This window comes from Pseudomonas sp. Marseille-Q1929 (genome assembly GCF_017316265.1).
GTDB lineage: Bacteria > Pseudomonadota > Gammaproteobacteria > Pseudomonadales > Pseudomonadaceae > Aquipseudomonas.
This window is the reverse complement of record NZ_JAFLWU010000010.1, coordinates 1-115,343: the sequence shown is the minus strand read 5'-3', so window position 1 is coordinate 115,343 and position 115,343 is coordinate 1. Positions and strand designations below refer to the sequence as shown.

Here is a 115,343-nt window from a genome sequence, read left to right as displayed (position 1 = left end):
TCCAGGAACATGGCGTGGAGCTCAATAGCGCGTGCTTCTACACCCTGGCGCGCGGCCAGCGATACGGGCCCGAGGGCGTCCTCCAAGGCGTGGTGTTGATCACGGCGCTGAGCGGTGAATGGTCACGGGTTTGGCCGCCGATGGCCACGGTGCGCGTGGGGCTGCTGGAGTGGCTGTTCGAGCATCTGCACCTGCTGTTGCGCAGCCACGCGGTGACGTCGCCAAGCGTTGCCGTGCTGGTGCAGCTGGACGCAGAACTGGCGCGCTTGCAGGCGCGCTTGTCTCCTCAGCTCAGTGCGCCGTTATTGAAATTGGCAGCGCTGCGTCAGTACATCAGCCAGATGAGCCAACGCTTGGAACAACCGCCCGCCCCAGGCGAAATACCCTTGGCGCCGGTGGTGATACTGCCGCCTCCGGCCTCAGTCACGCGCACGTCGCGTCGGGGTTTGTGGCTGTGCGCCGGCGCGCTCGCTATCGCGATGGGGGCGGGATGGCAGCTATGGCGCACGCAGGCAGCGACTGAAACCCCGACGCCCGAACCGATCCGGCTGGACAGCCTGGCGCTGTTCGAAGGCGGCAGCTCAACCCTCACGCCTGGCTCGACCAAGGTCCTGATCAACGCCCTCGTCGGCATCAAGGCCCGGCCGGGCTGGTTGATCGTCATTGCCGGGCATACCGATGGGAGCGGTGCGCTTGAGCACAACCTGGCCCTGTCCCACGCCCGCGCCGTGGCGGTGCGGGACTGGATGCAACGCATGGGCGACCTCGCCGACAGCTGCTTTGCGGTGCAGGGGCTGGCCGCGAGCCAACCGATTGCGAGCAACCAAACCGAGGCCGGGCGCGCGGCCAATCGGCGTGTGGATATCCAGCTGGTGCCGCAGGTGGGGGCGTGCGAATAACCTCGGCGTTGCACCGATTTCCCCTTGTCCCCGCTTCCCATGTCACCTCCCTCCCGCCAAATCCCTTAGTTTTTCACCCCTACCGGAAGCCCTTTCAGGCGCCCGGCTGCGTCCGCATTTTTTATCGATACCCCGAACCAAGCGGCAGCTGAAAACGGACTTTCTCCTCAACCGTGACTTACCAGGCAGGTTACCCCCATGCAGTTCAGCGAATTATTGGCAGTGATTTCCACCCATGCGATCCGGCTGCAACGGGAAGACGGCGACCTGATCGTCCTGGGTGACGACGAGGCTTTGGAGGAGGGCGTTTGGGACCAACTGATCGCCCACAAGTCCCGGCTGCTGGCGCTGGTGGCCGAGCATGGCGGCGACTGGCTGAGCCCGGCGTATCGCATTACCCCGGACATGCTCGCGCTGGTCCGTCTCGACCAGGCCGCGCTCGACCGCATCGTCTCCGCCATCCCCGGTGGCGCGGCAAACGTGCAGGACATCTACCCGCTGGCGCCGCTGCAGGAGGGCATGCTCTATCACCACCTGTCGGCGGCGCAGGGCGACCCCTACGTGCTGCACGCGCAGTTTGTGTTCGACAGCCGCGCCCGCCTGCACGCCTTTGCCGAGGCGCTGCAATGGGTGATCGATCGCCATGACATCCTGCGCACCTCGATGGCCTGGGAGCGCCTCGACGAGCCGCTGCAAGTGGTATGGCGCAAGGCGCCGCTGGTATGCGAAGCCGCGCACGTTGACCCACGCAACGTGCGCCTGGACCTGGGCCAGGCGCCGCTGTTGCGCCTGGTGTACCGCGACAACCCCGGCAGCGCTCGCGTGGACGCGATGCTGTTGTTCCACCACACCATCCTCGATCACACCGCCCTGGATGTGGTGCGCGAAGAAATCCAGCTGTACCTCGCGGGCCAGCACGCGCAAGCGGCCGAGCCCGTGCCGTTTCGCAACTACATCGCCCAGGTGCGCCACGGCGTCAGCGCGCAGGCCCATGAAGGGTTTTTCCGCGAGATGCTGGCCGATATCGACGCGCCGACGCTGCCCTTCGGGTTGCAGGATGTGCAGGGCGACGGCCAGGGCATCGACGAAGCGCGCATCCCGGTCGACAGCGCCCTGAGCCGACGCCTGCGCGCCCTGGCTCGGCCGCTGGGCGTCAGCGTGGCGAGCATGATGCACCTGGCCTTCGCCCGTGTCCTGGGGGTGGTGTGCGGGCGCGACGCCGTGGTCTTCGGCACCGTGATGCTTGGCCGCATGGGCGCCGGCGCGGGCGGTGAACGGGCCTTGGGCATGTTTATCAACACCTTGCCGCTGCGCGTGGATGTAGGCGGGCAGGGCGTGCGCGCCGGGGTCCAGGCGACCCATGCGCGCCTCACCACCTTGCTCCAGCACGAACACGCGTCCCTGGCGCTGGCCCAGCGTTGCAGTGGCGTGGCAGCACCCGCGCCGTTGTTCAGCGCCATGCTCAATTATCGCCACAGCGCGGCCACGGACATGGCGGCCATCATCCAGATCGCCGAAGGCATCCAGGTGCTGGGCGCCGAAGAACGCACCAACTACCCGCTGACGGTCAATGTCGACGACCTCGGGGAAGATTTTGCACTGACGGTGATGGTGCACGCTTCCCTCGACGCCCGGCAGGTTGCCGGCTACCTGCACACGACCCTCGACAGTCTCGCCGAGGCGCTTGAGCACCGACCGGATACGCCCTTGGACAGCCTGGCGATCCTCACTCAAGGCCAACGCCAGCACCTGCTGCACAGCTTCAATCACAGCGCTGACACCTACGCCGACAGCCCGCTGATCCACCAACAGATCGAAGCCCACGCCGCCGCCCATCCCGACGCCATCGCCCTGCGTTTCGAACAACAACGCCTCACGTACCGCCAACTCAATGAGCGCGCCAACCAGGTCGCCCATCGCTTGCTGGCCCAAGGTGTGCGTGCCGATGACCGCGTGGCGATCTGCGTGGAGCGCGGCCCGGAGATGATCATCGGCCTGCTGGGCATCCTCAAGGCCGGCGCCGGTTATGTGCCGGTGGACCCGGCCTACCCGCGCGAACGCATCGCCTACACCCTGCAAGACAGCGCGCCGCTGGCGGTGCTGGTGCAAGCCAACACCCGCCACCTGGTGGGCGCGCTGGCGCAGATCGACCTCAACGGCCTGCGTGACGAATCCATCGTCAACCCGCGCCTGGACTTGAGCCCGGCCAACCTCGCCTATGTGATCTACACCTCCGGCTCCACCGGCCAGCCCAAGGGCGTGATGATCGAACACCGCCAGGTCGCGCGGCTGTTCAGCGCCACGAGGCATTGGTTCGGGTTCAACCGCAACGATGTGTGGGCGCTGTTCCATTCCTTCGCGTTCGACTTCTCCGTGTGGGAGATCTGGGGCGCACTGACCCACGGCGGCCAGTTGCTGATCGTGCCGCAACTGGTCAGCCGCGCGCCGGATGAGTGCTATGCGCTGCTGTGCGACGCCGGCGTGAGCATCCTCAACCAGACGCCCAGCGCGTTCCGCCAACTGATCGCGGCGCAACAGCACAACCTGCAGGCCCATTCGCTGCGCCAGGTGATCTTCGGCGGTGAAGCCCTGGAACCGGGGATGCTCAAGCCCTGGTATGCCCGCGCGCTCAACGCCGGCACGCAATTAGTCAACATGTACGGCATCACCGAGACCACCGTGCACGTGACCTATCGCGCCCTGGAAGCGGCGGATGCGCAGCGGGTCGGCGTCAGCCCGATTGGCGTGGCCATCCCCGATTTGCAGCTGTACGTGCTGGACGCGCGCCGCGAGCCGGTGCCGTTTGGCGTGGTCGGCGAGTTGTACGTCGGCGGTGCCGGTGTGGCGCGGGGTTACCTCAACCGTGAGGCGCTGACCGCCGAACGCTTCCTCACCGACCCCGCCAGCGGCCAGCGCCTGTACAAGACCGGCGACCTTGGCCGCCGCTGTGCGGACGGCAGTGTCGACTACCTGGGGCGCAACGACGATCAGGTGAAGATCCGCGGTTTCCGTATCGAACTGGGTGAAATCGAAGCCCATCTGGCCACCGCCGAGGGCGTGCGTGAGGCCATCGTCATTGCCCGTGAAGACGAACCGGGCGACCAGCGCCTGGTGGCCTACGTGATTACCGAGGGCACATTCAGCGCGGCCGCCTTGCGTGACCACTTGCTGCGCAGCCTCGCCGACTACATGCTGCCCAGTTCCTTTGTGCAACTCGATGCCTTCCCGCTGACCACCCACGGCAAGCTCGACCGCAAGGCCTTGCCCGCACCGGACGCCCAGGCGCTGGCCCGCCGTGAATACCAGGCCCCCGAGGGCGCGGCGCAAATCGCCATTGCCGCCATCTGGCAAGACCTGCTGAAAATCGACCGCGTGGGTCGTGACGACAATTTCTTCGAGCTGGGCGGGCATTCGCTGCTGGCGGTCAAGCTGATCGAGCGCATGCGCCAGCTGGACCTGCGCGCCGACGTGCGTGTGCTGTTCGGCCAGCCCACGCTGGCGGCGCTGGCCGCTGCGGTGGGCGACGAGGTGCACGTCCCGGCCAACCTCATTACCCCGGCCAGCGCGAGCATCACCCCCGAGATGCTGCCCCTGGTTGACCTGGACCAGGCCGCCATCGACCACATCCTCAACCGCGTGCCCGGCGGGTTGGCCAATGTGCAAGACATCTACGGCCTCGCCCCGTTGCAGGCGGGGATCTTGTACCACCACCTGGCAACCACCGAGGGTGATCCCTATGGGTTGCAGGTGCAGTTCAGCTTTGCCGACCAAGCGGCGGTGGATGCGTTCATCTACGCCCTGCACAGCGTGATCGAACGCCACGACATCCTGCGCACGGCAATCCTCTGGGACGGCCTCGATGAGCCGGTACAAGTGGTCCTGCGCCAGGCGTCGCTGACCGTCGAACGTATCGACGAACCCTTTGCCCTGCTGCAACAACGCTTCGACCCTCGGCACTTTCGCCTCGACCTGTCCCGCGCCCCGCTGATGCACTTCGCCTACAACGAACGGCAGGGCATCTTGCTGCTGCACCACATCCTGCTCGACCACATCGCGTTGCAGGTGCTGGTGCAAGAGATAAGCGCCAGCCTGGACGGGCGCAGCGCGCACTTGCCCGTGGCGGTGCCATATCGCAACTACGTGGCGCAGGCGCGGCTCGGCGTCAGCCAGGCGCAGCACGAAGCGTTCTTCAGCGCGATGCTCGGCGATATTGACGAACCGACCCTGGCCTTTGGTCTGCACGACGTTAACCTCGACGGCAGCGGCATCGTCGAAGCGCATCTGGCGCTGGAAGCCGAACTGAGCCTGGGCCTGCGCGAACAGGCGCGCCAACTGGGGGTGAGCCCGGCGAGCCTGGTGCACCTGGCCTGGGCGCAAGTGTTGGCGCAGGTTTCCGGCCAGCAAGAGGTGGTGTTCGGCACCGTGTTGCTGGGGCGCATGCAGGGCGGCGAGGGCGCGGATCGGGCGCTGGGCATGTTCATCAACACCTTGCCTTTGCGCGTCAGCCTCGGCGCGGTGGGTGTGCAAGCGGGCGTGCGCGCCACCCATGCGCGGCTCGCGCAATTGCTCGGGCATGAGCACGCGTCGTTGTCCCTGGCCCAGCGTTGCAGTGGTGTGCCGGGTTCGCTGCCGCTGTTCAGCACTTTGCTCAACTATCGCCACAGCGCGGTGGACGAAGCGCCGGGTGCCAATCCGTTTGCGGCGCGGGGCATCGAGATCCTCAGCTCCGAAGAGCGCAGCAACTACCCGCTGGTGATCAACGTCGATGACCTCGGCGCAGGTTTCGCGCTCACCGTGCAAGGTGTGGCCACGCTGGATGTGCAACGTGTCGGCGACTACCTGCTCACCGCGCTGCGCCACCTGGTGACGGCGCTGCAACAGGCGCCGACCACGCCGTTGCAGGCGGTGTCGATCCTGCCGCCCGTCGAGCGCCACCAACTGCTGGTGGACTTCAACGCCAGCGCCCGCGACTACCCGGCTCACTGCACCGTGCATCACCTGTTCGAAGCCCTGACGCAGGCACACCCCGAGGCCGTGGCGGCGGTGCATGGCCCGTTGTCCCTGAGTTACCGTGACCTCAACCGCCGCGCCAACCGCCTCGCGCACTACCTGATCAAGCAAGGCGTGCAGCCGGGGGAAAGCGTGGCGATTGCCCTGCCGCGCGGCCTGGACCTGCTGGTCTGCGAGCTGGCGATCCTCAAGTGTGCGGCGGTCTACGTGCCGTTGGATATCAACGCGCCGGCCGAGCGCCAGGCCTTTATCGTGCAGGACAGCGGCGCCCGCCGGGTACTCGACGACCTCGGCGTGCTGGCGCTGGAGACACAGTCGCCACGCAATCCCGAGCTGGCCCAGTCCTCGGAAAGCGTCGCCTACATCCTCTACACCTCCGGCTCCACCGGCACGCCGAAGGGCGTGCAAGTGCCGCACCGCGCGATCTCGCGCTTGGTGCTCAACAACGGCTATGCCGATTTCAACGCGCGCGACCGCGTGGCCTTCGCCTCCAACCCGGCGTTCGACGCGAGCACCCTCGACGTGTGGGCACCGTTGCTCAACGGCGGTTGCGTGGTGGTGGTCGAGCAGGCGGTGCTGCTGTCCCAGGCCGCCTTCGCCGCGTTGCTCCAGGAGCACGCCGTCAGCGTGTTGTGGATGACTGCCGGGCTGTTCCATCAGTACGCCGACGCGCTGCTGCCGGTGTTCCGCCAACTGCGTTACCTGATCGTCGGCGGCGATGTGCTCGACCCGCTGGTGATCAACCGCGTACTCGCCCACGGCAAGCCGCAGCACCTGCTCAACGGCTACGGGCCGACTGAGGCGACCACGTTCTCCACCACCTTTGAAATCACCACGGCGGGCACGGCGGCGATTCCAATCGGGCGGCCGCTGGCAAACGCCCAGGCCTTTGTGCTGGACGCGCGCCAGCAACCGTTGCCGCTGGGCGTGACCGGCGAGCTGTACATTGGCGGCGCGGGTGTGGCGTTGGGGTATCTGAACCAGCCGCAACTGACCGCCGAAAAATTCATCGCCAATCCCTTTGGCGACGGCGTGCTGTACCGCACCGGCGACCTCGCGTGCTGGCAGGCCGACGGTAACCTGCTGTACCAGGGGCGCAGTGACCTGCAACTGAAGATTCGCGGTTTCCGCATCGAACCCGGGGAAATCGAAACCTGCCTCGCCGCCTTCCCCGGCGTGAAAGACGTGGTGGTGCTGGCCCGCGAAGACGTGCCCGGCGACAAACGCCTGGTGGCCTACTACACCGCCCCAGAAGCGCTGGACATCCAAGCCCTGCGCGCCCACCTGCAAGGCCGCTTGCCGGACTATATGGTGCCGTCGGCCTATGTGTGGCTGGCCCTGTTGCCGCTCACCGCCAACGGCAAGCTCGACCGCAAGGGCCTGCCGGTGCCCGACGCGAGCGCGTTGCTCAGCCGTGGCTTCGAAGCGCCGGAAGGCGCAGTGGAAACCTCTCTCGCCCAGATCTGGCAGGACGTGCTCAAGCTGGAACGCGTCGGCCGGCACGATCATTTCTTCGAGCTGGGCGGCCACTCGTTGCTGGCGGTCAGCCTGATTGAACGCATGCGCCAGGTCGGCCTCAGCTGCGACGTGCGCGTGCTGTTCAGCCAGCCAAGCCTGGCGGCATTGGCAGCGGCGGTGGGCAGCGGGCGCGAAGTGGTGGTGCCAGCCAATGGCATTGCCGCCGGCAGCACGCAGATCACGCCGTCGATGCTGACCCTGCTGCCACTGGATCAGCCGGCCATTGACCGTATCGTCGCCAGCGTCCCCGGTGGCGCGGCGAATGTGCAGGATATCTACCCGTTGGCGCCGTTGCAGGAAGGCATCCTCTACCACCATCTCAGCGCCGAGCAGGGCGATCCGTACCTGCTGCAATCGCGCATGGCCTTTGACAGCCTGGAGCGCCTGCACGGTTTTATGGGCGCGCTGCAACAGGTGGTGGCGCGCCACGACATCCTGCGCACCGGCGTGGTCTGGGAAGGGCTGGACAGCCCGGTGCAAGTGGTGTGGCGCGACGCCCAGCTGAGCGTGCAGGCCGTGGCCCTGGACCCGGCCGACGGCGACGTCATCGCCCAACTGCACGCGCGCTTCGATGCCCGTCACTATCGCCTGGACCTCACCCAGGCACCGCTGCTGCGCATGGTCTACGCCGAAGACCCGGCCAATGGCCGCGTGGTGGCGATCCTGCTGTTCCATCACTTGGCGCTGGACCATACCGCCATGGAGGTGGTCGGCGAAGAGATGCAAGCGGTTCTGTGCAACCAAGCACATGCGTTGCCGGCTGCCGCACCGTTTCGCAACTACGTGGCCCAGGCGCGCCTGGGTGTTAGCGAGGCGGAACACGAGCAGTTCTTTCGCGAGATGCTTGCCGACATCGATGAACCGAGCCTGCCGTTTGGCGTGCAGGATGTGCAGGGCGACGGGCGTGATATCGAAGAGGCCGGGCAAGCCCTGGACGCGACGCTGGCCCAGCGGGTTCGCGAGCAGGCGCGGCGCTGCGGTGTGAGCGCGGCGAGCCTGATGCACCTGGCGTGGGCGCAGGTATTGGGGCTGGTGTGCGGGCGTGATGAGGTGGTGTTCGGCACCGTATTGATGGGCCGCCTGCAAGCGGGCGAGGGCGCGGACCGGGCGCTGGGCATGTTCATCAACACCTTGCCGCTGCGGGTGGACCTGGCGGCGAGCGCGGCGTTGGCCGTCAAGGCGACCCACACACGGCTGAGCGCCTTGCTCGGCCATGAGCATGCCTCGCTGGCCCTGGCCCAGCGTTGCAGCGGCGTGGCGGCGGGGGCGCCATTGTTCAGCAGCCTGCTCAATTATCGCCACAGCAGCCCCGAGGCCATGGCCCGCGACGGTCACGGCATCTGGGCGGGCGTGCAGTTGCTGGGCGGCGAAGAGCGCAGCAACTACCCGCTGACTTTGAGCGTGGACGACTTCGGCACAGGCTTCGGCCTGACGGTGCTGGCGCTGCCGCAGATCGGCGCCCAGCGCCTGTGTGGCTACATGCACCACGCCGTGGAGCAGTTGGTCGCCAGCCTGGAAAACGCAACGCAGACGGCACTCACCCAGCTGCCAAGCCTGCCAGCGGCGGAGCGCGAAACGCTGCTACGGGAATTCAACGCGACCGCTGCAGATTTCCCCACCGGACTTACCGTCCACGGTGCCTTCGAAATCCAGGCCGAGCGCCAGCCGGACGCGGTGGCGGTGATGCAAGACGGCGCCTCCCTGACCTATCAGCAGCTCAACCGGCGCGCCAACCAACTGGCCCATCACCTGCTGGCGCTGGGCGTGCAGCCCGACGACCGTGTCGCAATCTGCTGCCGTCGTGGCCCGCAGATGTTGGTGGGCTTGCTCGGCATCCTCAAGGCGGGCGCCGCCTACGTGCCTGTCGACCCGGCGTATCCCGCCGAGCGCATTGCCTATCTGCTGCAAGACAGCGCCCCGGTGGCCGTGCTGGCCGAGGCCAGCACGCGCGCGCTGTTGGGCGGATTTGTACCTGTCGACCTGCATGCACACGGCCTGGACCAGCCCACCAGCAACCCGCAACTCCGCGCGCTGACCCCGGCGCACCTGGCCTACGTGATCTACACCTCCGGCTCCACCGGCCAGCCCAAGGGCGTGATGGTCGAACACCACAGCGTGGAAAACCTGGTGCACTGGCACTGCGACGCCTTTGGCGTGGACGCTCGCAGCCACACCAGCAGCGTCGCCGGCTTTGGTTTTGATGCGATGGCCTGGGAAGTCTGGCCGGCGCTGTGTGCCGGTGCGACCCTGCACCTGCCGCCCGCCGAGGTGGGCAATGAACACATCGACGCGCTGCTCGCCTGGTGGCTGGCACAGCCGCTGGACGTGAGCTTCCTGCCCACGCCGGTGGCCGAGTACGCCTTCAGCCAGCAACTGCTGCACCCGACGTTGCGCATCCTGCTGATCGGCGGCGACCGCCTGCGCCAGTTCAATCAGGAACGGCGCTTTGCCGTGATCAACAACTACGGCCCCACCGAAGCCACGGTGGTCGCCACCTCCGGCCGCGTGCGTGCCGGGCAGGCGTTGCATATCGGCCGACCCATGGCGAATGCCAGCGTCTACCTGCTGGACGCGCACTTGCGCCCGGTGCCGTTGGGCGTGGCCGGCGAATTGTATGTGGGCGGCAGCGGCGTGGCGCGGGGTTACTTGAACCGCGCGGACCTGACCGCCGAACGCTTCCTGGAAGACCCGTTCAACGGCGGGCGCATGTACCGCAGCGGCGACCTGGCGCGCTGGTTGCCCGATGGCAACATCGAGTACCTGGGCCGTAACGATGACCAGGTGAAGTTGCGTGGCATACGCGTGGAGTTGGGCGAAATCGAAAGCCATCTCGCTGCACTCGACGGCGTTGGCGAAGCCGTGGTGCTGGTGCGCGAAGAGCGTTTGATCGCCTGGTTCACCGCCGGGCAACCGCTGGATATCGAGCACTTGCGCACGCAACTGCAAGCGCAACTCCCCGCCGCCTTGGTGCCGGTGGCCTATGTGCAGCTGCGCGCACTGCCCCTGACCGCCAACGGCAAGCTCGACCGCAAGGCGCTGCCTGAACCGGATCAGGGCGCAATGCTCAGTCGTGAGTACGCCGCTCCGCAAGGTGGCGTCGAAACTACTTTGGCGACGATCTGGGCCGAGGTGTTGCAGGTGGAACAGGTCGGCCGGCATGACCACTTTTTTGAGCTGGGCGGTCATTCCCTGTTGGCCGTCAGCCTGATCGAGCGCATGCGCCAGGCCGGTCTCAGTGCCGATGTGCGCGTGCTGTTCAGCCAACCCACCCTGGCGGCCCTGGCCGCTGCCGTCGGCAGTGGTCTCGACGTAGAGGTGCCGGCCAATCGCATTTCTGCCGATTGCCAGCGCATCACTCCGGACCTGCTGTCGCTGGTTGCCCTGGACCAACAGACGATTGATCAAGTAGTCGCCCAGGTCCCCGGTGGCGCCGCCAATGTGCAGGATATCTACCCGCTGGCGCCGTTGCAGGAAGGCATCCTTTACCACCACATCACGGCCGGGCAGGGCGACCCGTACCTGCTGCAATCGCACCTGGCGTTCGCCAGCCTGGAACGCCTGCACGCCTTTGCCCAGGCGCTGCAACAGGTGATCGACCGCCACGACATCCTGCGCACCGCCGTGGTCTGGGAAGGCCTGGCGCAACCGCTGCAAGTGGTGTGGCGCAAGGCCCAGTTGCAGGTGCAGGCCGGTGACCTGCAGGGCTTTGACCCGCGTCATTACCGCGTGCCGCTGGATCAGGCGCCGTTGATCCGTTTGGTATATGCCCACAACCCGGCCGGGCAGCAGGTGGATGCACTCCTGTTGTTCCACCACATTGCCCTCGACCACACCGCCCTCGACCGCGTGCGCCACGAGATGCAAGCCAGCCTGCTCGGGCAGCCGCAGCCGGTCGGGGACGCCACGCCGTACCGCAACTACGTGGCCCAGGCGCGCCTGGGGGTGAGTGAGCAGGAACACGAACAGTTCTTCCGCGAGATGCTCGCTGATATCGATGAACCGACTCTGCCGTTCGGCCTGCAGAATGTGCGCGGCGACGGCACGGCCATCGAAGAGGCCCAGCAGCACCTGCCGCCCGACCTCAACAGACGCCTGCGGGCCCAGGCGCGTGTGCTTGGGGTCAGCGCGGCCAGCCTGTTCCACCTGGCCTGGGCGCGGGTGCTCGCCAGCACGTCGGGCCAGGAACAGGTGGTGTTCGGCACCGTGCTGTTGGGCCGTATGCAAGGCGGCAAAGGCAGTGATCGGGCGCTGGGCATGTTCATCAACACCTTGCCGCTGCGGGTGGATATCGACGCCACCGGCGTGCGTGCTGCGGTCAAGCACACCCATGGGCGGCTGAGCGCGCTGCTCGGGCATGAACACGCCTCGCTGGCGTTGGCCCAGCGTTGCAGCGGTGTCGCCGCGCCGCAGCCGTTGTTCAGCGCGATGCTCAATTACCGTCACAGTGACAGCCGGCAGGCGCCGGTGTCGGCGGCGTGGCAAGGCATCGAGACATTGGCCAGTGAAGAGCGCACCAACTACCCGTTGACGCTGAACGTGGATGATCAGGGCGACGGTTTCCGCCTGACCGCCCTGGCGGCGACGCCAATCGGCGCGCAACGCATCTGCGGCTATGTGCAAGTGACCTTGCAAGGCCTGGTGGAAGCGCTGGAGCAGGCACCGCAGTTGCCGGTCAATCACCTGCCGGTGCTGGAGGCCCAGGAGCGCCAGCAAGTGCTCGGCGCGTTCAACGCCACCGAAGTGGCGTACGACCTCGATCAGACCCTGCATGGCATGTTCGAACGGCAGGTGGCACGCACGCCGGATGCGATTGCGCTCAAGGCGGGCGACGTCGTATTGACCTATGCCGAGCTGAACACGCGCGCCAACCAACTGGCGCACCACCTGTTGGCGTTGGGCGTACAACCGGATTCCCGCGTGGCGATCTGCGTGGAGCGCGGCCTGGACATGGTCGTTGGCCTGTACGCGATCCTCAAGGCCGGCGCCGCCTATGTGCCGCTGGACCCGGCCTATCCGCCAGAACGCCTGGCCTACATGCTCGAAGACAGCGCGCCCGTGGTGGTGTTGGCCCAAGGCTCGACGCGTGGGTTGCTGGGCGCAGTGCCGGTGATCGATCTGGAACAGCCGAACTGGTCGCACCAATCCACCGACAACCCGCAGGTCAACGCCATGGGCGCCTACGTGATCTACACCTCCGGCTCCACCGGCCAGCCCAAGGGCGTGATCAACGACCACGCCGGGGTGGTCAACCGCTTGCTGTGGATGCAGGACGCCTACGGTCTCAAGCCCCACGACCGGGTATTGCAGAAAACCCCGTTCAGCTTCGACGTGTCGGTGTGGGAGTTCTTCTGGCCGCTGTTCACCGGCGCGCGGCTGGTGATGGCGCGTCCTGGTGGGCACAAAGACCCGCTGTACCTGTGCGAAGTGATCGAGGCCGAGCAGATCACCACGCTGCACTTTGTGCCGTCGATGCTCGACGTGTTCCTTGCCCACGGCGATATGCGCCAGGCGGCCGGGCTGGTGCGCGTGATGTGCAGCGGCGAAGCCTTGCCCGGCAGCCTGGTGCGGCGCTTCAAGCAGCAGTTGCCGGGGATCGGCCTGTACAACCTGTACGGCCCCACTGAAGCGGCGGTGGACGTGACCGCGTGGAATTGCGCGCGCCCCGAGGTGGCGGACAACACGCCAATCGGCAAACCCATCGCCAACACACGCATGTACGTGCTGGACGCGCAGTTGCAGCCGGTGCCGCTGGGCGTGGTCGGCGAGTTGTTTATCGGCGGCGTGCAAGTGGCGCGGGGTTACCTGAACCGACCTGAGCTGACCGCCGAGCGCTTCCTCAAGGACCCGTTCAGCAGCGGCCGCATGTACCGCACCGGCGACCTCGGGCGCTTCCTGCCCGACGGCAATCTGGAATACCTGGGCCGCAACGATGATCAGGTGAAGATCCGTGGCCTGCGCATCGAACTGGGGGAAATCCAGGCGCGCCTGCTGGAGCATCCCCAGGTCAACGAAGCGGCCGTGATCGCCCGTGACGAGCGCCTCGTCGCCTATTACACCGGCACGCGGGTCGGCGACCTGCGTGAGCACCTGTTGCGGCACTTGCCGGAATTCATGGTGCCCGCGTTGTTTGTGCACCTCGACGCCTTGCCCTTGAGCCCCAACGGCAAGCTCGACCGCAAGGCGCTGCCGGCGCCGAGCGTCGAGGCACTGAATGCGCGGGAGTACGAAGCGCCCGAGGGCGACACCGAGATCCTGCTGGCGCAGCTCTGGGCCGAACTGCTCAAGGTGGAGCGGGTCGGGCGCCAGGACAATTTCTTTGAACTGGGCGGGCACTCGCTGCTCGCCGTGGGCCTGATCGGGCGCTTGCGCCAGGCGGGCATGGAAGCCGATGTGCGCGCGTTGTTCGAACAGCCGACCCTGGCGGGCTACGCCGCAATAACCGAACGAATGGAGATCGTCCTGTGAGCATCCTCGAACTGCTGGCGACACTGAAAACCAAGGATGTACAACTGGCGCTCAAGGGCGAGCAATTGGCGGTGCAAGGCAACAAGCAGGCGTTGAGCGATCCCTTGATCCTCGCCGCCTTGCGTGAACACAAACCGGCGTTGATCGAGCTGCTGAAAGCCGGTGAATACGCGGCTGCCAATGAGGTGCCGGCCAATGGCATCCCGGCCGATGCCGAGCACATCACGCCGGCCATGCTGACCTTGTCCAGCCTGAGCGAGGATGAAATCCAGCGCATCGTCGCCAGCGTTGACGGCGGCTTGGCGAATATCCAGGACATCTACCCCCTGGCGCCGTTGCAGGAAGGCATCCTGTTCCACCATGTGCGCACCGCCCAGGGCGACCCCTATGTGATGCAGTCGCAGTTCGCCTTTGACAGCGTCGAGCGCTTCGACGCGTTTGCCCAAGCCCTGCAAGGTGTGATCGAACGTCATGACATCCTGCGCACCGGCGTGGTGTGGGAGGGCGTGCAGCAGCCGTCGCAAGTGGTGTGGCGCAAGGCGAGCCTGCCGGTGCAGGCGGTGGAACTGGACCCGGCCGACGGCGATGTCGCCGCACAACTGCACGCCCGTTTCGACGCGCGCCATTACCGCCTGGACGTGACCCAGGCGCCGCTGTTGCGCCTGGCCTGGGCGGCGGACCCGGCGCAGCAGCGCATCGTTGCGATGCTGCTGTTCCACCATATGGCCCTCGACCACAGCGCCCTGGAAGTGGTGCGCCATGAAATGCAGGCGTTCTTGCAAGGGCAGGGCGCGCAGTTGGGTGCGGCGGTGCCGTTTCGCGACTACGTGGCCCAGGCGCGGCTGGGGGTGAGCGAGCAGGAGCACGAGGCGTTCTTCCGGCAGATGCTCGGGGATGTGGTCGAGCCGACCTTGCCCTTTGGCTTGCAGGACGTGCAGGGCGATGGCCGCGGGATCAACGAACTCGACTGGCCACTGGCGGACGCGCTCAACCAGCGCCTGCGCGCCCAGGCGCGGCTGCTTGGGGTGAGCATCGCCAGCCTGTTCCACCTGGGCTGGGCCCGGGTGTTGAGCGCGCTGGCGGGCAAGTCCCAGGTGGTGTTCGGCACGGTGTTGATGGGCCGCATGCAGGGCGGGCATGCCACGGAGCGCGCCTTGGGGATTTTCATCAATACCCTGCCGTTTCGCCTGGATGTGGGCAGTGACGACGTGCGCAGCGCCGTCAAGGCCACCCACGTACGCCTCACCGCGCTATTGCGCCATGAGCATGCGCCGCTGGCCCTGGCCCAGCGTTGCAGTGGCGTGCTGGCGCCGACGCCGTTGTTCAGCACCTTGCTCAACTATCGCCACAGCGCCACTGGCAGTAGTGAAGCGCAGGCGGCGTGGCAGGGCATCGCGACGCTGCGTTCGGATGAACGCACCAATTACCCGCTGACCCTGAGTGTGGATGACCTGGGTGACGGCTTTATCCTGCGGCTGCTGGCGACCACCGAGGTCGATCCGCGGCGCGTCTGCGCCTACCTGCAAACCGCCCTCGAGAATCTGGTGACGGCATTGGAGCAGGCGCCGTTGACGACGCTGGACCAGCTCGCGGTGGTGCCCGCCGCCGAGCAGCAGTTGCTGCTGGAACAGTTCAACGCCACCGGGGCCGATTTCCCTCAGGGCAGCACATTGCACGGGCGCATCGAAGCCCAGGCCGCCCTCACGCCCGACGCCATCGCCGTCGTGCAGCAAGGCCGACAACTGACCTACAGCGAGTTGAATCAACAAGCCAACCTGCTGGCCCATCACCTGCTGGCCCTCGGGGTGAAGCCTGACGAGCGCGTGGCCATTGTCGCGCGTCGTGGCCTCGACACCCTGGCCGGCTTGCTCGCGGTGCTCAAGGCCGGCGCCTGCTATGTGCCGGTGGACCCTTCCCACCCAGCCGAACGCCTGCACTACCTGCTCAGCGACAGCGCGCCGGTGGCGGTGCTGACCCAGCAGGCGTTGCTGGAGCGCTTGCCGGCCCTCGATGTGCCGGTGATTCATCTTGACCGCTACACCTGGCAGCACCATTCGGCGTGCAATCCCGAGGTGGCGGTGACGCCGGCGCACCTCGCCTATGTGATCTACACCTCCGGCTCCACCGGCCAGCCCAAAGGCGTGATGGTGGAACACCACACGGTGGCCAACCTGGTGGACTGGCATTGCCACGCCTTCGACCTGCGCGCCGGGCGCCACACCGCCAGCGTCGCCGGTTTCGGCTTTGACGCGATGGCCTGGGAAGTGTGGCCGGCCCTGTGTGTGGGCGCGACCCTGCACCTGCCACCGGCCCAGGACGGCAATGAGGACATCGACGCACTGCTGGCCTGGTGGTGCGCGCAGCCGTTGGATGTGAGCTTTCTGCCGACGCCGGTGGCCGAGTACGCCTTCAGCCAGCGCATCGAACACCCGACGTTGCGCACCTTGCTGATCGGCGGCGATCGCCTGCGCCAGTTTGGCCGTGGCCAGCGCTTCGAGGTGATCAACAACTACGGCCCCACCGAGGCCACGGTGGTGGCCACGTCCGGCAAGGTCGAGGCGGGGCAGCCGTTGCATATCGGCAAACCCATCGCCAATGCCACGGTGTACCTGTTGGATGAACAACTGCGTCCGGTGCCGTTGGGCGTGGCGGGGGAGTTGTATGTGGGCGGCAAGGGCGTGGCGCGTGGTTATCTGCACCGCCCGCAGTTGACCGCCGAACGCTTCCTGCAAGACCCGTTCAACAACGGGCGCATGTACCGCACCGGCGACCTGGCGCGCTGGTTGCCCGATGGCAACCTTGAGTACCTGGGGCGCAACGACGATCAGGTGAAGATTCGCGGGGTGCGCATCGAGCTGGGGGAAATCGAAAGCCAGCTCAACCAACTGCCGAGCGTCCAGGAGGCGGTGGTGCTGGTGCGCGAAGAACGCCTGGTGGCGTACTTCACCGAGAACCCGCAACTGGACCCGCTGACTGTGGCTGAACTGCGCGCCCACCTGGTGGCGCACCTGCCGGACGCCATGGTGCCGGTGGCCTACGTGAAACTGCCTGCACTGCCCCTGACCGCCAACGGCAAGCTCGACCGCAAGGCCCTGCCGGCGCCGGACATGGCCGCCGTATTCAGCCGCGAGTACGCCGCGCCCGAGGGTGAGATCGAAACAGTGCTGGCGCAGATTTGGGCCGATGTGCTGCAAGTGGAGCGGGTCGGGCGACGCGATCACTTTTTTGAACTGGGCGGGCATTCGTTGCTGGCGATGCGCATGGTCTCGCAGGTGCGCCAGCGCCTCGGTGTGGAGCTGTTGCTCGGCGACCTGTTCGCCAACGCCGAACTGGCCGCCGTCGCCGACGTGCTGGCCAGCGCCGGGCGCAGCACCTTGCCGGACATCCTCCCGGCCAATCGCGACGACGCCGTGCCGCTGTCGTTCGCCCAGCAACGCCTATGGTTCCTCGCGCTGTTGGAAGGGGCCAACACCGCCTACAACATTCCCATCGGCCTGCGTTTGCGTGGGCAATTGCATGTGGAGGCGCTGCAACGGGCGCTGGCGCGGATCGTCGCGCGGCATGAAACCCTGCGCAGTCGCTTCGCCCAGCACGGCGACGAAGCGCGGGTGCTGATCCTGCCGCCAGAAGACGTGCTGCCCCTGCAAGTGCAGGACCTGCGCCGTCACCCGCAACCGCAACAGGCGTTGGAAGCGTTGATCCACGGCGAGGCGTCGGCGCCGTTTGACCTGGAGCGCGGCCCGCTGCTGCGCGGGCGCTTGATCGTGATGGCCGACGATCACCATGTGCTGTTGCTGACCTTGCACCATATCGTCTCCGATGGCGGCTCCATGGGTGTGCTCACCCGCGAGCTGATGGCGTTGTACAAGGCCTTCAGCCTGGGCCAGGCCGACCCGTTGCCGCCGCTGGCGATCCAGTACGGCGACTTTGCGGTGTGGCAGCGCCTGTGGCTCAGCGGCGAAGTGCTGCATCGGCAAAGCACTTACTGGCAGCAAGCGCTGGCCGGTGCGCCGGTGTTGCTCACTTTGCCCACCGACCGCCCGCGTCCGGCGCGGCAGGACTACGCCGGCAGCAGCGTCGAGGTGCGCCTGGATGAGCGCCTGACGGCCGGGCTCAAGGCCCTCGGCCAACGTCATGGCAGCACGCTCTATATGATCCTGCTGACGGCGTGGGCATCGCTGCTGACGCGGCTGTCCGGGCAGCAGGAGGTGGTGATCGGCTCCCCCGTGGCCAATCGCAATCGCGTCGAGGTGGAAGGGCTGATCGGCCTGTTCGTCAACACCCTGGCGGTGCGCATCGACACCTCGGGCGACGTGAGCTGCGAAGCGCTGTTGGCGCGGGTCAAGGCCCAGGCGCTGGCCGCCCAGGCCCATCAGGACCTGCCGTTTGAACAAGTGGTGGAAATCACCCGGCCCGCCCGCAGCCTGGCCCACAGCCCGGTGTTCCAGACCTTGCTCACCTGGCAGGACAGCAGCGCGCCGGCCCTGGCCCTGGGCGACCTGGCGCTGGAAGGCATCGTCGAACATAGCCACTTTGCCAAGTTCGACCTGTCCCTGGACCTGGGCGAAGTGCAGGGCTCCATCATCGGCGCGCTGGAATATGCGCAGGCCTTGTTCGATGAAGCGACCGTGCGCCGTTATGCCGGCTACCTCACCCGTGTGCTGCAGGCCATGGTCGATAACGATCAGGCGGTGCTGGCCCATGCGCCGTTGGTGGATGAGCATGAGCGTCAGCAGCTTTTGGTTGAGTTCAACGCCACGCAGGTGGATTACAACCTCGACCAGACCTTGCACGGGATGTTTGAAGCGCAAGTGGCCCGTACGCCGGATGCCATTGCGCTGAAGTCGGGCGACGTGGTGTTGACCTATGCCGAGCTGAACGCGCGGGCCAACCAGTTGGCGCATCACCTGCTGGCGCAGGGCGTGCAGCCGGATTCCCGCGTGGCGATCTGCGTGGAGCGTGGCCTGGAGATGGTGGTCGGCCTGTACGCGATCCTCAAGGCCGGCGCCGCCTATGTGCCGCTGGACCCGGCGTATCCGCCTGAACGCCTGGCCTACATGCTCGAAGACAGCGCGCCGTTGGTGGTGCTGGCCCAAGGCTCGACGCGTGCGTTGCTGGGCACAGTGCCGGTGATCGACCTGGAGCAGCCGACCTGGTTGCAGCAACCCCTCGACAACCCGCAGGTCAACGCCGTGGGCGCCTATGTGATCTACACCTCCGGCTCCACCGGCCAGCCCAAGGGCGTGATCAACGACCACGCCGGGGTGGTCAACCGCTTGCTGTGGATGCAGGACGCCTACGGCCTGACCTCCGACGATACGGTCTTGCAGAAAACCCCGTTCAGTTTCGACGTGTCGGTGTGGGAGTTCTTCTGGCCGCTGTTCACCGGCGCGCGGCTGGTGATGGCGCGCCCGGGTGGGCACAAAGAGCCGCTGTACCTGTGTGAAGTGATCGAGGCCGAGCAGATCACCACGCTGCACTTTGTGCCGTCGATGCTCGACGTGTTCCTCGCCCACGGCGATGTGCGCCAGGCGGCCGGGCTGGTGCGCGTGATGTGCAGCGGCGAAGCGTTGCCCGGCAGCCTGGTACGGCGCTTCAAGCAGCAGTTGCCGGGCAGCGAGCTGCACAACCTGTATGGGCCGACCGAAGCGGCGGTGGATGTGACCGCCTGGCACTGTGCGGGTGCCGTGACGCCGGACAACACGCCCATCGGCAAACCCATCGCCAACACGCGCATGTACGTGTTGGATGGGCAGTTGCAACCGGTGCCGCTGGGGGTGGTTGGCGAGCTGTTTATCGGCGGTGTGCAAGTGGCGCGGGGTTACCTGAACCGCCCGGAATTGACCGCCGAGCGCTTTATCAAAGACCCGTTCACTGGCGCGCGCATGTACCGCACGGGTGACCTTGGCCGCTATTTGCCCGACGGCACTATTGAATACCTCGGGCGCAACGACGATCAGGTCAAGATCCGTGGCCTGCGCATCGAACTGGGGGAAATCCACGCGCGTCTGATCGACTATCTGGGCGTCGATGAAGCCGCAGTGATCGCCCGCGACGAGCGCCTGGTGGCGTACTACACCGGCGTGCGCAGCGAGATCGACGCCCTGCGCGCCCATCTGTTGCAGCACCTGCCGGAGTTCATGGTGCCAGCGCTGTTTGTGCACCTCGACGCGCTGCCCCTGAGCCCCAACGGCAAGCTCGACCGCAAGGCCTTGCCCGCACCGGGCGCGGACTCAGTGATTACACGCGACTACGAAGCGCCCCAGGGCGACACGGAAATCGCCCTGGCCAGCCTGTGGGCCGAGTTGCTCAATGTGGAGCGGGTGGGGCGTCACGATGACTTCTTTGAACTGGGCGGGCACTCGCTGCTGGCGGTGAGCCTGGTGGGGCGCATGCGCCGCCTCGGGCTGTCGGCGGATGTGAAAGTGTTGTTTGGCCAGCCGACGTTGGCGGCGTTGGCTGCTGCGTTGGGCGGCGGCCGCGAAGTCGCGGTGCCGGCCAATCGCATTGCGCCCGATTGCACGCGGATCACCCCGGACATGCTGGCGCTGATCACCCTGGAGCAAGCGGCCATCGACCGTGTTGTCGGTTACATCCCCGGCGGTGCGGCGAATGTGCAGGACATCTACCCGCTGGCACCGTTGCAGGCCGGCATGCTCTACCACCATCGCGCTACGCCCAGTAGCGACGACTATGTGCTGCGCGCGCAGTTCGCCTTCGACAGCCGCCAGCGTCTGGACGCGTTTGCCCAGGCCTTGCAGGCGGTGATCCAGCGCCATGATGCGTTGCGTTCGTCGTTCCATTGGGATGGCCTGGAAGAACCGCTGCAAGTGGTGTGGCGTGAGGCCGCGCTGCGCGTCGAAACCGGGCCGTTGCCGCCACGCCTGGACCTGGCCCAGGCGCCGCTGATGCGCCTGGTGTATGCCGAGGAACCGCAGCGCGTGGTCGCCACCTTGCTGTTCCACCACCTGGTGATGGACCACATCGCCCTGGACATTCTGCAACACGAAATGCAGGCGTTCCTGCTGGGCACCGCGCACACCCTCGGCGCGCCCGTGCCGTACCGCAACTATGTGGCCCAGACCCGCCTGGGTGTGGATGATCACGCGGCGTTCTTTAGCGAGATGCTCGGCGCCATCGATGAGCCGACCAGCGTCGAACCGCTGGGCGCCGCTGAGCATGTCCAGCGCACGCTGGATGCGCCGTTGAGCCAGCGCCTGCGGGTGCAGGCGCGGCAAGCGGGCGTCAGTGCCGCGAGCCTGATGCACCTGGCCTGGGCCCATGTGCTGGGCAAGGTCGCGGGCCGCGAGCAGGTGGTGTTCGGCACGGTGATGCTCGGCCGTTTGCACGGTGGTGACGGCGCCGAGCGCGCCATCGGGGTGTTTATCAATACCTTGCCGCTGCGGGTCGATCTGGGTGAGCACAGCGTACTGGACGCGTTGCGCGCCACTCACGGGCGCCTGACCCAGTTGCTCAGCCATGAACACGCGCCGCTGGCGCTGGCCCAGCGTTGCAGCGGCGTGCCGGTGGGCACGCCGTTGTTTGCCACGCTGTTCAACTATCGCCACAGCGCCGCGTCGGTGGGCAGCGAGGGCTGGCAGGGCATTCAGTCGCTCAAGGCCGAGGAACACAGCAACTACGGCTTGTCCCTGAGTGTTGATGACCTGGCCGATGGCTTCACCCTGACGGCCGTGGGGCAGGGCGCGCGGCGTGTCTGCGACTACCTGCACACTGCCGTGGAGCAACTGGTGCAGGCGTTGGAGCACGACAGCGAAGTCGCCATCGGCCACTTGCCGATCCTGTCGATTGCCGAGCGCCGCCAGTTGGCCGGATTCAACGCCACCACGCGCCTGTTTCCACGGGAACACACGGTGCAGCGCCTGTTCGAGGCCCAGGCCCAGGCGCGGCCTGACGCGCTGGCGGTGGTGGAGGGCGCGCAACGATTGAGTTATGGCGAGCTGAATCGCCGCGCCAACCGCTTGGCCCATCACCTGTTGGGGCTGGGGGTGCGGGCCGGCGATAACGTTGCGCTGCTGTTGCCGCGCTCCGTGGACCTGCTGGTCAGCCAACTGGCCGTGCTCAAGTGCGCCGCTGCCTATGTGCCGCTGGACATCCACGCGCCCGCCGAGCGCCAGGGCTTCATGCTGCAAGACAGTGCGGCCGCCTGCGTGTTGACACGCAGCGATGCCGTTGTCGATGGCGCGGTCCAACGCCTGGACCTCGACACCTTGGCCCTCGACCCGCAACCGAGCCACAACCCCGGCCTGTCGCAGTCGTCGGAGAGCGTGGCGTACATCATGTACACCTCCGGTTCCACCGGCACGCCCAAAGGTGTGTTGGTGCCCCATCGCGGCATCACGCGGCTGGTGCTCAACAATGGCTATGCCGACTTCAATGCCAGCGACCGCGTGGCGTTCGCCTCCAACCCGGCGTTCGACGCCAGCACCATGGACGTGTGGGGGCCGTTGCTCAACGGTGGGCAGATCCAGGTGATCGACCACGCCACCGTGCTCGAGCCGGTGGCGTTTGGCGCGGCCCTGGCCGAGGTGACGGTGCTGTTCGTGACCACGGCGTTGTTCAACCACTATGTGCAACTGATCCCCGAGGCGCTGGCGGGCCTGCGCATCCTCCTGTGCGGCGGCGAGCGGGCCGACCCGGCGGCGTTTCGCCGTTTGTTGGCGCGGGCACCGGCACTGCGCCTGGTGCATTGCTACGGGCCGACGGAAAGCACCACCTACGCCACCACCCATGAGGTGCGCGCGCTAGTCGATGGCGCCGACAGCGTGCCTATCGGCCGGCCGATTTCCAACACCCAGGTGCATGTCTTGGATGCGCACCTGCAGCCCGTGCCGTTGGGCGTGGCGGGTGAGATCTGCATCGGTGGCGATGGCGTCGCCCTGGGCTATTTGAATCGCCCGGCGCTGACCGCCGAGAAGTTCGTCGCCGACCCGTTCAATGGCGGCGCGCTGCTGTACCGCACCGGCGACCTTGGCCGCTGGACGGCGGACGGCCTGCTGGAGTGCATCGGGCGCAATGACGACCAGGTGAAGATTCGCGGTTTCCGTATCGAACTGGGCGAGATTGAAGCGCGCCTGGGCACCTTGGCGGGTATCCAGGACGTGGTGGTGCTGGCCCGTGAGGACGTGCCGGGGGACAAGCGTCTGGTGGCGTACTTCACCTGGGCGGCGCAGCCCCTGGAGATCGACCAACTGCGCGCCCATTTGCTTGAGCAATTGCCGGACTACATGCTGCCGTCGGCCTATGTGGCGCTGGCGCGGTTGCCGTTGACCGGCAACGGCAAGGTGGACCGCAAAGCCTTGCCCGTGCCGCCGTTGCAGGCGCTGATCAGCCGTGAATTCGAAGCGCCGGTTGATGCCCTGGAGCAAACCCTGGCACAGCACTGGGCCGAGGTGTTGAAGCTGGAGCAGGTGGGGCGGCATGACAGTTTTTTCGAGCTGGGCGGGCATTCGTTACTGGCGATCCGGCTGGTGAACGTGTTGGAGGAGGCGGGGTTGTCGGTGTCTCTCGCCGAGCTGTTCCAGCATGCCAATGTGGCGGCGGTCGCCGCGCTGTTACGCCAACGCAGCGACGCACCGCTGTGTGACGGTCCGGTGGTCACGGTGCGCAGCGCTGGCAGCCAGGCGCCGCTGTTCCTGGTCCACGAGTTCAGCGGCATGGACGTGTATTTCCCGGCGCTGGGCCAGCATCTGCCCGGCGACTATCCGATCTATGGCCTGCCGGGCGTGGCCTTAGGCGAGCCGCACCTGGACAGCATGGAAGGCCTTGCCGCGCGGCTGGTCGGTTTGATCCGTGGCATCCAGCCCCACGGGCCGTATCGACTGGCCGGCTGGTCGTTTGGCGGCGTACTGGCCTATGAAGTGGCGATGCAGTTGCTGGGGGCGGATGAACCGGTGGCGTTCCTCGGTTTGCTCGACAGCTATGTGCCGCGCCTGACCGATCAAGGCAAGGCGCGCTGGAGCGGGGCGGAGGCGCTCAAGCGCCAGTTGTTGTTGCAGTGCACGGCGTACTGGAAAACCCAGGGCCGGGCAGATTTGCTGGCGAGCCTGGGGCAGTTGGACGCACAGGTTGCACAGCTGGACTTTGCCGAGTTGCTGCAACGCTGCCGTGCGGCCGGTTTGCTGCACGCGCAAATGGCGGCGGCGACGGATGCCGACCTGGCGCATTACCTGGCACGGGAAGTCGGGCATGGGCATGCGCTGGCGCATTACAGCCTGTTCCCGTTGCCGATACCGGTGCATCTGTTCAGCGCGCAAGAGCGCCCCACCGAATTGGCGCGGCGCAGTGCTTCGCTGGGCTGGGCAGACGCGTTGGCGCCGGGGCAGTTGCGCCAGGTGCAAGTGCCGGGTGATCACCAGAGCATGATGCAGGCGCCGCATATCCAGGCGCTGGGCCAGGCAATCACAGAGGCATTGGCGACCTGCATGCCGGTGGCGCAAGCGGCACATTCGCCCTTGCTGCGCATTCAGAGCGGGCGTGCCGGGCACGCGCCGCTGTTCTGCGTGCCGGGGGCGGGGGACAGCGTCACCGGTTTTGTCGGCTTGAGCGAAGCTCTGGGGCGCGACTGGCCGCTGTTTGGCTTGCAGCCCCGTGGCCTGGATGGCGAGGCGGTGCCCCACAGCCAGGTGGAAGCGGCGGCGCGGGCGAATCTGGCGGCGTTGGCGCAGGAATGCCCGCACGGCCCGGTGCATCTGGTCGGGCATTCGTTTGGCGGCTGGGTCGCGCTGGAGATGGCGTTGCAGTTGCAGGCGCAAGGGCGCGAGGTGGCGTCGCTCACGGTGATCGACAGCGAAGCACCGGGTGGCGCGGGCCGCGCGTACACGACCACGGCGGCGCTGCTGCGCTTGATCGAGTCGATGCAGTTGGCGGCGGGCAAGTCCCTGGGGATCGACCCGCTGGACTTCGCCGGGCGCGATGAAGTGGCGCAGCGCCAAAGCTTGCATGCCGGCATGGTCGCGGTTGGCTTGTTGCCGGCGCGGGCCAGTGTGGCGGCGATGGACGGGCCGGCGCGCACCTATGGGGCGGCGTTGCGCACGGCGTATCGGCCGAGTCGGCGCTTTGACGGCGTGGTGCGCTTGGTGTTGGCGCAAGACCCGGCATTGGACGCGGCCGGCAATCAGCGCGAGCAGGGCTTGATGATCGAAGGCTGGCGCCGCCAGGGCAGGGAGCTGGAGGTGTGGTATGGCGGCGGCAATCACTTCACGTTGCTCAAGGCGCCGAATGTGCAGGGGCTTGCCCAGTGGTGGCGGGAAGGACTTGTGGGAGCGGGCTTGCCCGCGATGGCGGTGGCTCAGTCGCCCATGTATTGACTGAACGCCCGCAATCGCAGGCAAGCCAGCTCCCACATTCACCCCTTGTTTATGGTCATTTATGCACACTTCAAAATTTCGCAAAGTGGGTCTGTTCAGCGTGTTGGCCATTGCCGTTGGCCTGATTGTCTACACCGTGCAAGCGCCCGCCGAGGGGCCGCAGTACCTCACCGCCACGGCTGAGCGCGGCGATATCGAAAACGCCGTGTTGGCCACCGGTTTACTGGAGGGCATCAAGCAGGTCGATGTCGGCGCCCAGGTGTCCGGGCAGTTGAAGTCGCTCAAGGTCAAGGTCGGCGACAAGGTGAAGCAGGGCCAGTGGCTGGCGGAAATCGATCCGCTGATCCTGCAGAACACTCTGCGCAAGGCCCAGGTCGATGAAGAAAACCTCCAGGCCCAGCGCCGTGCGACGGCGGCGCAGCTCAGGCAGGCGCGGTCGGTGTATGAGCGCTACAAGGGCTTGCAGGATGACGAGTCGGTGTCGCGCCAGGATTTCGAGAGCGCTGAATCGACGTTCCAGGTGCAGCAGGCCAACTTGTTGTCCCTGGATGCGCAGATCAAGAGCGCGCATATCCAGATCGATACCGCCAAGATCAACCTGGCCTACACCCGGATCGTCGCGCCCATCGATGGCGACGTGGTCGGTATCGTCACCCAGGAAGGCCAGACCGTGATCGCCAGCCAACTGGCGCCGGTGCTGCTGAAACTGGCGGACCTGGACACCATGACCGTCAAGGCCCAGGTCTCGGAGGCGGATGTGATTCATATCAGCCCTGGCCAGAAGGTGTATTTCACTATCCTTGGCGAGGCCGACAAGCGCTACTACGCCACGCTGCGCGGCACGGAGCCAGCGCCGCAGAACTTCCTCGAAACCCAGGCTGCCGGCACGCCCAAGCAGAACACTGCGGTGTTCTACAACGCGCTGTTCGACGTGCCCAACCCCGATCATCGCCTGCGCATCGCCATGACTGCCCAGGTGCGCATCGTGCTCGCCACCGCCCAGGCTGCGTTGATCGTGCCGGTGGCGGCGCTCGGCCCGCGCAACAACGACGGCCGTTATACCGTGCGCGTGCTGGACGCCAAGGGGCGGGCGCAGGCGCGTGAGGTGCAGACCGGCATCAACAACAACGTCAAGGTGCAGATCCTTGACGGCCTGGTCGAAGGCGACACCGTGGTGATCGGCGACGCCACGCCCGCCGTGGCGGGGAACTGACGGATGAGCCTGCCACTGTTGGAACTCAAGGGCATCACCCGCAGTTTCATGGCCGGCGAGCGTGAGTTCGTTGCGCTCAAGGGCATCGACCTGACGATCGAGGCCGGGGAAATGCTGGCGATCATCGGCGCGTCGGGCTCGGGCAAATCCACCCTGATGAATATCCTCGGCGGCCTGGATTACGCCACGGCCGGCAGCTACAAGATCAACGGCATCGAGACCCGTTCGTTGGGTGACGAGCAGTTGGCCGAACTGCGCCGCGACTACTTCGGCTTTATCTTCCAGCGTTACCACCTGCTGACGCACTTGAGCGCGTTGCACAACGTGGAAATGCCGGCGATCTACGCGGGCACGCCGCAAACCCAACGCCACAGCCGCGCGCGGGAGTTGCTTGCGCGCCTGGGCCTGGCCGGGCACGTCAGCCATCGCCCCAGCCAGCTCTCGGGCGGGCAGCAACAGCGGGTGAGTATCGCCCGCGCGCTGATGAACGGCGGTGAAGTGATCCTCGCCGACGAACCCACCGGCGCCCTCGACACGGCGAGTGGCAAGGAGGTCATGCAGATCCTCGCCGAGCTGCACGCCGCCGGGCACACGGTGATTATCGTCACCCATGACCCCAAGGTGGCGGCCAATGCCCAGCGCATCGTCGAGGTCAGTGATGGGGAGATCGTCAGTGACACGCGCAATACCGGCCCGGAGCTGCCCAGCGATGCACCGATTGAGCCCAAGCGCAGCGGTGCGCGGCGCCTGGTGGCGAGCCTGGGGTTGTTCAAGGAAGCGTTCAACATGGCCTGGGTCGCGCTGGTGTCCCACCGCATGCGTACCTTGCTGACCATGATCGGCATTGTTATCGGCATCACCTCGGTGGTGTCGATCTCGGCCATCGGCGAAGGCGCCAAGCGTTATGTGCTCAAGGACATCCAGGCGATTGGCAGCAACACCATCGACATCTTTCCCGGCAGCAGTTTTGGCGACAGCCGCGCGTCGGCCATCGAGACGTTGTTGCCCTCGGATGTGGAGGCGTTGAACCAGCTGTATTACGTGGACAGCGCCACGCCGGTGGTGGGCCGCCACCTGTTGCTGCGCTTTGGCAATATCGACCTGGATGCGCAGGTCAATGGCGTCAGCGACCGGTACTTCAAGGTCAAGGGCCTCAAGCTCGAAGCCGGCATCGCCTTCAGCGAAAGCGATGCGCGGCGCCAGGCGCAGGTGGTGGTGATCGACCACAATACCCGCCAGCGCCTGTTTGGTCCCAACGTTGACCCATTGGGCCAGGTGATCCTGGTGGGCAACCTGCCGTGCACGGTGATCGGCGTGACCGCCGACAACAAGAACATGTTTGCCGCGAGCAAGGCGTTGAACGTTTGGGTGCCTTACGAAACGGCGGCGGGGCGGTTGCTCGGGCAGCGCCATCTGGACAGCATCACCGTGCGCATCAAGGATGGCCAGCCGAGCAAGGTGGTGGAAGACAACGTCAACCAGCTGATGCTGCAACGCCACGGCACCAAGGATTTCTTCACCAACAACCTCGACAGCATCATGCAGACGGTGCAGAAAACCAGCCGCTCGCTGGCGTTGCTGCTGTCGTTGATCGCGGTGATTTCCTTGCTGGTGGGCGGCATCGGCGTGATGAACATCATGTTGGTGTCGGTCACGGAGCGCACCCGCGAGATCGGTATTCGCATGGCGGTGGGGGCGCGGCAGTCGGATATCCGCCAGCAGTTCCTGGTGGAGGCGGTGATGGTGTGCTTGATCGGCGGGATCATCGGGATCGCGTTGTCGTATGCGTTGGGTGGTTTGTTTTCGCTGTTTGTGAAGGAGTGGGAAATGGTGTTTTCCCTGGGCTCGGTGGTGACGGCGTTTGCCTGTTCGACGTTGATCGGGATTGTGTTTGGGTTTGTGCCGGCGCGGAATGCGGCGCGGTTGGACCCGATTGAGGCGTTGGCCAGGGATTGAGCCCTTTCAAACAATGAGGACTCAAAATGTGGGAGCTGGCTTGCCTGCGATTGCGGTGTATCAGCGAGCTTATGGGGTGCTGACCCACCGCCATCGCAGGCAAGCCAGCTCCCACACAAGCCAGCTCTTACAGTTAGAGCTGTGTTGGCTTATAGGCTGGCGGTGTCTTCTGTGGCATACATCCACCGCAACAACGAATGCCGCCCGCTGATCCCCAGCTTGATCGACGCGCGCTTGAGGTAGCTTTCAATGGTGTTGACCTTCAACGCCAACTGCTCCGCCAGTTCCGGCGCGGTGCGCCCCGCCAGCAGGCCGACACACACTTCCAGCTCGCGCCTGGACAGGGTCAGCCCCGATTGCACCAGGCGTTCTTCGATGCGTCGGCGCAGGGTTTCGATGCCCTGGTTCTGCGCCATCACCGAATCGGTGTCGAGCCGGCACGGCTGGATCGCGGCGATGTGTTTTTCCACCATGGGCAGCAGCAGCGTGGAGAAGTCCTGCAGCATGCTGCGTTCCTGGGGCGAGAAACTGTCCGAGGGGTGTGAGCGGTACACCGAGAGCACGTAGCGCACATCATCCTTGTGGCGCGTGAGGTGCAATTGGGCGGCGGGTTGTTCGTCACCGATGGCCGCCACTGAGTCGGTGTAGACCGGGCTGATCGCGCGGCGGGTGTGTCCCTCGGAACTGACCCGTAGCTGCGTGATATGGGTGGCGTCCACGGCCAGTTGAGTGAGGATCAGGTCATGCAGCATGCGTGGGAAATGGCGACTGCCGGTGCTGGCGATGACCTTGCCTATATGTGGGAACAGGTGTGAGTTCATCTGCTTCGTCCATGAGTTTCGAGTGCAGGTATTCAGCCATGACGCGACGGGAATCAACTAGTGCGAATACCTCACGATGAGAGCGCTTCCCGCCGAGACGTATGCTAGTACAGCGGGGCGGCGGGAAGGGGATCCAATCCGGATTAATCTAGATTAAAACTGCATAACGGTAGTCGGAGCAATCCGACCACCGTTATGCGAAAGGATAACGTCGAACCTGCGGTTTACTTCAACGCGTGCTCGACCCTCGCGGCGTGGCGCGGCGCCGTGCGCGTGCTTTTGGCCAGCGCCTGGTGCACATCCGCCAACAGATCGGCGACATCCTCCAGGCCGACCGACAACCGCACCAGGCCTTCGCTGATGCCGTGGTGCGCGCGCTGCTCCGGGGTGTAGGTGGAATGGGTCATGCTGGCCGGGTGCTGGGCCAGCGACTCGGCATCCCCGAGGCTGACGGCGCGGGTGAACAGTTGCAGCGCGTTCATGAAGCGGCGCCCGCTGTCGATGCCGCCCTTGAGTTCGAAGGCGATCATGCCGCCGGGCATTTTCATCTGGCGCTGTGCCAATTCGTATTGTCGGAAAGATCGCAGCCCGGGGTAGGTCACCCACTGCACGGCCGGGTGGGCCTGCAAGGCTTCGGCCACGGCCTGGGCGTTGGCGCAATGGCGGTCCATGCGCAGGGCCAGGGTCTTGAGGCCGCGCATCAGCAAGGAGGCATCCTGTGGCGACATCACCGCGCCGGTCAGGTCCTTGAGCCCTTGCAGGCGGATGCGTTGCGCCAGGGCGTGGCTGCTCACGGCAATGCCCGCGGTGATGTCGCCATGCCCGCTGAGGTACTTGGTGGCCGAATGCACCACCACATCGGCGCCCAGTTCCAGCGGGCGTTGCAGGTACGGCGTGCAGTAAGTGTTGTCGACCACCACGGTGATATTCGGTTGTGCATGGGCCAGCGCGGCCATGGCGGCGATATCCACCAGTTGCAGGTTGGGGTTGGCCGGGGTTTCGCAGTAGATCATGCGGGTGGCGGGACTGAGCGCCGCGCGCAACGCGTCCAGGTCGGTCAGGTCAACGTGGCGCACCTTGATACCGAATTCGCCGATGCCATGGTGCAGCAGGGCGAAGGTGCAGCCGTACAAAGTCTGGCTGACGATCACTTCATCGCCGGGGCGCAGCAAGGTCCAGAACGTTGCGGCAATCGCGCCCATGCCGGAACTGAACGCCACGGCGGCTTCGCCGTTTTCCAGGGTGGCCATGCGCGCTTCCAGCAGGGCCAGGGTCGGGTTGGAAATGCGTGTGTAGAAGTGGCCGTTTTCCTCACCGGCAAAGCACGCGGCGCCGTATTCGGCGGTAGGAAAGGCGAATGTGGCGGAGAGGTAAATCGGCGGCACGAGGGCGCCATGGTGGTCCTGGGGGTCGTAGCCGTGGTGGATGGCGCGGGTGGAAAAGCCGAATGCATTGTGTTTATTGTTCATGTCGGACGCTCCTTATTTCCTACAATGCTATGCTCATAACCACAGATGAACGTTGCAAAGTTTGCTGACATTTCCCGCGCCACGGGACGAAAAACCCATAAAAATAATGATTAGAGGCACGTTATGCCCGTAAGCCTGGACCGTACCGACAAAGCCCTTTTAAACGCGCTGCAAGGCAACGCCCGCCTGACGGTGGCCGAGTTGGCCGACCGCGTTTCCCTGACCACCTCGCCGTGCTGGCGCAGGGTGCGTAACCTGGAGGAGAGCGGGGTGATCAGCGGCTACCAGGCGATCCTCTCGCCCAAGGCGTTGGGGTATGGAGTGACCGCGTTTGTGAACATCATGATGGAGAGCCACACCCAGGAAATCGCCCGCGCGTTTGAGCAGCGTTTGTTGGAGATCCCGGAGATTGTGGCGTGCCATAACGTGTCGGGGCGCTATGACTTCTTGTTGGAGGTGGTGGCCAAGGATTTGGAGTCCTTTGGCGAATTTGCGCGGGAGGTGTTGCAGACGCTGCCGTGCGTCAAAGAGATTTATTCGAGTTTTTCCTACAAGTCGGTAAGACCGTTGCGGGTGATCCCGCTGCCGGGCTGAAGACTGCAAACCGGAGTGCTCTTGTGTGGGAGCTGGCTTGCCTGCGATGGCATCAACCGGGTGTGCCTGATGTACCGAGGTGCCTGCATCGCAGGCAAGCCAGCTCCCACACTTTGACCGAGTTCGGCCGCAGGGCGGCCTAAGCTAATGCTAAAAAGGTATTTATTACGATTTTTTAAGATCATTTAGATTGGTCACTCCAACCCCAGACGTTCATGGAGTGAGCCGCCGATGTCGCAGCTTCAGTCAATCACCACCTTGCCGCTGCTGGATTTGTCCCAGCTCGATGGCAGCTCGGAACAACGCGGCCAGTTTCTCGACGAGCTGCGTTCTGCCGCCCGGCATATCGGGTTTTTCTACCTCACCGGCCACGGCATCGACCCGGCATTGCTCGCCCAGGTGCAGCAGCAGGCGCGGGCCTTTTTTGCCTTGCCCGACGCCGACAAACTTGCCGTCGGCATGATCCATTCGCCACATTTTCGCGGCTATAATCGCGCCGCCTCGGAGATCACCCGTGGCCAGCCAGACCTGCGTGAGCAGTTCGATGTGGGCGCCGAGCGCGAGCCGCTGAATGTGCAACAACACCCCGCCGCCTGGGCCCGCCTGCAAGGCCCCAACCTGTGGCCGCAGGCGCTGCCCGATCTCAAGCCGCTGGTGCTCGCCTGGCAGCAGGCGATGACGCAAATGGCCCTGCGCCTGTTGCGCGCGTTTGCCCAGGCCTTGTCCCTGCCGGAAAACGCCTTCGATGCGCTGTACGGCAGCCAACCCAACGAACATATCAAGTTGATCCGCTACCCCGGCCGCCATGCGCAGCAAAGTCGCCAAGGCGTCGGCGCGCACAAGGACTCCGGTTTCTTGAGCTTCCTGCTGCAAGACCAGCAAGCCGGCTTGCAGGTGGAAGTGGAGGACGGCCGCTGGATCGATGCGTCGCCGCGTCCCGACACCCTAGTGGTGAATATCGGCGAATTGCTGGAGCTGGCCAGCAACGGTTACCTGCGCGCCACCGTGCACCGCGTGGTTTCGCCACCAGTGGGCAGCGAGCGCCTGTCCCTGGCGTTTTTCCTCGGCGCACAGCTGGACGCAGTGGTGCCGGTGTATCAACTCGCCCCCGAGCTGCTGCGCGATGCCCACGGCCCCGAAAGCGACCCGCGCAACCCACTGCTGCGCGATGTCGGCTGGAACTACCTCAAAGGCCGCCTGCGCTCGCACCCCGATGTCGCCCAACGTTTCTACGCCGACGCCACACTTCCCCAAGCACTGTCTGCCTGATCTGGAGTTCACCCATGTTGAAGAAATCCGCCCTAACCCTGGCAGTGTTGCTGGCCTCGTTCAACGTGTCGGCAGCCGATGCCTTGCGCGTTGCCGCCGACCCGATTCCCCACGCGCAGATCCTCGAATACGTACAGAAACTCGACCCGAGCCTGAAGCTGAAAATCATCGAAATCCCCAGCGGCGTGAACTCCAACGAGTTGCTGGCCCATGGCGATGTGGACGCCAATTACTTCCAGCACCTGCCGTACCTGGCCTCCCAGGAGCAAGCCCTCGGGCAGAAGTTCACCGTGGCGGCCACGGTGCACATCGAGCCGCTGGGTATTTATTCGCGCCGCCACAAAAGCTTCGACCAGGTGCCGGACAAAGGCACCGTCGCCGTGCCGAACAACGTTACCAACCTGAGCCGCGCCCTGTACCTGTTGCAGGCCAACGGTTTGATCAAGCTCAAGCCGGGTTTCAACGATGCGGCCAAGGACCAGGCCACGCCCAAGGACATCGCCGAAAACCCCAAGCACTTGAAGATCCTTGAAATCGAATCGCCGCAGATCCCGCGTGCGCTGGATGATGTGGACCTGGCGGTGATCAACGGCAACTTCGCCCTGGAAGCGGGCCTGGAGCCGGCCAAGGATGCGTTGGGCCTGGAAGCGGCGAAGGGCAACCCCTACGCGAATATCCTGGTGACCACGCCAAAACTGGCGCAAGACCCGCGCATCGAGCAATTGGCCAAGGACCTGCGCTCGCCGCAGGTGGCCAAGTTCATCACCGAGAAGTATGCCGGCTCGGTGATCCCGGTGGCGGTCGAATGATCGTCGTCGAGGGCGTCAGCAAAACCTACGCCGATGGCCAGCCGCCGGCGTTGGATAACGTCTCGCTGCATATCGCCGAAGGCTCGATCTTTGGCATCGTCGGGCGCAGTGGCGCGGGCAAAAGCACCTTGCTGCGCTGCCTCAACCTGCTGGAACGGCCGACCAGCGGGCGCATCCTGCTGGACGGCCGGGACCTGACGCAACTCACCGGCAAGGCCCTGCGCGAGCAACGCCAGCGCATTGGCATGATCTTCCAGGGCTTCAACCTGCTGCATTCGCGCAATGTGGCGGATAACGTCGCGGTGCCGCTGGAGATCGGCAATGTGCCCAAGGCCGAGCGCGCGGCGCGGGTCGCCGAGTTGTTGGCGTTGGTGGGTTTGAGTGACAAGGCGCAGGCGTTTCCTTCGCAGCTGTCGGGCGGGCAGAAACAACGTGTAGGCATCGCCCGTGCGTTGGCGGCGCGGCCGGCGTATTTGCTGTCGGACGAAGCCACCAGTGCGCTGGACCCGGAAACCGCCGCATCGATCCTTGAGCTGTTGCGCGACATCAATCGCAAGCTGGGGGTGACCATTGTGTTGATCACCCACGAGCTGGAGGTGGTCAAGGCGATTTGCGACAGCGCGGTGTCCCTGGCCGATGGCCGCGTGGTGGAAAGCGGCACGCTGGTGCAGTTGCAAGCCGATCCGGCCTCGCGCCTCGGTCGTTCGCTGGCCCCCAGCCTGCAAGTGGTGAGGGCGGTATGAAGACCGACTGGAGTGACATTCTGCAACTGCTGCTCAACGCCACCGGCGAAACCCTGTACATGGTGCTGTTGGCCGGCTTGTTTACCCTGTTGATCGGTTTGCCGCTGGGCGTGTTGCTGTTTATCAGCCGACGCGGCGGGTTGTTGCCATTGCCACGCCTGAACCGTGGGCTGGGTGCGGTGATCAACCTGGGGCGCTCGTTGCCGTTTGTGGTGATGCTGATCGCGCTGATCCCGCTGACACGCCTGATTGTCGGCACCACGTTGGGCAGCACCGCCGCTGTGGTGCCGATCACCATTGGCGCGTTTCCGTTTTTTGCGCGCATCGTCGAAACCGCGCTGGATGAAGTGGACAAGGGTCGCATTGAAGCCATCGTGGCCATGGGCGGCGATATTCGCCATGTGATCCTCAAGGTGTTGCTGCCCGAAGCCCTGCCGGCGCTGGTGGCCGGGGTGACGTTGACCCTGGTGATGCTGATCGGCTTTTCGTCGATGGCCGGGGTGATTGGCGGCGGTGGGCTGGGCGACCTGGCGATCCGCTACGGCTACCAGCGCTTCAATAACGAGATCATGGTGGTGACGGTGGTTGTGCTGGTGCTGCTGGTGCAGGGCGTGCAGAGCCTGGGGGATCGCTGCGTGCGCTCGCTGGCCCATCGCCGCTAGCGCGGTGCTTGCGCAGCAGCGCTTCGAACACTTGGTGCACCTGTGGCGCATCACTGTGGGCCACATTGAAGCGCATCGCCTCCGGCAGCGCCGGGTCGTAGCCAAACAGCGTGCCCGGCGCCAGCACCATGCCTTGTTTCAAGGCGTCCTGGGCCAATAGTTCGCCGTTCACCCCCGGCGGCAGGTGGGCCCAGATAAACATCCCGCCTTCATAGCCCATCGGCAATACGCAACCGCAGCGCTTGAGCCATTGCTCGACGCGCCCACCGGCTTCCATCAAACGTTGTTGCATGCGCTTGCGATGCTTGGCGTAACTGCCTTCGCTGAGCATGCGGTACACAACCTGTTCAAATAGCTCCGAGGTGATGCCGCCGCTCATCAACTTCATGTTGGTCAGGTTGGCGGCCAGTTGCGGCGCGGCCACCACGTAGCTGACGCGGGTGTTGGCGCTGAGGGTCTTGGAGAAGCCCGCCAGGTAAGTCACCTGGTCGAGGCCGGCGAGGGCGGCCAGGCGCGGCGGCGGGTTGGGGTGCAGGTCGCCGTAGAGGTCATCCTCAATGATGTGGCACTGGTACTGGCGGGTCAGTTGCAGCAGTCGGAACGCCTGGCCGGGGCTGAACGAATGCCCGGTGGGGTTATGCAGCAAGCCTGTGGTTAGGTACAGGCTGGGGCGATATTCGGCCAGCAGCTGTTCGAGGGCAACAAAGTCGAAGCCGTCGGGGCGCCGCTCGAGGGTCAGCACCTTGACGCCGTGCAGGGCGACGTTGGCGTGGAAGTTGAAGTAGCACGGCGCATCGAGCAGCACCGTGTCGCCGGGGCGCGCGAGCAGGCGCATCAGCATGTCCAGGCCCTGCACGGTGTTGGGGGTGGTGATGATTTGCTCCACGGGCACCGACAAGCCTTCGCCGTGCAACTTTTGCTGCAAGGCCTGGCGCAGCGGCAACAGCCCGGCCGGCGTGCCCAGCCCGGCGATGCGCAATGACGGCGCGCGCACCACGCTGCGCAGGGTTTGGCGGATGGCGTCGCTGTCCAGCCAGTCTTCCGGCAAGTGCCCGCCACCGGGGCGCAGATCGCCATAGACGGTGGCCAGCGGGCGGCGCAGTACGCTGAGCAGATCCTGGGGCAACAATTCGACCCAGGCCGACGACGCCGGGCGAGCACTGTCCACGGCGACGAAATAGCCACGGCCCTGGCTGGACGTCAGCAGGTTACGCCCGCGCAAGCGGTCGAGGGCTTCATTGAGGGTGAACTTGCTTACACCGAGGGTCTGGCCCAGTTCGCGCACGGACGGCAACTTGCTGCCCGGCGCCCACTCGCCCGTCTCGATGGCCTGGCTGAACGCCTCGACGATCTGTTGCACCTTGGGTGTGCCTGGCACAAAGGCGATGGCGGAGACGAACATGGGGATCCCTTATCTTTGCCGGTGATTTTACCGGTGAAGTTCGGATGGATTAGGCCGCACTTTACCTGCCTTGTGCAAGGCCGCTTGCCTAGACTGCGAGCCTTCTCCTTCAAGGTCCACGGCCATGACCAGCGCATTGACGCTCTCTTCGTTTCTCTACTTCCTACTGTTTTGCGCGACTCTGACCTTCAGCCCCGGCCCCATGACCATGCTGCTGTTGAGCCTGGGCCTGAAAGACGGCCTGCGCCGCTCGATCCCCGCGCAGATCGGCGCCAGTGTGTCGTACCTGATTTCCATCCTGATCTTTGCCGTGGGCTTTTCGGAGTTGATCAAGGGCAATATCGCGATTACCCAAGGCATTCAGTTGGTGGGCGTGGCCTACATCCTTTACCTGGCGTACAAGCAGTGGACCAGCAGCGGTGTGCCGCTCGACAAGGCCGGCGCCGTGGAAGGCGCGCGCAGCCTGTTCGGCAAGGGTTTGCTCACTGGGTTTTCCAACCCCAAGGCGATCATCATGTTCAGCGCCGTGTTCCCGCAGTTTGCCGGGGGAGGGGAGCATAACTCGGCGTCGGACATCGCCATCCTTGGCCTGACTTTCCTGGTGTTGCAGTTTGCCAGCGGCTGCCTGTACTGCTATTTCGGCCAGCGGATCAAGCATGTCCTGGAAAACCCCGCGCGGCGCGTACTGCTGCAAAGGGTCACGGCGGTGTTGCTGCTGGGGGTTGCCTTGATGCTGGCGCGGGGCTTTTCCCACTGAGGGCCTTCAGCTTATGAGCGGTAGTGGCGATTTGCCGTTGCCCTGATAGACTCCGAGCATCACCTCAGGATCGCACCCCACCATGGCAGCCGTCGGAGGAAAGGGACTTCCGCTTGCTTCGCGCTTGTACAAATCCCGCACCCTGGGGCTGACACTCGGCTTTGTGTGCGTGGCGTTTGCGATGTACCCGCTGAATCCGCACCCTTGGGTGTGGGCGCTGATGCTGACCAACGCCTTCATTTGGCCGCACGTGGCCTTCCTGATCTCGCGACGCTCCGAACACGCACTGCGCAGCGAGCGGCGCAATTTGCTGATCGACTCCTTTTGCGGCGGCTTCTGGGTCGGCGCCATGCACTTCAACCCGCTGCCCGGTGTGACCACCCTGTCGATGATGACCATGAACAACGTGGCCATCGGCGGGCTGCGTTTCATGCTCGCCGGCTGGCTCGCCCAAGGCCTCGGTATCGGCACCGCGCTATTGGTGTTTACCCCAGCGTTTATCGGCGTGACCACTCAGGCGCAGCTTTACGCCTGCTTGCCAATCCTGATGTTGTACCCCCTGGCCCTCGGCTGGATCTGCTACCGCCAGGCCGTCACCCTGGCCTCGCATAAACGCGAACTGCTGGCCCTGAGCCGCACCGACAGCCTGTCCGGCCTGCTCAACCACGGCGCGTGGAAAGACCAACTGGAACTCGAATTCCAACGCTGCCGCCGCAGCCAGACCGGCGCCGCCATTGCCCTGATCGACATCGACCACTTCAAGACTATCAACGACACCTACGGCCACGTCACCGGCGACATCGTCCTACGCCGGCTGAGCAAAGTCCTGCGCCAGAACCTGCGCGCCACCGACCTGGCCGGGCGCTATGGCGGCGATGAATTCTGCGTGATCCTGCCAGACATGCCGCTCAACCGTGCCACCGAAGTGATGGACGCGTTGCGGGATCGCTTTAATGCGCTGGCCTATGCGCAGGACCCGACGTTGCGTGCGAGCTTGAGCATTGGGTTGGCGCCGTACCAACTGGGGCATGTGGATTCCACCAGTTGGTTGAATGATGCGGATTTGGCGTTGTATGAGGCGAAGAGTGGGGGGCGGAATCGGGTGAGTTCGGTGCAGGGTAGTTGGTTGAGGTCGATGTAGGACCTGTAGTTTTAGCTCCTATCGATTGTTCTGTGTAGGCAGGTCGATCTGTGTGAGTTGGCCTGTTTTCGACTTGTGAAATTAGACTTTATTCCTAGCTAATCACGTTTGTGCCTCAAGGACTCATCGAACATTTCGATTACGTGCTCGAGCCATGATTTTCCTGATTTCCACTGATTTGGATAGTGGTAGTAGCAGTATTGTTCATGCAGTAAGTTTTCTTGAAGGTCTGATTCATTTGTATGTGAATTCATCAACTCTAAGATTTCTTTTTTGACGGTAATGATGACGTTCTTAGGCGAGTCTTGTAGGAACGTGTCAATCACATCATCGGCGGAGGGGTGATCCTCTGCCCAGTCTTGGTTGAAGTACGCGCCCATAAACTGCTGGAGTTCTGTCAGTGGTTTATTCATTTTCTACTGAGTACTCGGTCAGCAATAGGTGCTTGTCATTAGGGGCGTGAATTTTTCATGTCAGGTGCTGGGTTTCGTTTCCCCGATGAGGAGATTACAGAGATTTTGATTGGTTCTTGTCTTTTGTTAGTTTTGAAGCGACGTGGCGAAGCCATGTTTTTCCGTCTTTCCATTCATTGGGGTAGTAGTACCCGCATCCGATTTTAGTAAACAAATAGTTTTGGAGTTCTTGCTCTGTTAGGTCGGTAAGTATGAGTTTTGTGAGTTCCTGTTGCACTTTTTTGAGTGACTCTTTCGATGCTTCTGAAATAAAAAAACGAATCACGTCGTCAGCGCTGTCGTGTTCATCAACCCAGTCTTGGCTGAAGTAGCCTGCCAGGAACTGCTGTAATTCTGGGTAATCATGATTCATGGGTTCGGGTATCCAGTGTGAATTCTGTAACCGGTAGGCATCTTTTTATCTTTTCGGATAATAAGGTAAATCTCTGCGCCAGGAATCGCTGACTTAGCTCCACGCTTCCAGCTAGTTCCTACAGGCTCTGAGGCTTTTTCAATAACTACAATTTGGTTGTCTTTGCCCTTAAGAAAATCACTTATTTTGGATTGGTTGTCGTCGATCACTTTTGATACTGCTGACTCTGCTGTGGCTCGATCTGGAAACGTCGAGGCTGTAGGTACATTTGGCTCGTTCTTCAAACGATCTTTTAGTTGTTGGTCTGTTCTACCAACGTGCTTTTTCATAAGGTGTCCTCCTGCCGCCTCGTGTGCTGCTAGACCTCCCCCAGGAACTATTGTGCTAAACGGCCCCTCAGGACAATTTGTGTCTTTACAGCTCAGTCCTAGCGGATCAACCCACCCCGTAGGATTGGGCGCATACCTATACCCATTGATCCCCCCTGCCAGCTTCACCGGGTCCGGCGTCAGGTAGCGACCAATATCCGGATTGTAATAGCGATGTCGGTTGTAGTGCAGCCCGCTTTCCGTGTCGAAGTATTGGCCTTGGAAACGCAGCGGGTTGTCGATTGTTCCGACGTCAAAGCGGGTGATTTCGCCGTAGGCGCGGTAGTGGGCGGACCAGGCGATTTCGCCGCTGGGGGTTGTCAGTTCCTGGGGTGTACCGAGGTGGTCCAGTTGGTAGTGGTAGGGCTGGGTGACTTTGGGGCCGAAGCCTTCCAGCAGGGCCAGCGGGCGGAAACTGTTGGGTTCGTAGAGGTAGCTGCGATGGCGATCCGCATGGTGTTCGGCGATCAGTTTGTCGCCTTGCCAGAAGAATTCGGTCGTCAGGCCGTCAACGGTTTTGCTGATGCGTCGGCCAAACGGGTCGTAGCGGTAGCTGGCGGTTTGTCCGGTGGGGGTGGTGACGCCGACCAGCCGGTGCTGGCAGTCGTAGCGGTATTGGGTGACGAGTTGGTGACCTTTGCCGCGTCGCTCACGGATCAGGTTGCCGAACGCGTCATAGTCGTAATGCCGATCCCCCTGGATCATCAACCGATTGCCCGCGACGATGTCCGGGCCGGGGCGGTTTTGCATCAGTAGATTGCCGGCTGGGTCGTGGGCGAAACGTTCCTGGTGATCCTGGGAATGGTCGGCGCGGGTCAGGCGGTTTAGCGGGTCGTAGCTGTAGTGGTGTTCGCCCTTACGGGTGTCGAGGATGCGGGTCAGGGTGCCGGTTTTGTCGTAGTCGTATTGGCGGCGGTACAGGTGGTTTTGCTGTTGGGTGACGGTGTGGGCGTGCAGGCGCTGCTGGTCGTCGTAGTGGTAGTGGCTGAGCAGTTGGCCTTGCTGGCGCTGGTGTTCCTGGCCGGCTTTGAACAGGTGCGAGGTGAGGGTTTCGCCGTTGAGTTCGACGGTGGCGAGGTGGCCGCCCTTGCCATGGTTGAAGGTGACGCGGTTGTTGTCGGGCAAGCGCAGGTGTTGCAGGTGGCCGCAGGCGTCGTAGCCGTAGCGCAAGGTGCCCCAGCCTTGGTGTTCGGCGGTGAGGCGGTTTTGTCGGTCGTATTCGTAGGCCAATGACCAGTGGCCGTCCTCGACGCCCAGGAGGTTGCCTTGGCGGTCGTAGGTGTAATCGACGGTGTTGCCGTCGGGCAGGGTTTTTCGTACGAGGCGGCCGGCGAAGTCGCGTTCGTAGCGGGTGATTAGCTGACTGCCATCGTCGCCGTGTTCGGTCTTTTCCTGCAGGTTGCCGTTGAGGTCGTAGAGGTAGGACGTGCGTTGGCCGTCGAAGCCGGTTTCCTGTTGGATCAGGCCGTTGGGGTGGTAATCAAGTTGGTAGGTCTCGCCGACTTCGTTTTCGATCTCGGTCAGCAGTAACCGTACGTTGTCGTAGCGGTATTTGACCTGGGTGCCGTCAGCGTTCATCCGCCGGCTGATGAGGTGTAGGCCATCGGCGTATTCGTAGCGGGTGATATGCCCCAATTCATCGCATTCAGCGGTGATTTTTCCGTAGGCGTTGTAGCTGTATTCCCGCGTGGCACTGCCCGGCAGGACCACACGAATCAACCGACCCAGGCTGTCCCACTGGTACTGGGTCAGCGCACCGTGTTCATCCTCGCGCGCAACCTGGCGTCCAACATCGTCATAGTGAAAACGCTTGATACCGCCATCCGGCAGTTGTTCCTCAACCAACTGCCCACGTTCATTCCACACCAGCCGATGGCAGCTGTGATCGGGATACCAAACCCCCGTCAGTTGCCCGTATTTGTTGTAGCTGTAGTCCGTGACATTGCCGTCTGGATCAGTCCTACGCGTAACGTCACCCTGATCATTACGCTCGTACTTCCAAACCGCTTCACCCCGCCGCACAACCCGTACGAAGCCGTTGTCATGCTCGTAGGACGTCGGCTCATCATCCCCCGGAAACAGCGCCACCAAGCGTCCGGCGTCGTCGTATTGATACGCCGTCACCGCGCCCAGCGGGTCTTGCTCGACGGTCAGCCGGCCCTTGTCATCGTAGGATTTGAAGTGCGCCGCGCCGTCAGGATCAACCCGCTGCACCAACCGCGCCCGTTGATCGTGGACGTAAACCTCTTGGCTACCATCGGCGTTGAATACCGTGACCCGCCCGTCGTCCTCCCAGGCATAGCGCGTGTCCATCTGCGCAAAACTCGCCCAATGCCGTACACAGCGCGCAGCCTTGCCAGACCTTTCCCACTCCCAAAAGAAACTCGCCCCACCGGCCAACCCACGCTCAAGGATCACGTGCTGATCGTCGTAGCGATAAACCTCGCTTTCGCCTACGGCATTGGTCGCCGATACCAACCGGCCAAGGTCGTCATAGGCGTAGGAAACAACGCTGTACTCGGTTACCCAGACGTAGGGATCAGAACCCTCGGCTCGCTGAATCTGGTAATCCACCGCCACGATACGGTCGGCCGAATACCGCAATAACAGCGAACGCCCGACACCGTTATCCAACCGCTCGATGCGTCCCAACACATCCCGGGAAATGCGTAGCCGGTTGTCATACGCATCGCTGATGGCTGTCAGCAGACCATCCCGGAAATGGTAGAAACGCGACGCCTGCGCCAGCACCAACTCGTCAGGCAAAGTACCGAGATAAATGGCCGCTTCGGCCAGGCTATTGGTGATGGCCGGCCGAGAAATCGTAGGCAAGGGAAAAACCGTCGAGCGATTCTCATGATCCGTCCACACCACCGAATCGCTCGAAGCACAAAGCCTGTGGGCCAGCGCATGACTCCAGCCAAACCCCAACCCACACTCCACGTCCACCGCACTGGTGCGATACAACCGCGTCCACTCGAACGGCAGAATCCCGTCCAACGTGCCGTCTGTGAGGGTGAGCAGTTCCTCGCCGGTGACCATCGACACCGGGCAGCCATTGGTAGCGGTCTTGTCCGCAGAAGCAGCCGCATCACCGTTGGCATTCCTGCCCGAAGCAGGCACATCATCGACCGCTTCCTGGCGAACCAACACGGTCTGCTGCCGACCCTTGTCCCGCACCAGCGGCACTGGGTTGGAAACCAACTGATCCCCAGCCTTCAACGACACATCCGGGATCGTCTTGATCGCCGTCGCTGGACTACCCAGCAGCAAGGGCTTCGATGCCTCGACATGCGCATCAAGCTTCGGACCCGCCAACTGCTTGGCCAACAACGTCAACCACTGCCGCGCGCGCTCGGACTTCATAGCGCGCAACACCCGCGCCCCTAGTTGCACCGCAACCCCCATCGCGGCGCCCACCTTGATCAGCAGCAGGGCAATCAACACCTCACTGGTGATTTCTCCCATCAGCTCGCTGACTTCTTGCGGTGGCAGCATGCGCATCCAGCCGACCATCGCTGACACATAGATGAACAACAGTGGCTCATCGCTGAGCACCAGCAAACCGTTGGCCAAGGTGTCTTTGCCCAGTGCCAGCAGCGCGTCGAGTTCGGTTTGGGAGAGGTACTGCAACAGCTTTTCGCTGTTGGGCTTGATATCGGCCAACAGCTCATACAGCTGTGGGATGTTGTCCCACAGGTTGTAGAGCGTCTTACCCATGCCAACCAGAAACGCCGCTTCCTCCAGCCGGCGCCGCTCCAGCGGGCTGGCGTCGGTGTAGGTTTTCCACTGGTCCTGGAGGGTATTCGTCCACGCTTCGCGTAGGCGAACTTCCAGCTCGGCGATCACCGATTGGTAGGACGCATACAGCGCCTTGACGTGATCTTGGGAAACGTTGGGGTAGAAATTGATCCGATACGGCTGGTTGCGATCACACTCGGTGATTTCGAGGATGCCGCTCGGGCCGATGGTCTTGTGAATAGGCTCGCCCAGCGGGCCGCCATGGGGATCGACGCGTTGCAGCACCACCGGCGTGTTGCCGATGGGCACAAAGCGCGTGCTCTGAAACATATGCACCAGCGTCAACGTGCCGTTGGCCTGGCAGGTGACCACGGTGCTGCTGGGTATGATCGAGCGGTTGACCGGCGCGACCAGCGCCACGTCATCGCCGACTTTGAACACCTGCTCGACATCCAGCGCCGCAAAGCTCCAGAAGCTTTGCGCCCAGTCGTCAAAGGTGTTCAGGCATTCGCGAAAATCGCGGAAGACACCTTCGGCATCGACCGTCTTCGCATCCATTGGGGTCAGGGCCAGCCTGCCAATGGCCGGGTTCACGAAACGGTCCCTACAACATGAAAATCCATCTGCAATCCCTCGCACTGTGAAATCAGGCGAGGGACTTTGCAGAGGTTTTCAGGGGCGGGGAGTAGAGCTTATCCGGCGCTTACGTGGGACGTTTCGACAACTCGCGTCTTCTCTCGCCCCAGCACCAAGCTGCACAGCGCCGGCAAAAACAGCAGCGTCAACAAGGTGCCCACCAGCACTCCGCCAATCAGCACATAGGCCAGGGACGACCAGAACACCGACAACGTCAGCGGGATAAAGGCCAGCGCCGCCGCCAGCGCGGTGAGGATGACTGGCCGCGCACGCCGTACCGTGGCTTCCACAATGGCCTCGCGGATGGCCATGCCGTGTTCCTGGTTCTGGCGGATCTGGTCGGTGAAGATCAGCGTGTTGCGCATCAGGATCCCGCCAATACCGATCAGCCCCAGGATCGCGTTGAAGCCGAACGGCTGGTTGAACAGCAGCAAGGTCGGCACCGCGCCAATCAGGCCCAGCGGCGCGGTGGCGAAGACCATGAACATCACGCCAAACGAGCGCACCTGGAACATGATCACCGTGAGGGTCAGCAGGATCATGATCGGGAAAAGTGCCGCCAGTGCGACGTTGGCCTTGGCGCTTTCTTCAACCGGGCCGCCGATGTCGATGCGGTAGCCGGCGGGCAGCGTCGCGAGCAGGGGGTGCAGGTCTTTGTACACCGCCATTTCCACGTCGGGCGGCTGCACGCCGTCAATGATGTCGGCGCGCACTTCCACGGTGGCCGCGCGGTTGCGACGCTTGAGGATCGGCTCCTCCATGACCGCCTGGAAGTGGCCGACCTGGGCCAGTGGCACCGCCGTGCCGGTGCTGTTGGTCAGGGTCATGTTGTTGAGGTTGCCGAGGTTTTCGCGCTGGCTGCCCTGGGCACGGGCGACCACCGACACGGTGCGGTTGCCTTCGCGCACTTCGGTGATCGGGTTGCCGCTGAGCAGGGCATTAAGCTGGGATTTGACCTCGTTAGGCGTGAAGCCCAGCAGGCGCAGGCGGTCTTGATCCAGCACCAGGCGGTAGCCGCTGGTGCGCTCGCCCCAATCGAGGAAGGCGTCCTTGGTCAGCGTGTTCGCGGCGGTGACCTTGCGCACGTCTTCGGCGATGCCGCGCAGTACGTCCACGTCGGGACCGGAAACGCGGAACACCACCGGGAACGGCACGGGCGGACCGAACAGCAATTGGGTCACGCGCACACGGGCGGCAGGGAATTGGCCTGCTGCAATGCGTTCGCGCATGCGTAGCTTTAATGCGTCACGGGCGTGGGAATCCGGGGTTTGCACGATCAACTTGGCAAATGCCGGGTCAGGCAATTCCGGATTCAGCGACAGAAAAAATCTTGGCGCGCCGCCGCCCACGTAGGTATCCACCAGGGTGGTCTGCGGTTCTTGCAGCAGCGCTTTTTCCAGCTGCGCGGCGACCATCTCGGTGCTTTTGAACGCACTGCCGGGCGGCATGTACACCTCAAGAATCAGCTCGGATCGGTCGGAGTTGGGGAAGAACTGCTTCTTCACCAGGCCCATGCCCACTACGCACAGCACAAATGCCGTCACCACCAAACCGGTGACCAGCCAGCGCCGACGCACGCAGGCTTCGACCACGCCGCGCAGCTTCTGGTAATAACGTCCGGCGTAAATTGCGTCATGCCCGCCGGGCACCGGTTTGATCTGCGGCAGCAGTTTCACGCCCAAGTAAGGCGTGAAGACCACCGCCACCAGCCAGGATGAAATCAGCGCAAAACCGACGATCCAGAAGATATTGCCGGCATATTCCCCAGCCCCCGAGCGCGCAAACCCCACCGGCAGAAAGCCGATGATGGTCACCAGCGTACCGGTCAGCATCGGTGCTGCCGTCGAACTCCAGGCGAAGGTGGCGGCGTGAATGCGGTCGAAGCCTTCCTCCAGTTTCACCACCATCATCTCAATGGCGATGATCGCGTCGTCCACCAGCAAGCCCAGGGATATGATCAGGGCGCCCAAGGTAATGCGGTCGAACTCGCGGCCGGTGAGCAGCATGATCACAAACACGATGGACAGGGTCAGCGGCACGGCTGCCGCTACCACCAGCCCTACGCGAAAGCCCAGGGCCAACAGGCTGATCAGCATGACCACCGCAAGAGCGACGAAGAATTTGAGCATGAACTCGTTGACTGCCAGGCGAATGTTTTTCGCCTGGTCGGCGACCTTGGCGAAGTTCACGCCCAAGGGCAGGTCGGCGTGGATTCTGGCTTCCTCGGCCTTGAGGCTTTTGTCCAGTTCCAGGCCGTTCCAGTGTTTTTCCATGATCACGCCGAGCATCAGCGCCGGGTCGCCCTGGTGGCGGATGCGATAGCTGGGCGGGTCTTCATAACCACGGCTGACGGTGGCCACATCGGCAATGCGCAGGACGCGGCCGTTGACTTCCAGCGGGACGTTTTCGATCAGCGCCAGGCTGTCGAAGGCGCCGTCGATGCGGATATAGGCGCGGGCGCCGGCCGTCTCGACAAAGCCCGACGGCGCCACGGCGTTTTGCGCGGCCAGTGCGGCAAAAATCTGCTCCGGCTTGATACCCAACGTCGCCAGGCGCTCGTAGGAAAACTCGACAAACACCCGCTGCGCTTGTTCGCCGAGGATATTGACCTTCTTGACGCCTGGCAGATTGAGCAAGCCCTGGCGCAGCTCTTCGGCCATCTGCACCTGTTGCCGGTGGGGCAAATGCTCGGCTTCCAGTGCGTACAAGGCAAAGTACACGTCGGAATATTCATCGTTGAAGAAGGGGCCGATCACGCCTTTGGGCAGCTTCGCGGCTTCATCGCTGAGCTTTTTGCGGGTCTGGTAGAACAAGTCCTGGATTTCGCCGGGACGTGTGGACTCCTTGAAGGTCATGCGCATCGACACGAAGCCCGGCTGGGCGATGGTTTCGACGCGGTCGTAGTAGTCCAGTTCCTGCAGGCGTTTTTCCAGGCGGTCGGCCACCTGTTCCTGCATTTCCTGGGCAGTGGCGCCGGGCCAGGCGGCGGTGATGGTCATGACCTTGACGGTAAACGATGGGTCTTCGGCGCGGCCCAGTTTGCCGAAGGAGAAGATCCCGGCAGCGAGAATCGCCAAGATCAGGAACAGCGTGACCGCACGGTGTTTGACTGCCAGTTCAGAGAGGTTGATGCCGCGCATGTTCAGTGGTCCTGCTTGCGGTTGAGGGCCAGTGCCTGGGCGGGCAGCAGGCGCACTGCATCACCGCTGTGCAGCAGGTGGGCGCCGAGGGCGACGATGAGCTGGCCGGGGGCCACGCCGCTGTTGAGCAGGGCGTCTTCCTGGCCGAGGCTGACGACATTTACCGGGGCGAAGCTGACGCGGTCGTCCGCGCCGATCAGCCACACGCCGGGGCCTTGCCCCGCATCCTGCAAGGCGCCGATGGGCACCCGCGTGTGCTGGGCCTGGCCGTTGCCTTGCAGGCGCACGGTGATGGTCGAACCGAGGGCGAAGCGCTCGACGGCGCCGTGCAACACGTAGCGGGCGCGGTAGGTGCGGGTAGTGGGGTCGGCGCTGGCGGACAGTTCGCGCAGGGTGGCGGTCACCGCTTGATCCGGTGAGCCAAAGGGGAAGGCCAGGGCCCGTTGCGAGGCTTGGTCGCGCTGGTTTTCCGGGAGGTTGACGATGGCTTCGCGGGCGCCGTCATGGGCCAGGCGGGCCACGACTTGGCCTTCGGCGACGACTTGGCCGCGCTCCACCCGCACGTCGGTGATGATGCCGTCGCCGTCGGCCTTGAGGACCGAATAGGTGCGGCGGTTTTCGATCTGGCTGGCGTCGGATTGCGCGGCGGCCAGTTCGGCTTCGGCGACGCGCAGGTTGGTCGCCGACTGGTCGAAGATCTGCCGCGACACCGCGCCAGTACTGGCCAGGCGTTGGTAGCGGTTTTCGTCGTCACGGCGTTGGCGCAGTTGGGCCTGGGCGGCGTTGACGCGATTTTTCGCCGAGCGCAGGGCCAGTTCGAAGTCGCCGATGTCCAGCACCAGCAGGGTGTCGCCACGGGAGACATGCTGGCCGGGGTCGACCTTGCGCTCGATGACTTTGCCACTGACGCGGAAGCCCAGGTCACTTTCCGTGCGCGCCGCGACCACGCCGGTGTAGGCGTTTTGCTGGGTGCGGGCGGCTTCGACCTTGGCGGCGAGTACCGGGCGTGGTTGAGGGGCTTGGGCGGCGGTGTCGGCTTGGCTGTTGCAGCCGCTGAGGAGGATCAACAGGGCCAGGGGGGTGAGAAGGCGCAGGGGAGAAGGGTGCATGGCGGGCTCCGGGGGTATTGCATAAAATTATGGTGGTAATATTTTGTTGAATATTATGGTCGAAATAAAAAATAAGCCAGCCTCTTTTATCTGGACGGCGCCCAGTCATCTGAAAAGATCGGAGACCAAAAGTGGGAGCTCCATATGACTTGAGGGGGGTGGGGGACTCTTGTGGCGATGTCACACTTTGTCCAAGTTATCCGGGCCTGGATGATTACGATTCTCTTTTGAGTTCACTCCTAAGGTCCCCCTCCATGCTTCCTGCTTTTCGCTTCACCCCCCTGGCGCTGCTGGTCGCCGGTAGCTTCAACGCCTATGCCGACGAGCCCGTTGCCCTGCAACTCAACGATGTGGTGGTCACCGCTGCCGGCTTTGCCCAAAGCGTGGAAGACGCGCCGGCGTCGGTCACGGTGATCGATGGTGAAGCGCTGCGCCGCAAGTCCTACCGCGACTTGGGCGACGCGGTGCGTGATGTGGAAGGGGTGACGGTCAACGGCGGCGCCAATGAAACCGACATCTCCATCCGTGGCATGCCGGCCGACTACACCTTGATCATGGTCGACGGCAAACGGCAGAGCGCACGGGAATCGCGGGTCAACGGCAACAGCGGCTACGAGCAGAGTTTTGTACCGCCGGCCGCCGCCATCGAGCGGATTGAAGTGGTGCGCGGGCCGATGTCGTCGCTGTACGGCTCGGATGCCATCGGCGGGGTGATCAACGTGATCACCCGCAAGGTCTCGCCAACCTGGGGCGGTTCCATCGGCTATGACTATTCCGCGCGCCAGCACAGCGACCAGGGCAATGCGCGCCAGACCCAGTTCTACCTCAGCGGCCCGCTCAAGGAGGATTTTCTCGGCTTGCAGGTGTGGGGCCGCTACCTCGACCGCCAGGCTGATGACGACATCGAGCAAACCAACGGCTTCAGCAATGCCGACCACCGTGACCTTACCGCGCGCCTGGCCTTCACCCCGACCATCGACCACGACATTCTTCTTGAAGCCGGCGCTACCCGTCTGAAAAACGGTGACGGCACCAGCGCCAACTGGGCTACCCGCGAACAGGAGAACAACCGTGATCACTGGTCGCTGTCCCACCAGGGACGCTGGGGCTGGGCCACGTCGGACGTCGCACTCTCCCAGGAAACCTCCAGCCGCGAAGGCAAGGCCACGCCGGCACAAACCGATATCTACGGACGCAAGCCCGAGATCAAGAACACCGTGTTCGACGCCAAGCTGGTGGTGCCCACCGCGCATAACGTCAGCACCGTCGGCCTGCAATGGAACAAAAGCGAGCTGACCGACTGGAACCAGGGCCTGGGCGACCGTGTCGACTACACCTTCTCCGTCGCGCAAAAAGCCCTGTTTGCCGAGAACGAATGGTCGGTCACCGACACCTTCGCCCTGACCACCGGCCTGCGCCTGGATGAGCACGAAGAGTACGGCGCCCACATCAGCCCGCGCGTCTACGGCGTGTGGCGCGCCAGCGAGCAGTGGACCTTCAAAGGCGGTATCGCCCGTGGTTTCAAGGCGCCGGAACTGCGCGCGGTGGTTGCCGATTACGCCTACCTGCGTCGCAACCGCTTCGTGATGTTCGGCAATCCCGAACTCAAGCCCGAGACCAGCACCAACTACGAAATCTCGGCGCTGTGGAGCAACCGCGACAATCTGTCGGGCGGGGTGACGCTGTTCTACAACGACTTCCAGGACAAGCTCTCCACTGTCACCACTGACCGTATGTGGAACGGCTACACCGTGATGGAGCGGGTCAATGTCGACAAGGCGATCATCCAGGGCGTCGAACTCAACGGCCAATGGGATATCAACGACCGCGTGCTGCTCAAGGCCAACTACACCTACACCGATTCCGAGCAGAAAAGCGGCGCCAACAAAGGCGCACCGCTGGCCCTTACCCCGGAGCAAAAAGCCAATGTGCGCACGGAATGGAGCATCAACGACCGCACCCAGGCCTGGGCCTCGCTGAGTTACTACGGCGAAGAAACCGGCAACACCATTACCACCGACAAGCCGGCGCCGGGCTACACCACGGCGGACCTCGGCGGCTCGTTCGACGTGACCGACTCGTTGACCCTCAACGCCTCCCTCAACAACCTCACCGACAAGCGCCTCGACGATGAAACCTACGGCACGGTGAACTACGGCCGCACGCTGTGGATGGGTGCCACGCTGAACTTCTAAAGCGCGGCGGGCAGGCGCACCACGGCGCAGAGGCCGGCGGGTGGGCGATTCTCCAGCGCCAACTCGCCGCCATGGGCCTGGATGCACGAGCGTGCAATCGCCAGGCCCAGCCCCACGCCGCCGTCGCTGACGCCGCGTTGCACAAAGGGCTCGAAGACTTTGCTCAACCAGTCCTCGGGCAAGCCGTGGCCGTGGTCGAGGATCTCGATCCGCAGCCAGCCATCGTCTTCGCGGCGCAGGCCCAGGCTGGCGTCGCCGGCATGGTGCAGGGCGTTGTCGATCAGGTTGGTCAGCGCGCGTTTCAGCGCCAATGGGCGACAGGTCAGCATCAGCGGCGGCGCGCCGTGCCAGGTCACGGGTTGATGCAGGCGCTGATAACGCTTGGCCAGGTCATCCAGCAGGCCGCTCAGGGACACGGTGGCGGTGGCTTCCTGCACCGCATCATCGCGCACGAAATTCAGGGTTTCGCGCACCATCGCGCTCAGTTCGGCGAGGCTTTCCAGCATGTCGTCGCGGGTCTCGCCGGGTTCCAGCAGTTCCACTTGCAGGCGCAGTTCGGTGATCGGCGTGTTCAGGTCATGGCTGACGGCTGCGAGCATCCGCGTGCGGCCTTCGACATGCCGCGCGAGGTTGGCTTGCATGGTGTTGAAGGCGGCGGTGAGGTCGCGGGCTTCCTGCGCGCCGGTTTCCGCCAGCGGGGCGATCCATTCACCGCGACTCACGCGTTCGGTGGCCTGGGCCAGGGTTTTCACCGGGCGCACCACGCGGGCGATAAAAAACATCACGATCAACAGCACCGGCAGCGTGGTGACCGGCAGGCTGTAGGCCAATACGCGGCCCCATTCATAGGCGCCGGCGGGGTATTGCACGGCGTTCAGATAGCTACCGTTGGGCAGTGCAATGCTGCTGCGCAGGCGCAACGGGGCCCAGCCAGCAGGGCTGAACACGTGGGTGCGGGCGTTGGCGCCGCTGATGCGTTCCAGCTGCATGCCGATGCTGGCGGCGTCATCCAATTGCAGTTGGCGGCGCAGTTCGTTGGCCAGGCGTTGTTCTTCCGGGCGCAGTTCAAACGGTGGCACTTCCGGCGTGGCGGCGATCCAGAAACGTGTGTTGCCCGTGCTCATGGCTTCCAGCAAATGCGCGGTTTCAGTCGGCGGCAGGTCGATAGCCGTGTGGTGCGCGATGCCCAGGCGTTCCAGGCTGAAACTGCGGGACAGCGGGTGGATCAGGCTGCCGGTGCGTTGCAGAAACAGCATGGCAATGGCGTTGGACGCGAGCAACGCTAGCAGCAACAACAGGCTCAGTTGCCGCGCCAGGGTGCGCGGCCACAGCCGGCTCAGGGCGTGCACTCGCTGACCTCGGCGGCCAGCAGGTAACCACCGCCCCAGATGGTGCGCAGCAGGTCTGGGGTGGCATCGCCCTGGGCCAGCTTGCGCCGCAGGCGGCTGACCTGGCGGTCGATGGCGCGGTCGCTGACGTCGCTGTCGGCGGCGGCGGTCAGGTCGATCAGGCGCTCGCGGGGCAGCAGGCGGTTGGGGTGGTCGAGGAACACTTGCAGCAGGCGGCTTTCAGCGGTGCTGAGTTGAATCGCCGGGGTGTCTGCGCGCGTCAACGTCGCACTGGCCGCGCTGAAATGCCAGCCGGCGAACTGGTACGCGCGGGCGCCATTGTTGGGGGCGACTGGCCCGCTGTTGCGGCCCTGGCGGCGTAATACGCTGTTGATCCGCGCCACCAGCTCACGCGGCTCGAACGGCTTGGTGACGTAATCGTCGGCCCCCAGGTCGAGGCCGCGAATGCGGTCGGCGGCGGTGTCGCGGGCGGTCAGCAGGATCACCGGGGTATTGCTGCGCCGGTGCAACTGGTTGCACAACTCAAAGCCGTCGCCGTCCGGCAGCAACACGTCGAGCACCACCACATCGAACGCCTGGCTCTTGAGCAATTGCCACATGCCGGCCGCGTCTTCGGCGGTGCGCACCTCAAAGGTGTGGCGGCGCAGGTAGGTGGCCAGCGGTTCGCGGATTTTGCGGTGGTCATCCACCACCAGCACGCGCGGTGCGACAGTTGCTGCGGCAAACGGCATTGCAGCCCTCGGTGGGTTGAGCGGGAGAGGGCGGATATTACTACGAGTCATTATCATTAACGTGGATTTGTCGTGAGGTGCCGGCATGTCGTTCCATCAGTAGAACGATCAAGGCCGTTTTTGCCGTCTAGCGCATTATTGTTATCGGATTTAAGGTGTATCCACTTTGGAGGATCACCATGAAAAAACTCATCGGCATCTACACCAGTCCACGCGGCCATTGGGTCGGCGACGGTTTCCCGGTGCGCACACTGTTTTCCTACGACAACCTGGGCAAACACATCAGCCCATTTTTGCTGCTGGACCACGCTGGCCCAGCGGATTTCACCCCCACCGAGGAACGTCGTGGCGTAGGCCAACACCCTCATCGCGGGTTTGAAACCGTGACCATCGTCTATGACGGCGAAGTCGAACACCGCGACTCCACCGGTGCTGGCGGCATTATCGGCCCCGGTGACGTGCAATGGATGACTGCAGCCCGGGGCATCATCCACGAAGAATTCCACTCCGAAGCCTTCGCCCGAAAAGGTGGCGCGCTGGAGATGGTGCAACTGTGGGTGAACCTGCCGGCCAAGGACAAAATGGCCGACGCCGGTTACCAGACCATCGTTGACGGCGATATCCCCGTGCTGCCGCTGGCCGACGATGCCGGGCAACTGCGCCTGATTGCCGGTGAATTCGCCGGCACCCAAGGCCCGGCGCGGACCTTTACGCCAATCGACGTGTGGGACCTGCGCCTCAACGCCGGCAAACCCGTGACCCTGGACCTGCACGCCGGGCGCAACAGCGCCCTGGTGATCCTGCGCGGCACGGTGCTGGTCAACGGCGAGGAAGTCGCGCGCCAAGGGCAGTTGGTGCTGTTTGAGCGCGACGGCAGCCAGATCAGCCTGGAAGCCAACGACGATGCCAAGGTGCTGTTGCTCAGCGGTGAGCCGATTGATGAGCCGATCGTGGGCCATGGTCCGTTTGTGATGAACACCGAGCAGGAAATTCATCAGGCGTTCGAGGACTTCCATTCGGGCCGGTTTGGCCAGATGCACGATTAACCGCCCACCGCCAAACCCCTGTGGGAGCTCGCTTGCCTGCGATAGCATCACCTCGGTCTGGCAGACAAACCGAGGTGCCTGCATCGCAGGCAAGCCAGCTCCCACATTTCGTTTTCCAGCGTTGCCATTTCATGCGATCTTCACGCCATTCGCCCTGGAGTCGCCTGGATGCCGTCATTTATCTCCGATCACCCGATGTTCTGTGCCCTGGCGCTGATTTTCATCGACATCGCCGTCTGGCGCCTGATCTCCGTCAACCTCGCCAACTGGAAACTCGCCGCGCGCCTGTTGATCTTCGCGGTGTTCAGCGCCGTGCTGTTCAACGATGGCATGAACCCCATGCAAGTCGCGCCCTATGCCGACAACACCGCCTTGCACCTGGCCGCCACGGCCTTGCAGATTGGCTGGTGGCTGTTCGCGGCGCGTACGCTGACAGTGTTGCTCGGTGCGGTGATGATGCAGCGGGTCGGGCACACCGGGCGGTTGTTGCAGGATTTGCTCGGCGCGGTGATTTTCCTGATTGCGATCATCGCCGCCCTGGCCTACGTGCTCGACCTGCCGGTCAAGGGCGTGCTGGCCACGTCGGGCGCGGTGGCGATCATCGTCGGCCTGGCGTTGCAAAGCACCTTGAGCGATGTGTTCTCGGGGATCGTGCTCAACACCACCAAGCCGTACCAACTGGATGACTGGATCTCCATCGACGGCACCGAAGGCCGGGTCACCGATATCGATTGGCGTGCCACGCGCCTGCAAACCTCCCAGGGCAGCATGGCGGTGATTCCCAACTCGTTGGCGGCCAAGGCCAAGATCATCAACTTCTCGCGCCCGGCGGATATGTTCGGCCTGGCGGTCAGCCTGCAAGTCAGCCCCCATGCGCGCCCGCAGATCGTCATCGAGGCGCTGGAACGGGCGATGCAAGGTTGCCGGCCGCTGCTGGTCACACCGGCGCCCAGCGTGGCGTTCAAGACCTGTGCCAGTGGTGGCGTGGAGTACGAGATCAGCGGCTTCGTCCCGGCCATGGCCCTCAAGCGCGAAGTGCGCAACCAGCTTTACGATTTGGCCTTCCGCCACCTGCAAGCGGCGGGTGTGAGTTTGCTGTCGGCGACCGAAGGCAGTACGCCGTCGGCCATGTCTGCCGCCCGCGCCTTGCTGGAACGCTCGCCGATTTTCTCCACCTTGCGCCAGGAAGAAAAAGACACCTTCAGCCAGAACATGACCCTGCACACCTACCGCACCGGCGAGATGATCTTGCCGGCGGGGGAGGTCAGCGATCACTTGTTTATCGTCGAGACTGGCGTGGTCTCGGTGATGCTGATCAAAGACGGCCACACGTTCGAAGCCGGGCGCATGGGGCCGGGCGAGGTGATTGGCGAGGCGGGCATCCTGGCCGACAAGGCGGCGCTGGCGGACTTTTCGGCGAAGACCTTTTGCACCCTGTACCGCATTGAAAAGGAATACCTCAAGCCGTGCCTGGACGCGCGTCATGACATTGGCGAGGCGATGAAGGCGCTGCTGGATTTCCGCCTGCATGCGGCGCAGGTGTTGACTCAGGAGGCACCGGTGGTGCCAGTGAAGAAGGGCTTTTTGCAGTGGTTGCGCAAGCGCGGCCTGTAGCGCGATTGGTCACCTGTTCTTAGGCACAATTGGATATTTCTCCCGAGCGGTGCGGTGACTAATCTAGTCACCAATCCCCACCGTTCTGGAGTTCCACCATGCAAACCCGTACCGATTTCTACACCGCTTCCCCAGACGCCATGAAAGCCATGATGGCCCTGGAAACCGCCGTCGGCAAACTGTCCATCGAGCTGCCGCTGCTGGAGCTGGTGCGCCTGCGTGTGTCGCAGATCAACGGCTGCGCGTTCTGCCTCGACATGCACACCGCCGATGCCCGCAAGGGCGGTGAAACCGAGCGCCGCCTGTACACCGTGTCGGCCTGGCGTGAAACGCCGTTCTTCACCCCGCGTGAACGTGCGGCACTGGCCTGGGCCGAAAGCCTGACCCTGATCAGCCACACCCACGCCCCGGACGAAGATTTCAACGCCCTGGCCGAGCACTTCAGCGCCAAGGAGCAGATTGACCTGAGCGTGGCCATCGCCACCATCAACAGCTGGAACCGCCTGGCGGTGGGTTTCCGCAAGATGCCTAAATAAGCTGTCAGAAGTTGACTGAAGCACTCAGGCGCGCCGTCAGCGGCGCGCCCTGGAACAGATAGTCATCGCCCATGTACTCGCCCGCGTCGCGCCAGTAGCGCTTGTCGAACAGGTTGTCGACGCTCAGGCGGAACACCGTTTCATAGCCGTCCACCTTGGTGGTGTAGCGGCTGCCCACATTCACCACCGCGTAATCCCCTACCTCAACGGTGCCGTCGCGATTGGCCGATTTCTTCGCGCTGTATTGCACGCCGCCCAGTACTGCCAACCCGTTGACCCACGGTAACGCATAGTCCGCGTACACACTGGCGCGCAGTTTGGGCACGTTGATCGCCTGGTGGCCTTCGTATTGCGGGGTGCCGCTGCCGCTGACCCGTGCGCGAATCGCCGCGACGCTGGTTGCGATCTGCAAGCGCTCGGTGGCCCAGCCATTGGCCGACAGTTCCAGGCCGGTGTTCTTTTGCTCGCCTTGTTGCACATAGGTGAAATCACCCGCGTCGTCCGGCTTGGCGTACTGGTACGCCTGGCGGGTCTGGAACACGGCGGCGGCGAAGCTGATGCGGCGCCAGTCGTATTTCACCCCGGCTTCGATCTGGCGGGAGGTGGTCGGGGCCAGGGTGTCGTCTGCATTGGTCGCGAACCACGGCGCGCTGCCACCCAGGGACAGGCCTTTGCTGTAGCTGGTGTACAGCGAGATGTTTTCCACCGGTTTGTAGATCAACGACGCCTGGGGCAGGAATACGTATTGCTGGGTGTGGCGGGTCTGGTTGCCAGTGATACCGTCGAATGCCTTTTCATCCAGACGCACCTCGCGGCCTCCGAGGATTGTTTGCCATTGCTCGTTGAAGCGAATCCGATCTGTGACGAAGAGACCGTATTGACGGCTGTCGAGGTTGCGATGGCTGTCGTTCAGCGGTTTTTCGGTTGGCGGGAAGGTTGGTGCATCAACGTCGATATTGGTGGTGCCGATGTACTCGTTGACCGACTTGCGCTTGTCGATCACCCGGCGAAATGCGCTGGTGCCAAAGGTCAGCTCGTGGCCCACGCCAGCGGTGTCGAACAGCCCGGTCATGGCCGCCTGCACTTCGTCATCGCGGCGGGTGTCGTCAGGGCTGCGGTAGTCGTAGACGTCGTAGTCGCCTTCGGGGCTGAAGTAGTTCGGCACTTTCGCGGTGCAACTGGAGGAGCCATAGCAGCCCCAGGCAAACGAACTGTAATCGTCAATCACCACCTTGCTGCGCGCCGCGCTGACGCTGCCTTTCCACTGATCGCTGAAACGGTACTCAAACTTGCCGTTGAGGTTCAGCGAATCAATCCCCACCTGCTTGGAGCCGCTCTGGTGCCCCAGCAATTTCTTCGGCGAGGCCTCGTGGGGCACCTCGGTGCCGCCGAGTAACTGATAACCCGGTACGGAGCGCTGTTGCTTGTCCTGGTATTCGGCGTCCAGTTGCAGCACGGCGTCGGGGCTGATGTTCCAGTCGAAGGCCAGGGACAGGAAATCGCGCTGGCCATTGGCGTGTTCGACGTAGGAATTCAAATCTTCATGGGCGACGTTGGCGCGCAGGCCGAACTGTTTTTCGCTGCCAAACCAGCCGCCGACGTCGGTGGCGATATAGCCGCTGCCACGGTCATCCGTGGCCACCGTCACCGAACGCACGTCTTCCGGGCGCTTGGTCACGTAATTGATCACGCCGCTGGGCTCGGAAATCCCGCTCTGCAAGCCGGAGAGGCCCTTGAGCACTTCCACCTGTTGCTTGTTTTCCAGGGCGACGTTCTGCTCGCCGGTGATGGTGCGCCCATTGATCTTGTAGCTGCTCGCCGCATTCAGCGAGAACCCGCGCACCACAAAGTTTTCGTAGTAGCCGATGGGCGCGTAGCTGTCGCCCACCGAGGCATCGTTGCGCAGCAGTTCGCTGAGCAGGCGCGCTTGCTGGTCCTTGATCAGTGCGGCATTGAGCACGGTGATCGAGGCGGGGGTGTCCAGCAGCGGGGCTTCATTGAACCCGCCGACTGAGGCGGTATCGGCGCCGTAGCCGCCGGGCTGTTCACCCTGGACATTGACGGGGCTCAGTTCGAGGTCGGCGGCGTGGGCAGCCGCGAAGCCAGCACTGAGCAACAGGCCGACACTGTGCAGGCCCAGGTTCAGCAGGGAGGCGTGGGTACGAATGGCCATCGGGTTTTCCGTTCTACTTGCACGAGACGTCGAGCGCACCGGGCGCCGAGGAGGGGGCGCTACGCTATGCATTATTGGTTTTTTTTACAAGTTCCCGGTGGTTGTCCGAGGTGCCTGATTGCGCGCCATTCTTAGCCATTCACGCATTGATAGCCTTTTAATCTATCGATAAAACGTGCAGCGAAATTTCTTCGGCTAGTCTCGTACCTAGATGTGAAAACGAGGCGGCGCGGGCTGGCTGCCCACCTTCGAAGTGGCCTCGTCAGTTTTGTCTTATGCAATTAACTCTTTGAATATAGTGAGGTTTTTAACGTCGCTGGCGCTTGCGCCGGCAGGGCCGTTCTTTGGGTTGTTTCTGGACTGTCGCACTGCGTCAAAGGGATTTATGCCACGCCGCACGGCCCGCCGAGGTCGTGCCAAGGAACAAGGACGATCATGAAGATCACTGACAGCGCATTGCAGGCGTTCTATGCCAGGCACCCGGATTTTGACCTGGCTTCGTTTGATTTCATCGCCCAGGACAGTGCCCGGGCCAGCCGCCGACCCGGTGGCGCCAAGGCGCGTACGTCCAAGGCCGAACAGGTTGTGCGGGCGTATCAACGCTTGTTGCGCTTGAGCGGCAGCGAGAGCGCGGCGCAGCAACTGGTGGCGTTGGGTTTTCACAGCGCCCACCAGATCGCTGCAGTCCCGCAAGCGTTGTTCATCGCCCGTGTGACGCCTCATCTGGAGGCTGGGTATGCCGCGCAACTCCATGCACGTGCCGCCCATATCAAACATCAGGTCAGTCATGTCTGGGCGAATGTGGTGGCCGCACGGCCACAGTCGGCGGCCATACTGACGCGTGCCAGCACCCTCACCGAAAATACCCTGGCAGAGCTGCAAGCCTTGCCCAGCTACGCGGCCATGTTCGGCAACCAGAACTTCTGTACCTGTGAAGACTGCAAGTCGATTTTCGGGCCGGCGGCCTATTACGTCGACATCATGCGCATCACCGATGCCTATGTCAGTCAGGTCAACAAAACCAGTATTCCTGCGGCCTACCAACTGGCGGTACGGCGCCAGGATTTGTTCACCTTGCCCCTCAGCTGCGCGACCACCAACGACCTGGTGCCCTACCTTAAGATTGCCAATCGGGTATTGACCGCTAAGTTGGCGGTGGAGTCGAAACAGGCCGATATCGCCTGGTACCTCGCCACCACCACTTACCCGTTTGAAGCACCGTTCAACCCGCATCGGATGCAGGTTGACTTGACCTTGCAGGCTTTGGATCTGGGCCTGGGGATGCTGTACGCCACGACCACCGATTTTTCCGCCGCCGACCCCCATGCCCTGGCGCTGGCGGTGCTGGCGCTCTCGATGGAGCAGGCGGAGTTTGTGAGTACGCTGCTGGCGACTGAGCCGGCGTTGAAAACCGCGTGGGGATTGCGCGCCAAAGATCCGCTGGCCAGCCTGTCGCAGCTCGCGGTGTTTTCCCGGCATTCAGGGTTGCCCCGTGCGGCGGTGGCCGAACTCACTCGCCAGGGCCTGAGCGACCAGGAAGTGGCAGCCGGCCTGGCCCATGGGTTGTGGTTCAACCGCTCGCTGCCGGCGGGGCAGTCTGTGCAGATTCAATTGGGTGATACAGGCCCTGACACCCTGACCAACCTGACGCCAGCCACCCTGGATGCGCTGAATCGCTATATCCGCTTGGCGCGCTGGAGTGGCCTGGGCTTCACCGATCTGGGCTACGGCCTGAAAAGTCTCGGCCTGGTTTTGCTGGATGACGCCAGCCTGGCCACCCTGGCGATGGCCCGGGGCGTGGTGCAGGGCCTGGAATGGTCGTGGGCCCAGGCTTCGGCGCTGTGGGCGAGTATGCCGACCACGGGCTCGGGTGGGGCAGCGGGCACGCCTTCATTGTTCGATCAAGTGTGGAACAACCCGGTGGTGCTGGGGGTGGATGGTCGCGTCTATCATCCGCGGGATCCGAGCAATCCGTTGTACACCGATGACGTCGCCACCTGGGACATCGAGGCCGGGCTGACCACCAGCGCCGGCTTTGATGTGGCGCGGTTGCGCGCCGGCCTGGGCGTGACCTCGGACGACCTGCAAACCCTGGCGAGCCTGGCCTTTCCCGGCGACACGCAGGTGTCGCTCACGGTCGCCAACCTCTCCAGCCTGTACCGCCTGGGCGCACTGGCGCGTGCCATGGAACTGCCCATCGACGACTTGCAGGCGACAGCGGCCTGGGTACAGGTCGACCTGGCTCAACCCATACCGCCCCAGGCCCTGGCCCGCTGGTTGCTGGTGCCGAACTGGCTGGCGCAAAGCAACTTGAGCGTGGCCCAGGTGAGCGCCTACCTCGATCCCGCAGCCCCGTTACTGGCTGACACCGCCAGCACCCTGAGCCATGCCGCCCTGTTGTCGATCTGGACCCAGGCCCAGGGCAGCCTGTTCACGCCGGCTGCGCTGATGGGCAACACGGTCAGTGAAGAGGAGGCGCTGGCGCTGTATGGGCAGATCATGATCCTGACGCCGCCGCTGGTGGTGGACGTCCAGGCCGCGTACCACCGGCATGTGCCCAACGTGGCGGATACGCCTTGTGCCCTGGTGCCCCAGGCGGTCAGTGAGGCTGCGCTGGCCCCCTTGGGCCTGAGCCAGGAACAGACCCGTGAGCTGGCACAGACCCTCAATCGTTTGCACCGCAGCCAGGCGCAAGTGCTCGACAGCGGCCTGGCGACCCTGGCGGGAGTCAGCGAAGGGCTGATCGCCGCATCCGGCGCCCTGGTTTCGGCTCAGCCGGGCCGGGCGGCCTGGATCACCTGCCTGCTGACCCCGAGCGCCGACGGCGATGCGGCCTGGCAGGCCAGCAGCCAGGCCTTGCTCGATACCGCGCGGATGTTGCTCGCCAGCCAGGCATTGGTGTTGGACGCTCCGGTGTTGCAGGCCATGCTGGCGTTGCCGGCCGTCTTCGGCGTGGCCACGACGACGCTGTTCAGCCTTGAGAGCCTGCAGGCCATGGGCACCTATACGCAAAGTCGCCAGGCGCTGGGATTGAGCGATGGCAGTTACCTTGCCTATCTGTCGATGCCGGCGGACAGCGCCTGCAGCACCGGGCCCAAAGCTGCCGCGCTGTGTGTCTTGACCGGATGGTCGCAGGCCGACCTGTGCGGGGTGCTGGCCGCGCTGCAAACCAGCGACCTGTTGTACGACAGCACGCGCGGGTTGCAGCGCCTGGCCACGATCTTTTCCTTGCTGCGCCGCGGTGGTTTCGGGGCCAATGCCTATCAGGCCCTGCTGGACAGCCGGCAGTGGGGGTTGAGCGGTACGGATGGCAGCCGCCATTGGCAAGCCTGGCAGCAATTGGCCGACGCGGTGACTGGTTCTGCGGCGGCACGCCTGCGCGGTGCGTGGGCCGACGTCGGCGCCGCCATCGAGGCGCGGCTGCTGGAAGCCCGCCGTAATGTGCTGGTGCCCAGCCTATTGTGGTACTACCAGGTCAGCCAGCCGCAGTTGGTTTCGGTCGATGACCTGTCGGGTTATTTGCTGTTGGACGTGCAGATGGGCGGCACCAACCAGACCTCCGAAGTGGTGCTGGCACTGGCCTCGGTACAGATGTACCTGAACCGTGTGCGGGCCAATATCGAACCGGGCATCGCGCAGTTGCCGATTCCCCAGGTGTGGTGGGAATGGTTGACCACTTACCGTATGTGGGAAGCCAACCGCCGGGTGTTCCTCTACCCGGAAAACTACCTGGTGCCGACGCTGCGCTCTTCGCGCACGTCATTGTTCCGTGAACTGGAGGCCGACCTGCTGCAAACCAATATCACCCCACAGCGGGTGGAGGCGGTCTATCGCACCTATGTGCAGGGGCTGGATCGTTATGCGTCACTGCAATTTGTCGACGCCTTTCGCGGCACTGTCAGTGACCCGCGTCGCGGCGAGATCGACACGTTGTTCGTGTTTGCCCGCAGTGCCACCGAACCCTATTCCTACTGCTGGGCCAAGCAGGAGCACCAGGCCAATTGGTCCGAGTGGACCGCCATCGACGTCACCATCAAATCGCCCTATGTCACGCCGGTGTATGCCTTTGGCCGGCTGTTCGTGTTCTGGGTGGAAACCAGTATCGTCTCCAGCACCGCCATCCAGACCACCGAGGGCAATACCCAATCCAGCAACAGCGTGATGTACAAGGCCGCGATTCGCTACAGCTTCATGGACGCCAGCGGGACCTGGGTAGGCGACCAGACCCTGGCGCCTGAGCAGGTGATCTATGCGGCGCCCAACAAGGTCAAGTTGTCGACCCAGTCGGGCTACGACATCTTCAACATGAACAGCCTGTTCTGGCAGAAGTGCAACGTGCTGCTGTTTGCGGGCACGGCCCCGATCGGGCCAGAGAATGACGTGCGCATCGATGAAAAAATTGCCGTGTTGTACGGTCCGTTCCTGGAGAACACCTCCAACGGCAGCGTGATTGAACCCGCCCAGGCGCCCTTGCCCAGCAACCCGTCGAACCCGGCAGTGGCCCAGTTCGAGATGGAGGTGTACCAGCGCGGGCGTATCGTCAACCAGGCCATTGGCTCAGGCTTTCGCGGCGTGGTGGGTTTGCGCGAGCCGCTGTTGCTCAACCGCGAATTGCTCAAGGACTACCTGTTCCAGCGCACTGAGTTCCTCAACCTGGCGGATAACTACTCCACCGGCGTGCCGCCGACCGTGCAGCCCTTGTACGACTACGCGATGAACCGTTTGTACGCACGCGGCACACTCAACCCGTTTCGCAGCAACTACTACGGCGACTGGAACAACAGCGTCGACACCGCCTTGCTGCGCACGCCGGTCAGCGCTGCCGTGTTGCAGTTCATCGGGCTGGAAGAACCGGGTGCGCAACAGTTGGTCCTCGACCTGCTGAGCGCGGGCTACCTGAAAGCCGGCAGCGGCAGCGGCAAATATGTGGTGCAGCCAGGCTTCAACAACAACGCGGATTTTCGCTTCCTGTTCTTTGGCGATGAACGCCGCGATGTGCAGATCATCCGTCTGTGGGCCAAGCATTGCCTGCTGCAAGCCAGCATCGAGTCACGAGAAGTGCAGGCCGCGACATTCCTGATGACCGTCCTCGGCCAGGGCGCTGCCGACCAGGCGATGATCGACCTCAAGGCGGCCGGGATTCTGGATAGCGCCAACTATGTGCGGCCTAGTTTCAGCTCGGCCACCGATTTGTCGACGATCCTTGATGGCGCACCGGACCACGCCTCGGTGGAGTTCGCCATCCGCCAGGAACTGTTCCTGGCCATGGGGGATGCAGTGTTGTTTGCGCGGTTATCCAATCGCCAGTGCTCGACCTTCGTGATCAAGAACCAGCCCTCTCATTTCGTGGGCAACGTCAACAGTGAAAGCTTCCTGGTCACCCCTGATGTGTCGCGCTCACCGCCCTTGAATCAGAAGGCCCGGGCCATGGGCCTGGAGACCGCGCAGTCAGTGACCCGGGCTTCGTTCATCAGTGCCGATATCAGCGCTACAGAGTCTTCGACGGTGTTCGACCAGTTGAAAGACCACCAGGTGATCGACAGCAGCGGGCGCTTGACCGAGCCGTTCCAGAACAATGCCGACCTGAGCTACCTGTTTGCCGGCCAGCCGTTTCAGACCCGGCAGATAAAGACCGCCCAGGTGCGCGTGGTGTTGGTGGACTTGCCCACCATGACACTGGTGTCGTACTACGCCGAGAATGACGACATCATCATTACCGCCCAGTCGTTTTTTCGCCTGGGGATATCCCAGGTCCAGGCCCAGCACGTATTCGATACGTTGAAAGCGCGACGCGTGATTGGCCTGCAGGGCTACATTTCGTCACGCTACGACCCGCTGGAAGACCTCGAAGGCCTGTTTCCCGACGAGCCTGCCCAGAAGGCTGCGCTGCTGACAGCTGATGTGGCGCTGATCCTGCGGGGCTACTACGACAACACCTGGCGGCGCCACGTGCAGGACCTGTATTACCGCTTCACCCGGCTGACCACCGGCGCCGTGCCCAAGCTCGCTGCGGCCTTGCAGCAAGGGGGCGTGCCGGCGTTGTTGAACCTGCATCAGCAGCAAGCGCCGGTGATCGCCACCACGCCGTTCAGCAGCTATGCGCCAGGCGAACGGGTGCGTGCGCCAGTGCTGAGTGACGCGACCCAAGTCGACTTCGACGGGGTCTATGGGCTGTATTACTGGGAGCTGTTTTTCTACACGCCGCAACTGATTGCCGATACGTTGCTCCAGGCCGGCGATTTCCAGGGTGCACTGGGCTGGTTGCAGTACATCTTCAACCCCACCGAGCGGTTGACGTCGCTTTCACCCGTGGATTTCCAGACCCCGGATATCTCTGCCAGCCAGGCCACTGCGGCATTTGACCAGATGAAAGTCGCCGGCGTGATCACGCCGCAAAACCAGGTCGCCACCACTTATACCCGCTTCACCGGCCTGGACTACCTGTTCCCCACCGTGGTGGACCCGGTGCTGCGCACCCGCATGATCGAGCAGGTACGTGCCGTTTTATTCAATCACCAGACCGCGTCGCTGGCCTGCCAGTTCTGGCGCTTCCAGCCGTTTCGCAACCACACCCAGCAGTCGCTGGTGCAAACCCTGACCAACCCGGTGCAGATCGCGGTCTATAACAGCGACCCTTATGACCCGTACGCCATTGCCCAACTGCGCATCGGTGCGTTTGAGCGGGCGACGTTTTGCAGCTATATCGACCTGTTGGTGGCCTGGGGGGACAGCTTCTTCCAGCGCAAGACCCGTGAATACCTCAATGCCGCTTACTTGCTCTATGTGATGGCCAGCGACCTGCTGGGGCCGCGCCCGGAAAGTGTCGGGCCGTGCAGCGACCAACTGCCGGTGACCTTCAATGAGATCTTGGCGCAGTATGGCAACGACCCCACGGCCATTCCCCAGTTTCTGCTGGACATGGAAAACCTGCTGGCCGTACGCGGCCCTCAGGGCGACGATGGCTTGAGCCTGAGCGGGGGCGCCTTCAATGAAATCGATGCGCTGTTTTGCGTGCCGCAAAATCACCAGTTGATGGCACGCTGGGACACGGTTGAAGACCGCCTGTACAAGATCCGCAACAACCTCGACCTGGAAGGCAACACCTTGTTGCTGCCGTTGTTCGCCGCCCCCATCGACCCCATGGCCATGGTGCGTGCCGCTGCCGCCAACGGCTCGGGCGCGGGCTTTGCCGAGCTGGCCGTGCGGCCACCCACGGCGCAGACCCTGCGTTATGCCGGGTTGGTGATCAATGCCAGGACCGTGGTGGGTGACCTGCAACTGCTGGGCAGCGAACTGGAGCAGGCCCTGACGATGCAAAGCAGCGAGCAGCTGTTGCTGTTGCAATCAACCCACGAACAACGGCTCACCAGTGCGCAGTTGGTGTCCTTCGAATTGCGCACCCAGGCCGCCCGGCACACCCTGGACGCCGTGCTCGCTACGCGGGCAACCACTGAGCAGCGCAAGCAGTATTACGACGGGTTGATCAGCGAAGGCATGATCGCGGCCGAAGTGGTTTCGATCTCCCTGGGCATCGCTTCGCGCGTCGCCGGGTTTATTGCGATCGGCTTCGAGACCGGCGCAGCGATTGCGGCGCTGGCCCCGCAGGTGGGCTCGCCGTTCGCCATGACCTATGGCGGCGAACAGATCGAAACCGGTTTGCACCGTACGTCGGGGACCTGGCGCCAGGTCGCCCAGGTGGCCGATACCGCCAAGGACTTGAGTGACACCATCGGCCAGTTCCAGCGCCTCAAGGCCGGCTGGCAGCAAGAATCGACGCAGGCGGGGCTGGAGCTCAAGCAGATCGACCAGCAGATCCTTGACGCCAGGGCCGACCTGGCCAGCGCCCAGGCCGACTACGCCGGTTACCAGACCAACCTGAAGAACGCCCAGGCCCAGCAGGCCTTCCTGCTCGGCAAGTTCGACAACCCAGACTATTACGCCTGGCGGGTCAGCCGTGCCACGGCCTTGTATTACCAGGCCTATCAACTGGCCCTGCAATCGGTGGACGCCGCGCAGAGCGCCTTGCAATGGGCGCTGGGCGACACCACCGCCTACCTCACTTCCGACCCGTGGGACCCGGCCCGCCGCGGCCTCATGGCCGGCGCCAGCCTTAACCTGGTGCTGGACCGCATGGACTACGTGTTCTCGCAGAAGGACGTGCTGCGCCAGGAAATTATCCGCGAGGTCTACCTCTCACAGCTCAACCCGGCCCAGCTGATCCAGCTGCGCGCGACCGGCGTTGCCGACTTTTCCTTGACTGAGGCGTTGTTTGATTTTGACTTCCCCAGACACTACTGCCGGCGCATCAAGACGGTGGCCGTGACGGTGGTCAATCCTGACGACGCGTTGCCCAGTGGCATCCACGCCAACCTGACCCAGACCGCCAACAAGATCTTGCTCAAGCCCAACCCGGTCGGCCTGCAATACATGCTCGACGGCACCGGCAACCCAGGCGGGGATGTGTGGGTGGACTGGCGCTCCAACCAGAGTGTGTCCCTGAGCCGCAGTACCGATGATGAAGGCGCGTTTCTCGAATACTTCTCCGATGCCGAGAAGCTGCAGCGCTTTGAAGGCACGGGCGCAGTATCCAACTGGCGCTACGAATTGCCGAAGAACACCAACCAATTCGATTTTTCATTGATCGAAGACCTCAAATTGACCGTGCGCTACACCGCCATCGACGGCGGCAAGACCTGGCGCGATCGGGTGCAGGCGCAATTGGCCGGCGACACCTACAGCGCGGCGCTGATGCTCAGCCTGGCGTCCAGTGACCCGGATGCCTGGGCCGCCTTCCTGGACGATACGGCAGCCCCGGCCACCCAGGCCCTGACCTTCGAGCTGCCGGCACAGCTGTTTCCGCCCAACACCCAGAACCTGGTGGTCGACGCGGCGTACCTGGCCCTGGTGGTCGCCAATGGTATTCAGATGCCGGCCAGTGCCAGCTTTCTCAGCTTGACCGCCGGCAGCCAGCCCGCGCAGTCCGTGACAACCACAGGTCTGGCGGGCGCGGTGAGCTACGTGAAAATTCCCCTCAAGCAGATCGCTGGGGAATGGTGTGTGTTGTTCGATCTGCAAACGATGCAATCCAACCCACTATTGACCGGCTTGCTTGATGCCAGCGGTCATATCGATGGCGAGGCCCTGCTCAACCTGTATGTGTCGGTGCAGTTCACCGCCAGCGTTTTCAAGTAAGCAGCTTCGACCCTCAAAGCCTGTGAAAGGAGATCAAGGTGAGCGATCAATGTAAAAGCAGCTTGGAACCGGGCCAGTCCCTGTGCGGAGTGACCCACTGCGAAAGCTATCGGCAGAGTTCAGCCATGGCGCGTTGGTGCAAGTGCAAGAACTGGGAGGGCAAGCCGATACCGGACTGCACGCCCCAGGGGGGAAGTTTCCCGGTGGAGACTTATAACTGCTACAACCGGGCGACGGCGGAGCGGCGCAATATTACCCAGGATGAATGTCAGATCCTGCGCGACGCCAACAAGGACTGGTCGTGGCAAGCCTGTTATTGCTGTTGCTCCTGCTTTGCCTGGGGCACGCGGGTGACCGTGGCACAGGGCGAGTACCGCACGGTGCAGTTCATTGGCGTGGGTGACCCGGTGCTCACCAGTACGGTGAAAGTGGTCGGTGGCAAGCCCAAGCTGATCTGGGAAAGTCGCGCCGTGACCTTTTCCGATGGGATGGTCGCGGCCCCCCATCAACCTGCCGTGTTGCTGCAATACGGCGACAAGGGTGAGTTGGCGGTTACCCTGGACCAACCGATGCTGTTGGCCGATGGCAGCCTCAAGGCGGCCGACCGTTTGACCCTCGACGATTGGCTGGTGGACCACAAAGGCAAACCCGTGAAATTGCATGCCTTGGTCCTGGGCAAGTTCACCCTGGGTTTCCACTCCTTGAGTACCCAGGACTTTTCCCAGTCTGAGTTCGTCGAGCGCTACCTGGAAGTCAACGGGGTGGTCGCCGGTGATCACTTGGTCATGGCCATGCAGGACGACGCGGCGATGGCCTCGCGTTTTGCCAAGGGCCACGACGCCTTGCCGCGCATCGGCTCATCGGCGTACGCCAAGACCCGCAAAGGCAGCTCCGCCCACTCACAACTGGGGGCGAATGCCCGGGAGATCGCCAACGAGGCGTTCCTGCCACTGGAAGAACTGTTGGGCGCCACCTCGCCAGTGCCCTACGGTGCCGCGCCCTACATGACCCAGAAACAGGCCGCGGATGTAGCCGTCAACGGTGCTTTCCGCAGCATGGGGCAGACGTTTCTGATGGCCGAGTTCCGCTATCTGGAAAAACTGTTCAAAGCCTTCTACCCCAAGGTCAATTTCCACCTGAACTGGGAAGACACCCACCCCAATCAATTTGCCTTTAGGTCTTATGGGCAAGACACCGTCTATGTGTCCGGGCAACTGCTGCGCCTGGAGGGGATGTTCAAGCAGGGCCTGGCGATGATCATGGCGCAGGGCGTCGGGCGCTTCGTGCAGACCGGCTACACCACGGATTCCGGCCTGACCTGCACCGGCCTGGCGGATTACTTTGGCGCCAATGAGGTGCTGCAAGCCGTGTTCTATGGCTCCTGGGGCGCCTGGGTCAACCCGGGCCAGGAACAGATCAAGGCGCTGTTTGCCTTGATCACGCCGGCCAATCGTGTCGGCCATGAGAAGTGCGCGACGCCTTCGATACCGTGCCGCCTGGAAAGCATCGAGGCCGCCGTGATCGGCATGCCATTGCCGCCTTGTGCGGGCGGGCCGGTTGCCCACTCCCTGACCCTGGACAGCGCCACCTGGACCCATTTCGAAGGCGCACTGGCCGTACTGGCCAGTTTCAACCAGCGCTTGAACGACCTCAGCGCCAAGATACCGGGCAACTATCTGTTGGATTGCGCCGGGCAGCCGGTTCCGGTGGCGCTGGTACAGATGGACAAGAACTTGCCGTGGCAAGCCTGGCTGGTGATCGACGAGCGCTTCAAACCCGAGGGCGTCACCACGCTCACGGTGCGCGATGTGCGTTCGGACAATGGCTCCACCCTCGACCCTGATGCCTCCAGCGTTACCGTGGAGGGCACGCCATGAGTGTATTGGCCCTGGATACGGCACAGTCCGAAAGCCAGATGTGTGCTGAATTCGCCGAGCTGTTGGGGTTGCCGGAACCCGTCGATGAGGCCGTGTTGCGCGCGGCCCTGAGCAGCGACAGCTACGCCCGTAGCCTGCTGGCGAGCCGTCGTACCCCGCAGATGTTGCAGATGTTGCTGATGTCGCCCCCCAGGCAGGTGCGCGCGCGGGCCGAGCACACCACGACTGAGTTGTTCCAGCGGGGCAGCCGTTCGTTGGTCAACTGGGCCAGGAGCGGTTTTTCCACCACTGACCCGCTGGCGCGTGAGCAACGTAGCGAGGCGTGTCGGCAATGCCCACATCGACAGGCACCCGGTGCCAGCCTGTTGCAAGCCACCCGTTCTGAACTGGGCATTTGCGGCCTGTGTGGGTGTCCGCTGTCGCGCAAGGTGTCGATGCTCTCGGAAAGCTGTCCTGGCGAGATGCCGGACACCCCTGGCGTCAATCGCTGGGGGCAAGTCATTACCGTGAGTCACCCGTCGAACTAAACCAGAGAAAAGGAGTTGTCATGAACACATCACATACACAACCCGGCTCAAGCGTTGCCAGGCAGATGGCCGGCCTGTTGAGCGGCGCAATTCTCAGTCAGTACTACCCTGGCGGGCTGCATGCGGCGCCGGGGAGTACGGGCAGCGGCGGGGGCGCGGGAGGTTCGGGAGCGGGAGGTGGCGGCGGTTCGGATGTCGGTGGCACCCAGACCAAGACCTGCAAGCCCACCCGCAACCCCTGCTGCAAGCCACCGGAGGGCGGTGACGTCCAAGGGACGCAGACCAAGACCTGCAAACCCACCCGCAATCCTTGCTGCAAACCACCGGAGGATTCCGCACCGGGCAGCCAGGGCAGCGATGTGCAAGGGACGCAGACCAAGACCTGCAAGCCAACGCGCAACCCCTGCTGCAAAGGCGCTGACGAGTTGGTCGATGACACTGCTGATGTGCTGGCCACCAAGGCCAAGACCTGCAAACCCACACGTAATCCTTGCTGCAAAGAGAGCTGATCCGTAGTGCCGTCCATGGAGCGGCGCGGTGTCGCTCCATGGCTGTTCCCCACGAGGGCAAGCAATGATTCTGACCCGGCACAATGCCGCTGTTTTTCTGATCAACCAGGGGCTGCTCGATACCCGCAGCCTGGTGGACAACCTTATCGCCATCCGTAGCCACAGCCAGCGCAACCGTGGTTTCAGCGTGCTCTGGCCCAACGGCCAGGGGTATTACATCAAGCAGCATCAACCGGACGCCGGGCCTTGGGAGAAGTGTTCCAGCATTGCTCACGAAGCCGGCATGCTGCGGCGCCTTGCCGGGCTGGCACAAGTACCGTGCCTGCGCGTCTACGACAGCTGGCGCCAGGCACTGGTGATGGACTGGCTCGCCTCGACCGCCAGCGGCCACGAGCGCGCACTGGTCGATGGCCAGCCGGATGTGCACGTGGCGCAGCTGTTGGGCAGTGCGCTGGGCCGGCTGCACCGCGACCTGGCAGCCTTGCCGGCCGATGACCTGGCGGGCGCCGTGCCCTGGATCATTCGCCTCGACCGCTTGTACCCATTGGTTGGTGAAGACCAGAGTTGGGGCCAGGCGCGCCTCGTGGCACTGGTGCAATCCCTTGACGCATGCATGGCGGTGCTCGCCGGCCTGGCGAGCCATTGGCCTGGGGAGCAATTGATCCACGGCGATATGAAGTGGCAGAACTGTCGCCTGGAAGGGCAGCGCTGCGTCTTTATCGACTGGGAAATGGCCGACCGGGGCGACCCGCTGTGGGACCTGGCCGGGCTGTGCCAGTCCTGGCTCAAAGCGTGGATCGACCACCAGCCCACCCATGCCGACCCTGCACAGGCAGCCGAGGAAGCAGCCCATGGATTCGTGCCTTATCAGCGCGCCCTTGCACGGCTGTGGGCCAGCTATTGCGCTGCCGTGGGCGCCGCACCGGATGCCGAGCGCTTGGTTGTACTGTGTGGCGCCCGGCTATTGCAGACGCTCTACGAAGACCTCGCCGGCGAGACCGACTTGAGTGCCGCGCACACCTTGTTGCTGCAACTGGCGAGCAACCTGCTGCTGGCGCCCCAGGCCGTGGCCCGGGATTGGTGGGAGGCCGCATGAATCATTTGAACGTTGGTGTACCCGCCTGGTGGGAACGCTTCGCCACGGCCTGGGCCGGCCTGGAAGTCGACGCCCAAGGCACACTGTGGATGGACGGCCGGCCCTTTACCGCTGCGCCCATGGCCCAGAGTGCCGATAACCGCAGCGCTCACGATGACCCGCGGATCGAGCGCTTGCAGCAGTACCTGTACCGGCGCTACTACACCGCCAGCCTGGACCCTGCTGATCCGCTTGCCACCTGGTTCCCGCAAGAAAGCGAGTACCGCGACAGCGGTGTGTGGCAGGTACTTGAGCAGTTGGGCAATGGTGCGTTGGCGGTGCAGCAGGACCGGGTGAGCCGACGCGTAGAGCCGGGGCAATACCTGTTTGATGGGGTGCCGGCCCTGGCCATTCGCGGGCACAAGGTGCGGGTGCGCCAGGCGGCATGGACCACCCAACTGGACCCGGCCTTTGTCTACCTGTTCGGTGAAACCCCGCAAGACACGTGCAACGAAGATTGCCAGGTGCGCTATTACCTGGCGCCGCACCCTGAGCACATGGGCGCGGTGGTGCAGGCCTTGTGCCGCGCCCTGGACGCAGCGTGCCTGCCATTTCTGCTCAAGTACCCGAGCAACCCGGCAGGCTGGCTGCGCGACGATGCCGTGGTGCTGTACCTCGCCGCACGGTATGCGCGTCGAGGCCACGGGGTGTTGGGGCAACTGGCCGCTGGGTTGCGCCAACACTTGCGCGATCAGGCGCCCTTGTGGACGCAAGCGCTCTTGCCTGGTCTCGGTTTTGCCCAGGACCCCGCCGATGGCCGCAGTTTCGGTGAAAGCCGCTGCCGGGCGCTGGCACTGGGTATGCTGGAGGCTGCAACAAACGGCAGTGAGCCTCTGCTGGCAGTTCAGGCGCAATTCGCCATACAGCGTATCGATTGGCAGCAGCCTCACCTGGAAGATGACCATGAGGACCGCTTTGGCCTGCGTCAATTGCACTTTTGCGCGAGCCTGCTGCCGGGCGCCAGCGTTCGGCTTGGCGGGGCGATGGGGGAGGCCATCCGTATTGGTCATCAACTGAGCAACGACGCCCTGTGGCTGGGCGACCGCTGCACCTGGATCAGTGACGACGCCGACGATGCCGAGGATGTGCTCAAGCCCTTCGCGTGCAGCATGAACGCCAGCCTGTACGACGGCACGCTGGGGGTTGCGGCCTTTCTGGTGCTGTTGGCGGAGCACACCGCAGAGCCTGCCTTTGGCGATACCGCCCGGGGGGCGTTGCGCCATGGGCTGGCGTTCGCGGCAGGGGACCGGATCAGTCTCTATGAAGGGCGCCTGGGCACGCTGACCCAGGGCCTGTGGCTGGCCCGGCGCCTGGGCGATGCCGAGTTGGTGGATGGCTACCTGCTGGCGGCGGCGCCGTTGTTGCAGGATCTGGGGACACTGCCCGTCACCCCGCAACCCGTGGACCTGATGCATGGAATGGCCGGTGCAGTCATTGGCCTGCTCGGGTTGGCACAGCTGGCGCCGGAACTGGCGTCGCAAAGCGTCGCGATCGCCCAGGCGCTGGGGCAGCGCCTGATGCATCAGGCCCGGCGCACGGCGCATGGCTGGCATTGGCCGGAACAGGGCGCGCACCTGGGCTTGTGCGGGTTGTCCCACGGCAACGCGGGCATCGCATTGGCTTTTGCGCAATTGGCCCGGCAATGCCCGGGTCCCGATTGGCAGGCTGCATTGGAACAAACGCTCGCGTATGAGGCCCATTGGTTCGTGCCGGAGCAGGGCAATTGGCCCTACCTGTTTGCCGAGGATGCGCGGCAGTTGGATGACAGCGCGACCCACTGCGGCATGGCGTGGTGCCACGGCGCGCCGGGGATCGCGTTATCCCGCCTGGCACTGTGGCAGATGACCGGCAGGCCAGAACACCGCGCCCAGGCGCGTTGCGCCCTGGACACGGTCGCAGCGGATCTGGTTGCGGCCGCGTCCCAGGCCGGCAGCAGTTACACCCTGTGCCATGGCCCTGCGGGTAATGCAGATATCTTGATTACCGGCGCTGCGGTGCTGGGCGAACCGGCCTGGGGCGAGTACGCCCGGCAAGTGGCCGAGCGCGGGTTGGCGGCGCAGGCCGGACGCTGGCGCAGCGGCTTGGGCGTGGCCCAGGGGCAGGCATTGGGGTTGATGCTAGGCCTGGCGGGCACCGGCTATTTTTTGCTGCGTTGTGGTGCGCCGGGGCAGGTGCCGGGGTTGTTGTTGCCGTTCGGCGTGATGGTTGAAGAGCGGGGCGAGGGGCGCACACGCTAGGCAAATGATTTGCGGCTTGAGACAACCCGTCTCAGCCCTCACGCCAATCCCGTTGCGCCTCGACAGCCATGGCCTGGACCTGCGATAGACAAGGCTTCCCTCATCGATTGCAGGAGAGTGTCATGGCTATTGCTGGAAAAGTTGCGCTGGTCACCGGCGCCGGGCAGGGCATCGGCCGGGCCATTGCCCTGCGCCTGGCACAGGACGGTGCCGACATCGCCCTGGTGGACATCAATGGCGCCAAGCTCGAAGCCGTGGCCGCCGAAGTGGTCGGCCTGGGCCGCAAGGCGTCGGTGTTCGTCGCCGATGTGTCCAAGCGGGAGCAAGTGGTGGCGGCCGTCGACCATGCCCATCAGACCCTCGGCGGCTTTGACATCATCGTCAACAACGCCGGGGTGGCGCAGATCGATTCGCTGCTGGACGTGAGCCCGGAGCAAGTCGAGCGTACCTTGGGCATCAACGTGCAGGGCGTGCTGTGGGGCATCCAGGCCGCCGGCAAGAAATTCAAGGCGCTCAAGCAAAAGGGCAAGATCATCAATGCCTGCTCCATTGCCGGGCATGAAGGGTTTGCGCTGCTCGGCGTGTACTCGGCGACCAAGTTTGCCGTGCGCGCATTGACCCAGGCCGCGGCCAAGGAATTGGCGAGCGCGGGGATCACCGTGAATGCGTACTGCCCGGGAGTGGTGGGCACGGATATGTGGGTCGAGATCGACAAACGTATGGCTGAGATTACCGGCGCCGAGATTGGCGCGACGTACAAGAAGTATGTGGATGGTATTGCGTTGGGCCGGGCGGAGACGCCGGAGGATGTGGCGGGGTTGGTTTCATTCCTGGCTGGGCCGGATGCTGACTACATGACCGGCCAAGCGCCGCTGATCGATGGCGGCCTGGTCTACCGCTAAACCTTCAAGGTCAACTCGGTTTACTGTGGGAGCTGGCTTGCCTGCGATAGCGGTGGGTCAGCTTGCCCATTTGGTTCTGATACACCGCTATCGCAGGCAAGCCAGCTCCCACATTTTGATCCCATTGTGTCAGGTGGTTTTGTTGGGCATGTCGATGCCCAGTTGGTTGACGCGGCGGTACAGGGTTGCCCTTGAGATCCCCAACGCCTGCGCGGTCGGCAAAGGCTTCCAGCGATGCCGAATCAACGCATCCAGGACTCTCTGCCTTTCGGGGCTCACGCTCTCTTCAACCAACGCTTCTATCTGCTCCCCACGCACCTCCACCGGCAAATCCGCCACTTGCACCGTGCCGCCCTCACACACCGCACAGGAATACGCCAACACATGCCGCAGTTGCCGCACATTCCCCGGCCAGGCGTAGCCCAGCAGCAATTCCAGCGCAGCCTGGCCGATGCCCACTGAAACGCCACTGTTGCGTGCTTCCTGCTCCAGCAAGCGGTTGATCAGCGCCAGCTTGTCCGTGCGCTCGCGCAACGGCGGCAGGCAGAAGCGTGCGCAGCCCAGGCGGAAGTACAGGTCTTCGCGAAAACGGCCTTCACCCACCAATACCGCCAGGTCGCGGTGGCTGGCGCAGATCACCTGGATATCCACCGCGCGAGTCTTTGCCGCGCCCAGCGGGGCCACTTCGCCCTCGGCCATCACCCGCAGCAGGCGCGTCTGCAACGCCAACGGCATGTCGCCGATTTCATCAAGGAACAAGGTGCCGCCATCGGCCTGTACCAGCAGCCCCGGCATGCCCTTGCTGGAGGCACCGGTAAAGGCCCCGGCGACATAGCCGAACAGCTCGCTTTCAATCAGGTTTTCCGGGATTGCCGCGCAGTTCACCGCCACAAACGGCCCGCTGCGGCGCGCGCTGCGCTCATGCAGTTGGCGGGCGAAAACTTCCTTGCCAGCGCCGGTTTCGCCTTGCACCAGCACCGGCAGGTTGCGGTCCTTGACCCTTACGGCCAGGCGCAGATGTTCTTCCACCCGCGCATCAACCTGCGGCGCCAGCGCGGTGCGTGCCGGTGTGCGGCGGGGCGCGTTGACGCGTGCGTGCAAGGCGCCAGGCTGCCCCAGCCAGTGCAATTGCTGGGCGGATTGATCGGTCACCGCGCGCAACGCGTCGAGGTCGAACACCTCGCCGATATGTGCTGGCACCTGACCAAAGCGCAGGCGCAGGGCCTGGCGCGCCTTGCTGTTCAAGGCATGCAGGCGGCCGTCGCGGTCCCAGGCCAGCAACAGGTCCGGTTGGCTGTCGACAAAGCCCGGCGTGCTGTGGGCCTGCAACACCCAGTGTTCGCGGGCGCTGTGCATGAAGAAGGCGTTTTCGATGGCTTCGGCACTTTGCGCCACGAGCTGGCGTACCAAGTGCTGGCTGCGTCGGTCATCCGGGGATTGCAGCGCGGAGGCGTCCATCACCCCGAGCAGGTTGCCCTGGGGGTCGAAGATCGGCGCGGCGGAGCAGGTCAGGCCGATGAACGCGGCGCGAAAGTGATCGCGCTTGTGCACGGTCACGGCGGCTTTGCTGGTGAGCACCGTGGCCACGCCGCAGGTGCCTTCTTCGGCTTCCGACCAGCAGGTGCCGAGGTACAGGCCGGCCTTGCGGCAGTCGCTGCGGATCGCGGTGTCCACGCGGTGGTCGATGGTCTGGCCCTGGGCGTCGGTGAGCATCACGCAGTAGTCGGCGTGGCGCACACGGTGGTGCAGTTGGCCGACGGCCTCGCCGGCGATGCGCATGAACAGTTCGGCGCGCTCGCGGCATTCCTTGAGCAAGGGTTCGCTGAGGATGCGTGGCCCCTGCAAGGAGCCGGGGTCGAGGTGGTGTTGCTCCATGGAACGCCGCCACGAATCGAAAATCAGCGACGGCACCGGCGCCTGGGGCAGACGGTCGGCATTGCGGACCACGCGACTGACGCAGTCGACGTGTTCCCTGGAGTTCGCGGCGAGCATAAGGCCTCCGGTTCTCGATCTTTGTTGTTATGCCCACCATTAAGCGCGCATGCGTCGGGTGGGACAAGCGCGGCCTGACCAACTGCCCAGGCTGAGACGCCGCGTCTCACCGCGCCTGAGACGCGGCCTGCGCCGTGCAATCAGCCGTCTCATTCTGCGGTGCTGTGCCGCACCACTACAACTGCTCTGGATCAAGGCTTTGCGAGGTTTTTACAGGCCTTGGCACAGGCTGTGCTGAAGGGCCTGTAGCTGAACACGATCAGCCTTTTGTGTGTCGAGACAACCTGGAGAACAACAAGATGTCCACTCACCTGTCCACCGATCAACTGCTGCATGCCTACACCGTGATGCGCACCATCCGTGATTTCGAAGAACGCCTGCACGTGGAGTTCGCCACCGGCGAGATCCCCGGTTTTGTGCACCTGTATGCCGGCCAGGAAGCCAGTGCTGCCGGGGTCATGGCCCACCTCAACGATGAAGATTGCATCGCCTCCAACCACCGTGGCCACGGCCATTGCATCGCCAAGGGCGTGGATGTGTTCGGCATGATGGCCGAGATCTACGGCAAGAAGACCGGCGTGTGCGGCGGCAAGGGCGGCTCCATGCACATTGCCGACCAGGAGAAGGGCATGCTCGGCGCCAACGGCATCGTCGGTGCCGGCGCACCGCTGGCGGCGGGCGCGGCGCTGGCGTCCAAGCTCAAGGGCAGTCAGGGCGTGGCCGTGGCGTTTTTTGGCGATGGTGGCTCCAACGAGGGCGCGGTGTTTGAAGCGATGAACCTGGCCGCGATCATGAAGTTGCCGTGCCTGTTCGTCGCCGAAAACAACGGTTATGCCGAGGCTACCGGCTCCGGTTGGTCGGTGGCGTGCAAGGACATCGCCGAGCGTGCCGTGGGCTTTGGCATGCCGGGGGTGATCGTCGATGGCAATGACTTCTTCGCCGTGCATGCCGCCCTCGGCGTTGCCGTCGAACGGGCGCGCACAGGCGAGGGGCCGACCTTGGTAGAGGTGAAATTGAGCCGCTTCTACGGCCACTTCGAAGGCGATGCGCAAACCTATCGTGGCCCCGATGAAGTGAAAAACCTGCGGGAAAGCGCCGACTGCCTGGCGCTGTTCCGCCAGCGTTGCAGCGCCGAGGGCTGGTTGGAGGCGGCGCAATTCGAGCGTATCGACAGCGAAGTCGCGCAGCTGATCGAAGACGCCGTGCGCCGCGCCAAGTCCGATCCCAAGCCGCAAGCCGCCGACCTGCTCAGTGATGTCTACGTCGCCTATCCCTAATAACAACAATATTTGGAGAGAATCTTATGGCTCGCAAAATCAGCTACCAGCAAGCGATCAACGAAGCCCTGGCCCAGGAAATGCGCCGTGACCAGAGCGTGTTCATCATCGGCCAGGATGTCAGCGGCGGCACCGGCGCGCCCGGTGAACAAGACGCCTGGGGCGGTGTGCTCGGCGTGACCAAGGGCCTGTACCCGCAGTTCCCCGACCGCGTGCTGGACGCGCCGTTGTCCGAGGTCGGCTATGTCGGCATGGCGGTCGGCGCCGCTACCCGTGGCATGCGCCCGGTGTGTGAATTGATGTTTGTCGATTTTATCGGCTGCTGCCTCGACCAACTGCTCAACCAGGCGGCCAAGTTCCGCTACATGTTCGGCGGCAAGACCACCACGCCGCTGGTGATCCGCGCCATGTACGGCGCCGGCCTGCGCGCGGCGGCCCAGCATTCGCAGATGCTCACCTCGATGTGGACGCACATTCCCGGCCTCAAGGTGGTGTGCCCGGCCACGCCGTATGACGCCAAGGGCATGCTGATCCAGGCGATCCGCGACAACGATCCGGTGATCTTTCTCGAACACAAGATGCTCTACAGCCTCCAGGGCGAGGTGCCGGAAGAGCTGTACACCGTGCCCTTCGGCGAAGCCAACTTTGTGCGCGAAGGCCAGGACGTGACCCTGGTGACCTACGGGCGCATGGTGCATATCGCCCTCGAAGCCGCCGCCAACCTGGCGCGCCAGGGCATCGACTGCGAAGTGCTGGACTTGCGCACCACCAGCCCGCTGGATGTCGACAGCATCCTTGAAAGCGTGGAGAAAACCGGGCGGCTGGTGGTGATCGACGAGTCCAACCCACGTTGTTCCATTGCCACCGATATCAGCGCGCTGGTGGCGCAACAGGCGTTTGCGTCCCTGCGCGCGCCGATTGAAATGGTCACCGCGCCGCACACACCGGTGCCGTTCTCCGATGCACTGGAAGACCTGTACATCCCCAACGCCGCGAAGATCGAGGCCGCCGTGCTGAAGATCGCCGACAAGAGGAACGCCGCATGATCCATACCCTGACCATGCCCAAATGGGGGCTGTCGATGACCGAAGGGCGCATCGATATCTGGCTCAAGCAACCCGGCGACCGGGTGGAGAAGGGCGAGGAAGTGCTGGATGTGGAGACGGACAAGATTTCCAGCAGTGTGGAAGCGCCGTTCAGCGGCGTGCTGCGCCGCGTCCTGGCGCTGAGCGATGAGACCTTGCCGGTGGGCGCGTTGTTGGGGATTGTCGTCGAAGGCGACGCCACGGACGCTGAGATTGACGCGGTGATCGAAAGCTTCAATGCCGGGTTTGTTGCCAGTGCGGCCGAAGCCGAAGCGTCGGGGCCGAGTGCGCAGAAAGTCGAGATCGGCGGGCGTCTGCTGCGGTATCTCGACCTCGGCGAGGGCGGCACACCGCTGGTATTGGTGCATGGCTTTGGCGGCGACCTGAACAACTGGCTGTTCAACCAACCGGCGCTGGCCGCCGAGCGGCGGGTGATCGCCCTGGATCTGCCGGGGCATGGCGAGTCTGGCAAGCAACTGCGCAGCGGTGATGCTGGCGAGCTGAGTCAGGCCGTGTTGGGCCTGCTCGATCATCTCCAGTTGGACCGCGTGCACCTGGCGGGTCATTCCATGGGCGGCCTGGTTTCATTGACCGTTGCCGACCAAGCCCCCGCGCGCGTCGCCTCGCTGACCCTGATTGCCAGCGCCGGCCTTGGCGCGGACATCAACGGCGAGTACCTGCAAGGGTTTGCCGAGGCCAGCAACCGCAACGCCCTCAAGCCGCAACTGACGCAACTGTTCAGCGATCCGGCGTTGGTGACGCGGCAGATGCTGGAGGACATGCTCAAGTTCAAGCGGTTGGAGGGGGTGGATCAGGCGTTGCGTCAGCTTAATACCGCGTTGTTCTCGGGCGGGCAGCAGAACCTCGACTTGCGCAATGTGGTCGGGCGCCAACCGAGCCTGGTGATCTGGGGCAGTGACGATGTAATCATCCCGGTGCGGCATGCGCAGGGGTTGGAGGCGCAGGTGGAGGTGCTGCCGGGGCAGGGGCATATGGTGCAGTTGGAAGCGGCGGAGCAGGTTAACCAACTGATGGCGACTTTCCTCAAATCCCAAGCTTGATCGGGATCTAACTGTGGGAACTGGCTTATGTGGGAGCTGGCTTGCCTGCGATAGCGATGTATCAGTGCCAAATGAGCAAGCTGACCCACCGCTATCGCAGGCAAGCCAGCTCCCACAGTTTTTGACCGCGTTTTAACCATGGCGTCTTAGGGTTTCACTGGGCAGCTCTTTGAACAACGCCCGATAACTGTTGGAAAACCGCCCCAAATGCCAAAACGACCAGTTCATCGCCACCTCCGCCACGGTGGTATCGCCGCCACTCAACAACTCCCGCCGCGCCCCATTCAACCGGCGCAACCTCAACCACTGCGCCGGGCTCATCCCGGTGTAGGTTTTGAACCCCTGCTGCAACTGGCGCAACGGCACGCCGGCAATCTGCGCCAGTTCCAGCAGGTTGACGGTCTCGTCCGGTGCATCCGCCGCCCATTCGCCGATACGCGCCATCAAGCGGCGTGCTTCACTGCGTTTTTGCAACGCGCTGCGGTCCAGACCCACGCAGGCGTTGTCGAGGATAAACAGGCAGTCGTCGAGTAGTTGCCGGGTAAGGCTGACGGGGTCGATCACGGTGGGCAGGCGCGTCAGCGTGCCACTGAGCCAGCGGGTGAACAGGGCATTTTGCTGGCCGCTCAGCGGGGCCATGAACAGGCCTTCCAACTTCGCGACATCCAGGCCATGGCGCTGCACGAACTGGGGGCCGAACACCACGGCCACTTCGCGGTAGTTTTCCGGGGTGATCCAGGTGTTGCGGCTTTCGCCGTTGAGCAGGTACAGCGCGTTATCGCTGCCGTCGAAACAGAACGCCAATGACCCCGGCGGCGCGTTGAAATGCTGCTCCACCCGCGTGTTCATGCACTCTTCGTACACTTCCACACCTTGCAGGTCGAGGTAGCGGATCTGCCCGGCAAAATGCCCCGGGGACATCTGCTGGTACTGCTGCACCCAACCGGGTGTGGCACTGCATTGGGCGGCCACATCACCAGTGGTGAAGGCCTGGACGCGAGAGGCGGTTGCCTGGGTCATGGGAGATCCGTGCGCACTCTATTGGTGCGCTGTGGTTCGTGCAAAGTGGATAGATGCGGTTCGAAGGCCGGCCCAAGATAGACCTCAATGCGCCGGCAACACAAGCCGGGTAACCCTGCCGAGGTCCTTATGAACGCCCCCTTCGATCAGCTGTCCGCCTGGCTGAAAGAACACAAGATTACCGAAGTCGAATGCGTGATCAGTGATTTGACTGGCATCGCCCGCGGCAAGATTGCGCCCACCAACAAGTTCCTGCATGAGCGCGGCATGCGCCTGCCGGAAAGTGTGCTGCTGCAAACGGTGACCGGGGATTTTGTCGACGACGACATCTACTACGACCTGCTGGACCCGGCCGATATCGACATGGTCTGCCGCCCGGTGTCCAACGCCACGTACGTGGTGCCGTGGGCCATCGAGCCCACCGCGATTGTGATCCACGACACCTTCGACAAGCAGGGCAACCCCATCGAGCTGTCGCCGCGCAACGTGCTGAAGAAGGTCCTCCAGCTGTACACCGACCAAGGTTGGCAGCCGATTGTCGCGCCGGAAATGGAGTTCTACCTGACCCAGCGCTGCGAAGACCCGGACCTGCCGCTGAAAACCCCGGTGGGCCGCTCCGGTCGTGCGGAAACCGGGCGCCAGTCGTTCTCCATCGACGCCGCCAACGAATTCGACCCGCTGTTCGAAGACGTCTATGACTGGTGCGAAGCCCAGGGCCTGGACCTCGATACGCTGATCCACGAAGACGGCCCGGCGCAGATGGAAATCAACTTCCGCCACGGCGACGCCCTCGACCTGGCCGACCAGATCACCGTGTTCAAGCGCACCCTGCGCGAGGCGGCGCTCAAGCACAACGTCGCGGCGACCTTTATGGCCAAGCCGGTGGCCGATGAGCCCGGCAGTGCGATGCACCTGCACCAGAGCGTGGTGGACATCGCCACCGGCAAACCGGTGTTTGTCGACGCGGACGGCAAGATGAGCGAGCTGTTCCTCCAGCATATCGGCGGCCTGCAAAAGTACATCCCCAAACTGCTGCCGATGTTCGCCCCCAACGTCAACTCATTCCGCCGCTTCCTGCCGGACACTTCGGCACCGGTCAATGTGGAGTGGGGCGAAGAGAACCGCACCGTCGGCCTGCGCGTGCCCACCTCCAGCCCGGATGCGATGCGCGTGGAAAACCGCCTGCCCGGCGCCGATGCCAATCCGTATCTCGCGATAGCCGCTAGTCTGCTGTGTGGCTACCTGGGGATGATCGAGAAGATCGAGCCGAGTGCGCCGGTGGAAGGCCGCGCCTACGAGCGGCGCAACCTGCGCCTGCCGATCACCATCGAGGACGCCCTGGCGCGCATGGAGGAATGCGCCACGGTCAGGCACTACCTGGGCGACAAGTTTGTGCGCGGCTACGTCGCGGTGAAGCGCGCCGAGCATGAGAATTTCAAGCGGGTGATCAGTTCCTGGGAGCGTGAGTTCCTGCTGTTGAGCGTCTAAAAAATCCATAAAAGGGGTGTCGATATGCGTCTTGTGCACAAGCTTCTCCCGCTGGCCCTGGTGGCCGCCTTCAGCAGCACCAGCCAGGCGGCGCCGACGGTCAGCATCTACAACTGGACGGACTATATCGGCGAAACCACCTTGGCCGATTTCCAGGCCAAGACCGGGATCAAGCCGATCTATGACGTGTTCGACTCCAATGAAACCCTGGAGGGCAAGCTGCTCGCCGGGCGCACCGGGTATGACGTGGTGGTGCCGTCCAACCACTTCCTCGCGCGCCAAGTGAAGGCCGGTGCGTTCCTCAAGCTGGACCGCGCACAACTGCCCAACTTCAAGAACCTCGACCCCAAATTGCTCGCGCTGCTGGAAAAGAACGATCCGGGCAATGCGCACTCCGTACCTTATTTGTGGGGCACCAACGGCATCGGCTACAACGTCGACAAGGTCAAGCAGGTGCTGGGCATCGACCATATCGACTCGTGGGCGGTGCTGTTCGAACCGGAGAACATCAAGAAACTCAACCAATGCGGTGTGGCCTTCCTCGATTCGGCCGATGAGCTGTTCCCGGCGATCCTCAACTACATGGGCAAGGACCCGCGCAGCGAGAATGCCGAGGACTACAAGCAGGCCGAGGCCAAGCTGCTGACGCTGCGCCCGTATATCACCTACTTCCATTCCTCCAAGTACATCTCGGACCTGGCCAACGGTGATATCTGCGTGGCCTTCGGGTATTCCGGCGATGTGTTCCAGGCGGCCAACCGTGCCAAGGAAGCCAAGAACGGCGTGAATATTGCGTATTCGATTCCCAAGGAGGGCTCCAACCTGTGGTTTGACCTGCTGGCCATTCCGGCTGATGCGAGCAACCCGAAACAAGCCCACGCCTTCATCAACTACCTGCTCGACCCTGAGGTGATCGCCAAGGTCAGCGCCTCGGTGGGCTACGCCAACGCCAACCCGGCGGCCAAGGCCTTCATGGACCCGGAGCTGGTGAACAATCCCGAGGTGTACCCGTCCCAGGAAGTGCTCGACAAACTCTATATTTCCACCACGCCGACCCCGGCGACCATGCGCCTGATGACCCGCGCCTGGAGCAAAGTGAAGACCAACAAATGATGCAGTCCAGTGACCACGCGCAGTCGTACTACCGCGCTTCGGCGAACGCCATGCCCGAGCGCCCGGCGTTGGGCGCTGACCTGAGCGCCGATGTGTGTGTGATCGGCGGTGGTTTCACCGGCGTGAACACCGCCATCGAACTGGCCCAGCGCGGGCTTTCGGTGATCCTGCTGGAGGCCCGGCGCATTGGCTGGGGCGCCAGCGGGCGCAATGGCGGGCAGTTGATTCGCGGCATCGGCCACGATGTGTCGGGGTTCGCCAAGCATGTGGGCGAGGAGGGCGTGCGCTACCTGGAGCGGGCCGGGATCGAATCGGTGGCGCTGGTGGGCGAGCGTATCCGCGCGCATGGCATCGACTGCGACCTGCGCTGGGGCTTTTGTGAACTGGCGAATACGTCGGCGCAATTCGCTGCGTTCAAGGGTGAGCAGGAACATCTGGCGGCGATGGGATATGCCCATGAAACCCGCCTCGTCGGCGCGAAGGATATGCCGCAGGTCGTGGGTTCGACGATGTATGCCGGAGGCCTGGTGGACATGGGCTCCGGGCATCTGCATCCGCTGAACCTGGTGCTGGGGGAGGCGCAGGTGGCCGAGTCCCTTGGGGTGCGGATTTTTGAGCACACCGAAGTGCTGGAGCTGATCCACGGCGACACCGTGCAAGTGCGTTGCGCCAGCGGCACGGTTCGCGCCACCCACCTGGTATTGGCTTGCAATGCGCATCTCGAAGAATTGGAACCACGCCTGAGCGGCAAGGTGCTGGCTGCGGGCAGCTATATCATCGCCACCGAGCCGTTGTCCGAAGCATTGGCGAATGAACTGATCCCGCAGAACCTGGCGCTGTGCGACCAGAAAGTCGGCCTGGATTACTACCGCCTGTCCGCTGATCGACGTTTGCTGTTCGGCGGCGCCTGCCACTATTCAGGGCGCGATCCGGCCGATATCGCCGCATATATGCAGCCGAAAATGCTCAAGGTGTTCCCGCAATTGGCAGGCACCGACATCGCCTTCCAGTGGGGCGGCAAGATTGGCATCACCGCCAACCGTTTCCCTCAGGTCGGGCGCTTGCAGCAATACCCCAACGTGTTCTACGCCCAGGGTTACTCGGGCCACGGCTTGAACGTGACCCATTGGTGCGCACGCCTGCTGGCCGAGGCGATTCATGCTGGGCACAGCCAGGGCCTGGATATTTTCAGCCAGGTGCCGCACATGACATTTCCCGGCGGCAAGGCCTTGCGCTCGCCGCTGCTGGCGTTGGGCATGTTGTGGTATCGGTTGCGGGAGTTGATGCATTGAAGCGCCGGGCGTGGCAGGCTGGGCGACGTTTTCCTACGACTTTTTTGGAGATTTACCGTGCCAACAGCATCCGCAGTAATTGAAATCCCGGTATCCGCTGACAAGGTCTGGGCATTGGTTGGCGGCTTCAACGACTTGCCGAAATGGCTGCCACTGATCGCCAAGAGCGAACCGAGTGAAGGCGGCCGCCTGCGTCACCTGACGACCGCCGACGGTGGCGAGATCGTGGAGCGGTTGCAGACCTTTGATAATGTGGCGCGCACCTACAGCTACACCATCGAGCAATCGCCGTTTCCGGTGAGTGCCTACCTGGCGACGTTGCAGGTTGAAGCGTTGAGCGATGCGTCGGCGAAGGTGACCTGGTCGGGTGTGTTCACGCCGGTGGAAGGTGTGACGGATGCGGCGGTGGAAGAGCTGTTTGCCGGTGTCTACAAAGGTGGGGTTGAGGCGCTGCGGGCAAATTTTCCGGCCTGATTTGACATACAGCACACCCCATGTGGGAGCTGGCTTGCCTGCGATAGCGGTGGGTCAGCCAGCTCTAGGGTGACTGATGTACCGCTATCGCAGGCAAGCCAGCTCCCACAGTTGATTTGTGTGAACCTCAGGTCTCATGCTTCGGGCATCAGCTGCTGCCGGCACTCCAACACCAACCGCGCACCGCCGCTTTCACTGCTACCCACCTCCAACTTGAACCCGTGCAAGTTGATGATCGCCGCGACAATCGACAAGCCCAAGCCAAACCCGCCTTGCTGGTCGTTTTCATCCACACGATAGAAGCGCTGGAACACCGCGTTGCGTTCGGCAATCGGGATGCCCGGCCCGGAGTCGTGCACTTCGATGCGCGTGCTGCCGGCGTCGTTCACGGCCCGCAGGATCACTTCGCCACCCGCCGGGGAGAACTTGATCGAGTTGCTCAGCAGGTTGGCCAGGGCCTCGAACAACAGGGCGCGGTCGCCGGTGATCCAGGGCAGGGATTCCGGGGTGTCGAGCACCAGTTGCAACTCGCCTTCTTCGGCGAGCGGCAGGTAGAAGTCATGCAGTTCGCGCAGCAGCGGCAGCGGGTCCATCACCAGGAAGCCCGAGCGGCGCTGGTGGTCTTCCAGCTCCGAGATGCGCAGCAAGCCGCGAAAGCGCGCCATCAGGGTGTCGGTTTCTGTAATCGCATCGTCCAGCTTGACCGCGTAGTTGGAGTCCTGCTCGGCCTCTTGGCGGATGCGATAGAGCTGCGCACGCAGGCGGGTCAGCGGGGTGCGCAGGTCGTGGGCGATGTTGTCGCACACGCCCTTGACCTCGTTCATCAGCTTTTCGATGCGGTCGAGCATGGCGTTGACGATGGCGGCGAGCATGTCCAGTTCGTCACGCCGATTCGACAGCGGCAGGCGGTGGGTCAGGTCGCCGGCGACGATGGCCTCGGCGCTGGCTTGAATGCCGCGAATGCGCCGCAATGGGCGGCGGCGTAGCAGGTGCCAGCCGGCGGCGCCGGGGATGATGGTCAACGACAGCGCCCACAGCAGCGCATGCCAGATGATCCGGGTTACGCCAAACAGCGAACCGTTGGCGCGCACCAGCACCAGCCAGCGGCCGTCGTCGGTATGGGTGGCCACCGCGTCGCAGCTGTCCTTGGGCAACTTGGGGTCATCGGAGTCGACGCAATTGGCCAGGGCGTGGATCTTGCCGTCCAGCGGCAAGTCGGGCGGCACGGCACGGATCGGCCCGCTCAGCGGGTTGAATTGCTCGTCGAACAGGCCATAGGCGTCCACGCCCTTCATGTCGAAGGTCATGCTGGTGGTCAGCGCTTCCACCAGTTCCTCGCCGTCGAAGCGCTGGAACAGGTGCTGGCGCTGCATCAAGGAATGGCGCGAGAGGTCGCCCAGGTAACCGGACACCTCGTAATACAACACGCCCATGAGGATGCAACTCCAGGCCACGAACAGCGAACTGTACAGCGCCAGCAAACGGCTGCTGGAAGAACGCCAGCCCTTAGAGGGGTTCAGCAATGACATAACCGGAACCTCGTACCGTGCGGATCAGCGGCGTGAGGCCCGGTGGATCGATTTTCTTGCGCAGGCGACCGATGTGCACGTCGATCAGGTTGGTGCCAGGGTCGAAGTGATAACCCCAGACTTCCTCGAAGATCATCATGCGCGAGAGGATCTGCCCGGTGTTGCGCATCAGGAATTCCAGCAACTTGTATTCGGTGGGCAGCAGGCTCAGCGGCTGCTCGGCGCGGCTGGCTTCGCGGCTGATCAGGTTGAGTTCCAGGTCGGCCACGCGCAGGGCGGTTTCGAATTCCTTGACCGTGCTTTTGCGCCGCAGCAGCACTTCGACGCGGGCGGCCATTTCGTCGGAGGCGAAGGGTTTGGTCAGGTAGTCATCGCCACCGGCGCGCAGGCCGCGCACGCGTTCGTCCACGTCGGAGAGGGCGCTGATCATCAGGATCGGTGTCGACACGCCGATGGTGCGCAAGGTGGTGACGATGGCCAGGCCGTCGAGTTCCGGCAGCATGCGGTCGAGGGTGATCAGGTCGTAATCGCCGCTCACGGCGCGGACCAAGCCTTCGCGGCCGTTGTCTACCCAATCAACGTCCAGTCCATGGCTACTCAGCTCGGCGACGATCTCGCGGGCTGTTACGGCATCATCCTCGATGGTCAAAATGCGGGTCATAGGATTACCTGGTGAGCGATTCACACTAGAAGTGCGGGCATTTTGCCAAGAAATGCCTGAACGCTTCCTAAATTAAACTTCATGTTGGCAAAACCACCACAAATGCATGCCCCACCACTGGCCCCTGTGGGAGCTGGCTTGCCTGCGATAGCGGTCTATCAGGGATTGATTTGCTGCCTGACACACCGCGATCGCAGGCAAGCCAGCTCCCACAGGTTTTGTGTTTGGCTGGAGGTTGCATAACGCCTGCCCTGAAGAGGCGGTTCTTGCAAGTTGCATGGTCCCAGGAAGTTCAAGTTATTTAACTTGTTGAAAACGTAAGTAATTTAATTTTCAGTCGACTGGCATGGTGCCTGCACTGTCCCTTCCGAGACATGTAACACCATTTTTCCTGCCGGGAGCAAAACAACAATGATCACATCCTCATCCACGTTGCAAGAATCGAGCGCGCGCTCCGGGGTTTCCTGGGGCGCGATTTTTGCCGGGGCCGCTGCTGCGGCGGCCTTGTCCCTGATCCTCGTACTGCTGGGCTTCGGCCTGGGCTTTTCGGCGGTGTCGCCGTGGGCTGACAGCGGTATCAGTGCCAAGGGACTGGGCATTTCCACGATTATCTGGCTGGCCTTTACCCAGATCGTCGCGTCGGGCCTGGGCGGCTACATCGCCGGCCGGTTGCGGGTGAAGTGGGCCAATATGCATGGCGATGAGGTGTATTTCCGCGATACCGCCCATGGCTTCCTGTCCTGGGCCGTCGCTACGCTGGTGGCGGCAACGTTGATCGTCGGTTCTGTCAGCAGTGTGGTCGGTGGCGGTGTGAAAGCAGGTGCCAGCGTGGTGTCGGGTGCTGCCCAGGCCGTTGGTACTGCCGCCAAGGGCGACGACTTCGGTTACTACGTCGACAGCCTGTTCCGCGATGATCGCCCGGTTGCGGTCAGCGACGACGCCGCCCACGGCGTGGTGGCACGCATCTTCGCGCGGACCCTGAGCAACGATGGCCAACTTGCCGCCGAAGACCGTGCCTACCTGGCCCAGTTGATCAGCCAGCGCACCAACCTCAGCCAGGCGGATGCCGAGGCGCGGATCGACAAGGTGTATGGCGATGCCCGTAAAGCAGTGGAAGACGCCAAGCTAAAAGCCAAGCAGGCCGCGGATACCGCCGCCAAAGTGGCTGCCTACACGTCACTGTGGACCTTCATTGCCCTGCTGATCGGCGCGTTCTTTGCCAGCTTCGCTGCCACCTACGGCGGTCGCCGTCGCGATGCTGTGGTGTATGTCGAAACCGAACACTTTGTCCGTTAATTCAAGGAGAACATCATGCGCTCATTACTGCTGTGGTTCCTCGGGGTGCCGATTCCGGTGATCATCTTGATCGCGATTTTCATGCACTGATCCTCCAGCTGATGCTCAGTACGCCGCGCCTGCTCCTGCAGGCGCGGTTTTTTTTGTGAAGCAAAATGTGCGGCGCATAGCCCTGTCAATGTTGACAGTATCGAAATCGTGCGAGTCGCCTTAGTCTGATTCGACCCACTCGACGATCACCCGTAACGATTCATTTGTTAAGGAGCTATCGCTATGAAAACCAACCTTAAAACACCGTCGACTCAAGGCACTACAGGTACCCTGACTGCGCATGTCAATAATCCGCAGGCCATTCCTGCGGATCATGATTACGTAGGCGACCCCGACAGAATGTTGATGCTGCAGGTCGGGGGCGAATTCAGAATGCATTCAACCCAGGTAACGGGACCTACGCCCAATCAAAACCTGGGTTTTGACTTCCGTATGCTGTCGGCGTCTGTACCCGCTGACGGGGTCGAGCGCAGTTACATATTCCCACAGGATGCTAGCAGCCATTATTGGGCATATGAAAATGGTGGGTCCCAGCCCTACGAGGCGACCAGTGGCCAGTTACGGCTGGCGCTGCACCCCAACGAACGGGCGGTTGGGAGTTTTGATTTTGTGGGCCAGGCGGGCACCAAGAGCGTGACGGTCACCAACGGCAAATTTGATCTTCTAGGTTTCACCACCTCCCAGTCGATTCGCCAGGGCGCGCCGGTGCAAGGGGTCGGCAGCTTCAACGGAACGTTTGTGGGTGGACCTGCAAGCCCGCAATTCAATGCTCAGCAAGTGAGCATCCAGCGTTTCGATCTCGGCGGGGTACCGGTGTATTACGATGTGCAAGGTCGGGTGATAGAGGCATTTCCCCAACGCGACACCTTTGTCTCCATCCTGGTGGATGAGGGCGCTACTGGCCAAACCTTTGATCTGGCCACCAGCACCGAAGCCCGTGTCAGCTTTTTTGACTTCCCTGACCATGGTTTTGCCTATGCCATCGCAGGAACGCTGACCTTTACCTCAAAACCTGATTCAGGGCGCGCAGTTGGGACCCTGAGTTGCACCTTCCGAAAAAATAGTGAGCCTACCTTTACGTTCACTGGAACCTTCGACATTACGGCTTGAGATCACTGTGCCTCGTTCGCCACATGCGCTCTGGCCTGTGGCGGGCGTGACATCAACCAGCCGCCCAGCAGCAATCCGCTGGCCAGCGATGTCATGATCACCAGGGGCGCGGTTGTACCATCCGACAACAACCCAGTCGCCCAACTGCTCAGCGCCGTCAAAAACATCTGGGTAAAAAAGAACAGCCCCGACGCCGTCCCCGCAATCGCGCCGTAAGGCTGCAGCACTGCCAACTGACAGGCCGGAATCACCATCCCTACTGACACCATGATCACCACCATCGGCAGCACAATCGCCAGCCACTGATCCGCCAGCACCGCTGTCGCGGTCGCGAGCATCATGCAGCCCAGCACGTTCAACGCGATGGCACCTGCGATCAAACGGTCGGGTTCGAACCGCAGCACCCATCGGCGGAATAGGTTCGCGCCCAGCATGTAGCCGCTGATGGTCGCTGCAAACACCAGCGCATAGGCCGTGGCAGACAGGCCGTAGCCCCGCTGCAACAACGCCGACGACTCTGCAATGAACGGGAAATACGTGCTGTACACGCAGCCAATGGCCAGGGAATAGCGCAGGAAATAACGGTCGCGCAGGAGTTGGCTGTAGATGCGCAACAGATTGCTTGGCGGCGCGGCGGCGACTTCTGGCGGGCGGGTCTCGGGCAGGCGGCGAAACACCACCAGGCACAATACGGCGCCAATCACCCCCAGCAGCACAAACAGGCCGCGCCAATTGATAAAGGGCAGCAGCAGGCTGCCCAGCACCGGCGCGGCCATGGGTGACACGGCCATGGCCATGGAGATCAGCCCGAGCAAGCGCGCCTGTTCGTGGCGGTCGAAGTAGTCACGCACGATCACCCGGCCGATCACCGTGGTGCAGCAACCGCCAAGGGCCTGGAACAGCCGGGCGATGATCAGCACCGTGAGGCTGTCGGCCAGGGCACAGGCCACAGTCGCAACGACATACAACAGCAGGCCGGCCAGCAATACCGGGCGGCGGCCGAAGCGGTCGGTGAGCGGGCCGGCCACGAGCAGGGAAATCGCCGAGCCGAGGGTGTACAGCGTCAGGGTCAGTTGCAGTTGGCTATCGCTGCTGCGGAAGTAGTCGGCCATGGCCGGCAGGGCGGGCAGGTGCAGGTCCAGGGTGATGCGCGGCAGGGCGATCAGCACGGTCAGCAACACCAGCCAGAACCCGGTGGAAAGGGCGCGTTGGGTCATGGGAAGTTTCTTCGCAAGGAGTAGGGCTCAAACTCTAGCGCCATTGTGGTTTAATCCTGAGGGCCACTTACGGCTGAGCTGACTGGACCACTATGAGCCGCGGAAAAGCTGCATCTGCCCTTGACCTGCCGCGCCCCGACAGCCTGGACGCCGGGAAACAGCAGGGCGCCTACGACGCCCTGCGCGCGGCCATCCTCAATCGGCAGTTGCCGGCCGGCAGCCGCTTGCCGTCCACCCGCAGCCTGGCGCAGCGTTGGCTGGTGTCCCGTGGCACCTTGGAAGCGGCCTTTGATCGGTTGCACAGCGAAGGTTATGTGCAGCGGCTGGCCGGCTCTGGTACGCGGGTGTGTGCGGTGATCCCCGAGCAATTTATTGCCGCCCCCGTGGCGAGTGCCGCGCCGCGCCGCGAGGCGGTGCCCGACCAACCGGACGCGGGCGTGCAAAGCCATGTGCCCTTTGTTGCCCGGCGCCCGGATGCCAGCCTGTTCGATTTGAAGGCCTGGGCCCGCTGTATCTCCCGTGGTTTGCAGGCGGTGGGCCCGGGCGTGCTCGAAGCGGCCCATCCCGCCGGCCTGCCTGAGTTGCGTGCGCAGATCGCCGACTACCTGCGCAGCTATCGCGGCATGCAGTGCGAGGCGGATGAAGTGGTTGTCACCAGTGGCATCCGCCACGCCCTCGACCTGATTGCGCGCACGGTGCTCACGCCGGGTGACACCGCGTGTGTGGAAGACCCCGGCTATCTGCCGGCGCGACGCTTGTTCGGTCTGGCGGGCGCGCATGTCCACGGCATTGCGGTCACCAGCGACGGTCTCGACACCGACCAACTCCCTGATACGGCACGCCTGGCCTACGTCACCCCGGCCCACCAGGCGCCGCTGGGCATGACCCTGTCGGTGTCGCGGCGCCTGGCGCTGCTGGACTGGGCCGCCCGCGCCGATGCCTGGGTGGTCGAGGACGATTACGACAGCGAATACAACTACAACAGCGCTCCCCTGGCCGCGCTGAAGTCCCTGGACTCCGGTGATCGGGTGATCTACTGCGGCAGCTTCAACAAAAACCTGTTTCCCGGGTTGCGCGTGGGCTTCATGGTGGTGCCCAAGGTGCTGCGCCGCCCGCTGCTGCGCACGTTACAACTCACCGGGCATTCGGTGGGGGCCACGGATCAGTTGGGGTTGCTGGAGTTTCTGCGCAGCGGCGCGTTTGTGCGGCACTTGCGTGCTTCGCGCCAGGCGTATCAGGCGCGGCGTGACGCGCTGCTCGACTGCTTGCCGGGGTGCACCGTCAGCGGCCAGCAGGCTGGGTTGCACTTTGTTTTGTGGTTGCCGGTGGGGGTGGAGGAGGGTGATTTCTGCGCCCGCGCTGCGCAAGTCGGGTTAACGCTGCAACCGTTGGGCAAGTTCTGCCACGGGCTGGGCTTGCCACCGGCGGTGATCATTGGCTACACCGCCCTGACCCTGGCGCAGATCCGCTATCACGGCCGCGCACTGGCGCGGCTACTGGTCAGTCATCAAACCCGACCTGCTCGTGAATCTCATCCACCTTCAATTCCAGGCGATACGCCACTGCAATAAACAACGCCTGGCACAGGCACAACGTGGCGCTCAACGAGCGGAAGGCAAACGACGAGCCCTCATTCACCAGCAGCACCGCGTTCGCCCGCTTGGCCAGGGGCGACAGGTTGCTGTCGGTGATGATCAACGTCTTGGCCTGATGATGCTGGGCGATGCGCAGGCAGTGCTGGGTCTCTTTGCCGTAGGGCGTAAAGCTGATGGCGATCACCAGGTCATTGGCGCGCACGCTGCGCATCTGTTCGCGGTAGCTGCCGCCCAGGCCGGAGATCAGGTGGATGCGTTTGTTGGTGTGTTGCAGGTTGTAGACCAGGTAATCGGCCACCGCGAAGGAGCGCCGCACGCCGACCACGTAGATATTGTCGGCATTTACCACCAGGTCCACGGCTTTGTCGAAGGCGGCATCGTCCAGTTCCAGCCCCAGGCGCTCGATGCCGCTCAAGGTCGCGTTGACACACTCGCGCGCCAGGTCGCCGCCGCTGGCTTTCTGCGACTTGTTCGCAATCATGCTGCGGATGCGCTGCTGGTAGTTCTGCACCGGCGTGGTCTTGTGGGTATAGGCCTCGCGGAACAGAGCCTGCATCTCACTGAAGCCGCTGAAGCCGAAGCGCTGGGAAAACCGCACGATGGCTGACGGGTGCACTTCGCACTCGCGGGCGATGTCGCTGATGCGGTCGACCATGATGCGGTCGCTCTGCTGGCTCATGTAGCTGGCGATGCGCTTGAGTTGGCGCGGCAGGCTTTCGTATTCGTCGGTAATCAGCTGCAACAGGCGCTCGGCATTGATCGGGGGGCTGGCGAGAGCGTCTTGTGAAGGGGTCTCGGACATGGGCAATCCTTCTGGCGTGTTGTTCTGTTGCGCTGATGGGTGGCGCAAGTCTACAGGGTAGGCGCAAAAAAATACCCCGGCATCACGGCCCGCGTGGCCTGCTGAAACGATGCACGGCGGCTGGCGTGCCTCTATGCTGACGTATTGGAAAAAATATTCCACTAAAAATAATTATGGAATAAATATTGATTGCCGTCGCCGGACGTTCTAGTCTGCATCCCACCAAGAGCGTTTGCCGTCGCCACGGCGGCACAACGCAGGCTGATAAAAATAACAGGAGCCAGCATGGGCCAGACTCGTTTTGCCAGTGGGCGTCAATTGGATCTGATTTGCCTCGGGCGCCTGGGCGTCGACCTCTATGCGCAGCAAGTGGGTGCGCGGCTTGAGGACGTGTCCAGCTTTGCCAAGTACCTCGGCGGTTCCTCCGCCAATATCGCCTTTGGCACCGCCCGGCTTGGCCTCAAGTCGGCGATGTTGAGCCGGGTCGGCGACGACCATATGGGGCGCTTCCTTGTTGAATCCCTGGCCCGTGAAGGCTGCGATGTCAGCGGCATCAAGGTTGACCCGGAGCGCCTCACCGCGCTGGTGCTGCTGGGCCTCAAGGACCGCGAAACCTTCCCGTTGGTGTTCTACCGCGAAAACTGCGCCGACATGGCCGTGCGCGCCGAAGACATCAACGAAGCCTTTATTGCCTCCAGCAAAGCCCTGCTGATCACCGGCACGCATTTCTCCACCGACAGCGTGTACAAGGCCAGCATCCAGGCGCTGGACTATGCGGCCAAGCACAACGTCAAGCGCGTGCTGGACATCGACTACCGCCCGGTGCTGTGGGGCCTGGCGGGCAAGGCCGACGGCGAGACACGGTTTGTTGCCGACCAGACTGTCAGCGCGCATGTGCAGACGATCCTGCCGCGTTTCGACCTGATTGTCGGCACGGAAGAAGAATTCCTCATTGCGGGCGGCAGCGAAGATCTGCTCACGGCCCTGCGCCGCGTGCGCGAGCTGACGCCGGCGACCCTGGTGGTCAAGCTCGGCCCGCAGGGTTGCACGGTGATCCACGGCGCGATCCCGGCCCGCTTGGAAGACGGCGCGATCTACCCGGGTGTGCGGGTTGAAGTGCTCAATGTGCTCGGCGCTGGCGATGCGTTCATGTCGGGCTTCCTCAGCGGCTGGATCAACGACGCCAGTGATGAGCGATGCAGCCAATTGGCCAATGCCTGCGGTGGCCTCGTCGTCTCGCGCCACGCCTGCGCGCCGGCCATGCCGACCCCGGCCGAACTGGAATACCTGTTCAACAGCCCGGTGCCCATCACCCGCCCGGACCGCGACGAAACCCTGCAACGCCTGCACCGTGTGACGGTGCCGCGCAAAGCCTGGAAGCAACTGTTCATCTTTGCCTTCGACCACCGCTGGCAACTGGTGGACCTGGCCCAGCGCGGCGGCCAGGACACCACGCGCATCAGCGCGATCAAGCAACTGTTTATCCAGGCCATCGAACGTGTGGAACGCAAGCTGAGCGAGCAGGGCGTCGAGGCCGATGTCGGCCTGCTGGCCGACCAGCGCTTTGGCCAGGACGCGCTCAACGCCGCCAGCGGTCGCGGCTGGTGGATCGCGCGCCCGGTGGAAGTGCAGAACTCGCGGCCCCTGGCGCTGGAACACGGGCGTTCGCTGGGCAGCAACCTGATCGCCTGGCCCCAGGAACAAATCATCAAGTGCCTGGTGCAATACCACCCGGACGACGAACCGCTGCTGCGTCTTGAGCAGGAAGCCCAGCTCAAGGCGGTGTATGACGCCTCCGTGGTCAGTGGCCATGAGCTGCTGCTGGAAGTCATCCCGCCCAAGGATCACCCGTCCACTTACCCGGATGTGCTGTATCGCAGCCTCAAGCGCTTGTACAACCTGGGTATCTACCCGGCGTGGTGGAAGATCGAGGCGCAGTTGGCCGAGGACTGGAAAAAGCTCGATGAACTGATCCAGGAACGCGACCCGTACTGCCGTGGCGTGGTGCTGCTGGGGCTGAACGCCTCGGCCGAATGCCTGGCCGAGGGTTTCCAGCAAGCCAGCCAGAGCACGACTTGCCGTGGTTTTGCGGTGGGCCGCACGATCTTCCAGGAGCCAAGCCGTGCATGGCTGGCGGGGGAGATTGATGATGAGACGTTGATCCTGCGGGTGCAGGCGACCTTTGAACAGCTGATCAACGCCTGGCGCAGCGCCCGCGCTTAACATTTGAAATGCATTCCAATGTGGGAGCTGGCTTGCCTGCGATAGCGGTCTACCAGTCACAGATTCATTGCCTGACACACTGCAATCGCAGGCAAGCCAGCTCCCACAGACAGCAGATCTCAGTGATCTCAGGCTAAAACAATAAAAGGTGCAGCCATGCCCGCAATCCGAATTGGCATCAACCCGATTTCCTGGAGCAACGACGACCTGCCGGCCCTGGGCGGTGAAACGCCCCTGAGCACCGCCCTGAGCGAAGGCAAGGAAATCGGCTACGAAGGTTTTGAACTCAACGGCAAGTTCCCCAAGGACGCCAAGGGCGTCGGCGATGTGCTGCGCCCCTACGACCTGGCGCTGGTCTCCGGCTGGTATTCCAGCCGCCTGGCGCGGCGTTCGGTGGCGGAAGAAATCGAGGCCATCGCCGCTCACGTCGAACTGCTGAAACAAAACGGCGCGACAGTGCTGGTGTATGGCGAAGTGGCCGACTCGATCCAGGGCTCACGTATCCGCCTGATCGAACGCCCGCGTTTCCACAGCGAACAGGCCTGGCAGGAATACGCCGACAAGCTCACTGAGCTGGCGCGCTTCACCCTGTCCCAAGGCGTGCGCCTGGCGTACCACCACCATATGGGCGCCTACGTCGAATCCCCGGAAGACATCGACCAACTGATGCGCCGCACCGGCCCGGAAGTCGGCCTGCTGTTCGATTCGGGCCACTGCTACATGGGCGGCGGCGAGCCGCTCGAGGTGCTGAAAAAACACATCGGCCGCGTCTGCCACGTGCATTTCAAGGACGTGCGCAAGCCGGTGGTGCAACTGGCGCGCAACCAGATGTGGAGCTTCCCGGATTGCATCGTCAACGGCACCTTCACGGTGCCGGGTGATGGCGATATCGAATTTGGCGAACTGCTCGACGTGTTGCTGGCGGCGAAGTACGAAGGCTGGCTGGTGGTGGAAGCCGAGCAGGACCCGGCCGTGGCGCCCAGCTATATCTATGCAAAAAAGGGCTACGACACCCTGCGTGCGCTTCTCACTGAGAGGACAAAAGCATGAGCCTGTTGGTCAAGAGCAACAAACGCGGGCAAACCATGGTCGCCCTCGAAGACGGGCGCCTGGAATACGTGGGCTTTAAGGCCTACCGCTTGAGCCTGGGGGAAACCCTGCCGGTCAGCGCCGCTGATAAAGAGCTGTGCCTGGTGCTGCTCAGCGGCCGGGTGAACATCGAAGGCGAGGGCTTCAACTGGCAGAACCTCGGTGATCGCCAGTCGGTGTTTGAAGACAAATCACCGTTTGCCGCCTACCTGCCGCCCGGCACCGTCGCCCAGGTTACTGCCTTGAGCGATGTGCAGATCGCCGTGTGTGCCGCCCCCGGTGCGGGCGGTTACGAGCCGCGTCTGATCCGCCCGGAAGACTGCAAGCGCAGCGTGCGCGGCAAGGGCGCCAACACCCGCTACGTGTGCGACATCCTGCCGGACACCTCGCCGGCCCATTCGCTGCTGGTGGTGGAAGTGCGCACGCCGTCGGGGCATTCGTCGAGCTACCCGCCGCACAAGCACGACACCGACGATTTGCCGCACCAGAGCTTTCTCGAAGAAACCTATTACCACCAGATCAACCCGCCCCAGGGCTTCGTGTTCCAGCGCGTGTACACCGACGACCGCAGCATCGACCAGGCCATGGCCGTGGAAAACAGCGACCTGGTGGTGGTGCCCAAGGGGTATCACCCGGTCAGCGTGCCGTACGGCTACGAGTCCTATTATTTGAACGTGATGGCCGGCCCCAAACGCGCCTGGCATTTCCACAATGACCCGCAGCACAGCTGGCTACTGGACCTTTAAGGGGCGCGACATGACCACAACCCGACTGACCATGGCCCAGGCCCTGGTGAAGTTCCTCGACAACCAATACATCGAAGTCGATGGCGTGCAGAGCAAGTTTGTCGCCGGCGTGTTCACCATTTTCGGCCACGGCAACGTGTTGGGCCTGGGCCAGGCGCTGGAACAGGACGCCGGTGACCTGGTGGTGCATCAAGGCCGCAACGAACAGGGCATGGCCCACGCAGCCATCGGTTTTGCCAAGCAGCATCTGCGCCGCAAGATCTACGCGTGTACCGCGTCGGTCGGCCCTGGTGCGGCGAATATGCTCACCGCCGCCGCGACGGCCACCGCCAACCGTATACCGCTGCTGCTGTTGCCCGGCGATGTCTACGCCAGCCGCCAGCCCGACCCGGTGTTGCAACAGATCGAGCAGTTCCACGACCTGAGCATCAGCACCAACGATGCGTTCCGTTCGGTGAGCAAATACTGGGACCGTATCAACCGTCCCGAACAGCTCATGACCGCGGCGATCCATGCGATGCGCGTGCTCACCGACCCCGCTGAAACCGGCGCGGTCACCTTGGCATTGCCGCAGGATGTGCAGGCCGAAGCCTGGGATTACCCCGACTATTTCCTGCAAAAGCGTGTGCACCGTATCGACCGCCGCCCGGCCACGCCCGCGATGATCGGCGATGCACTGGCCGCGTTCCGTGGCAAGCGCAAGCCGCTGATTATCTGCGGTGGCGGGGTCAAGTACTCCGGCGCGAATGCCGCGCTGCAAGCGTTTGCCGAGCGTTTTGATATCCCTTTCGCGGAAACCCAGGCGGGCAAGAGCGCGGTGGTTTCCAGCCACCCGCTGAACGTCGGCGGCATTGGTGAAACCGGCTGCCTGGCGGCCAACCTGCTGGCGCCGGAGGCTGACCTGATCATTGGCATCGGCACCCGTTATACCGACTTCACCACCTCGTCCAAGTCGTTGTTCAAGCACGCGGATGTGAAGTTTCTCAACCTCAATATCAGCCCTTGCGACGTGTTGAAACTGGACGCTGTGCAAGTGCTGGGCGATGCGCAGTTGGCCCTTGAAGCACTGGGCGATGCCTTGGGCGACTACCGTTCTGGCTGGGGCGAGCAGATCGTGAATGCCAAGGCCCAGCTGGATGCCGAGGTCGATCGTGTGCACCAGGTGGAATACGACGGCGACGGTTTCGTGCCCGAAGTCGATGACCACCTCGACCGCAGCGTCCTGCGCGAATTTATCGAACTGACCGGCTCGTGCCTGACCCAGAGCCGCGTGCTCGGCGTGCTTAATGCCACCCTGGCCGACGACGCGATCATCGTCGCCGCCGCCGGCAGCCTGCCCGGTGACTTGCAACGCGCCTGGCGCAGCAAGGGCGTCAATACCTACCACGTCGAGTACGGCTATTCGTGCATGGGCTACGAGATCAACGCCGCGCTGGGGGTGAAACTCGCCGAGCCGCGCAAAGAGGTCTACGCCCTGGTCGGCGACGGCTCCTACATGATGCTGCACTCGGAGCTGGCCACCTCGATCCAGGAGCGGCGCAAGATCAACGTGGTGCTGCTGGACAACATGGCCTTTGGTTGCATCAACAACCTGCAGATCGGCAATGGCATGGACAGCTTCGGCACCGAGTTCCGCTACCGCAACCCCGAGAGCGGCAAGCTCGACGGCGGCCTGGTGCCGGTGGACTTCGCCATGAGCGCGGCGGCCTATGGCTGCAAGACCTACAAGGTCAGCACCGTGGCACAGCTCGAAGCGGCGCTGGCGGATGCGCGTACACAAACGGTGTCGACGCTGATTGATATCAAGGTCCTGCCAAAAACCATGATCCACGGCTACCTGTCGTGGTGGCGGGTGGGCGTGGCGCAGGTGTCCACCAGCGAACGCACGAATGCTGCTGCAAAAAAACTCAATGAACAGCTGGCGAAAGCCCGGCAGTACTAATAACAAGAGGAGTTTTTACATGTCGTTGAAGCTTGGAGTCATCGGTACCGGCGCCATCGGCCGTGACCACATCCGTCGTTGCAGCCAGACCCTGCTCAATAGCCAGGTAGTGGCGGTGACCGATATCAACCTGGAGCAAGCGGCCAAGGTGGTGGCGGACTTGAACATCAGCGCCGAGGTGTATGCCGACGGCCACGCGCTGATCAACGCGCCCGAAGTCGAAGCGGTGCTCGTCACCTCCTGGGGCCCGAGCCACGAAGAGTTCGTGCTCGCCGCCATCGCTGCGGGCAAGCCGGTGTTCTGCGAAAAGCCCTTGGCGGTCACCGCCGCCGGCTGCCGCAAGATCGTCGACGCCGAAGTTGCCTACGGCAAGCGCCTGGTGCAAGTCGGTTTCATGCGCCCCTATGACGAAGGTTATCGCGCCCTGAAAGCGGTGATCGACAGCGGCCAGATCGGCGAGCCGCTGATGCTGCACTGCGCGCACCGCAACCCGACGGTGGGCGAGAACTACAAGACTGACATGGCCATCACCGACACCCTGATCCACGAGCTGGATGTGTTGCGTTGGCTGCTCAACGACGACTACGTGTCGGTGCAGGTGGTGTTCCCGCGCAAGACCAGCAAGGCCCTGGCCCACCTGCGCGACCCGCAGATCGTGCTGCTGGAAACCGCCAAGGGCACGCGCATCGACGTGGAAGTGTTTGTGAACTGCCAATACGGCTACGACATCCAGTGCGAAGTGGTGGGGGAGACCGGTATTGCCAAGCTGCCGGAGCCTTCACAGGTACAACTGCGCAGTGGCGCCAAGCTGTCCAATGCGATTCTGATGGACTGGAAGGACCGGTTTATCGGTGCGTATGACGTGGAGTTGCAGGCGTTTATCGACAGCGTGCGTGCCGGGCAGGTGGGTGGGCCGTCGGCGTGGGATGGGTTTGCGGCGGCGGTGGCGGCGGATGCGTGTATCGAAGCGCAGAACAGCGAGCAGATTGTGAAAGTGAGCTTGCCGGATCGCCCACACTTCTACGGCTGACCCACTGAAGAAACCCGATTAAAAACTGTGGGAGCTGGCTTGTCGGGCCGCCGCATCGCTGCGATAGCGGTATATCAGTTACAGATGTGTAGCCTGACACTCCGCTATCGCAGGCAAGCCAGCTCCCACATTTGAATCGGGTTTGCAGTTCAAGTAAGGAGTGTATGTATGCGAATCGGACTAGTCGGCTACGGCCACGGAGGGCGCTTTTTTCATGCGCCGCTGATTGCAACCTTGCCCGGCGCGACCTTTGTCGGCGTCGTCACACGATCCCCCGAACGCCGCCAGCAATTGGCAACCGACCACCCCGGCCTCAAGGCCTTTGATTCCATCGGCCAGATCGTCGAAGCCGGCGTTGACGCCCTGGTCATCTCCACCACCCTCAAAGGCCGCCCAGCCCTGGTGCTGGAAGCCATCGAACATGGCATCCCCGTGGTCAGCGACAAACCCTTCGCCGCCAACGCCGAGCAGGCCCAGGCGTTGATTACCGCCGCCGAACGCCATGAGGTGCTGCTGAGCGTCTACCAGAACCGGCGCTGGGACTCGGATTACCTGACCCTGCGCAAACTCATCGATGCCGGTGCCCTGGGCAGCATCACCCGCTTTGAATCCCGCGTGGAGCGCTACAGCCCGCAGGCCGTCGGCAATGCCAGCGGCGGCGGTTGGTTGCGTGACCTCGGCAGCCATCTGGTGGACCAGGCCCTGCAATTGTTCGGCCCGGTGGATCGGGTGTTCGCGCAGTTGCAGTTCAGCGCGGAGCACCCGAGCCTCGACCATGGCTTTTTCGTCTGCCTGACCCACGCCAATGGGGTGATTTCCCACCTGTGGGGCAGCGCCTTGCAAAACAGCCAGGCGCCGCGTTTTCGCGTGAGTGGCACCCTGGGTTGCTACACCGTCGAAGGGCTGGACGGCCAGGAAGAGGCGTTGATGGCCGGCAAGACGCCGAAAACCGAAGGTGAGCATTGGGGCGCGGAAGAACATCGGCGCTGGGGCTGGTTCGAACAAGGCCCGGAGCGCGAGCGGGTGCCGTCGGAAAAGGGCTGCTGGACGCAGTTCTATCAGCAGTTGCAACGGGCTGTACAAGGGCAGGGGCCATTGCCGGTGGATGCCTATGACGCGCTGGAAACCACCCGTATATTGGACGCCGCACGCCTCAGCGCCGAGCGTCAGCAGGTGGTTTCAACAAAAATAGAATAAAATTCTAAAACAGGTTGATATGGAAATTATTTTCCAATAAAGTCTTTTCCAGGTTGCATAAAGTACGTCTCGGCCTCGATCCGGGCGACTCAACAAAAACAAGATCAAAAACAACCAGGTACCGTCAGATGAAAATCTTCAACGCTGTACTGCGAGTTTTACGCCCAGCCCTTGCGCCACGCGGCCTGCCCCGCGCCCGGCCGTTCTACTTCTCCTTTCTCAATGTGTTGTGCGTCGAAAACAAAGGCGCGCTGGTGTGCTGTATTCCAGGTGCACCCGTCGTCCGGCTGCCTGCCGAGCTCTGATAAACGCAACGTCCAAAAAACCAACAAGAAACTGGAGACAGACCGTTCATGAAGACCCCGATCCGTTTTACCGCGCTGGCCTTGTCCCTGTTGCTGGGCAGCGGTGCTGCCATGGCCGCCGACCTGAAGATTGGCGTGACCTTTTCAAGTTTCGATGACAACTACCTGACCAGCGTTCGCGGCTATATGGAACAGCACGTCAAGGCGCTGCCCAAGGGCGATGGCGTGCAGTTGCAGTTCGAAGACGCACGCGCTGACGTGGTCAAGCAACTGAGCCAGGTCGAAAGTTTCATCAGCCAGAAGGTCGATGCGATTATCGTCACGCCGGTGGACACCGCCTCGACGGCGCGCATCAGCAAGGCCGCGACCGAAGCCGGGATTCCACTGGTGTACGTCAATCGCCGGCCAGACCAGAAGGACTTGCCCAAAGGTGTAGCAGCGGTGACCTCCGATGATGAAGAGGCCGGCCGGTTGCAGATGCAGTACATCGCCGAAAAAATGGGCGGCAAGGGCAATATCGTGATTCTGCTGGGTGACCTGGCAAACAACTCCACGACCAACCGGACCAAGGGCATCAAGGATGTCCTGAAAAAATACCCTGATATCAAGATCGAGCAGGAGCAGACCGGTATCTGGCTGCGCGACCGTGGCATGACCCTGACCAACGACTGGCTGACCCAAGGTCGCGAGTTCAACGCCGTGCTCTCCAACAACGACGAAATGGCGATTGGCGCGGCCATGGCCCTCAAGTCCGCCGGGAGCAAGCCGGGCAGCGTATTGATTGCCGGTGTGGACGGCACGACAGATGGCCTGAACGCGATCGCCAAGGGCGAAATGGCCGCGTCGGTCTTCCAGGATGCCAAGGGCCAAGGCGTCGGTGCCGTTGATGCCGCACGCAAGTTGGCGAACAAGGAGGCGACCGAGCAGAACATTGTCATCCCGTTCAAGCTGATCACGCTGGACAACCTCAAAGACTTCAAATAACAACAATAAGCCTGCAGGGCAACTGTGCGGTTGCCCTGCCGATGGAGTACCTCCCTATGCTCGCTCAAGCCACTGTCTCGCAGCCTCCCGGTGCCCAGCCGATTGAGTTGGAAGAACCCTACCTGTTGGAAATCGTCAACATCAGCAAAGGCTTTCCCGGCGTCGTGGCCCTGGCCGATGTGCAGCTGCGCGTACGCCCCGGGACGGTGCTGGCGCTGATGGGCGAGAACGGTGCGGGCAAATCGACGCTGATGAAAATCATCGCCGGCATCTACCAGCCTGACGCCGGGGAAATTCGCCTGCGCGGCAAGCCGATTGTGTTTGAAACCCCGCTGGCGGCGCAGAAGGCCGGGATCGCGATGATCCACCAGGAACTCAACCTGATGCCGCACATGAGCATCGCCGAGAACATCTGGATCGGCCGCGAGCAGCTCAACGGCCTGCACATGGTCAACCACCGCGAGATGCACCGCTGCACCGCCGAGTTGCTGGCCCGCCTGCGCATCAACCTGGACCCGGAAGAACACGTCGGCAACCTGAGCATCGCCGAACGGCAGATGGTCGAGATTGCCAAGGCGGTGTCCTACGACTCCGACATCCTGATCATGGATGAACCGACTTCGGCCATTACCGACAAGGAAGTGGCCCACCTGTTTTCGATCATTGCCGACCTCAAGTCCCAGGGCAAAGGCATCGTCTACATCACCCATAAAATGAACGAAGTGTTTGCGATTGCCGATGAAGTGGCGGTGTTCCGCGACGGGCATTACATCGGCCTGCAACGTGCCGACAGCATGAACAGCGACAGCCTGATCTCGATGATGGTGGGCCGTGAGCTGAGCCAGTTGTTTCCGGTGCGCGAGGCGCCCATCGGTGACCTGCTGATGTCGGTGCGCGAGCTGACACTGGACGGCGTGTTCAAGAATGTCTCGTTCGACCTGCATGCCGGCGAAATTCTTGGCATTGCCGGGCTGATGGGCTCGGGCCGCACCAATGTGGCCGAGACCGTATTCGGCATCACCCCCAGCAGCAGCGGCCAGGTCACCCTGGACGGCAAGGCGGTGCGCATCACCGACCCGCACATGGCCATCGAGAAAGGTTTTGCTCTGTTGACCGAGGACCGCAAGCTCAGTGGCCTGTTCCCGTGCCTGTCGGTGTTGGAAAACATGGAAATGGCCGTGCTGCCGCACTATTCGGGCAACGGTTTTATCCAGCAGAAAGCCCTGCGCGCGCTGTGCGAGGACATGTGCAAGAAGCTGCGGGTGAAAACCCCGTCCCTTGAGCAGTGCATCGACACCTTGTCCGGCGGCAACCAGCAAAAAGCCTTGCTCGCGCGCTGGTTGATGACCAACCCACGCCTGCTGATCCTCGATGAGCCGACGCGGGGCATCGACGTCGGCGCCAAGGCCGAGATCTACCGCTTGATCTCCTTCCTTGCCAGCGAAGGCATGGCGGTGATCATGATTTCGTCGGAGCTGCCCGAAGTGCTGGGCATGAGCGACCGGGTCATGGTGATGCACGAAGGCGAATTGATGGGCACCCTGGATCGTTCCGAAGCGACCCAGGAAAAAGTCATGCAGTTGGCTTCCGGTATGACGGCAGTTCACTGACGTACAGAATAAAAAAAGGTGATGGGCTATGAACGCAATAACGGATAACAAACCGGCCACGGTGCCGACCAAAAACCGCCGGCGCATGCCGACCGAGTTGAGTATCTTCCTGGTGCTGATCGGCATCGGCCTGGTGTTCGAGTTGTTTGGCTGGATCGTGCGCGACCAGAGCTTCCTGATGAACTCCCAGCGCCTGGTGCTGATGATCCTGCAAGTGTCGATCATTGGCCTGCTGGCGATTGGCGTGACCCAGGTGATCATCACCACCGGGATTGACCTGTCATCCGGCTCGGTGCTGGCACTTTCGGCGATGATCGCTGCCAGTTTGGCGCAGACGTCCGACTTTTCCCGGGCCGTGTTCCCGAGCCTGACGGACTTGCCGGTGTGGATCCCGGTGGCGATGGGGCTGGGCGTGGGGCTGCTGGCGGGGGCGATCAACGGCAGCATTATTGCCGTGACCGGTATCCCGCCGTTCATTGCCACCCTCGGCATGATGGTCTCGGCCCGTGGCCTGGCGCGTTACTACACCGAAGGCCAGCCGGTGAGCATGCTCTCGGACTCGTACACGGCTATCGGCCATGGCGCGATGCCGGTAGTGATCTTCCTGGTGGTGGCGGTGATCTTCCATATCGCCCTGCGCTACACCAAATATGGTAAGTACACCTACGCCATCGGCGGCAACATGCAGGCGGCGCGCACGTCGGGGATCAACGTCAAGCGTCACCTGATCATCGTCTACAGCATCGCCGGCCTGCTGGCGGGCCTGGCCGGTGTGGTTGCCTCGGCACGTGCTGCCACCGGGCAGGCGGGCATGGGCATGTCCTATGAGCTGGATGCGATTGCCGCTGCGGTCATCGGCGGCACCAGCCTGGCGGGCGGGGTAGGGCGCATCACCGGCACCGTGATCGGTGCGTTGATCCTCGGCGTAATGGCCAGCGGGTTCACCTTTGTCGGGGTCGATGCGTACATCCAGGACATCATCAAGGGCCTGATCATTGTGGTGGCGGTGGTGATCGACCAATATCGCAACAAGCGCAAACTCAAGCGCTGATCATCGTGGTGAGCGGGTACGCCCGCTCACCACAAGCGCGTCGCTACCCTTTCACGTTGCCAATGGTAAAAACCATCGCTCGGCCAGTTCCCGGCTGATTGCCCCTCGATGCACATCCACCACGCCCTGTGGGCTTTGCGCCTTGTTCAGCAGTGAATAGTAGCTCTCGGTGCGGTGTGCCTTGGTTTTAAGGTGGGCCACGCTGTAGTCGGCCTTAGGGGTACCCGCCTCGGCGTAGTGGAAGTGCGCATACCACAGCGGGAAGCCACGTTTGTCGTTGACGGCGTATTCCTGGATGAAATCGCGCTGTTCCCCCCGCAACGCCACCCGTGGGCCGAGGCTGGCGAGCTGGATCATGTCCTGTTCGAGCAGGTAGGCGACATGACTGTCGGTGGGCGCCAGGTCCAGCGTGCGCTGGGTGCGCAGCTCGTGACCTTTGGCGATCAAGGTGGCGGATGCACTGCGCAGTTCGGCTGCAAGATCGCGGTCGGCGGGTATTTGCAGATCCAAGGGTTGGGCTGCGATAGCCCGCTCCAATTCGCCTGCCAGCTCGATATAACGTGTCGCTTCAACCTCCAGGCTCTCCTGTATTTCAATCGGAAACCTGGACACCCTTGCGTAACCCTCCTGGCGTTGGATGATCGGTTTCAACGCTTTGGCACGTTTACGCGCGTCACCCTTTACCACATTCAGGGCACGCGTACCCGGCGGTGTCGGCTGAGCAGGCGCGCGGCCCGCTTCGCGCACTTCGTCCCATCCGTCTTCGTGCTGAGAGTAGGTGGCCAGCAACTGGTCGGCCTGTTCGGAGCGCACTTCCACCACTTCGACGGGCAAGGCGCTGCCGGCGGGTTTGACGTCGCCGATCAGGAACCCTTGCCGGCGCGTCTTGATCACTTTTTTCTGCGGTTTTCCGGGTGCGGTCAGCGCCCGTTTGGGTGGGCGAGCTGGGGCCTCGGTTGGCGGTTTGACCTCGGCCGCCAATTGTTGCACCACGTCTTGGTACAACGATGCGACCAAGGCTTGCAATGGCAGGAAGTGCGCATTATCCAACTCGTCGGCATGGACGAGTGCCACGCCTTGCAGCGCGTCCACCGCCTGGCCGTATCGCACCAGCAAGCTGTCGAGCACAGCCATCCGGTCGGAGGCACTGAGGCTGTGCAGGTTCAGGTCGCTATGGGTGCGCAGGTGCAGGCCCAACGGATCCAGGGACAAGTCCAGTTCATCGGTAAACAAGCCGCTGCGCCAGTTCTTTCGGCTCAGGTATTTGAGATTTTGCAATTGCAAGTATTTGAGCGACAACGCGCTGAGTTCGTCGGGGCGGTTGGAGGTCAGGCGGGTGTGCGCCTCCAGGCCAGGCTGGCCGAGGTTGAACAGCTCCAGCAGGCAACGGTCCTTGAGTTCCAGGGCCTGGATCTGGCGCTCGTTGATTTGACTCATGTCCTTGAGGAACTGCGCGTAACGCGGCTGGTTGAGCAGGATCGAGGGCAGTGCTTGCTCATAGGTGGCACTGAGGTCAGGGTTTTCGGCATACAGTGCCTGACGGTCCATGTCAGCCACCACCACCGATTTGCGGGCATTGTTGGTGCTGTTTTCGAGGAACACCACCTGTACGTTGACGGGCATGGGAATGCCCAATTCGCTGCGTTCCTGACGACTGTCAAGCAGCGCTCCGTAGGCGTCGAGCTGTTCATGCAACGCCTGGTCGAAATTTTTGCGGGTATTGGCGCGGGCTGCATCGTTGTATTTGGGGTCGCTGGCGGCGCGGCTCATCAGCAGTTGCGCAGTGTCGACCTTGCTCTGCAAGGCTTGCTGCTGGCCGCTGATAAAACCCGTCTGTGCATCAGTCAATTGTTGCTTGCGCTGCGCGTTGCGTTCGCGCGCCGCAGCAATCCGCTTGGGCGGCATGCCGCCACGCAGGCGCAAGCGCAGGTCGAGTGACCAGTTGCCCTGGCCGTCCGTTTGCAAGTAGGGGCCATGGCGTTGAGTGTTGATTGGATCGACGATCACTACACCGTCAGCCTCCAGGTGTACTTGATACCAGCGTGTATCGACCAGTGCGTACCAGTCGCGCAGGTGGTAATACAGGCCTGTGTGCGGGCCACGCGTGACAGCGGCAGGCAGTATTTTCGGTTTGGCGGCCTGGAGCTTCCACAGTCGCTGCTGCTGGTCGGTGCTCAGCCGCTGACGTGCGTTGGCGAAGCTGAAGTCGACCACGCTGTTGACCAGTCCTGGGCTGTCACCGCCGAGCATGACGGCGCCGTGTTCGATGGGCGCGGCCGGGTAGGGTGGCCACTGTTCGGCATTGCGCCGCTGAAGCGGTGAATGCAGGGCCTGCCACTTGTAGTTTTCCGGCAAGGCGCGTTTGGGCGGGACCCCTGTTGGCGTCAGCTCAAACATCAGCATGCCGACGTTCATCAGTAGGTCGACCCAAGCCAGCTCCCGCGTGACTGGGTCCTGGCTGTTGAGCGCAGGAATATCCCGACTGGCGCTGCTCAGCAGGCTCATCAACCAGCCGGTGAGCATCAGCGGCCCACGCGCCAATGGCAGCAGGAGCGTGTTGAACAGCAGCCCGGCTCCCTCGAAGAAAACCCGCCACCGGCTTTCAGCATCAGAGACGGATTCACGCTCAGCCTGGTCGACCAGCGCCCGCGCGTTGGCACCGTATAAGAATTGCATCAACTTGCCATTGGCCAGGAACTGCAGCAGCTCATCGCTCGCCCCATCCTCGGCGAGGGCCGCGGGCGCGGGTACTTCCGGCAGTTCGAACTCATCGCCAACCCCGAACCTGACGTAATGGGGTTGCAAGAACCCGCCGTTGTCGTACACCGGCCGCGCAGCGTCGCTGAGCCAGGTGAGGACGCTGGTTTGCAGCTCGCCCGGCGTTGCGATGGCTTGCAGTAATTGCGCGCGGGTGGCGAATTGCAGCAGGGCGTCGGCATAGAGTGGGCGGTATAAGATGTGTGGGCCGGCCTGGCGGTTCTCGGGTTCGATGATGTACATATTGGTCACCACATCAGCGGTCGCCTGGGGCTTGCGTACCAAGGCCAGGTGTCGGATGACGATGGCTTGACCGTCTAGCTGGCGCTCACCCACCACCGCTGCAACGCTCGCGGCGCCCTGCGGTGTGAAACCGTTGGCCTGCTTGAGGCTGGACTCCAGCGCAAGCAGGGGCAGTTGGGCAACGGTTTGCTCGGCAAAGCGCCGCTCTCGTTGACGTTCCTCGTCACTGTCGCCCAGCAACCGGGTCCTGAGCATTTGCGGATAGGTTTTGCCAATGTCCACCTGTTGGATCAGGCCAGCACTGCCCAGAATGTAATCGGTCGTGAGCCAGGCGGGCAAAGGCTGCCCATTTCGATGAGCCAGCGTGAGTTGCCCACGGGGCCGGCCTTGCAGATTATTGATCGCCAGGTCCGTGAGGCTCATGTGGACGTTTTCGACATAGCCGGCGCCGCCCGGATAACCGGCAGCCACATGAAACGTGAGCAGCAGGTCATCCGGCTGAAGCTGTTCGGCCTGCTTGCCCAAGCGCATCTCATCCCGCTTCAGTTGGTTGAGCAGGGCTGTCTGAGTGTAGGTGCGGATATCCGGCAGATCGCTGAGGAAGGTCAGGCCTTCACTGCGCTTTTTCGCACTTGCCAGTTTCAGGCTGTAGTGCCGATAGTGCATGCGCTCGGCGGGGGTGGCTTGGCTCAGCCATTGCGGCAGGTCGCGGCGCAGGGTCACCAGCGTTTGCGAGGTGTACAGCGCGGCCTTGTCGAAGCTCATGATGGGGTCGGTAATGTGCTGGTACACCGCGCGCAAGGCGACAAGTCCGAATTGAGTGCCCAGTTTGAGGTTGTGCAGCTGCTGCAACTGGCGGTTGAGGATGATGCCTGATTGGGCATCGAATAAATGACCGTCCGCTTCATAGCGTTGAGTCGTGATGCGTTCGACCACCGTGTCCCGCTCCAGCCGATGGAGCCAGTATTGCAGGGCCTGATCCATAGAGTGGTACCGCTCGTAACCGCCTGCCAATGAGCACCATAGGATGTGGGGTTTGCCGTTGATCACAGGCATCAGGATCAAATCTGGCCCCAGCAGTTGTTGCGTCTGTTTGCCCGCTGAGAAGGTCGCCATGGGGAAATAGGCATGGACGGCTGCCTCACCAAAGTGGGCGATACGCTGGTCAAGGTCGGGGTAGTTGATCAGTTGATCGAGCATTTCGCGCTCGTGTTGCATCAGGTCGTTTTCCTGTACGACCGTGAGGTGCAAGGTGTCCCGTAACACATCGCTCAGCCATTGCCAGCGCGACATACCGCTGTCGCTGGGTTCGCTCCAATAAGCAGCGAGGGCGTTTTGCAGGGCGGCGGGCAGCGTCCGGGGCAGGGCTTCTATCAACGCCAGGATGGCCTGCATGTCCAGCGGCCGTGCGTCTGCGAGCTCCAGCGGTGTGGGTGGTTGGTCGCTGAGCTGGCAATGGCGGCCGTCATCGTCACTGAAGTCCAGCGGCGTGCCGTTGGCCAGGAAGTCGAGTATCAGTGTCATGAGGTGTTGCGGGTACCATCTGCCACGGGACATCGGCGTGAGCAATTGGGTGCGCGCCAGGTTGATAGTCAAAGACGGGTAGATCCGGGCAATCTCTGTGGTCAGCAGTTGTTGAACGACGGCATCCAGCGTCGGGCGTGAGGCAAACTGAGTGTTGACGGCGCCCGTCAGGGGTTGGCCGGCAAGTGATGGGGAGAGGGGCATGGCAGGTCCTTTTCGTCGTGATAACGCATAAGGGTCCTTAGCTAATACCTCCCCACCCGTTGATGGGCGTTATGTATTGCTGGGTGTTGAATCAACCATTCGTCTTGCATTTAGCTCCACAACACTGAATTTCTTGCTATAAACGCACTCCGATGACCATTCGCCGAGCCCGTCCTGGTGCTTTTGGGGGGTATCTCGGAAAAATTGCCTGTCTTTTCAGTTGCTGCGCCCTCAAGTCGGCCTTAGACTGCCGCCCCTCGTAAATTGAGTGCCGGGTGGCGCTTGAAATGGACGGCGCCCTTCCGAGACCTGCAGAGGTCGGCCGGAACGCTCCCTTATTCGCCTTAATGCACGTATTTTTTATAGAGAAATCAATGACAAAGGAAAAGTTGCTGGCCATGCCGGCGGATGACTACATGAATGCCGAACAGCACGCTTTTTTTGAGCAGTTGCTGCAAGACATGAAAGTGGAACACCACGAGCGCATTGAGCAGAACCGTATCGCCATTGAAAGCCTGGATACCCCGGCCGACCCGGCTGACGCCGCTTCCGTCGAAGAAGAGCGCACCTGGCTGGTGAATGCCATCGACCGCGACCAGCGCATGCTGCCGCAACTTGAGCGTGCACTTGAGCGCATCAAGGAAGATTCCTTTGGCTGGTGTGATGACAGCGGCGAGCCTATCGGCCTCAAGCGCCTGCTGATCAGCCCGACCACCAAGTACTGCATCGAAGCGCAAGAGCGCCACGAGCAGATCGACAAGCACCAGCGCCAAGCCTGATGCGCTGAAGCTGGGGGGCGCACACATGGCCCCCAGGCAATACCCGTTACGCCCCGTCTATTGATCTGCTGCAAGCTACCCCACTAAAGGCCCATGGATAATGGCCCGGTAGTGGCGTTTAATGCAGCGACAATAATGACAAACAGTGGGGTGACGAAGATGGCTGGAGACGGATCTCTGATGGGCGCAGCAGCGTCACCGCAAACGGTGGCGCGCGGGCTGCCCGGCTGGCTGACGCCGCTCTTGCAGAGCACCGCCCTGGTGCTGATCCTGTTGGGCCTGGTGTTTGCCGGCCTGCCGCTGTACCTCTGCCTGCCACTGGTTTTACTGGTGATCTGGCTGCCTCGCCTGAAAAATCCTACGCCCGTTGTCGCGCAATCGTCCGCCGTTGATGCGATTGGCGAGTTGACGCGTGATTTATCCCATACCACCAGCCATAACGCGCTGTCTGCTGCCGGCGTGGCCTACTCGGTCAAGCAACTGGCGGCGCGCCTGCAATCGCAGTTGAGCGCGGCCAAGCAGATCGTCAGCAGCGCCGAAGTGATGATCGGCACCGAGCAGGTCACGTCCCAGCTCAGCCGCCAGGCGCTCGGTGCTGCCAGCCAGGCCCATCAGCGCAGTACCGAAGGGCGTGAGGTGCTGGCGCAATCCATCACGCGCATGCACCAGCTCAGCCAGCGCGCCAATGCCAGCCGTGAATTGATCGAGGCCTTGAGCCAGCGCAGTGAGGAAATCCAGCGGGTCACCCTGGTTATCCAGTCCATCGCCAGCCAGACCAACTTGTTGGCCCTGAACGCGGCCATTGAAGCGGCGCGGGCGGGTGAGCATGGTCGTGGGTTTGCCGTGGTCGCCGATGAAGTGCGCGGGTTGGCCGGGCGTACCGCCACGGCGACGGACGAGGTTGGGGTGATGGTCGCCGATATCCAGCAGCGCACGGCCCAGGTGGTGGAGCAGATTCGGCAGCTGTCGGCCGACCTCAATACCGGTGTCGAGCAGGTGGAACACGCCGGTGAACAGTTGGCGAATATCGCCAGCCTGGCCGCGGATGTGGAAGGGCAGGTCAATGAGATTGCGCAGGGCACCGACACCAATCGCACCCAGCTCGACAGCCTGTTCCATGCCGTGGAGCAAATGCGCAGCGACCTGGCCGTGAGTGACCAGCAAACCCGCCAACTGGCCGATGCCGCCGTGCAGATGGAAGGTCAGGCTGAAACCATCAGTGAGCGTTTGGCTGAAGTCGGGCTGGATGACTATCACCAGCGCATCTACGACCTCGCCCGTGAAGGCGCGAGCCGTATCGCCGAGCAGTTCGAGGCCGATGTGTTGCAAAACCGCATCAGCCTGGATGACTTGTTCGACCGCAGCTACACGGCGATCCCGAACACCCGTCCGAGCAAGTACCACACGCGGTTCGACGGTTACACCGATCAGGTTCTACCGGGGATTCAGGAGGCGTTGTTGCCGCGTCACGAGGGCTTGGTGTTCGCCATTGCCTGCACGCCGCAAGGCTATGTGCCGACGCACAACAAGGCGTTTTCCCAGGCTTTGACTGGCGATGCCCAGGTGGATGCGGTGCAGAACCGCACCAAGCGCAAGTTCGAGGACCGTACCGGGATTCGCTGCGGCAGCCATCAACAGGCGGTATTGCTACAGACCTACACCCGCGATACCGGCGAGTTGATGCATGACCTGTCGGTGCCGATCATGGTCAAGGGCCGGCACTGGGGTGGGTTGCGACTGGGGTACAAGCCGGAAGGTCTGTAGGGGCGCGGGGGTCAGGACGTCAGCGCGCCTGAATCGACGGCGCTCTTGAGCGCCTGTGCGGCTTCTTTTCCCGCGATGGCGGCGGCGTCTGCGGTCTTGAACCAACGGTCCTTTTCCACCTGGTGCGTGGTGACAGCCTTCAGCGGCGGCTTGGCGCGCATCACGATGACCGCTTGAAACTCCCCGTCCACTTCCCTGGCGTCGCCATGGATGAAAAATTCACCAATATCAAATTCCGTCACGTATAGCCTTCCCTTCAAGGTAACTGCACTGATGAAACCTGACCCGCAGGGGGCAAACTTCAATGGACGGGCCAGTATGGCAGTTGTTGGCGGGCGGCGGCGCAGTAAAGTCACCCAGGTGACGAAACGATTGCGCCTTGGGGGGCATACAGGCTGGCTTCCAACGCCTTGGCGAATTGGCAGGCCTTGATATGGTCGCTGCGAAAGCCTTTGATCCGGCCGCTGTTCACTTCACGGATATGAAAGAAGTTCCGGCCGGCAGGTATAACCTGGTAAAGAACCGAATTCGAGTACCCGCTGAGGCTTTGCAGGCAGTAGTATTGGCGTTCGTCATGGCATGATGAGTGAGTGCTGGCAGACGCAGTGTTGCGTTGACGTGGTTGCATGGTCAGCTCCTATCGGTCGATCTTCGTGACACGCCAGCAGCGTTTCAGGTGGTTTTGACCTGTGCTGCTGTTTTAGTATTGTCGTCGCCGGCCGATATTAGGTTCCATGCCAGGTATATTGTTTTGTGTAGGCTGTCGGAAACCACGCTTTTTAATAGGGTTATTCTCTGAAGCGGGTCGCCCCGTATTCCCCGGGTCGGCGAACCTGTGATTTGCTGTCATGCCTGGTGACCTTGCATAAGGTCCATCGAGTACGTCTGTACTCGTCTTGGGGCGCAGCATCGGGAGTCTCTTCAGTTTTTTCAATGAACAGGTTGTGTGATCGTGCCGTAACGGCCGTATTTTTGTGCTGTCTGCTCTGGCGGTCAGCACTTCTTTTAATGTGGGGGCGTTTCCTTGGCAGTCAGTAATCTGGATATGCACGCGTTATTCGTGCTGGGTGATTTGCGCGCAAAGTTGGTCAAGCTGTTCCAATCCCGTTTTGTTTACGTCACTGAACAGACGCCGGAAGGTATTTACATCGCCGAGATCGATACCGAGACGGCGCTGGTGGTGGATGACAAACAGCGCCTGGAACTCAAGGTGGGTGACCATTTTCGTGCGGCGGTGTTGCCCAGTCGCGAAGGTGGCAAGTTTGAATTGAAGTTTCGCGATATCAAGTTGACGGTGTATGGCCTGGGCGATTACGCCTTTGTTTCCAGCACTGAAGGCCAGGGCATTGTGTTCAAGGAAGGCCATAGCGTGATGCTGGTGTTTGCCGCCAATGAACAATTGCAAGAAGGCCTGACCAAGACCCTCAAGGCCGTGACTGGCAAGGCTGCCAAGTGGCGCAAGGGTGAACTCGTCACGTTCAAGGCCAGTGAGTGAGTTGTAAACATAACGTGTAATCGGTATCTCCCGGAACCTCTACTACAGTTGAGTTGACTTAACTATTCAGAGGCTTCGCGCATTGGCAGCAAAGCCGTCCGCTGTTGCTGCGAAAACGCGAGGTGCGCAGGCATGAAAGGATTTAGAGCGCTGTTGGCCGTGTCGCTTACGACACTGAGCCTGTCGATGGTTTCACTGCCGGTATCGGCTGCCCAGGCGCCGATTCACTTCGCCGACCTGAACTGGGAAAGCGGCAGCCTGATCACCGAAGTGCTGCGGGTTATTGTCGAAAAAGGTTATGACTTGCCCACCGACACCTTGCCGGGCACCACCATCACCCTGGAAACGGCCCTGGCCAAGAACGACATCCAGGTGATCGGCGAAGAGTGGGCCGGCCGCAGCCCGGTATGGGTCAAGGCCGAGGCCGAAGGCAAAGTGGTGGGCCTGGGGGATACGGTCAAGGGGGCGACCGAGGGCTGGTGGGTGCCGGAGTACGTGGTCAAGGGCGACCCGGCCAAGGGCCTCAAGCCACTGGCGCCGGACCTCAAGCGCGTGCAGGACCTGGCGCGCTACAAGGACGTGTTCAAGGACCCGGAGTCGCCCGGCAAGGGGCGCTTTCTCAACAGCCCGATCGGCTGGACGTCCGAGGTGGTCAACGCACAGAAACTTAAGGCCTATGGCCTGAGTGACAGCTATGTGAATTTCCGCAGTGGCTCGGGGGCGGCGCTGGATGCCGAGATTGCTTCGTCGATCCGCCGGGGTAAGCCGGTGCTGTTCTATTACTGGTCGCCGACGCCCTTGATGGGGCGCTACAAACTGATCCAGCTGGAAGAGCCGGCCTTTGATGCCGATGCCTGGAAGACCCTGACGGATGCCGATAACCCCAATCCCAGGCCGACGCGGTCGTTGGCGTCCAAGTTGAGTATTGGTGTATCGACGCCGTTTCAGCGGGAATATCCGCAGATTGCGGCGTTTTTCAGCAAGGTTGAGTTTCCCATCGAGCCGCTGAACAAGGCGTTGGCGGTGATGAGTGAAAACCACACGGCGCCACGGGAAGTGGCGCAGGTGTTTCTCAAGGAGCATCCGGAGGTGTGGAAGGCGTGGTTGCCGGAGGATGTGGCGCGCAAGGTTGAGGCCAGTCTGAAGTAAGCCGGTTTCTCAGCCGTGTGGAGATCAAAATGTGGGAGCTGGCTTGCCTGCGATGGCGGTCTGTCGGTCGGGGTACATATCCGTTATTTGGGTAACGGCGGCTATGGGTTCCGCCCTTACGGCGGCTCACTTTTGAAGAGCGCAAAAGTAAGCAAAACGCTCTTGCCGGTATGACTCACCCACATGGGTTACAAATCAGTTCACGCACATAGGTAACAGTTTTTAACTGGCAGGGTCGATTTCGCGAGGATCTGACCATGCCCTGGAGAGAGCTGAAACCTATGGATCTCA

67 protein-coding genes (1 of these 67 running past the window's edge) are annotated in these 115,343 nt (G+C 63.0%); 47 read left to right on the top strand and 20 right to left on the bottom strand.

Translation table 11 applies throughout. From position 1 onward, the window contains the following. The 5 genes from J1G37_RS13635 to J1G37_RS13615 all read left to right on the top strand — a co-directional run. A protein-coding gene (locus J1G37_RS13635; RefSeq protein ID WP_207042419.1) for a type VI secretion system ImpA family N-terminal domain-containing protein crosses the window boundary here: on the top strand, positions 1-899 show its 3' portion. 154 nt of this gene lie to the left of the window's left edge; only the last 899 of its 1,053 coding nucleotides appear in the window; its start codon lies off the left edge, out of view; the stop codon is at positions 897-899. A gap of 198 nt (positions 900-1,097) precedes the next feature. Further along, positions 1,098-13,892, top strand: a complete 12,795-nt coding sequence (locus J1G37_RS13630) for a non-ribosomal peptide synthetase (RefSeq protein WP_207042411.1) — start codon at positions 1,098-1,100, stop codon at positions 13,890-13,892. After that, positions 13,889-25,219: a non-ribosomal peptide synthetase gene (locus J1G37_RS13625; protein ID WP_207042400.1), complete on the top strand. Its 11,331-nt coding sequence runs from the start codon at positions 13,889-13,891 to the stop codon at positions 25,217-25,219. The genes J1G37_RS13630 and J1G37_RS13625 overlap by 4 nt, the downstream gene beginning before the upstream one ends. Before the next feature lie 61 nt (positions 25,220-25,280). Beyond that, positions 25,281-26,432 carry a macrolide transporter subunit MacA gene (gene macA, locus J1G37_RS13620; protein ID WP_207042398.1) on the top strand — a complete coding sequence of 384 codons (1,152 nt, stop codon included), beginning with the start codon at positions 25,281-25,283 and terminating at the stop codon, positions 26,430-26,432. A 3-nt stretch (positions 26,433-26,435) separates the two neighbouring features. Then, positions 26,436-28,388, top strand: coding sequence for a MacB family efflux pump subunit (locus J1G37_RS13615; RefSeq protein WP_207042396.1), 1,953 nt, complete (start codon positions 26,436-26,438; stop codon positions 28,386-28,388). Between the two features lie 149 nt (positions 28,389-28,537). Here the strand turns inward: J1G37_RS13615 and J1G37_RS13610 are convergent, their stop codons facing one another. Further along, positions 28,538-29,209, bottom strand: coding sequence for a helix-turn-helix transcriptional regulator (locus J1G37_RS13610; RefSeq protein WP_207042395.1), 672 nt, complete (start codon positions 29,207-29,209; stop codon positions 28,538-28,540). Positions 29,210-29,433: 224 nt separating this feature from the next. Next, complete coding sequence (locus J1G37_RS13605) at positions 29,434-30,678, bottom strand: methionine gamma-lyase (protein WP_207042394.1); 1,245 nt, start codon at positions 30,676-30,678, stop codon at positions 29,434-29,436. A 123-nt stretch (positions 30,679-30,801) separates the two neighbouring features. Here J1G37_RS13605 and J1G37_RS13600 point away from each other — a divergent pair, with 123 nt between their 5' ends. The 5 genes from J1G37_RS13600 to J1G37_RS13580 all read left to right on the top strand — a co-directional run bounded on the left by J1G37_RS13600 (position 30,802) and on the right by J1G37_RS13580 (position 34,755). Continuing rightward, on the top strand, positions 30,802-31,272 hold the full coding sequence (locus tag J1G37_RS13600) for an Lrp/AsnC family transcriptional regulator (protein ID WP_017739424.1): 471 nt from the start codon (positions 30,802-30,804) through the stop codon (positions 31,270-31,272). Between the two features lie 231 nt (positions 31,273-31,503). Continuing rightward, on the top strand, positions 31,504-32,541 hold the full coding sequence (locus J1G37_RS13595) for an isopenicillin N synthase family oxygenase (protein ID WP_207042393.1): 1,038 nt from the start codon (positions 31,504-31,506) through the stop codon (positions 32,539-32,541). Between the two features lie 14 nt (positions 32,542-32,555). Further along, positions 32,556-33,350 carry a MetQ/NlpA family ABC transporter substrate-binding protein gene (locus tag J1G37_RS13590; RefSeq protein ID WP_207042392.1) on the top strand — a complete coding sequence of 265 codons (795 nt, stop codon included), beginning with the start codon at positions 32,556-32,558 and terminating at the stop codon, positions 33,348-33,350. Next, the gene (locus tag J1G37_RS13585; RefSeq protein WP_207042391.1) at positions 33,347-34,093 is read left to right on the top strand and encodes an ATP-binding cassette domain-containing protein; all 747 of its coding nucleotides are present in this window, start codon (positions 33,347-33,349) and stop codon (positions 34,091-34,093) included. Before J1G37_RS13590 ends, J1G37_RS13585 begins: the two co-directional genes overlap by 4 nt. Then, a complete protein-coding gene (locus J1G37_RS13580; protein WP_207042385.1) occupies positions 34,090-34,755 on the top strand; it encodes a methionine ABC transporter permease in 666 nt (221 codons plus the stop codon). Before J1G37_RS13585 ends, J1G37_RS13580 begins: the two co-directional genes overlap by 4 nt. Here J1G37_RS13580 and J1G37_RS13575 read toward each other — a convergent pair. Next, positions 34,661-36,157 (bottom strand): PLP-dependent aminotransferase family protein, encoded by a 1,497-nt coding sequence (locus J1G37_RS13575; RefSeq protein ID WP_207042383.1) that lies wholly within the window; start codon positions 36,155-36,157, stop codon positions 34,661-34,663. The genes J1G37_RS13580 and J1G37_RS13575 overlap by 95 nt on opposite strands. Positions 36,158-36,281: 124 nt before the next feature. Between J1G37_RS13575 and J1G37_RS13570 the strand changes: the two genes are divergently transcribed. Further along, positions 36,282-36,914: a LysE family translocator gene (locus J1G37_RS13570; RefSeq protein ID WP_207042381.1), complete on the top strand. Its 633-nt coding sequence runs from the start codon at positions 36,282-36,284 to the stop codon at positions 36,912-36,914. Between the two features lie 82 nt (positions 36,915-36,996). Further along, positions 36,997-38,055: a diguanylate cyclase gene (locus J1G37_RS13565; protein WP_207042379.1), complete on the top strand. Its 1,059-nt coding sequence runs from the start codon at positions 36,997-36,999 to the stop codon at positions 38,053-38,055. 98 nt (positions 38,056-38,153) lie between these two features. On the opposite strand, the gene J1G37_RS13560 is transcribed toward J1G37_RS13565, so the two are convergent. The 5 genes from J1G37_RS13560 to J1G37_RS13540 all read right to left on the bottom strand — a co-directional run bounded on the left by J1G37_RS13560 (position 38,154) and on the right by J1G37_RS13540 (position 47,874). Next, the gene (locus J1G37_RS13560) at positions 38,154-38,468 is read right to left on the bottom strand and encodes a contact-dependent growth inhibition system immunity protein (protein WP_207042370.1); all 315 of its coding nucleotides are present in this window, start codon (positions 38,466-38,468) and stop codon (positions 38,154-38,156) included. Between the two features lie 94 nt (positions 38,469-38,562). Then, positions 38,563-38,880: a contact-dependent growth inhibition system immunity protein gene (locus tag J1G37_RS13555; RefSeq protein ID WP_207042369.1), complete on the bottom strand. Its 318-nt coding sequence runs from the start codon at positions 38,878-38,880 to the stop codon at positions 38,563-38,565. Further along, complete coding sequence (locus J1G37_RS13550) at positions 38,877-43,547, bottom strand: RNase A-like domain-containing protein (protein ID WP_207042509.1); 4,671 nt, start codon at positions 43,545-43,547, stop codon at positions 38,877-38,879. The genes J1G37_RS13555 and J1G37_RS13550 overlap by 4 nt, the downstream gene beginning before the upstream one ends. A 134-nt stretch (positions 43,548-43,681) precedes the next feature. Next, the gene (locus J1G37_RS13545; protein WP_207042368.1) at positions 43,682-46,765 is read right to left on the bottom strand and encodes an efflux RND transporter permease subunit; all 3,084 of its coding nucleotides are present in this window, start codon (positions 46,763-46,765) and stop codon (positions 43,682-43,684) included. A gap of 2 nt (positions 46,766-46,767) precedes the next feature. Next, on the bottom strand, positions 46,768-47,874 hold the full coding sequence (locus tag J1G37_RS13540) for an efflux RND transporter periplasmic adaptor subunit (RefSeq protein WP_207042367.1): 1,107 nt from the start codon (positions 47,872-47,874) through the stop codon (positions 46,768-46,770). 254 nt (positions 47,875-48,128) lie between these two features. On the opposite strand from J1G37_RS13540, the gene J1G37_RS13535 reads away from it, so the two are divergent. Beyond that, positions 48,129-50,069, top strand: a complete 1,941-nt coding sequence (locus tag J1G37_RS13535) for a TonB-dependent receptor (RefSeq protein WP_207042366.1) — start codon at positions 48,129-48,131, stop codon at positions 50,067-50,069. On the opposite strand, the gene J1G37_RS13530 is transcribed toward J1G37_RS13535, so the two are convergent. Beyond that, complete coding sequence (locus J1G37_RS13530) at positions 50,066-51,385, bottom strand: ATP-binding protein (protein ID WP_207042508.1); 1,320 nt, start codon at positions 51,383-51,385, stop codon at positions 50,066-50,068. The genes J1G37_RS13535 and J1G37_RS13530 overlap by 4 nt on opposite strands. 20 nt (positions 51,386-51,405) lie before the next feature. After that, the gene (locus J1G37_RS13525; protein ID WP_207042365.1) at positions 51,406-52,149 is read right to left on the bottom strand and encodes a response regulator transcription factor; all 744 of its coding nucleotides are present in this window, start codon (positions 52,147-52,149) and stop codon (positions 51,406-51,408) included. 179 nt (positions 52,150-52,328) lie between these two features. Between J1G37_RS13525 and J1G37_RS13520 the strand changes: the two genes are divergently transcribed. From J1G37_RS13520 to J1G37_RS13510, 3 genes are all read left to right on the top strand, one after another. Beyond that, positions 52,329-53,195: a pirin family protein gene (locus J1G37_RS13520; RefSeq protein ID WP_207042364.1), complete on the top strand. Its 867-nt coding sequence runs from the start codon at positions 52,329-52,331 to the stop codon at positions 53,193-53,195. Positions 53,196-53,363: 168 nt separating this feature from the next. Beyond that, complete coding sequence (locus J1G37_RS13515) at positions 53,364-54,809, top strand: mechanosensitive ion channel domain-containing protein (RefSeq protein WP_207042362.1); 1,446 nt, start codon at positions 53,364-53,366, stop codon at positions 54,807-54,809. A 98-nt stretch (positions 54,810-54,907) separates the two neighbouring features. Next, positions 54,908-55,345 carry a carboxymuconolactone decarboxylase family protein gene (locus tag J1G37_RS13510; protein ID WP_124530085.1) on the top strand — a complete coding sequence of 146 codons (438 nt, stop codon included), beginning with the start codon at positions 54,908-54,910 and terminating at the stop codon, positions 55,343-55,345. 4 nt (positions 55,346-55,349) lie between these two features. Here the strand turns inward: J1G37_RS13510 and J1G37_RS13505 are convergent, their stop codons facing one another. Then, the gene (locus J1G37_RS13505; protein WP_207042360.1) at positions 55,350-57,518 is read right to left on the bottom strand and encodes a TonB-dependent siderophore receptor; all 2,169 of its coding nucleotides are present in this window, start codon (positions 57,516-57,518) and stop codon (positions 55,350-55,352) included. Between the two features lie 435 nt (positions 57,519-57,953). On the opposite strand from J1G37_RS13505, the gene J1G37_RS13500 reads away from it, so the two are divergent. The 7 genes from J1G37_RS13500 to J1G37_RS13470 all read left to right on the top strand — a co-directional run bounded on the left by J1G37_RS13500 (position 57,954) and on the right by J1G37_RS13470 (position 73,897). After that, the gene (locus J1G37_RS13500) at positions 57,954-66,710 is read left to right on the top strand and encodes a neuraminidase-like domain-containing protein (protein ID WP_207042359.1); all 8,757 of its coding nucleotides are present in this window, start codon (positions 57,954-57,956) and stop codon (positions 66,708-66,710) included. A 125-nt stretch (positions 66,711-66,835) separates the two neighbouring features. Then, a complete protein-coding gene (locus tag J1G37_RS13495; protein ID WP_207042358.1) occupies positions 66,836-68,587 on the top strand; it encodes a hypothetical protein in 1,752 nt (583 codons plus the stop codon). Further along, positions 68,584-69,114: a hypothetical protein gene (locus tag J1G37_RS13490; RefSeq protein WP_207042356.1), complete on the top strand. Its 531-nt coding sequence runs from the start codon at positions 68,584-68,586 to the stop codon at positions 69,112-69,114. Before J1G37_RS13495 ends, J1G37_RS13490 begins: the two co-directional genes overlap by 4 nt. A 20-nt stretch (positions 69,115-69,134) precedes the next feature. After that, entirely contained in the window at positions 69,135-69,623 is a 489-nt protein-coding gene (locus J1G37_RS13485; protein ID WP_207042354.1) for a hypothetical protein, read from the top strand. A gap of 64 nt (positions 69,624-69,687) precedes the next feature. Next, the gene (locus tag J1G37_RS13480; RefSeq protein ID WP_207042352.1) at positions 69,688-70,719 is read left to right on the top strand and encodes a phosphotransferase; all 1,032 of its coding nucleotides are present in this window, start codon (positions 69,688-69,690) and stop codon (positions 70,717-70,719) included. After that, positions 70,716-72,995: a lanthionine synthetase LanC family protein gene (locus tag J1G37_RS13475; protein WP_207042350.1), complete on the top strand. Its 2,280-nt coding sequence runs from the start codon at positions 70,716-70,718 to the stop codon at positions 72,993-72,995. Before J1G37_RS13480 ends, J1G37_RS13475 begins: the two co-directional genes overlap by 4 nt. Positions 72,996-73,117: 122 nt before the next feature. Continuing rightward, the gene (locus J1G37_RS13470) at positions 73,118-73,897 is read left to right on the top strand and encodes an acetoin reductase (RefSeq protein WP_207042348.1); all 780 of its coding nucleotides are present in this window, start codon (positions 73,118-73,120) and stop codon (positions 73,895-73,897) included. A 129-nt stretch (positions 73,898-74,026) separates the two neighbouring features. Here J1G37_RS13470 and J1G37_RS13465 read toward each other — a convergent pair whose 3' ends face one another. Beyond that, a complete protein-coding gene (locus J1G37_RS13465; RefSeq protein WP_207042346.1) occupies positions 74,027-75,889 on the bottom strand; it encodes a sigma-54-dependent Fis family transcriptional regulator in 1,863 nt (620 codons plus the stop codon). Positions 75,890-76,188: 299 nt separating this feature from the next. Here J1G37_RS13465 and J1G37_RS13460 point away from each other — a divergent pair, with 299 nt between their 5' ends. Genes J1G37_RS13460 through J1G37_RS13450 form a run of 3 tightly spaced genes read left to right on the top strand, consistent with a single transcriptional unit; the run spans position 76,189 to position 79,312 of the window. Further along, positions 76,189-77,166: a thiamine pyrophosphate-dependent dehydrogenase E1 component subunit alpha gene (locus J1G37_RS13460; protein WP_207042344.1), complete on the top strand. Its 978-nt coding sequence runs from the start codon at positions 76,189-76,191 to the stop codon at positions 77,164-77,166. 26 nt (positions 77,167-77,192) lie between these two features. Continuing rightward, a complete protein-coding gene (locus J1G37_RS13455) occupies positions 77,193-78,212 on the top strand; it encodes an alpha-ketoacid dehydrogenase subunit beta (protein ID WP_207042342.1) in 1,020 nt (339 codons plus the stop codon). Next, on the top strand, positions 78,209-79,312 hold the full coding sequence (locus J1G37_RS13450) for an acetoin dehydrogenase dihydrolipoyllysine-residue acetyltransferase subunit (RefSeq protein WP_207042340.1): 1,104 nt from the start codon (positions 78,209-78,211) through the stop codon (positions 79,310-79,312). Before J1G37_RS13455 ends, J1G37_RS13450 begins: the two co-directional genes overlap by 4 nt. Before the next feature lie 132 nt (positions 79,313-79,444). Here J1G37_RS13450 and J1G37_RS13445 read toward each other — a convergent pair whose 3' ends face one another. Further along, the gene (locus J1G37_RS13445; protein ID WP_207042339.1) at positions 79,445-80,332 is read right to left on the bottom strand and encodes a helix-turn-helix domain-containing protein; all 888 of its coding nucleotides are present in this window, start codon (positions 80,330-80,332) and stop codon (positions 79,445-79,447) included. 129 nt (positions 80,333-80,461) lie between these two features. Between J1G37_RS13445 and J1G37_RS13440 the strand changes: the two genes are divergently transcribed. Genes J1G37_RS13440 through J1G37_RS13425 form a run of 4 tightly spaced genes read left to right on the top strand, consistent with a single transcriptional unit; the run spans position 80,462 to position 84,699 of the window. Continuing rightward, positions 80,462-81,820, top strand: coding sequence for a glutamine synthetase family protein (locus J1G37_RS13440; protein WP_124526338.1), 1,359 nt, complete (start codon positions 80,462-80,464; stop codon positions 81,818-81,820). Between the two features lie 24 nt (positions 81,821-81,844). Then, positions 81,845-82,933, top strand: coding sequence for a polyamine ABC transporter substrate-binding protein (locus J1G37_RS13435; protein ID WP_207042338.1), 1,089 nt, complete (start codon positions 81,845-81,847; stop codon positions 82,931-82,933). Further along, a complete protein-coding gene (locus J1G37_RS13430) occupies positions 82,930-84,225 on the top strand; it encodes an FAD-binding oxidoreductase (protein WP_207042337.1) in 1,296 nt (431 codons plus the stop codon). The genes J1G37_RS13435 and J1G37_RS13430 overlap by 4 nt, the downstream gene beginning before the upstream one ends. Before the next feature lie 57 nt (positions 84,226-84,282). Continuing rightward, on the top strand, positions 84,283-84,699 hold the full coding sequence (locus J1G37_RS13425) for an SRPBCC family protein (protein ID WP_207042336.1): 417 nt from the start codon (positions 84,283-84,285) through the stop codon (positions 84,697-84,699). Positions 84,700-84,833: 134 nt separating this feature from the next. On the opposite strand, the gene J1G37_RS13420 is transcribed toward J1G37_RS13425, so the two are convergent. Both J1G37_RS13420 and J1G37_RS13415 read right to left on the bottom strand, forming a co-directional pair. Then, complete coding sequence (locus tag J1G37_RS13420; protein ID WP_207042335.1) at positions 84,834-86,228, bottom strand: HAMP domain-containing sensor histidine kinase; 1,395 nt, start codon at positions 86,226-86,228, stop codon at positions 84,834-84,836. Beyond that, positions 86,206-86,889, bottom strand: coding sequence for a response regulator transcription factor (locus tag J1G37_RS13415; RefSeq protein ID WP_003219726.1), 684 nt, complete (start codon positions 86,887-86,889; stop codon positions 86,206-86,208). The genes J1G37_RS13420 and J1G37_RS13415 overlap by 23 nt, the downstream gene beginning before the upstream one ends. A gap of 411 nt (positions 86,890-87,300) precedes the next feature. Here J1G37_RS13415 and J1G37_RS13410 point away from each other — a divergent pair, with 411 nt between their 5' ends. Next, complete coding sequence (locus J1G37_RS13410) at positions 87,301-88,185, top strand: hypothetical protein (RefSeq protein WP_207042334.1); 885 nt, start codon at positions 87,301-87,303, stop codon at positions 88,183-88,185. 273 nt (positions 88,186-88,458) lie between these two features. After that, entirely contained in the window at positions 88,459-89,346 is an 888-nt protein-coding gene (locus tag J1G37_RS13405; RefSeq protein ID WP_207042333.1) for a hypothetical protein, read from the top strand. Between the two features lie 2 nt (positions 89,347-89,348). Here the strand turns inward: J1G37_RS13405 and J1G37_RS13400 are convergent, their stop codons facing one another. Then, the gene (locus tag J1G37_RS13400; RefSeq protein WP_207042332.1) at positions 89,349-90,563 is read right to left on the bottom strand and encodes a multidrug effflux MFS transporter; all 1,215 of its coding nucleotides are present in this window, start codon (positions 90,561-90,563) and stop codon (positions 89,349-89,351) included. Between the two features lie 92 nt (positions 90,564-90,655). Here J1G37_RS13400 and J1G37_RS13395 point away from each other — a divergent pair, with 92 nt between their 5' ends. After that, the gene (locus tag J1G37_RS13395) at positions 90,656-92,134 is read left to right on the top strand and encodes a PLP-dependent aminotransferase family protein (RefSeq protein WP_207042330.1); all 1,479 of its coding nucleotides are present in this window, start codon (positions 90,656-90,658) and stop codon (positions 92,132-92,134) included. Here J1G37_RS13395 and J1G37_RS13390 read toward each other — a convergent pair. Continuing rightward, entirely contained in the window at positions 92,064-92,960 is an 897-nt protein-coding gene (locus tag J1G37_RS13390; protein ID WP_207042328.1) for a MurR/RpiR family transcriptional regulator, read from the bottom strand. The two genes, J1G37_RS13395 and J1G37_RS13390, sit on opposite strands and share 71 nt — an antisense overlap. A gap of 285 nt (positions 92,961-93,245) precedes the next feature. Between J1G37_RS13390 and iolC the strand changes: the two genes are divergently transcribed. The 10 genes from iolC to J1G37_RS13340 all read left to right on the top strand — a co-directional run bounded on the left by iolC (position 93,246) and on the right by J1G37_RS13340 (position 105,137). Beyond that, positions 93,246-95,183, top strand: coding sequence for a 5-dehydro-2-deoxygluconokinase (iolC, locus tag J1G37_RS13385; protein WP_207042326.1), 1,938 nt, complete (start codon positions 93,246-93,248; stop codon positions 95,181-95,183). A gap of 156 nt (positions 95,184-95,339) precedes the next feature. Beyond that, the gene (gene iolE, locus J1G37_RS13380) at positions 95,340-96,233 is read left to right on the top strand and encodes a myo-inosose-2 dehydratase (protein WP_207042325.1); all 894 of its coding nucleotides are present in this window, start codon (positions 95,340-95,342) and stop codon (positions 96,231-96,233) included. Beyond that, positions 96,230-97,018 (top strand): 5-deoxy-glucuronate isomerase, encoded by a 789-nt coding sequence (iolB, locus tag J1G37_RS13375; protein ID WP_207042322.1) that lies wholly within the window; start codon positions 96,230-96,232, stop codon positions 97,016-97,018. Before iolE ends, iolB begins: the two co-directional genes overlap by 4 nt. Before the next feature lie 10 nt (positions 97,019-97,028). Next, positions 97,029-98,960 carry a 3D-(3,5/4)-trihydroxycyclohexane-1,2-dione acylhydrolase (decyclizing) gene (gene iolD / locus J1G37_RS13370; protein WP_207042319.1) on the top strand — a complete coding sequence of 644 codons (1,932 nt, stop codon included), beginning with the start codon at positions 97,029-97,031 and terminating at the stop codon, positions 98,958-98,960. Positions 98,961-98,979: 19 nt separating this feature from the next. After that, positions 98,980-99,990, top strand: a complete 1,011-nt coding sequence (locus J1G37_RS13365) for a Gfo/Idh/MocA family oxidoreductase (RefSeq protein ID WP_207042313.1) — start codon at positions 98,980-98,982, stop codon at positions 99,988-99,990. A gap of 168 nt (positions 99,991-100,158) precedes the next feature. Further along, positions 100,159-101,187 (top strand): Gfo/Idh/MocA family oxidoreductase, encoded by a 1,029-nt coding sequence (locus J1G37_RS13360; protein WP_207042312.1) that lies wholly within the window; start codon positions 100,159-100,161, stop codon positions 101,185-101,187. Positions 101,188-101,315: 128 nt separating this feature from the next. Further along, positions 101,316-101,492: a hypothetical protein gene (locus J1G37_RS13355; RefSeq protein WP_167337367.1), complete on the top strand. Its 177-nt coding sequence runs from the start codon at positions 101,316-101,318 to the stop codon at positions 101,490-101,492. A 48-nt stretch (positions 101,493-101,540) separates the two neighbouring features. Next, entirely contained in the window at positions 101,541-102,476 is a 936-nt protein-coding gene (locus J1G37_RS13350) for a sugar ABC transporter substrate-binding protein (protein WP_124526320.1), read from the top strand. Positions 102,477-102,532: 56 nt separating this feature from the next. Next, entirely contained in the window at positions 102,533-104,086 is a 1,554-nt protein-coding gene (locus tag J1G37_RS13345) for a sugar ABC transporter ATP-binding protein (protein WP_207042311.1), read from the top strand. Between the two features lie 28 nt (positions 104,087-104,114). Next, positions 104,115-105,137, top strand: a complete 1,023-nt coding sequence (locus tag J1G37_RS13340) for an ABC transporter permease (RefSeq protein ID WP_207042310.1) — start codon at positions 104,115-104,117, stop codon at positions 105,135-105,137. A gap of 51 nt (positions 105,138-105,188) precedes the next feature. On the opposite strand, the gene J1G37_RS13335 is transcribed toward J1G37_RS13340, so the two are convergent. Next, the gene (locus J1G37_RS13335) at positions 105,189-109,865 is read right to left on the bottom strand and encodes a hypothetical protein (protein ID WP_207042308.1); all 4,677 of its coding nucleotides are present in this window, start codon (positions 109,863-109,865) and stop codon (positions 105,189-105,191) included. 374 nt (positions 109,866-110,239) lie between these two features. Here J1G37_RS13335 and J1G37_RS13330 point away from each other — a divergent pair, with 374 nt between their 5' ends. Both J1G37_RS13330 and J1G37_RS13325 read left to right on the top strand, forming a co-directional pair. Continuing rightward, positions 110,240-110,644 (top strand): TraR/DksA C4-type zinc finger protein, encoded by a 405-nt coding sequence (locus J1G37_RS13330; RefSeq protein WP_010564800.1) that lies wholly within the window; start codon positions 110,240-110,242, stop codon positions 110,642-110,644. A 180-nt stretch (positions 110,645-110,824) separates the two neighbouring features. Then, entirely contained in the window at positions 110,825-112,408 is a 1,584-nt protein-coding gene (locus tag J1G37_RS13325; protein WP_207042307.1) for a methyl-accepting chemotaxis protein, read from the top strand. An 11-nt stretch (positions 112,409-112,419) separates the two neighbouring features. Here J1G37_RS13325 and J1G37_RS13320 read toward each other — a convergent pair whose 3' ends face one another. Next, on the bottom strand, positions 112,420-112,650 hold the full coding sequence (locus J1G37_RS13320) for a hypothetical protein (RefSeq protein WP_207042304.1): 231 nt from the start codon (positions 112,648-112,650) through the stop codon (positions 112,420-112,422). A 110-nt stretch (positions 112,651-112,760) separates the two neighbouring features. Further along, positions 112,761-113,036 (bottom strand): hypothetical protein, encoded by a 276-nt coding sequence (locus J1G37_RS13315; protein WP_207042303.1) that lies wholly within the window; start codon positions 113,034-113,036, stop codon positions 112,761-112,763. A gap of 417 nt (positions 113,037-113,453) precedes the next feature. Here J1G37_RS13315 and J1G37_RS13310 point away from each other — a divergent pair, with 417 nt between their 5' ends. Next, positions 113,454-113,903 (top strand): hypothetical protein, encoded by a 450-nt coding sequence (locus J1G37_RS13310; RefSeq protein WP_017735803.1) that lies wholly within the window; start codon positions 113,454-113,456, stop codon positions 113,901-113,903. Between the two features lie 132 nt (positions 113,904-114,035). Continuing rightward, positions 114,036-115,052, top strand: coding sequence for an ABC transporter substrate-binding protein (locus J1G37_RS13305; RefSeq protein WP_207042301.1), 1,017 nt, complete (start codon positions 114,036-114,038; stop codon positions 115,050-115,052). The last annotated feature ends 291 nt before the right edge of the window (positions 115,053-115,343 follow it).

Excerpts from the sequence above, each read along its gene's own strand:
- J1G37_RS13630 (WP_207042411.1), top strand. The coding sequence starts at position 1,098 with ATGCAGTTCAGCGAATTATTGGCAGTGATTTCCACCCATGCGATCCGG.
- macA (WP_207042398.1), top strand. The coding sequence starts at position 25,281 with ATGCACACTTCAAAATTTCGCAAAGTGGGTCTGTTCAGCGTGTTGGCC.
- J1G37_RS13615 (WP_207042396.1), top strand. The coding sequence starts at position 26,436 with ATGAGCCTGCCACTGTTGGAACTCAAGGGCATCACCCGCAGTTTCATG.
- J1G37_RS13610 (WP_207042395.1), bottom strand. The coding sequence starts at position 29,209 with ATGAACTCACACCTGTTCCCACATATAGGCAAGGTCATCGCCAGCACC.
- J1G37_RS13605 (WP_207042394.1), bottom strand. The coding sequence starts at position 30,678 with ATGAACAATAAACACAATGCATTCGGCTTTTCCACCCGCGCCATCCAC.
- J1G37_RS13600 (WP_017739424.1), top strand. The coding sequence starts at position 30,802 with ATGCCCGTAAGCCTGGACCGTACCGACAAAGCCCTTTTAAACGCGCTG.
- J1G37_RS13595 (WP_207042393.1), top strand. The coding sequence starts at position 31,504 with ATGTCGCAGCTTCAGTCAATCACCACCTTGCCGCTGCTGGATTTGTCC.
- J1G37_RS13590 (WP_207042392.1), top strand. The coding sequence starts at position 32,556 with ATGTTGAAGAAATCCGCCCTAACCCTGGCAGTGTTGCTGGCCTCGTTC.
- J1G37_RS13585 (WP_207042391.1), top strand. The coding sequence starts at position 33,347 with ATGATCGTCGTCGAGGGCGTCAGCAAAACCTACGCCGATGGCCAGCCG.
- J1G37_RS13580 (WP_207042385.1), top strand. The coding sequence starts at position 34,090 with ATGAAGACCGACTGGAGTGACATTCTGCAACTGCTGCTCAACGCCACC.
- J1G37_RS13575 (WP_207042383.1), bottom strand. The coding sequence starts at position 36,157 with ATGTTCGTCTCCGCCATCGCCTTTGTGCCAGGCACACCCAAGGTGCAA.
- J1G37_RS13570 (WP_207042381.1), top strand. The coding sequence starts at position 36,282 with ATGACCAGCGCATTGACGCTCTCTTCGTTTCTCTACTTCCTACTGTTT.
- J1G37_RS13565 (WP_207042379.1), top strand. The coding sequence starts at position 36,997 with ATGGCAGCCGTCGGAGGAAAGGGACTTCCGCTTGCTTCGCGCTTGTAC.
- J1G37_RS13560 (WP_207042370.1), bottom strand. The coding sequence starts at position 38,468 with ATGAATAAACCACTGACAGAACTCCAGCAGTTTATGGGCGCGTACTTC.
- J1G37_RS13555 (WP_207042369.1), bottom strand. The coding sequence starts at position 38,880 with ATGAATCATGATTACCCAGAATTACAGCAGTTCCTGGCAGGCTACTTC.
- J1G37_RS13550 (WP_207042509.1), bottom strand. The coding sequence starts at position 43,547 with ATGGATGCGAAGACGGTCGATGCCGAAGGTGTCTTCCGCGATTTTCGC.
- J1G37_RS13545 (WP_207042368.1), bottom strand. The coding sequence starts at position 46,765 with ATGCGCGGCATCAACCTCTCTGAACTGGCAGTCAAACACCGTGCGGTC.
- J1G37_RS13540 (WP_207042367.1), bottom strand. The coding sequence starts at position 47,874 with ATGCACCCTTCTCCCCTGCGCCTTCTCACCCCCCTGGCCCTGTTGATC.
- J1G37_RS13535 (WP_207042366.1), top strand. The coding sequence starts at position 48,129 with ATGCTTCCTGCTTTTCGCTTCACCCCCCTGGCGCTGCTGGTCGCCGGT.
- J1G37_RS13525 (WP_207042365.1), bottom strand. The coding sequence starts at position 52,149 with ATGCCGTTTGCCGCAGCAACTGTCGCACCGCGCGTGCTGGTGGTGGAT.
- J1G37_RS13520 (WP_207042364.1), top strand. The coding sequence starts at position 52,329 with ATGAAAAAACTCATCGGCATCTACACCAGTCCACGCGGCCATTGGGTC.
- J1G37_RS13515 (WP_207042362.1), top strand. The coding sequence starts at position 53,364 with ATGCCGTCATTTATCTCCGATCACCCGATGTTCTGTGCCCTGGCGCTG.
- J1G37_RS13510 (WP_124530085.1), top strand. The coding sequence starts at position 54,908 with ATGCAAACCCGTACCGATTTCTACACCGCTTCCCCAGACGCCATGAAA.
- J1G37_RS13505 (WP_207042360.1), bottom strand. The coding sequence starts at position 57,518 with ATGGCCATTCGTACCCACGCCTCCCTGCTGAACCTGGGCCTGCACAGT.
- J1G37_RS13500 (WP_207042359.1), top strand. The coding sequence starts at position 57,954 with ATGAAGATCACTGACAGCGCATTGCAGGCGTTCTATGCCAGGCACCCG.
- J1G37_RS13495 (WP_207042358.1), top strand. The coding sequence starts at position 66,836 with ATGGCGCGTTGGTGCAAGTGCAAGAACTGGGAGGGCAAGCCGATACCG.
- J1G37_RS13490 (WP_207042356.1), top strand. The coding sequence starts at position 68,584 with ATGAGTGTATTGGCCCTGGATACGGCACAGTCCGAAAGCCAGATGTGT.
- J1G37_RS13485 (WP_207042354.1), top strand. The coding sequence starts at position 69,135 with ATGAACACATCACATACACAACCCGGCTCAAGCGTTGCCAGGCAGATG.
- J1G37_RS13480 (WP_207042352.1), top strand. The coding sequence starts at position 69,688 with ATGATTCTGACCCGGCACAATGCCGCTGTTTTTCTGATCAACCAGGGG.
- J1G37_RS13475 (WP_207042350.1), top strand. The coding sequence starts at position 70,716 with ATGAATCATTTGAACGTTGGTGTACCCGCCTGGTGGGAACGCTTCGCC.
- J1G37_RS13470 (WP_207042348.1), top strand. The coding sequence starts at position 73,118 with ATGGCTATTGCTGGAAAAGTTGCGCTGGTCACCGGCGCCGGGCAGGGC.
- J1G37_RS13465 (WP_207042346.1), bottom strand. The coding sequence starts at position 75,889 with ATGCTCGCCGCGAACTCCAGGGAACACGTCGACTGCGTCAGTCGCGTG.
- J1G37_RS13460 (WP_207042344.1), top strand. The coding sequence starts at position 76,189 with ATGTCCACTCACCTGTCCACCGATCAACTGCTGCATGCCTACACCGTG.
- J1G37_RS13455 (WP_207042342.1), top strand. The coding sequence starts at position 77,193 with ATGGCTCGCAAAATCAGCTACCAGCAAGCGATCAACGAAGCCCTGGCC.
- J1G37_RS13450 (WP_207042340.1), top strand. The coding sequence starts at position 78,209 with ATGATCCATACCCTGACCATGCCCAAATGGGGGCTGTCGATGACCGAA.
- J1G37_RS13445 (WP_207042339.1), bottom strand. The coding sequence starts at position 80,332 with ATGACCCAGGCAACCGCCTCTCGCGTCCAGGCCTTCACCACTGGTGAT.
- J1G37_RS13440 (WP_124526338.1), top strand. The coding sequence starts at position 80,462 with ATGAACGCCCCCTTCGATCAGCTGTCCGCCTGGCTGAAAGAACACAAG.
- J1G37_RS13435 (WP_207042338.1), top strand. The coding sequence starts at position 81,845 with ATGCGTCTTGTGCACAAGCTTCTCCCGCTGGCCCTGGTGGCCGCCTTC.
- J1G37_RS13430 (WP_207042337.1), top strand. The coding sequence starts at position 82,930 with ATGATGCAGTCCAGTGACCACGCGCAGTCGTACTACCGCGCTTCGGCG.
- J1G37_RS13420 (WP_207042335.1), bottom strand. The coding sequence starts at position 86,228 with ATGTCATTGCTGAACCCCTCTAAGGGCTGGCGTTCTTCCAGCAGCCGT.
- J1G37_RS13415 (WP_003219726.1), bottom strand. The coding sequence starts at position 86,889 with ATGACCCGCATTTTGACCATCGAGGATGATGCCGTAACAGCCCGCGAG.
- J1G37_RS13410 (WP_207042334.1), top strand. The coding sequence starts at position 87,301 with ATGATCACATCCTCATCCACGTTGCAAGAATCGAGCGCGCGCTCCGGG.
- J1G37_RS13405 (WP_207042333.1), top strand. The coding sequence starts at position 88,459 with ATGAAAACCAACCTTAAAACACCGTCGACTCAAGGCACTACAGGTACC.
- J1G37_RS13400 (WP_207042332.1), bottom strand. The coding sequence starts at position 90,563 with ATGACCCAACGCGCCCTTTCCACCGGGTTCTGGCTGGTGTTGCTGACC.
- J1G37_RS13395 (WP_207042330.1), top strand. The coding sequence starts at position 90,656 with ATGAGCCGCGGAAAAGCTGCATCTGCCCTTGACCTGCCGCGCCCCGAC.
- J1G37_RS13390 (WP_207042328.1), bottom strand. The coding sequence starts at position 92,960 with ATGTCCGAGACCCCTTCACAAGACGCTCTCGCCAGCCCCCCGATCAAT.
- iolC (WP_207042326.1), top strand. The coding sequence starts at position 93,246 with ATGGGCCAGACTCGTTTTGCCAGTGGGCGTCAATTGGATCTGATTTGC.
- iolE (WP_207042325.1), top strand. The coding sequence starts at position 95,340 with ATGCCCGCAATCCGAATTGGCATCAACCCGATTTCCTGGAGCAACGAC.
- iolB (WP_207042322.1), top strand. The coding sequence starts at position 96,230 with ATGAGCCTGTTGGTCAAGAGCAACAAACGCGGGCAAACCATGGTCGCC.
- iolD (WP_207042319.1), top strand. The coding sequence starts at position 97,029 with ATGACCACAACCCGACTGACCATGGCCCAGGCCCTGGTGAAGTTCCTC.
- J1G37_RS13365 (WP_207042313.1), top strand. The coding sequence starts at position 98,980 with ATGTCGTTGAAGCTTGGAGTCATCGGTACCGGCGCCATCGGCCGTGAC.
- J1G37_RS13360 (WP_207042312.1), top strand. The coding sequence starts at position 100,159 with ATGCGAATCGGACTAGTCGGCTACGGCCACGGAGGGCGCTTTTTTCAT.
- J1G37_RS13355 (WP_167337367.1), top strand. The coding sequence starts at position 101,316 with ATGAAAATCTTCAACGCTGTACTGCGAGTTTTACGCCCAGCCCTTGCG.
- J1G37_RS13350 (WP_124526320.1), top strand. The coding sequence starts at position 101,541 with ATGAAGACCCCGATCCGTTTTACCGCGCTGGCCTTGTCCCTGTTGCTG.
- J1G37_RS13345 (WP_207042311.1), top strand. The coding sequence starts at position 102,533 with ATGCTCGCTCAAGCCACTGTCTCGCAGCCTCCCGGTGCCCAGCCGATT.
- J1G37_RS13340 (WP_207042310.1), top strand. The coding sequence starts at position 104,115 with ATGAACGCAATAACGGATAACAAACCGGCCACGGTGCCGACCAAAAAC.
- J1G37_RS13335 (WP_207042308.1), bottom strand. The coding sequence starts at position 109,865 with ATGCCCCTCTCCCCATCACTTGCCGGCCAACCCCTGACGGGCGCCGTC.
- J1G37_RS13330 (WP_010564800.1), top strand. The coding sequence starts at position 110,240 with ATGACAAAGGAAAAGTTGCTGGCCATGCCGGCGGATGACTACATGAAT.
- J1G37_RS13325 (WP_207042307.1), top strand. The coding sequence starts at position 110,825 with ATGGGCGCAGCAGCGTCACCGCAAACGGTGGCGCGCGGGCTGCCCGGC.
- J1G37_RS13315 (WP_207042303.1), bottom strand. The coding sequence starts at position 113,036 with ATGCAACCACGTCAACGCAACACTGCGTCTGCCAGCACTCACTCATCA.
- J1G37_RS13310 (WP_017735803.1), top strand. The coding sequence starts at position 113,454 with ATGCACGCGTTATTCGTGCTGGGTGATTTGCGCGCAAAGTTGGTCAAG.
- J1G37_RS13305 (WP_207042301.1), top strand. The coding sequence starts at position 114,036 with ATGAAAGGATTTAGAGCGCTGTTGGCCGTGTCGCTTACGACACTGAGC.